The sequence below is a fragment of the Pandoraea cepalis genome (genome assembly GCF_902459665.1).
Lineage (GTDB): Bacteria > Pseudomonadota > Gammaproteobacteria > Burkholderiales > Burkholderiaceae > Pandoraea > Pandoraea cepalis.
In genome coordinates this window covers 1-112,713 of sequence record NZ_CABPSL010000016.1, presented here as the reverse complement: position 1 = coordinate 112,713, position 112,713 = coordinate 1, and the positions used below count along the sequence as shown (strand labels likewise).

The 112,713-nt window shown below is 64.1% G+C and carries 105 protein-coding genes, 1 tRNA gene and 2 pseudogenes (1 of these 108 only partly in view); 49 read left to right on the top strand and 59 right to left on the bottom strand.

Annotated features, from left to right (window positions below):
* Both ftsZ and lpxC read left to right on the top strand, forming a co-directional pair.
* A protein-coding gene (ftsZ, locus tag PCE31106_RS18375; protein WP_017234750.1) for a cell division protein FtsZ crosses the window boundary here: on the top strand, window positions 1-947 show its 3' portion. Its footprint begins 244 nt before the window's first position; the window shows 947 of its 1,191 coding nt (coding positions 245-1,191); its start codon lies beyond the left edge, outside the window; its stop codon occupies window positions 945-947.
* 538 nt (window positions 948-1,485) lie between these two features.
* Window positions 1,486-2,400: a UDP-3-O-acyl-N-acetylglucosamine deacetylase gene (lpxC, locus tag PCE31106_RS18370; RefSeq protein WP_017234749.1), complete on the top strand. Its 915-nt coding sequence runs from the start codon at window positions 1,486-1,488 to the stop codon at window positions 2,398-2,400.
* A 143-nt stretch (window positions 2,401-2,543) separates the two neighbouring features.
* Here lpxC and PCE31106_RS18365 read toward each other — a convergent pair whose 3' ends face one another.
* The gene (locus PCE31106_RS18365; protein ID WP_017234748.1) at window positions 2,544-3,011 is read right to left on the bottom strand and encodes a DciA family protein; all 468 of its coding nucleotides are present in this window, start codon (window positions 3,009-3,011) and stop codon (window positions 2,544-2,546) included.
* 305 nt (window positions 3,012-3,316) lie between these two features.
* Between PCE31106_RS18365 and secA the strand changes: the two genes are divergently transcribed.
* From secA to PCE31106_RS18345, 4 genes are all read left to right on the top strand, one after another.
* On the top strand, window positions 3,317-6,112 hold the full coding sequence (gene secA / locus PCE31106_RS18360; RefSeq protein WP_017234747.1) for a preprotein translocase subunit SecA: 2,796 nt from the start codon (window positions 3,317-3,319) through the stop codon (window positions 6,110-6,112).
* Between the two features lie 163 nt (window positions 6,113-6,275).
* Window positions 6,276-7,505 carry a bifunctional glutamate N-acetyltransferase/amino-acid acetyltransferase ArgJ gene (gene argJ / locus PCE31106_RS18355; protein WP_150564275.1) on the top strand — a complete coding sequence of 410 codons (1,230 nt, stop codon included), beginning with the start codon at window positions 6,276-6,278 and terminating at the stop codon, window positions 7,503-7,505.
* 206 nt (window positions 7,506-7,711) lie between these two features.
* Window positions 7,712-8,593 (top strand): ATP-binding protein, encoded by an 882-nt coding sequence (locus PCE31106_RS18350; protein WP_150564274.1) that lies wholly within the window; start codon window positions 7,712-7,714, stop codon window positions 8,591-8,593.
* A gap of 101 nt (window positions 8,594-8,694) precedes the next feature.
* Window positions 8,695-9,168 (top strand): NUDIX domain-containing protein, encoded by a 474-nt coding sequence (locus tag PCE31106_RS18345; RefSeq protein ID WP_150564273.1) that lies wholly within the window; start codon window positions 8,695-8,697, stop codon window positions 9,166-9,168.
* A gap of 131 nt (window positions 9,169-9,299) precedes the next feature.
* Here the strand turns inward: PCE31106_RS18345 and yacG are convergent, their stop codons facing one another.
* From yacG to PCE31106_RS18300, 9 genes are all read right to left on the bottom strand, one after another.
* On the bottom strand, window positions 9,300-9,494 hold the full coding sequence (yacG, locus tag PCE31106_RS18340; protein WP_017234743.1) for a DNA gyrase inhibitor YacG: 195 nt from the start codon (window positions 9,492-9,494) through the stop codon (window positions 9,300-9,302).
* A gap of 4 nt (window positions 9,495-9,498) precedes the next feature.
* Entirely contained in the window at window positions 9,499-10,254 is a 756-nt protein-coding gene (zapD, locus tag PCE31106_RS18335; RefSeq protein WP_150564272.1) for a cell division protein ZapD, read from the bottom strand.
* Between the two features lie 140 nt (window positions 10,255-10,394).
* On the bottom strand, window positions 10,395-11,009 hold the full coding sequence (gene coaE / locus PCE31106_RS18330; protein WP_150564271.1) for a dephospho-CoA kinase: 615 nt from the start codon (window positions 11,007-11,009) through the stop codon (window positions 10,395-10,397).
* Window positions 11,006-11,848, bottom strand: coding sequence for a prepilin peptidase (locus tag PCE31106_RS18325; protein WP_150564270.1), 843 nt, complete (start codon window positions 11,846-11,848; stop codon window positions 11,006-11,008). The genes coaE and PCE31106_RS18325 overlap by 4 nt, the downstream gene beginning before the upstream one ends.
* Window positions 11,845-13,065, bottom strand: a complete 1,221-nt coding sequence (locus tag PCE31106_RS18320) for a type II secretion system F family protein (protein ID WP_150564269.1) — start codon at window positions 13,063-13,065, stop codon at window positions 11,845-11,847. The genes PCE31106_RS18325 and PCE31106_RS18320 overlap by 4 nt, the downstream gene beginning before the upstream one ends.
* 117 nt (window positions 13,066-13,182) lie before the next feature.
* On the bottom strand, window positions 13,183-14,379 hold the full coding sequence (locus PCE31106_RS18315; RefSeq protein WP_150564268.1) for a GspE/PulE family protein: 1,197 nt from the start codon (window positions 14,377-14,379) through the stop codon (window positions 13,183-13,185).
* Window positions 14,380-14,492: 113 nt separating this feature from the next.
* On the bottom strand, window positions 14,493-15,785 hold the full coding sequence (locus PCE31106_RS18310; RefSeq protein ID WP_026132106.1) for an HlyC/CorC family transporter: 1,293 nt from the start codon (window positions 15,783-15,785) through the stop codon (window positions 14,493-14,495).
* A 239-nt stretch (window positions 15,786-16,024) separates the two neighbouring features.
* A tRNA-Pro gene (locus PCE31106_RS18305) sits at window positions 16,025-16,101 on the bottom strand.
* 23 nt (window positions 16,102-16,124) lie between these two features.
* Window positions 16,125-17,054, bottom strand: a complete 930-nt coding sequence (locus tag PCE31106_RS18300) for a polyprenyl synthetase family protein (protein WP_254441172.1) — start codon at window positions 17,052-17,054, stop codon at window positions 16,125-16,127.
* A 328-nt stretch (window positions 17,055-17,382) separates the two neighbouring features.
* Here PCE31106_RS18300 and rplU point away from each other — a divergent pair, with 328 nt between their 5' ends.
* The 4 genes from rplU (at window position 17,383) to proB (ending at window position 20,511) form a co-directional block, all read left to right on the top strand.
* Window positions 17,383-17,694, top strand: a complete 312-nt coding sequence (gene rplU / locus PCE31106_RS18295) for a 50S ribosomal protein L21 (RefSeq protein WP_010803930.1) — start codon at window positions 17,383-17,385, stop codon at window positions 17,692-17,694.
* Between the two features lie 28 nt (window positions 17,695-17,722).
* Window positions 17,723-17,983, top strand: a complete 261-nt coding sequence (rpmA, locus tag PCE31106_RS18290; protein ID WP_017234735.1) for a 50S ribosomal protein L27 — start codon at window positions 17,723-17,725, stop codon at window positions 17,981-17,983.
* Between the two features lie 151 nt (window positions 17,984-18,134).
* Entirely contained in the window at window positions 18,135-19,265 is a 1,131-nt protein-coding gene (gene cgtA / locus PCE31106_RS18285; RefSeq protein ID WP_017234734.1) for an Obg family GTPase CgtA, read from the top strand.
* A gap of 112 nt (window positions 19,266-19,377) precedes the next feature.
* On the top strand, window positions 19,378-20,511 hold the full coding sequence (gene proB / locus PCE31106_RS18280; protein ID WP_150564265.1) for a glutamate 5-kinase: 1,134 nt from the start codon (window positions 19,378-19,380) through the stop codon (window positions 20,509-20,511).
* 118 nt (window positions 20,512-20,629) lie between these two features.
* Here the strand turns inward: proB and PCE31106_RS18275 are convergent, their stop codons facing one another.
* Together PCE31106_RS18275 and PCE31106_RS18270 are read right to left on the bottom strand one after the other, a co-directional pair.
* Window positions 20,630-21,208, bottom strand: coding sequence for a CNP1-like family protein (locus PCE31106_RS18275; protein ID WP_150564264.1), 579 nt, complete (start codon window positions 21,206-21,208; stop codon window positions 20,630-20,632).
* A 142-nt stretch (window positions 21,209-21,350) separates the two neighbouring features.
* Window positions 21,351-22,001 carry an RNA pyrophosphohydrolase gene (locus PCE31106_RS18270; RefSeq protein WP_017234731.1) on the bottom strand — a complete coding sequence of 217 codons (651 nt, stop codon included), beginning with the start codon at window positions 21,999-22,001 and terminating at the stop codon, window positions 21,351-21,353.
* Window positions 22,002-22,214: 213 nt separating this feature from the next.
* Between PCE31106_RS18270 and PCE31106_RS18260 the strand changes: the two genes are divergently transcribed.
* Window positions 22,215-23,954, top strand: coding sequence for a proline--tRNA ligase (locus PCE31106_RS18260; protein WP_150564263.1), 1,740 nt, complete (start codon window positions 22,215-22,217; stop codon window positions 23,952-23,954).
* A 119-nt stretch (window positions 23,955-24,073) separates the two neighbouring features.
* Here PCE31106_RS18260 and PCE31106_RS18255 read toward each other — a convergent pair whose 3' ends face one another.
* Together PCE31106_RS18255 and ffh are read right to left on the bottom strand one after the other, a co-directional pair.
* Window positions 24,074-24,622, bottom strand: a complete 549-nt coding sequence (locus tag PCE31106_RS18255; RefSeq protein WP_017234729.1) for a hypoxanthine-guanine phosphoribosyltransferase — start codon at window positions 24,620-24,622, stop codon at window positions 24,074-24,076.
* Between the two features lie 109 nt (window positions 24,623-24,731).
* A complete protein-coding gene (gene ffh / locus PCE31106_RS18250; RefSeq protein ID WP_017234728.1) occupies window positions 24,732-26,096 on the bottom strand; it encodes a signal recognition particle protein in 1,365 nt (454 codons plus the stop codon).
* A 113-nt stretch (window positions 26,097-26,209) separates the two neighbouring features.
* Between ffh and PCE31106_RS18245 the strand changes: the two genes are divergently transcribed.
* The 5 genes from PCE31106_RS18245 to PCE31106_RS18225 all read left to right on the top strand — a co-directional run bounded on the left by PCE31106_RS18245 (window position 26,210) and on the right by PCE31106_RS18225 (window position 32,459).
* A complete protein-coding gene (locus tag PCE31106_RS18245) occupies window positions 26,210-27,094 on the top strand; it encodes a cytochrome C assembly family protein (RefSeq protein ID WP_017234727.1) in 885 nt (294 codons plus the stop codon).
* Between the two features lie 6 nt (window positions 27,095-27,100).
* On the top strand, window positions 27,101-27,379 hold the full coding sequence (locus PCE31106_RS18240) for a PP0621 family protein (RefSeq protein ID WP_150564262.1): 279 nt from the start codon (window positions 27,101-27,103) through the stop codon (window positions 27,377-27,379).
* 178 nt (window positions 27,380-27,557) lie between these two features.
* The gene (locus tag PCE31106_RS18235) at window positions 27,558-28,070 is read left to right on the top strand and encodes a DUF1269 domain-containing protein (protein ID WP_026132105.1); all 513 of its coding nucleotides are present in this window, start codon (window positions 27,558-27,560) and stop codon (window positions 28,068-28,070) included.
* Window positions 28,071-28,530: 460 nt separating this feature from the next.
* A complete protein-coding gene (ampD, locus tag PCE31106_RS18230) occupies window positions 28,531-29,130 on the top strand; it encodes a 1,6-anhydro-N-acetylmuramyl-L-alanine amidase AmpD (protein WP_150564261.1) in 600 nt (199 codons plus the stop codon).
* Window positions 29,131-29,504: 374 nt separating this feature from the next.
* A complete protein-coding gene (locus PCE31106_RS18225) occupies window positions 29,505-32,459 on the top strand; it encodes a ribonucleoside-diphosphate reductase subunit alpha (RefSeq protein ID WP_017234722.1) in 2,955 nt (984 codons plus the stop codon).
* Window positions 32,460-32,521: 62 nt separating this feature from the next.
* Here PCE31106_RS18225 and PCE31106_RS18220 read toward each other — a convergent pair whose 3' ends face one another.
* Window positions 32,522-33,484 carry an aldose epimerase family protein gene (locus PCE31106_RS18220; protein ID WP_174975280.1) on the bottom strand — a complete coding sequence of 321 codons (963 nt, stop codon included), beginning with the start codon at window positions 33,482-33,484 and terminating at the stop codon, window positions 32,522-32,524.
* Between the two features lie 544 nt (window positions 33,485-34,028).
* Between PCE31106_RS18220 and PCE31106_RS18215 the strand changes: the two genes are divergently transcribed.
* From PCE31106_RS18215 to PCE31106_RS18205, 3 genes are all read left to right on the top strand, one after another.
* Window positions 34,029-35,171, top strand: a complete 1,143-nt coding sequence (locus PCE31106_RS18215; protein ID WP_150564259.1) for a ribonucleotide-diphosphate reductase subunit beta — start codon at window positions 34,029-34,031, stop codon at window positions 35,169-35,171.
* Between the two features lie 375 nt (window positions 35,172-35,546).
* The gene (locus tag PCE31106_RS18210; RefSeq protein WP_150550492.1) at window positions 35,547-35,849 is read left to right on the top strand and encodes a hypothetical protein; all 303 of its coding nucleotides are present in this window, start codon (window positions 35,547-35,549) and stop codon (window positions 35,847-35,849) included.
* Window positions 35,850-35,877: 28 nt separating this feature from the next.
* A complete protein-coding gene (locus tag PCE31106_RS18205) occupies window positions 35,878-36,444 on the top strand; it encodes a histone H1-like DNA-binding protein (RefSeq protein ID WP_150564258.1) in 567 nt (188 codons plus the stop codon).
* A 114-nt stretch (window positions 36,445-36,558) separates the two neighbouring features.
* Here the strand turns inward: PCE31106_RS18205 and PCE31106_RS18200 are convergent, their stop codons facing one another.
* From PCE31106_RS18200 to PCE31106_RS18155, 10 genes are all read right to left on the bottom strand, one after another.
* Window positions 36,559-37,038 carry an outer membrane lipoprotein gene (locus PCE31106_RS18200; RefSeq protein WP_017231513.1) on the bottom strand — a complete coding sequence of 160 codons (480 nt, stop codon included), beginning with the start codon at window positions 37,036-37,038 and terminating at the stop codon, window positions 36,559-36,561.
* A gap of 19 nt (window positions 37,039-37,057) precedes the next feature.
* Window positions 37,058-37,993, bottom strand: coding sequence for a carbohydrate kinase family protein (locus PCE31106_RS18195; protein ID WP_150564257.1), 936 nt, complete (start codon window positions 37,991-37,993; stop codon window positions 37,058-37,060).
* A gap of 179 nt (window positions 37,994-38,172) precedes the next feature.
* Window positions 38,173-38,673: a thiol peroxidase gene (gene tpx, locus PCE31106_RS18190; protein WP_017231511.1), complete on the bottom strand. Its 501-nt coding sequence runs from the start codon at window positions 38,671-38,673 to the stop codon at window positions 38,173-38,175.
* 32 nt (window positions 38,674-38,705) lie between these two features.
* Window positions 38,706-39,668: a DUF3426 domain-containing protein gene (locus PCE31106_RS18185; RefSeq protein ID WP_150564256.1), complete on the bottom strand. Its 963-nt coding sequence runs from the start codon at window positions 39,666-39,668 to the stop codon at window positions 38,706-38,708.
* Window positions 39,669-39,731: 63 nt separating this feature from the next.
* Window positions 39,732-40,625, bottom strand: coding sequence for a 50S ribosomal protein L11 methyltransferase (gene prmA, locus PCE31106_RS18180; RefSeq protein ID WP_150564255.1), 894 nt, complete (start codon window positions 40,623-40,625; stop codon window positions 39,732-39,734).
* Window positions 40,626-40,664: 39 nt separating this feature from the next.
* Window positions 40,665-42,026, bottom strand: coding sequence for an acetyl-CoA carboxylase biotin carboxylase subunit (accC, locus tag PCE31106_RS18175; RefSeq protein ID WP_017231509.1), 1,362 nt, complete (start codon window positions 42,024-42,026; stop codon window positions 40,665-40,667).
* 99 nt (window positions 42,027-42,125) lie between these two features.
* Window positions 42,126-42,587 carry an acetyl-CoA carboxylase biotin carboxyl carrier protein gene (accB, locus tag PCE31106_RS18170; RefSeq protein WP_017231508.1) on the bottom strand — a complete coding sequence of 154 codons (462 nt, stop codon included), beginning with the start codon at window positions 42,585-42,587 and terminating at the stop codon, window positions 42,126-42,128.
* Between the two features lie 69 nt (window positions 42,588-42,656).
* Entirely contained in the window at window positions 42,657-43,103 is a 447-nt protein-coding gene (gene aroQ / locus PCE31106_RS18165; RefSeq protein ID WP_017231507.1) for a type II 3-dehydroquinate dehydratase, read from the bottom strand.
* 132 nt (window positions 43,104-43,235) lie between these two features.
* Window positions 43,236-43,760, bottom strand: coding sequence for a TlpA family protein disulfide reductase (locus PCE31106_RS18160; protein WP_150564254.1), 525 nt, complete (start codon window positions 43,758-43,760; stop codon window positions 43,236-43,238).
* 101 nt (window positions 43,761-43,861) lie between these two features.
* A complete protein-coding gene (locus PCE31106_RS18155) occupies window positions 43,862-44,518 on the bottom strand; it encodes a UDP-N-acetylmuramate--alanine ligase (protein ID WP_174975285.1) in 657 nt (218 codons plus the stop codon).
* Between the two features lie 120 nt (window positions 44,519-44,638).
* Between PCE31106_RS18155 and mpl the strand changes: the two genes are divergently transcribed.
* The 6 genes from mpl to mtgA all read left to right on the top strand — a co-directional run bounded on the left by mpl (window position 44,639) and on the right by mtgA (window position 51,775).
* The gene (gene mpl / locus PCE31106_RS18150; protein WP_150564253.1) at window positions 44,639-46,021 is read left to right on the top strand and encodes a UDP-N-acetylmuramate:L-alanyl-gamma-D-glutamyl-meso-diaminopimelate ligase; all 1,383 of its coding nucleotides are present in this window, start codon (window positions 44,639-44,641) and stop codon (window positions 46,019-46,021) included.
* Window positions 46,022-46,070: 49 nt separating this feature from the next.
* Window positions 46,071-46,682, top strand: coding sequence for a YqiA/YcfP family alpha/beta fold hydrolase (locus PCE31106_RS18145; protein ID WP_017231503.1), 612 nt, complete (start codon window positions 46,071-46,073; stop codon window positions 46,680-46,682).
* Window positions 46,683-46,759: 77 nt separating this feature from the next.
* The gene (locus PCE31106_RS18140; RefSeq protein WP_150564252.1) at window positions 46,760-48,988 is read left to right on the top strand and encodes a ribonuclease catalytic domain-containing protein; all 2,229 of its coding nucleotides are present in this window, start codon (window positions 46,760-46,762) and stop codon (window positions 48,986-48,988) included.
* Window positions 48,982-49,941 carry an energy transducer TonB gene (locus PCE31106_RS18135; protein WP_017231501.1) on the top strand — a complete coding sequence of 320 codons (960 nt, stop codon included), beginning with the start codon at window positions 48,982-48,984 and terminating at the stop codon, window positions 49,939-49,941. Before PCE31106_RS18140 ends, PCE31106_RS18135 begins: the two co-directional genes overlap by 7 nt.
* Before the next feature lie 212 nt (window positions 49,942-50,153).
* Complete coding sequence (gene aroE / locus PCE31106_RS18130; RefSeq protein ID WP_150564251.1) at window positions 50,154-51,026, top strand: shikimate dehydrogenase; 873 nt, start codon at window positions 50,154-50,156, stop codon at window positions 51,024-51,026.
* An 8-nt stretch (window positions 51,027-51,034) separates the two neighbouring features.
* Window positions 51,035-51,775: a monofunctional biosynthetic peptidoglycan transglycosylase gene (mtgA, locus tag PCE31106_RS18125; protein WP_150564250.1), complete on the top strand. Its 741-nt coding sequence runs from the start codon at window positions 51,035-51,037 to the stop codon at window positions 51,773-51,775.
* 59 nt (window positions 51,776-51,834) lie between these two features.
* Here the strand turns inward: mtgA and PCE31106_RS18120 are convergent, their stop codons facing one another.
* On the bottom strand, window positions 51,835-52,710 hold the full coding sequence (locus PCE31106_RS18120; RefSeq protein ID WP_017231746.1) for a mechanosensitive ion channel family protein: 876 nt from the start codon (window positions 52,708-52,710) through the stop codon (window positions 51,835-51,837).
* Window positions 52,711-52,888: 178 nt separating this feature from the next.
* Here PCE31106_RS18120 and pyrF point away from each other — a divergent pair, with 178 nt between their 5' ends.
* Window positions 52,889-53,701 carry an orotidine-5'-phosphate decarboxylase gene (pyrF, locus tag PCE31106_RS18115; RefSeq protein ID WP_150564249.1) on the top strand — a complete coding sequence of 271 codons (813 nt, stop codon included), beginning with the start codon at window positions 52,889-52,891 and terminating at the stop codon, window positions 53,699-53,701.
* 56 nt (window positions 53,702-53,757) lie between these two features.
* Here the strand turns inward: pyrF and PCE31106_RS18110 are convergent, their stop codons facing one another.
* The 3 genes from PCE31106_RS18110 to thiL form a co-directional block, all read right to left on the bottom strand.
* The gene (locus PCE31106_RS18110; RefSeq protein WP_150564248.1) at window positions 53,758-54,261 is read right to left on the bottom strand and encodes a CinA family protein; all 504 of its coding nucleotides are present in this window, start codon (window positions 54,259-54,261) and stop codon (window positions 53,758-53,760) included.
* 132 nt (window positions 54,262-54,393) lie between these two features.
* Complete coding sequence (locus PCE31106_RS18105) at window positions 54,394-54,915, bottom strand: phosphatidylglycerophosphatase A family protein (RefSeq protein ID WP_150564247.1); 522 nt, start codon at window positions 54,913-54,915, stop codon at window positions 54,394-54,396.
* Window positions 54,912-55,913: a thiamine-phosphate kinase gene (thiL, locus tag PCE31106_RS18100; protein ID WP_150564246.1), complete on the bottom strand. Its 1,002-nt coding sequence runs from the start codon at window positions 55,911-55,913 to the stop codon at window positions 54,912-54,914. Before thiL ends, PCE31106_RS18105 begins: the two co-directional genes overlap by 4 nt.
* 431 nt (window positions 55,914-56,344) lie before the next feature.
* Here thiL and PCE31106_RS18095 point away from each other — a divergent pair, with 431 nt between their 5' ends.
* From PCE31106_RS18095 to PCE31106_RS18085, 3 genes are all read left to right on the top strand, one after another.
* Complete coding sequence (locus PCE31106_RS18095; RefSeq protein ID WP_017231751.1) at window positions 56,345-58,648, top strand: NADP-dependent malic enzyme; 2,304 nt, start codon at window positions 56,345-56,347, stop codon at window positions 58,646-58,648.
* A gap of 293 nt (window positions 58,649-58,941) precedes the next feature.
* Window positions 58,942-59,337, top strand: coding sequence for a guanyl-specific ribonuclease (locus PCE31106_RS18090; protein WP_026131556.1), 396 nt, complete (start codon window positions 58,942-58,944; stop codon window positions 59,335-59,337).
* A gap of 49 nt (window positions 59,338-59,386) precedes the next feature.
* A complete protein-coding gene (locus PCE31106_RS18085; protein ID WP_017231753.1) occupies window positions 59,387-59,893 on the top strand; it encodes a barstar family protein in 507 nt (168 codons plus the stop codon).
* Between the two features lie 167 nt (window positions 59,894-60,060).
* Here PCE31106_RS18085 and PCE31106_RS18080 read toward each other — a convergent pair whose 3' ends face one another.
* The 4 genes from PCE31106_RS18080 to PCE31106_RS18065 all read right to left on the bottom strand — a co-directional run bounded on the left by PCE31106_RS18080 (window position 60,061) and on the right by PCE31106_RS18065 (window position 63,060).
* Entirely contained in the window at window positions 60,061-60,705 is a 645-nt protein-coding gene (locus PCE31106_RS18080) for a YidB family protein (RefSeq protein ID WP_150564245.1), read from the bottom strand.
* 48 nt (window positions 60,706-60,753) lie between these two features.
* Entirely contained in the window at window positions 60,754-61,491 is a 738-nt protein-coding gene (locus PCE31106_RS18075) for a 16S rRNA (uracil(1498)-N(3))-methyltransferase (RefSeq protein ID WP_150564244.1), read from the bottom strand.
* 79 nt (window positions 61,492-61,570) lie between these two features.
* Entirely contained in the window at window positions 61,571-61,993 is a 423-nt protein-coding gene (locus PCE31106_RS18070; protein WP_017231756.1) for a VOC family protein, read from the bottom strand.
* Window positions 61,994-62,154: 161 nt separating this feature from the next.
* Window positions 62,155-63,060, bottom strand: coding sequence for a spermine/spermidine synthase domain-containing protein (locus PCE31106_RS18065; protein WP_174975278.1), 906 nt, complete (start codon window positions 63,058-63,060; stop codon window positions 62,155-62,157).
* Between the two features lie 199 nt (window positions 63,061-63,259).
* Between PCE31106_RS18065 and tkt the strand changes: the two genes are divergently transcribed.
* Both tkt and gap read left to right on the top strand, forming a co-directional pair.
* Entirely contained in the window at window positions 63,260-65,272 is a 2,013-nt protein-coding gene (gene tkt / locus PCE31106_RS18060) for a transketolase (RefSeq protein ID WP_150564242.1), read from the top strand.
* Window positions 65,273-65,300: 28 nt separating this feature from the next.
* Window positions 65,301-66,311, top strand: coding sequence for a type I glyceraldehyde-3-phosphate dehydrogenase (gap, locus tag PCE31106_RS18055; protein ID WP_017231759.1), 1,011 nt, complete (start codon window positions 65,301-65,303; stop codon window positions 66,309-66,311).
* A gap of 92 nt (window positions 66,312-66,403) precedes the next feature.
* On the opposite strand, the gene PCE31106_RS18050 is transcribed toward gap, so the two are convergent.
* A complete protein-coding gene (locus PCE31106_RS18050; protein WP_150564241.1) occupies window positions 66,404-67,267 on the bottom strand; it encodes a YveK family protein in 864 nt (287 codons plus the stop codon).
* Between the two features lie 158 nt (window positions 67,268-67,425).
* Window positions 67,426-67,863 carry a ferric iron uptake transcriptional regulator gene (fur, locus tag PCE31106_RS18045; RefSeq protein WP_017231760.1) on the bottom strand — a complete coding sequence of 146 codons (438 nt, stop codon included), beginning with the start codon at window positions 67,861-67,863 and terminating at the stop codon, window positions 67,426-67,428.
* A 166-nt stretch (window positions 67,864-68,029) separates the two neighbouring features.
* On the opposite strand from fur, the gene PCE31106_RS18040 reads away from it, so the two are divergent.
* The 12 genes and pseudogenes from PCE31106_RS18040 to PCE31106_RS17985 all read left to right on the top strand — a co-directional run bounded on the left by PCE31106_RS18040 (window position 68,030) and on the right by PCE31106_RS17985 (window position 80,153).
* Window positions 68,030-68,698: an outer membrane protein assembly factor BamE gene (locus PCE31106_RS18040; RefSeq protein WP_254441167.1), complete on the top strand. Its 669-nt coding sequence runs from the start codon at window positions 68,030-68,032 to the stop codon at window positions 68,696-68,698.
* A 27-nt stretch (window positions 68,699-68,725) separates the two neighbouring features.
* Complete coding sequence (gene dapB / locus PCE31106_RS18035) at window positions 68,726-69,523, top strand: 4-hydroxy-tetrahydrodipicolinate reductase (protein WP_130027984.1); 798 nt, start codon at window positions 68,726-68,728, stop codon at window positions 69,521-69,523.
* 314 nt (window positions 69,524-69,837) lie between these two features.
* Window positions 69,838-72,432, top strand: coding sequence for a leucine--tRNA ligase (leuS, locus tag PCE31106_RS18030; RefSeq protein WP_150564239.1), 2,595 nt, complete (start codon window positions 69,838-69,840; stop codon window positions 72,430-72,432).
* Window positions 72,433-72,527: 95 nt separating this feature from the next.
* A complete protein-coding gene (locus PCE31106_RS18025) occupies window positions 72,528-73,043 on the top strand; it encodes an LPS-assembly lipoprotein LptE (RefSeq protein ID WP_174975276.1) in 516 nt (171 codons plus the stop codon).
* Window positions 73,044-73,054: 11 nt separating this feature from the next.
* Window positions 73,055-74,134, top strand: a complete 1,080-nt coding sequence (gene holA, locus PCE31106_RS18020) for a DNA polymerase III subunit delta (RefSeq protein ID WP_150564237.1) — start codon at window positions 73,055-73,057, stop codon at window positions 74,132-74,134.
* Window positions 74,135-74,340: 206 nt separating this feature from the next.
* Complete coding sequence (locus PCE31106_RS18015; RefSeq protein WP_150564236.1) at window positions 74,341-75,609, top strand: glutamate-5-semialdehyde dehydrogenase; 1,269 nt, start codon at window positions 74,341-74,343, stop codon at window positions 75,607-75,609.
* Between the two features lie 22 nt (window positions 75,610-75,631).
* Window positions 75,632-76,240 (top strand): HutD/Ves family protein, encoded by a 609-nt coding sequence (locus PCE31106_RS18010; RefSeq protein ID WP_150564235.1) that lies wholly within the window; start codon window positions 75,632-75,634, stop codon window positions 76,238-76,240.
* A 243-nt stretch (window positions 76,241-76,483) separates the two neighbouring features.
* A complete protein-coding gene (locus tag PCE31106_RS18005; protein ID WP_150564234.1) occupies window positions 76,484-77,425 on the top strand; it encodes an AraC family transcriptional regulator in 942 nt (313 codons plus the stop codon).
* Between the two features lie 171 nt (window positions 77,426-77,596).
* Entirely contained in the window at window positions 77,597-77,809 is a 213-nt protein-coding gene (locus tag PCE31106_RS18000; RefSeq protein ID WP_150564233.1) for a 2Fe-2S iron-sulfur cluster-binding protein, read from the top strand.
* Window positions 77,788-78,555 (top strand): annotated as a pseudogene (locus PCE31106_RS17995) (molybdopterin cofactor-binding domain-containing protein); the annotation flags it as partial. The gene PCE31106_RS18000 and the pseudogene PCE31106_RS17995, both read left to right, overlap by 22 nt.
* A 185-nt stretch (window positions 78,556-78,740) precedes the next feature.
* Window positions 78,741-79,055 (top strand): hypothetical protein, encoded by a 315-nt coding sequence (locus PCE31106_RS17990; RefSeq protein WP_150564231.1) that lies wholly within the window; start codon window positions 78,741-78,743, stop codon window positions 79,053-79,055.
* A 42-nt stretch (window positions 79,056-79,097) separates the two neighbouring features.
* Window positions 79,098-80,153, top strand: a complete 1,056-nt coding sequence (locus tag PCE31106_RS17985) for a porin (protein ID WP_174975274.1) — start codon at window positions 79,098-79,100, stop codon at window positions 80,151-80,153.
* A gap of 88 nt (window positions 80,154-80,241) precedes the next feature.
* Here PCE31106_RS17985 and purH read toward each other — a convergent pair whose 3' ends face one another.
* The 7 genes from purH to PCE31106_RS17950 form a co-directional block, all read right to left on the bottom strand.
* On the bottom strand, window positions 80,242-81,807 hold the full coding sequence (purH, locus tag PCE31106_RS17980) for a bifunctional phosphoribosylaminoimidazolecarboxamide formyltransferase/IMP cyclohydrolase (RefSeq protein ID WP_150564229.1): 1,566 nt from the start codon (window positions 81,805-81,807) through the stop codon (window positions 80,242-80,244).
* Window positions 81,808-81,950: 143 nt separating this feature from the next.
* Window positions 81,951-82,184, bottom strand: coding sequence for a Fis family transcriptional regulator (locus PCE31106_RS17975; protein WP_010803993.1), 234 nt, complete (start codon window positions 82,182-82,184; stop codon window positions 81,951-81,953).
* Window positions 82,181-83,209 carry a tRNA dihydrouridine synthase DusB gene (dusB, locus tag PCE31106_RS17970; protein WP_026132199.1) on the bottom strand — a complete coding sequence of 343 codons (1,029 nt, stop codon included), beginning with the start codon at window positions 83,207-83,209 and terminating at the stop codon, window positions 82,181-82,183. The genes PCE31106_RS17975 and dusB overlap by 4 nt, the downstream gene beginning before the upstream one ends.
* Window positions 83,210-83,317: 108 nt before the next feature.
* Complete coding sequence (locus tag PCE31106_RS17965) at window positions 83,318-84,652, bottom strand: UbiH/UbiF/VisC/COQ6 family ubiquinone biosynthesis hydroxylase (protein ID WP_150564228.1); 1,335 nt, start codon at window positions 84,650-84,652, stop codon at window positions 83,318-83,320.
* A complete protein-coding gene (locus tag PCE31106_RS17960; RefSeq protein WP_437343830.1) occupies window positions 84,652-85,995 on the bottom strand; it encodes an aminopeptidase P N-terminal domain-containing protein in 1,344 nt (447 codons plus the stop codon). Before PCE31106_RS17960 ends, PCE31106_RS17965 begins: the two co-directional genes overlap by 1 nt.
* A gap of 30 nt (window positions 85,996-86,025) precedes the next feature.
* Window positions 86,026-86,766: an N-acetylmuramate alpha-1-phosphate uridylyltransferase MurU gene (gene murU, locus PCE31106_RS17955; protein ID WP_150564288.1), complete on the bottom strand. Its 741-nt coding sequence runs from the start codon at window positions 86,764-86,766 to the stop codon at window positions 86,026-86,028.
* Window positions 86,767-86,785: 19 nt separating this feature from the next.
* Window positions 86,786-87,871 carry an aminoglycoside phosphotransferase family protein gene (locus PCE31106_RS17950; RefSeq protein WP_174975273.1) on the bottom strand — a complete coding sequence of 362 codons (1,086 nt, stop codon included), beginning with the start codon at window positions 87,869-87,871 and terminating at the stop codon, window positions 86,786-86,788.
* Between the two features lie 214 nt (window positions 87,872-88,085).
* Between PCE31106_RS17950 and PCE31106_RS17945 the strand changes: the two genes are divergently transcribed.
* The 4 genes from PCE31106_RS17945 to rsmA are packed head-to-tail and all read left to right on the top strand — an operon-like array spanning window position 88,086 to window position 93,730.
* Window positions 88,086-90,395, top strand: coding sequence for an LPS-assembly protein LptD (locus PCE31106_RS17945; protein WP_174975270.1), 2,310 nt, complete (start codon window positions 88,086-88,088; stop codon window positions 90,393-90,395).
* Window positions 90,388-91,755 carry a peptidylprolyl isomerase gene (locus tag PCE31106_RS17940; RefSeq protein WP_017235201.1) on the top strand — a complete coding sequence of 456 codons (1,368 nt, stop codon included), beginning with the start codon at window positions 90,388-90,390 and terminating at the stop codon, window positions 91,753-91,755. The genes PCE31106_RS17945 and PCE31106_RS17940 overlap by 8 nt, the downstream gene beginning before the upstream one ends.
* A gap of 51 nt (window positions 91,756-91,806) precedes the next feature.
* Window positions 91,807-92,886 carry a 4-hydroxythreonine-4-phosphate dehydrogenase PdxA gene (gene pdxA / locus PCE31106_RS17935; protein ID WP_150564225.1) on the top strand — a complete coding sequence of 360 codons (1,080 nt, stop codon included), beginning with the start codon at window positions 91,807-91,809 and terminating at the stop codon, window positions 92,884-92,886.
* 10 nt (window positions 92,887-92,896) lie between these two features.
* A complete protein-coding gene (rsmA, locus tag PCE31106_RS17930; protein ID WP_150564224.1) occupies window positions 92,897-93,730 on the top strand; it encodes a 16S rRNA (adenine(1518)-N(6)/adenine(1519)-N(6))-dimethyltransferase RsmA in 834 nt (277 codons plus the stop codon).
* On the opposite strand, the gene PCE31106_RS17925 is transcribed toward rsmA, so the two are convergent.
* Window positions 93,705-94,595 carry a DMT family transporter gene (locus PCE31106_RS17925; RefSeq protein ID WP_017235204.1) on the bottom strand — a complete coding sequence of 297 codons (891 nt, stop codon included), beginning with the start codon at window positions 94,593-94,595 and terminating at the stop codon, window positions 93,705-93,707. The genes rsmA and PCE31106_RS17925 overlap by 26 nt on opposite strands.
* Window positions 94,596-94,835: 240 nt before the next feature.
* Here PCE31106_RS17925 and PCE31106_RS24490 point away from each other — a divergent pair, with 240 nt between their 5' ends.
* Entirely contained in the window at window positions 94,836-95,273 is a 438-nt protein-coding gene (locus tag PCE31106_RS24490; protein ID WP_017235205.1) for a rubredoxin, read from the top strand.
* A 108-nt stretch (window positions 95,274-95,381) separates the two neighbouring features.
* Here the strand turns inward: PCE31106_RS24490 and gloA are convergent, their stop codons facing one another.
* The 16 genes from gloA to PCE31106_RS24485 form a co-directional block, all read right to left on the bottom strand.
* Window positions 95,382-95,783 carry a lactoylglutathione lyase gene (gene gloA / locus PCE31106_RS17915; protein WP_026132205.1) on the bottom strand — a complete coding sequence of 134 codons (402 nt, stop codon included), beginning with the start codon at window positions 95,781-95,783 and terminating at the stop codon, window positions 95,382-95,384.
* Window positions 95,784-95,894: 111 nt separating this feature from the next.
* Complete coding sequence (locus PCE31106_RS17910; protein WP_017235207.1) at window positions 95,895-96,773, bottom strand: M48 family metallopeptidase; 879 nt, start codon at window positions 96,771-96,773, stop codon at window positions 95,895-95,897.
* 85 nt (window positions 96,774-96,858) lie between these two features.
* Entirely contained in the window at window positions 96,859-97,662 is an 804-nt protein-coding gene (locus PCE31106_RS17905) for a lysophospholipid acyltransferase family protein (RefSeq protein WP_017235208.1), read from the bottom strand.
* Window positions 97,663-97,753: 91 nt separating this feature from the next.
* Window positions 97,754-98,347 carry a D-glycero-beta-D-manno-heptose 1,7-bisphosphate 7-phosphatase gene (gene gmhB, locus PCE31106_RS17900; RefSeq protein ID WP_017235209.1) on the bottom strand — a complete coding sequence of 198 codons (594 nt, stop codon included), beginning with the start codon at window positions 98,345-98,347 and terminating at the stop codon, window positions 97,754-97,756.
* 32 nt (window positions 98,348-98,379) lie between these two features.
* Window positions 98,380-100,509 (bottom strand): glycine--tRNA ligase subunit beta, encoded by a 2,130-nt coding sequence (glyS, locus tag PCE31106_RS17895; RefSeq protein WP_150564223.1) that lies wholly within the window; start codon window positions 100,507-100,509, stop codon window positions 98,380-98,382.
* Window positions 100,506-101,444: a glycine--tRNA ligase subunit alpha gene (glyQ, locus tag PCE31106_RS17890; protein ID WP_150564222.1), complete on the bottom strand. Its 939-nt coding sequence runs from the start codon at window positions 101,442-101,444 to the stop codon at window positions 100,506-100,508. Before glyQ ends, glyS begins: the two co-directional genes overlap by 4 nt.
* Window positions 101,445-101,650: 206 nt before the next feature.
* Entirely contained in the window at window positions 101,651-103,207 is a 1,557-nt protein-coding gene (gene lnt, locus PCE31106_RS17885) for an apolipoprotein N-acyltransferase (RefSeq protein ID WP_254441165.1), read from the bottom strand.
* A gap of 48 nt (window positions 103,208-103,255) precedes the next feature.
* Window positions 103,256-104,131, bottom strand: coding sequence for a CorC family transporter (locus PCE31106_RS17880; RefSeq protein WP_150564220.1), 876 nt, complete (start codon window positions 104,129-104,131; stop codon window positions 103,256-103,258).
* Between the two features lie 152 nt (window positions 104,132-104,283).
* Window positions 104,284-104,970, bottom strand: coding sequence for a gamma-glutamylcyclotransferase (locus tag PCE31106_RS17875; protein WP_254441163.1), 687 nt, complete (start codon window positions 104,968-104,970; stop codon window positions 104,284-104,286).
* Window positions 104,971-104,981: 11 nt separating this feature from the next.
* Window positions 104,982-105,509 (bottom strand): rRNA maturation RNase YbeY, encoded by a 528-nt coding sequence (gene ybeY, locus PCE31106_RS17870; RefSeq protein WP_150564219.1) that lies wholly within the window; start codon window positions 105,507-105,509, stop codon window positions 104,982-104,984.
* The gene (locus tag PCE31106_RS17865; RefSeq protein WP_130027980.1) at window positions 105,506-106,567 is read right to left on the bottom strand and encodes a PhoH family protein; all 1,062 of its coding nucleotides are present in this window, start codon (window positions 106,565-106,567) and stop codon (window positions 105,506-105,508) included. The genes ybeY and PCE31106_RS17865 overlap by 4 nt, the downstream gene beginning before the upstream one ends.
* A 120-nt stretch (window positions 106,568-106,687) precedes the next feature.
* Complete coding sequence (miaB, locus tag PCE31106_RS17860; RefSeq protein WP_150564218.1) at window positions 106,688-108,031, bottom strand: tRNA (N6-isopentenyl adenosine(37)-C2)-methylthiotransferase MiaB; 1,344 nt, start codon at window positions 108,029-108,031, stop codon at window positions 106,688-106,690.
* Window positions 108,032-108,243: 212 nt separating this feature from the next.
* The gene (locus PCE31106_RS17855; RefSeq protein ID WP_150564217.1) at window positions 108,244-109,173 is read right to left on the bottom strand and encodes a metal ABC transporter substrate-binding protein; all 930 of its coding nucleotides are present in this window, start codon (window positions 109,171-109,173) and stop codon (window positions 108,244-108,246) included.
* An 11-nt stretch (window positions 109,174-109,184) separates the two neighbouring features.
* On the bottom strand, window positions 109,185-110,048 hold the full coding sequence (locus PCE31106_RS17850) for a metal ABC transporter permease (RefSeq protein ID WP_017235219.1): 864 nt from the start codon (window positions 110,046-110,048) through the stop codon (window positions 109,185-109,187).
* On the bottom strand, window positions 110,045-110,860 hold the full coding sequence (locus PCE31106_RS17845; protein WP_174975268.1) for a metal ABC transporter ATP-binding protein: 816 nt from the start codon (window positions 110,858-110,860) through the stop codon (window positions 110,045-110,047). Before PCE31106_RS17845 ends, PCE31106_RS17850 begins: the two co-directional genes overlap by 4 nt.
* Complete coding sequence (locus tag PCE31106_RS24485; RefSeq protein WP_017232876.1) at window positions 110,857-110,979, bottom strand: hypothetical protein; 123 nt, start codon at window positions 110,977-110,979, stop codon at window positions 110,857-110,859. The genes PCE31106_RS17845 and PCE31106_RS24485 overlap by 4 nt, the downstream gene beginning before the upstream one ends.
* Window positions 110,980-112,037: 1,058 nt before the next feature.
* Here PCE31106_RS24485 and PCE31106_RS17840 point away from each other — a divergent pair.
* Window positions 112,038-112,640: pseudogene (locus PCE31106_RS17840) on the top strand (PrkA family serine protein kinase); the annotation flags it as partial.
* Between the last annotated feature and the right edge of the window lie 73 nt (window positions 112,641-112,713).

Genomic DNA, 112,713 nt, shown 5'->3' with positions numbered 1-112,713 from the left:
AAGCCCGTGAGCGCGTGGCCGACGCCCTGCGTGGGGCGCACATGGTGTTCATCACCGCCGGTATGGGCGGTGGCACGGGCACGGGCGCGGCACCGGTGGTGGCGCAGATTGCCAAGGAAATGGGCATTCTGACCGTCGGCGTGGTGTCGAAGCCGTTCGAGTTCGAAGGCGGCAAGCGCATGCGCGTGGCCGAGACGGGCGCGCAGGAGCTGGAAGACAACGTCGATTCGCTGATCGTCGTGCTCAACGACAAGCTGTTCGAAGTCATGGGCGACGACGCCGAGATGGACAAGTGCTTCCAGTGCGCCGACGACGTGCTGCATAACGCCGTGGCCGGCATCGCCGAAATCATCAACGTCGACGGTCTGGTGAACGTCGACTTTGAAGACGTGAAGACGGTGATGGGCGAACAAGGCAAGGCCATGATGGGGACGGCGACGGTGGCAGGTGTCGATCGTGCGCGTCTGGCGGCCGAGCAAGCCGTGGCGAGTCCGCTGCTCGAGGGTGTGGACTTGTCGGGTGCGCGTGGCGTGCTGGTCAATATCACGGCATCGCGTTCGCTGCGTCTGTCGGAAACGCGTGAAGTGATGAACACCATCAAGAGCTACGCTGCCGAAGACGCGACCGTGATTTTCGGTACCGTCTACGACGACAAGATGGGCGATGCGCTGCGCGTGACTGTTGTGGCAACCGGCCTGGGCCGCGCTGTCGCGAAGAAGGCTGCCGCACCGATGACGTTGCTCAAGACCGGTACCGACAATATGCCGATCGCCACCGGCCACGTGCCGAATGTCGGTCAGGCGGGCGGTACGGACTACGGCGCGCTCGATACGCCGGCCGTGTGGCGCAGCACGCGCGAGACCGCGGCGTCGCACGTTGCCGCATTGCAGGAAAAGGGTGTCGACACGTACGACATTCCGGCTTTCCTGCGCAAGCAAGCCGACTGACAGGGTCGCGCGCGGACCAGGTGCCAGTGCCTGGTGCCGCCGCACCTTGGGAATCGCGAGGCCTATGCAGGTCGTCGTGAGGATTCGTCGTCGCTCCAACGACCATGCCGTGTGGCGTGGGGATGGCGCGCCGCAGTACGAGTCCGCATGACGATACGGCGAGGTTGTGAAGACGCGAGATGCCGTATCGCTGCGACAATCAGCGTCGCAAGCGGTGTCTACGCTTCACAGGTCACGAACGTTACGGGTAAGCGTTCGGATCCCTGACCTGGTCTCGCGGATCTGTCCCCCGACCGCTGCGGCATGCCTCCGTCGCGGCGGCCGGGGTGCCCCGACGATGGGCGACGCCCGGGCTTTGGCCTGATGTCGATTTTTGAAACGGCCTATTTCGTGTCGCGATAGGGGTGTGGACGAGTCGATGCGGCAGAATTCGGAATGTTTAGTAACGAAGCGTTGCGTTTGTGGCACAGCGATGAAGGCTTCCATCTGGTATAATTGCATCTATGGTCACTAGCGTCTGATAGTTTAAATAAATAGCATGCTCAAGCAGCGCACTCTCAAATCCATCGCCAAGACAGTCGGCATCGGCTTGCACTCCGGTCGCAAGGTCGAGTTGTCGCTGCGTCCGGCGCCGCCCAACACGGGCATCGTCTTCTGCCGTACCGATCTGAATCCTCCTGTCGAGATTCCGGCGTCGGCGATGGCGATTGGCGACACGCGTCTTGCGTCGGTGCTGCAGAAAGAGGGCGCGCGGGTCTCCACTGTGGAGCACCTGATGTCGGCATGCGCGGGGCTGGGCATCGACAATCTGTATGTCGATGTGACGGCCGAAGAAATTCCAATCATGGACGGCAGCGCAGCAACGTTCGTCTTCCTGATTCAGTCGGCGGGCATCGAAGAGCAGGCGGCCGCCAAGAAATTCATTCGTGTGACGAAGCCGATCGAGATTCGCGAAGGCGACAAGTTCGCCCGTCTCGAGCCGTACGAAGGCTTCAAGCTCAAGTTCACCATCGATTTTCGTCACCCGGCGGTCGATCGCACCGGTCAGGCGCTGGAGATCGACTTTGCCGATACGTCCTACGCGAAGGAGATTGCGCGCGCCCGTACGTTCGGCTTTGCGCATGAGGTCGAGATGCTGCGCGAACTGGGCCTGGCGCGCGGCGGCAGCATGGACAACGCCATCGTGCTCGACGAGTACCGCATCCTGAACAACGACGGACTGCGTTACGACGACGAGTTCGTGAAGCACAAGATGCTCGACGCCATCGGCGACCTGTACGTGATTGGCCATCCGCTGCTGGCGTCCTACACGGCGTACAAGTCGGGGCACGGTCTGAACAACCAGCTCTTGCGCGAGCTACTCGCACAAGAGGCCTACGAGATTGTCACGTTCGAGCACGCCGAAGACGCACCGCGCGGCTTCCAGTTCGAGCCGCAGACCCAGTTCGCGTAAATCGCGCAGGCCATAGGAAGCGCCGGCGGGTGGGGCGCGGATGTAACAAAACGAAAGCGCCGACTCTGCGGCGCTTTTTTATTTGACGCGCGTGCCAAATCGGCGTTGCGCTTGAATGCGTCGCGCCATGGCGACCGACGGATTCAAGGCTTGCGCGGACCGCCGTAGGAATGGCGGGCCACCAGGCGAGCCAGGGCATCGCGAAGCGGGGATGGCTCCAGCGCGTCGCGCAGATCGCGCAGGCTGACGAGGCCCTGCCGGGACAGGCGCGCCTCCTTGGGCGGCTTCTGGGGTTCGGGCGCCGTGATGCTCACACGGATCCGGATCGTGCGAATCAGCCAACCGCGTGTCGCCAGCCCCTCGATCAGCGACGGCGTTTGCTGGCGCAGCCGAGCCGCCAGTGCATTATTGGCGACGAGGAAGACCAGGGCGCCCTCGCGCGGCGGTGCTAGCCGGACGCTGCCGCTGAGCGCGGCGGGCAACAACGCGTGTACGTCTCGCTCAAGTCGACCCAGTTGTTCGGCGGCGGCCAGCAAAGAGCCGGCGCCGTCGGAGGCGCACAGCAGATCGGTGAGCGGGCGGGCAACGCGGGGAGCTTTGGGTCGTTTCATATGATGAGACAGAGGTTGCCGCGTATTTTACCCCGCCATCGGGCGTCACCTCGGTCCGAACGCCGAAAACGCCGGACGGCCCGCGTCCGAGGCCAGCGGGACGCGCCATGACAGCATGCTAGAATCCTTTTTTTAGTATAGGTATCGAACCGGCGAGAGGCCTGAGTGCCAAACACCGGTGACCCGCAGCGCGCAGGCGCGTTGGGCGATTCGGCACGCGTGGGGCAAAACCCCTGAAGCGTTGCGAAGTTTGCCGACCGACTGCACGATTGCGAACGACATTTGCCGCCCTAACCAGTGATCCGATGATTCCCGGTCTTCTTAAAAAAGTATTTGGCAGCCGTAACCAGCGGCTTATCAAGCAGTACCAGAAAACCGTCTCGGCGATCAACGCCCTCGAGCCGCAGATCGCCCAGCTGAGCGATGAGCAACTGCGCGGCAAGACCGAGGAATTCAAGCAACGTATCGCCCAGGGGGCGAGCGTGGATTCGTTGCTGGTCGAAGCCTTTGCGGTGTGCCGCGAAGCCGGCAAGCGCGTCCTCAAGATGCGCCACTTCGACGTTCAGCTGATTGGCGGCATGGTGCTGCACTTCGGCAAGATCGCCGAAATGCGCACGGGCGAAGGCAAGACGCTCGTCGCGACATTGCCCGCCTATCTGAACGCGCTCTCGGGCAAGGGCGTGCACGTCGTGACCGTCAACGATTACCTGGCCCAGCGCGACGCCGAGTGGATGGCACGTCTGTACAACTTCCTCGGCCTGTCGGTGGGTATCAACCTGTCGCAGATGCCGCATGACGAGAAGCAGACAGCGTACGCGGCCGACATCACGTACGGCACGAACAATGAGTTCGGCTTCGACTACCTGCGCGACAACATGGTCTACGAGACCGAGCAGCGGGTGCAGCGCACGCTGAACTACGCCATCGTCGACGAAGTGGACTCGATCCTGATCGACGAGGCACGTACGCCACTCATCATCTCCGGCCAGGCCGAAGATCACACCGAGCTGTATGTGAAGATGGATCGCTTGCCGGCGATGCTCGAGCGTCAGATCGGTGAAGAGAAGTCGGACGGCACGGGCGTCGAGGTGCCGGGCGATTACACGCTCGACGAGAAGGCGCGTCAGGTGTTCCTGACCGAGCGCGGCCACGAGAAGGCTGAGCAACTGCTCGCCGAGTGGGGCATGATCGCCGAGGGCGACAGTCTCTATGCGCCGCAGAACATTACCCTCATGCACCATGTGTACGCCGCCCTGCGCGCGCACACGCTGTTCCACAAGGACCAGCATTACGTGGTGCAGAACGACGAGATCGTCATCGTCGACGAGTTCACCGGCCGTCTGATGGCCGGTCGCCGCTGGTCCGAAGGTCTGCACCAGGCGGTGGAAGCGAAGGAGCGCGTCTCGATCCAGCATGAGAACCAGACGCTGGCCTCGATCACGTTCCAGAACTACTTCCGCATGTACGCCAAGCTCTCGGGCATGACCGGGACGGCGGATACCGAAGCGTTCGAATTCAACGAGATCTATCGCCTCGAGACGGTGGTGATCCCGACCAACCGCCCGCCCAAGCGGATCGACCGTCAGGATCAGATCTACAAGACGGCCAAGGAAAAGTACGACGCGGTCATCAAGGACATCCGCGATTGCGTGGAGCGTGGTCAGCCGGTGCTGGTGGGCACGACGTCGATCGAGACGTCGGAGTACCTCTCGCAACTGCTCACGAGCGCGAAGCTGCCGCACCAGGTGCTCAACGCCAAGCAACACGCGCGCGAAGCCGAGATCGTCGCGCAGGCGGGGCGTCCGGGCGTCATCACCATCGCCACCAACATGGCCGGTCGTGGTACCGACATCGTGCTGGGCGGCAACGTCGAGAAGCAATCGGGTTTCATCGAAATGGATGCGAGCCTGTCCGACGCGGACAAGCAAGCCCGCATCCAGCAATTGCAGGACGAATGGCAGGGTCTGCATGAGCAGGTGAAGACGGCAGGCGGTTTGCACATCATTGGTACCGAACGCCACGAATCTCGCCGTATCGACAACCAGTTGCGCGGCCGTTCGGGCCGTCAGGGCGATCCGGGCTCGTCGCGTTTCTACCTGTCGCTGGAAGATCCGCTGCTGCGCATCTTCGCCGGCGACCGCGTTCGTTCGATCATGGATCGGCTGAAGATGCCGGAAGGCGAAGCCATCGAGGCGGGCATTGTCACGCGTTCGATCGAGTCGGCACAGCGCAAGGTCGAAGCGCGCAACTTCGACGTGCGCAAGCAGCTGCTGGAATACGACGACGTGTCCAACGATCAGCGCAAGGTGATCTACCAGCAGCGCAATGAACTGCTCGAAGCGCAAGACGTCTCGGACACCATCGCCGGCATGCGTCAAAGCGTGTTCCAGGATCTGGTGCGCACCTGCGTGCCGGCCGGTACGGTCGAAGAACAGTGGGACCTCAAGGGGTTGGAGACGGTGCTGCGCGAAGAGTGGCAGCTCGATTTGCCGCTGCAGTCGCGTATCGAAGGCTCGGAAGAAATCGACGACGAGGACATCCTCAAGGAAGTGATGGACGCCGCCGAAGCGTCGTATCAGGCCAAGGTTGAACTGGTGGGACGCGAGTCGTTCTCGGGGTTCGAGCGCTCGGTCATGCTTCAGAGCGTGGATTCCAACTGGCGCGAGCATCTGGCCGCGTTGGATCACCTGCGTCAAGGCATCCATCTGCGCGGTTACGCGCAGAAGAATCCGAAGCAGGAATACAAGCGCGAAGCGTTCGAATTGTTCGCCCAGTTGCTTGAGACCATCAAGCTCGAAGTCACTCGCGTCATCATGAACGTGCGTATCCAGTCGCAGGAGGAGCTCGAGCAGGCGACGGAAGCGCTCGACGACAGCGCGGGCGGTTTGATCAACGTCGAGTTCAAGCACGACGAACTCGAGACGGTGGGCGGCGACGGCGAGATCGACGAAGACGCGGGGCGTCCGGTGGTTTCGGCGCTGGCCCAGGCGGCGAGCGCGGCGATGGCCGGCGGCGACTTGTTGCCGAAGGTTGGCCGCAATGATGCCTGCCCGTGCGGCAGTGGCAAGAAATTCAAGCACTGCCACGGCAAACTGTCTTAAGATGTGAACCGATCGACGCGGCGCCGACTCAGGATCGGCGCCGCGTCGTTTGTAGCGCCGGTTTTTCGACCGGCCGCACCGATCAACCGCCGCCCCGGCGGAGTGTCGTGCCGACATCGCCAGGGCGGGAGCTGTAACGCTCATCTCTCGCGGGCGAACCCACATGGCCGTCAATTTCCCCTCGATCGAAGCCTCCCAACTGCGCGCCGTGCCCGGCGTCGAACTGGGCTGGGCCGAAGCCAATATCCGCAAGCCGAACCGTAAGGACGTGCTGGTCATGCGACTGGCCCCCGGTAGCACGGTGTCAGGCGTTTTCACGACGAACCGCTTCTGCGCGGCGCCGGTGACGGTCTGCAAGGCCCATCTGGCCGCGCAGGCGGGCATTCGCGCGCTTGTCGTCAACACGGGCAACGCCAACGCAGGCACCGGCGAACCAGGCATGGTCGCCACGCGGGCAACGTGCGACGCGCTCGCCAAACTGTTGTCGGTCAATCCGAACCAGATTTTGCCGTTCTCGACCGGCGTGATCCTCGAACCGCTCCCGGTTGACCGTTTGGTCGCCGGTCTGCCGCAAGCCATTGCCAATCTGGCGTCTGCGCACTGGTACGAGGCAGCGCAATCGATCATGACGACCGATACGCTGCCGAAAGCCGCCTCGCGTGAGATCGTGATCGAAGGCAAGACCCTCGTCCTCACCGGTATCAGCAAGGGGGCGGGCATGATCAAGCCGAACATGGCAACCATGCTCGGCTTTGTGGGCACCAACGCGCGCGTGGCGCAGCCGGTGCTCGACGCGCTCGTCAAGTACGTGGCGGATCGTTCGTTCAACGCCATCACCATCGACGGCGATACGTCGACCAACGATTCGTTTATCGTCGCGGCCACGGGTCAGACCGATCTGCCGGAAATCGCCAGCACGGACACGCCTGCCTTTGCCGCGTTCCGCGACGCCTTGCTGTCGATCTCGCAGGAATTGGCGCAATTGATCGTGCGCGACGGCGAAGGCGCGACCAAATTCATCACCGTGACGGTCGAGGGCGGCCGCGATGTGGCGGAGTGCCGTCAGATCGCCTATGCCATCGGGCATTCGCCGCTGGTGAAGACGGCGTTTTACGCGTCCGATCCGAATCTGGGCCGCATTCTGGCCGCCATCGGATATGCGGGGGTGAACGACCTCGACGTCAGCAAGGTCGACCTCTATCTCGACGACGTGCTGGTCGCCCGCGCGGGCGGCCGCAATGCCGACTATCGCGAGGAAGAGGGACAGCGCGTGATGAAGCAAAGCGAAATCACGGTCCGCGTGGTGCTCGGGCGCGGCGCCGCCGCCGCCACGTTGTGGACGTGCGACCTCTCGCACGACTACGTGAGCATCAACGCGGATTACCGTTCCTAAGCCCTGACGCGAGCGCCGCGCGCCTCCCACCGGGGGCGCCGCGTGTCGATGCCCGATCGGCGTCGGCCCTGCGTCAGCGGCACTGGCCGGCAGTATCGGCCCATCGCCGGCAGGTGACAAAAGCACCGCGGCGGGCAGCGAAAGGAAACGACAACACGACGAAGCATCGACACAAGCGCCCGTGAGCGGCGCGGGGATTTCGAAGCATGGACAAGTTGGAGCAGTTCCTCACGCGCGCGGAAGGCGTGCTGGCCCGGCTGGAGGTGATGTTGCCGCCGGCCACTCCCGAGATCGACTGGAGCGCCGCGGTGGCCTTTCGCTGGCGCAAGAAACAGGGGCGCGGATTTCTGCAGCCCGTGGCGCATGTGTCGACGATCACGCTGGGCGATCTGCAGAATATCGAGCGCCAGAAAGGGCTGATCGAACAGAATACGCGTCAGTTTGTGCATGGCGAGCCGGCCAACAACGTGTTGCTCACCGGTGCGCGCGGCACGGGCAAGTCGTCACTGATCAAGGCTTGCCTGAATCAGTACGCCTCGGAAGGCCTGCGTCTGATCGAAGTCGACAAGGATGACCTGGTCGATCTGGGGGATATTGTCGATCTGATTTCGCAGCGTCCCGAGCGCTTCGTTGTGTTCTGCGACGACCTGTCGTTTGAAGATGGTGAGTCGGGCTACAAGGCGCTGAAGGTTGCGCTCGACGGCTCGGTGGCCGCGCAGTCGGACAATGTGCTGATCTACGCGACGTCGAATCGCCGTCATCTGTTGCCCGAGTACATGAAGGACAACGAAAGCTATCGCCACACCGATGACGGGGAGATTCATCCGGGTGAAGTGATCGAAGAGAAGATCTCGTTGTCCGAGCGATTCGGGCTGTGGGTGAGCTTTTACCCGTTCAAGCAGGACGACTACCTGACGATCGTCGGCCACTGGTTGCAGCATTTTGGCGTGCCGGCGGATCAAACGGAATCGGCGCGTCATGAAGCCCTGATCTGGGCGCTCGAGCGCGGTTCGCGTTCGGGGCGCGTGGCTTTCCAGTTCGCTCGCGACTGGGCGGGCAAGCTTCGGAGCGGGTCACACGCCTCGTAACGTGCGGTCGAGCGGGGCGCCGTGGCCCATCGGCCATGACATGCGCCGTTCGATCGGGAAATCCGCAGGCAGCGCAGATGGCGCAAGGATGGCGAAGGACTATGACAGTGTCGAAACGATATGCGCCCGATGGGCGTCCCATCACGGAAGTGGCCGTCGGCGTGATGGTGCGCGCGGATGGCTCGGTGCTCCTCGGTCAGCGTCCGGCGGGCAAGCCGTACGCGGGTTATTGGGAGTTTCCGGGGGGTAAGCTGGAGGCAGGCGAGTCGGTCGCCGCGGCGCTCGCGCGTGAACTGCACGAGGAACTGGGGGTGACGGTGGAGCGTTGCGCGCCGTGGCGCGTCCTCGAACACGATTACCCCCATGCCTATGTGCGTCTGCATTTCTGCAAAGTCACCGCGTGGCAGGGTGAGCCGCACGGCAAGGAAGGGCAGGCACTGGCATGGCAGCGCCCGCCGGTGAGCGTGGAGCCGTTGCTGCCGGCGGCGCTGCCGCCGCTGAGCTGGCTCTCGGAGGAGCTCGCCGCGAAGTCGTCGGGGGCGGCCGTAGTGGCCAGTCGCGACGCTGCCGAGTGATCGATTGACCGGTTGACCGGTGACGCCGCGGTTCCGAGCGCGCTCCCAGACGCACAAAAGGCACCCGCGAGGGTGCCTTTTGCGTTGGGTGGGATGAGGGTCGTCCGTGCGCGCTGTGCGGCATCAGCGCATTAGCGCTGCGTCGGGTCGAGCGGGGCGTCTTGCGAGGGATCGTCGGGCGAGTCGGCGGGGATCGTGTACTTCTCTGCCGCCCAAGCGCCGATGTCGATCTGCTTGCAACGCTCCGAGCAGAATGGGCGGAATTTCGCCTCGGGTCCCCAAACCACTTTCTTGCCGCAGGTCGGGCAGTTGACGACGGTCGTCATGGATTTAGAGATTGCAGAGCGTGAGCAGGAACGGCACGTCGCTGTCGACCGGACGCGGTTTGAGATCGCCGTCCTGTGTGGTGAAGCGCACCCACAGCATGTACTTGTTGGCGCTGGCTTCGGGAATGACCCGCAACTCGGGCGCCACTCTCACCTGCATCAGTTGATAGACACGGCCGGTCAGCATCTGCTGGTAGCTGCCTTGCTGCGCCATCGCCTTGCTGGCGTGACCGGACTCCCGGGCGAGCCCCAGCACGATGCCAAGGGCGTCGCGTATCGGAAACAGCGGGCCAATCCATTTATCGATGTCCTGACGGCGCTGCTCGGCATGGTTGTGACGCCAGGCGTAATACGACGGAAGGTCGAAGCGGCACGTGCCGCCGGGGATCACCGAGCGGCTGCGAATGCTGGCTAGCCATTCGTTGTCGTTCAGATGCTGGCCGGGCTTGCCGGGAATCTGGTTGAGGTTCGCGATCGCCAACTCGACTTCGCCGATGAACTGTTCGAGCGCGTCGGAGGCGATATCGGGATTGCCGCGATAGGTGGTCAGCGTCTGACGTTGCCGGTCGAGTTCCTTGACCAGTTCGTTCTTCAGGTCGGTGCGTCCGGCGATGTCGGCAATCTCGAACATCGTGATCAGCGCCGCGTGATGATCGAGCGGCTGATCCTGCCCGACGAAAAAGGCAAAGCGCCCGAACAGCTCTTCCAGCCGAAGCAGCGTGCGAATGCGTTCGTTGAGCGGATATTCGTACAGGATCAAGCGCGTTGGCCCAGAAGTTGGCGCTTTTCAGCGTAATGGCGACATTCTAATGCCGGAATCTGTCGAGGCGCAACGCGCGTGGGCGCTCGGTCGAAGGCAGGGCGTGCGAGCGGCGCTGTTCAAGTGAGCGCCGCCGTCGATCAACGGCCTTCGGCCTGCGCCGCAAACTTCAGATACGCCGCATGCAAACGGTCGACCTGTGGGGCGAGTGGGGCATGCTGGGCATCGTTGTCGATGACGTCGTCGGCGGCGGCGAGCCGCTGCGCCCGACTTGCCTGACGCGCCATGATCGCCTGCACTTGGTCGCGCGTGAAGCCATTACGGGACATGACGCGCGCGATCTGCGTCTGCTCGGTGCAATCGACGACGAGCACGCGCTGCACGCGCTCTCGCCACTTCCCGGATTCCACCAGCAGGGGCACGACGAAAATCAGATAGGGCCCTTGGGCGTCGCTGGCGGCACGCTCGCACTCCGTGCGAATCAACGGGTGGGTAATGGCCTCCAAACGCGCTCTGGCCGCATCGTCCGTGAAGACGGCGTCACGCATGCGTGCGCGGTCGAGCGAGCCGTCCGGGGCGACAAAGGCGTCGCCGAACTCGCGTCGGATCGCAGGCATGGCCGCGCCGCCCGGAGCGGTGATGCTGTGCGCGATGGCGTCGGTGTCGATGATGGCGATGCCGTGCGTGGCGAACAGGTTGGCGACCGTCGTCTTGCCGCTGCCGATGCCGCCGGTCAGGCCGATGGCGTAAGTCATGGCGTTCCTCCAATCCAGATCAACAGGCCATTGCCGCCAAACAGCGTGGCGATGCCTGCGGCGGCGAGAAAGGCGCCGAAAGGAAACATTTGATCGCTGCGCAGCCGTCCGGTGAGCCAGGCGGTGCCGGCGATCACGATGGCGAGCGCACAGGCGAGCAGCAGAATCTGTAGCAGGGCGGTCCAGCCGAACCACGCACCCAGCGCCGCGTAGAGCTTGAAGTCGCCGAAGCCCATGCCCTCACGCCGACGCAGCCACCAGTACACCCAATACAACGCCCACAGGCTCAGGTAGCCGGTCGCGGCCCCGACGACCGCCGCCGGGAGCGCGGCGAACCAGTGCCCGAGGTTGCACAGCAGGCCTGCCCACAACAGCGGCAGCGTGAGGATGTCGGGCAGGAGTTGCGTATCGTGGTCGATGTACGCGAGCGCAATGAGTGTCCAGACGAGTCCGAGTGCGCCGAGGCTCTGCCAGGTCGGGCCGAAGCGCCACGCCACGGCGACGCTCAACGCGCCGCTGAGGAGTGAGAGTTGCCAGCGGCGAGGCGCGGCGGCGTCTGCCAACGGGGCGGGAGGTGCTGCGAGTGGGGCGGTGAGCGCCATCGAGGCGGACGGCGGGGCAGCTTGATGAAAGGGAGCGCGCAGGGCCGATGCGTTCGTGGCATCGACTGCCTGCATCTCTTCCAGCCACGCCCGTTCGATCGCCGCGGGCACGCGCCGCACGACGGCATCGAGACCGAGCCCGGCGACGACGCCCAAGGCGGCGAACAGCGCAAGGCGCCAGTGAGGTGCCAGTTCCGCCAGCCAATCGACCCGTAGCAGCTCTGCGTAACCGTTCATGCGACACCGTATCCGAGTTGGAACATCGGCAGGTACATGGCGAGGACCATGCCGCCGATCAGCAGGCCAAGAAGCGTAATCATTATCGGTTCGAGCGCCGCATAGGCACTGACCAGCGCGTGCGAAGCGTCTTCGTCGAGCAGGCCGGCGGCCTGGTTGAGCATGCGCCCGAGTGTACCCGATTCCTCCCCGATCACGGTCAGTTGCGCGATGATCAGGGGCCAGTGCGCATCGGCCTCGAGCGAGGTCGCCAGACGCACACCTCGGGCAACTTCCCGGTGCACGTCATGCGCCGCGCGCTGCATGACGAGGTTGCCGCATGCGCTCGCAGCGGCGTCCATCGCGTCGGGAAGCGCGACGCCCGCGTCGAGCAACGTCCCAAGGGTTCTGGCCCACCGGGCAGCGCTCAGCATGCACAGGATGCGTCCTGCACCCGGCAGTTGCAAGAGCAGGCGATCCCGGAGACGCCGCGTTCGGGGACTGCGGCGCAATGCCGCCGCGACGACCAGCCCGGCGGTGCCCAGGCCGACCAGCAGCCACGGCCCGTTTGTCAGCGACGCTCGCGAGAGGTCAATGAGCCATCGCGTGAGCGGCGGCAGGGGCATGCCGCCACCGGCGGCGCTGGCGAACAGGCGCTCGAACTCCGGGATCACCCACTGCAGCAGCGCCATCACGACGGCCAATGCGACGACCAGCACCGTCAGCGGATAGGCAAGCGCGCGCTGGAGCTTCTCTCGCACCGTTCGTGTGTGATCGTAGTGCGCACTCAGACGCGCCAGCGTTGGGCCGAGCTGACCGCTCAGTTCGGCGGCGGCAATCAACTGACAGTCGACGCCGCTGAAGCGGTGGCTGGCCTGCGCCATCGCGTGTGCCAACGGATGACCGCGCCCGACGTCCAGTCCGATATCGGACGCGAGCCGCTTGAGCCCTCGCGTATGGGCGCCACGCGCGAGTACGTCGAGGGCTGACGTGAGCGGCACCCCTGCACCGAGCAACGTGGCGAGGCGTCGAACCAGATCGGTGGCATCGGCCGTTCCGACGCGTCCGGAGGGCATATGCCGGCGACCCGGCCGCAAATGCGTGATCGTCATGGGCTGGCCGCGCAGCAGCAAACGCGCGGCGGCTTCACCGTGGGCGAGCACCTCGCCGCGCCGGCGTTGCCCCTGGGCATCGCGACCTTGCCAGTGCCAGCGGCGGGGCTGCGTTATACGCGACATGGTTCACCCCTGCGCGTTGTGACGCGCGGCGATAGGCGGCTCGACCCTACTGCGGCCTGGCACGCGGCATGTGCCGATGGCATCGACGTGTTAGTCCGCGCGCGCGGTAGATGAGCATCAGGCGGGCGTCGTCGCATCGACATCCTCCTCGCTTACGGTGCCTGTCGCGCAATGCCAGAGACCGGCTTCGCGCAGGGTCATGACACCTTCGCGCTGCGCTTGCGCCGCGAGTGCGTGCGGGCTTCGGGCCTGTGCAATGTTGCTCGCCTGCGTCGCGCTGATCGGCATGACCTGGAACGCACCAATGCGCCCGGCGAAGCCGGTGCCGTGACAGCGCATGCACGGCGGGCCGGCCCGGGCGATGTCCTCTGGCGCACGACCGGGTTCGCAACCCGCCGGGCACCGACGCCTGAGCAAGCGCTGTGCGCTGATGAGCAGCAGCGTCGACGACAGATTGAACGGTGCGACCCCGAGATCGAACAGTCGGGCGAGTGTGCTCGTCGCGTCGTTCGCGTGGACGGTTGCGAATACGAGGTGTCCCGTCTGTGCCGCCTGCACTGCGATCTCGGCGGTTTGGGTATCGCGAATCTCGCCGACGACGAGCACGTCGGGATCCTGTCGAAGAAACGCGCGCAAGGCGGTCGCGAAGTCGAGCCCGGCGCGCTCGTTGAGATTGACCTGCGTGACCCCTGGCAAGCGGATTTCGACCGGGTCTTCGATGGTGACGATATTGCGCGAGGTGTCGTTGAGACGCTTGAGGCAACTGTAAAGTGAGACGGTCTTGCCGCTGCCGGTTGGGCCGGTCAGCAGAATCATGCCGTGTGGTCGAGCAATGGCGCGCGTGAGCGCGAGGTACTGCTTTGGTGTGTAGCCGAGTCCTTCCAGCGAGAGCGGAACCTTCGCGCCATCGAGCAGGCGCACGACAAGCTTCTCGCCGTGCAGCGTGGGCAATGCGCTGACGCGGCACTCCACGGGTTCGCCCGCTTCGCGCCACACCATGCGCCCGTCCTGCGGCAGACGCTTCTGGGCGATATCCAGATTGGCCAGCACCTTCAGGCGTGAGACGAGCATGTCGCGCCACGGCAGCGGCACATCGCAGTGCTCGTAAAGTTGGCCGTCGATCCGCAGTCGAATGCGAAAGCGTTGTGCCATCGGTTCGAAGTGGACATCGGACGCGCCAGCCCGAACCGCCTCGCCCAGCATCTGTTCGAGAAACTGCAAGGGGGTGCTGGCGTCGAGCGGTGCGCGCGACGTGGCGGCGAGCGGCTCGGTGGCTGTCGCCGTGGCGGAGAATTCAGAAGAATGAAATGACATGACAGGGTCTGACGAGTGCTGCGTGAAACGTCAGTCTCGTCAAAACCCTGGAGCGGCTCAATCGGAATTGCCCGAAAAATGGGCGGGTGTCACGTGCAGTGAACGACGGCGACTCAATCCTGCGACGGCGTTCGTGTGCCCGGCTTGAACAGGCGCACCATTTTGATCGCCTGATTGTCGATTTGCACGATTTCCATGCGAACGCCGCTGATCTCGAGGCTGACGGTGGCCTCGGGAATCTCGCGCAGCACTTCGAGGATCAAACCATTGAGCGTCTTCGGACCGTCGGTCGGCAAATGCAGGTTCAGCCGGCGATTCAGGTCGCGCAGCCCTACGCCGCCGCTGACCAGGCAATCGTCATCCGAGGTCCAGCCTGACCGGCTCCCCCCCGTACCCGGCATGCTCGTCGTGAACTCGCCGATGAGTTCCTCGATGATGTCCTCGGTGGTGAGCAGTCCTTCGACTTCGCCGTATTCGTTGACGACCAGCCCGATGCGCCGATGGTTCTCCTGGAAATACTGCAGTTGCCGCAACGCGGGCGTGTCGCTCGGGATGAAATACGGCTCGACGAGCAACGCGCGCAACGTGTCGGCCGAGAGATCGTCCGGGTGTTGCAGGGCGGCCAGCGTGCGGCGCACCGGCAGAATGCCGATGACGCGATCGATGTCGCCGTCGTAGACCGGCAGCTTGTTGTGATAGCAGGTCGCGAGCTGCGAGAGCAGCGTGTCGAGCGGTGCCGAGATGTCGAGTGCCTCGATGCGCGCGCGCGGCACCATCACGTCGTCGACCGCGATGTTTTCGAGATCGAGCAGATTGAGCAGCACACTGCGCGGCTTGGTCGGCATGTAGTTGCTGGCCTCGAGCACGATGGTGCGCAGTTCTTCCGTCGTGAGACGAACTTCGCCGGCTGCGCGACGTGTGTCGATGCGCAGCACGCGCAGCATGCCGCGCACGAAGCCGTTGAGCACCCACACGAGCGGCGCGGCCAGCGTCACGATCGGCTTGAGCAATCGGCTCGTCGGCAGAGCAATGCGTTCGGGATACGTCGCACCGACGATCTTCGGCCCGATCTCGGCAAAGATGATGATGAGCAGCGCGATGAGTGCCGTTGCGACCGAGAGCGTGATTGCGTCGTTGCCAAAGTAGCGCACCGCGATCGACGTGGTGAGCACGGGGACGACGGTATTGATGACGTTATTGCCGACGAGAATCGTCGAGAGCAGGTCTTCGGTGCGAGCGAGCAGGCCTTGCGTTGTCCTGGCACCGTGCGCGTTCATCCGGACGAGGTGTTTCAGGCGATGGCGGTTGAGCGCCATCATGCTCGTTTCGGAAATGGAAAAGAATCCCGAGCAGATGATCAGGAGGGCGACGGCGCAAATCTGCGCCCACAAGGGTAGGGCTTCCAAGCGTTTGGGTGCGCAAATGGCACGGGCGGGTGGCAATGAGTTGCCACTATAGCAGAGGGGATGCGGCGGTCGGCCGCGTTGGGCACCGGGTGCGCTGTACAAGCCTGATGCGTTGGACGCCAAGCGATTCGATGCCTGGACGCATCGCGATGATGCGTCGATGACGCGTGCAACAGGCATAAAAAAACCGCCGGACACGTCCGGCGGTTTTTTGCTTTGCTCGCAAGCAAAGGTAATTCTGGTCGGGGTGAGAGGATTCGAACCTCCGGCCTCTACGTCCCGAACGTAGCGCTCTACCAGGCTAAGCTACACCCCGCTTTCGATACTGCTACTTCGCCGTTAAGTGCGTCGCGCTATCGAGTAAGAACACAATTCTAGCAGGCTATTTTTGTATTGGGAAGAGGGTAGCGCTGAAATTGTTTGTGCCGCAGCGTCGGCTTCTTCCTTGGCACGTGCCAGCGTGTAATCGAGCGCGCCCGTGCGCGTGATCGCGGCGAGGATCGGTGCGAACTTGTCGGTGCCGCCATTCTCGATGGCTTCACGCACGAGTGCGCGCTCGTCGTCGGTGCCATGTTGCAGCACGTGAATGAGCGGCAGCGTCGGCTTGCCCTCGCGCAGATCGTCGCCGGCGTTCTTGCCCATCGCGTCGGTGTCGCCTGCGTAGTCGAGCCAATCGTCCATCAACTGGAATGCGGTGCCGAGACGTCCGCCGTATTCGCGCACGGCTGCTTCGGTTTGCGCGTCGGCGTTGGCGAGCACGGCAGCGAGTTGCGTTGCCGCTTCGAATAGCGTGGCCGTCTTGTACTGGATGACCTGCAGATAGCGCGCTTCGTCGACGTCCGGGTCGTGCATGTTCAGCAACTGCAACACTTCGCCTTCGGCAATCACGTTGGTGGCGCGCGCGAGAATTTGCATCACGCGCATGTTGTCCACGCTCACCATCATTTCGAAGGAGCGTGAATACAGGAAGTCGCCCACCAATACCGAAGCCGCGTTGCCGAACAGCGCATTCGCCGTTTGCTTGCCGCGACGCAGGTCGGATTCGTCGACGACGTCGTCGTGAAGCAGTGTCGAGGTATGAATGAACTCGATGACCGCCGCCAACTCGAAGCGATGCGGTGAGCTCACGCCAAGCGCACCGGACACGAGCAGCAGCAACGCCGGGCGCAGCCGTTTGCCGCCCGAATTGATGATGTATTCCGAGATCTGATTGATCAGGACCACCTCGGAGGCCAGCCGGTGGCGGATAAGCTGGTCGACGGCACGCATGTCGTCGGCGATGGCGGCCAGTACGTTCTGGGAAGAAGTCGAAGCAGTCAAGACAAGGCTCGGGTGAGGAAAATTTCGCCCCAAATTATATAGTGGGCGCGGCGACTTTCGGGGACCAGCCCCGCGGTTTGACAGGTTTCACGGAAGTCTTTGACGCAAAAGGAGAAAGTCTGTATAATTCCCGCTTTTCGTGCGCGCATTCGTTGCGACAAGTCCGAGAATACCTAGGTATGACGGTCTGCGGCGGTGCGATGGGCTGGTAAGTCGAGTCCTTTCGGGACCCTCGGCCTGCGCGGAAAATTCTCTTGTTTATGAGTGAGGTTCAACAATGTACGCGGTCATAAAAACCGGCGGCAAGCAATATAAGGTTGCTGCTGGCGAAAAACTTAAAGTAGAACAGATACCGGCTGACATTGGCGCTGAAATCACCATCGACCAGGTTCTCGCCGTAGGCGAGGGCGAATCGATTAAGTTCGGTGCGCCGTTGGTCAGTGGGGCTTCCGTCAAGGCTACCGTTATCGCCCAGGGTCGTCACCCCAAGGTGAAGATTTTCAAGATGCGCCGTCGCAAGCACTACCAAAAGCGTCAAGGCCATCGCCAAAACTACACCGAGCTGCGTATCGACAGCATCAACGGCTAATCGATCGAGCTAGGTAAGGAGTTAAGTCATGGCACACAAAAAAGCAGGCGGATCGTCCCGTAACGGCCGCGATTCAGAGTCGAAGCGCCTCGGCGTGAAGGTGTACGGCGGTCAGGCGATCCTGGCTGGCGGCATCATCGTTCGCCAACGTGGTACTCGTATGCATGCCGGCGAAAATGTCGGTATTGGTAAGGACCACACGCTGTTTGCACTGGCCGACGGCCATGTGCAATTCGCCATCAAGGGCGCAGCGAAGAAGCAAGTGGTTAGCGTGGTGCCGGCAGCGTAAGCTAAGCCTTTTGCCACCAAAAGGCTCCGCTCCCATGCGGAGCCTTTTTTGTTTTTCCCGCCGGAGCGCGGCGAGCATTTTGCGCGTCGGTCGGGCCATTACACAGTGTTAGGATCGTCTGCGGACGGTCGATTGAGCGGAACGGACCCCCATGAAATTCATTGACGCAGCGCGTATCGAGGTGATCGCCGGGAACGGCGGCAACGGCTCGGCATCGATGCGCCGCGAGAAATTCGTGCCGTTCGGCGGACCCGACGGCGGCGACGGCGGTCGCGGCGGCAGCGTGTTTGCCGTGGCGGATCGCAATATCAACACCCTGATCGATTACCGCTACGCGCGGAAACACCTCGCAAAGCACGGGGAATCCGGTCGAGGCGCAGATTGCTATGGCAAGGGGGGCGAGGATGTCTACCTGCGCATGCCGGTCGGCACCATCATCAGCGACATGGACACCGGCGAGACCATTGCCGACCTGACCGAACACGGTCAGGAAGTCGTGCTCGCCCAAGGGGGCGCGGGCGGTCTGGGCAACCTCCATTTCAAGTCGAGCACGAACCGCGCGCCCCGTCAGAAGACGGACGGCAAGCCGGGCGAGCGTCGCATGCTCCAGCTCGAGCTGAAGGTGCTCGCAGACGTCGGTCTGCTCGGCATGCCCAACGCGGGCAAGTCGACGTTCATCGCTTCGGTGTCGAACGCGCGCCCGAAGATCGCCGATTATCCGTTCACGACGCTGCACCCCAATCTGGGGGTCGTGCGCACCGCGCCGGGCAAGAGCTTCGTGATTGCGGATATTCCCGGCCTGATCGAAGGCGCCGCCGATGGGGCCGGCCTCGGTCACCAGTTCCTGCGTCACTTGCAACGCACGGGCCTGTTGCTACACATCGTGGACATTGCGCCGTTCGACGAGGGTGTCGATCCGGTGGCGGATGCCAAGGCCATCATCCTTGAGCTCCAGAAGTACGACGAGGAACTGTTCCAGAAGCCGCGTTGGCTGGTGCTCAACAAGGTCGACATGGTGCCGGAAGCGGAACGCGCCGAGCGCGTTGCCGACTTCCAGAAGCGTTTCGCCTGGGACGGCCCGACGTTCGAGATTTCCGCCTTGACCGGCGAAGGTTGCGAGAAGCTGTGTCTGGCCGTGCAAGAGTATTTGTATCAACAACGCGGTGCCGTGGAAGAAGCGATGGAAGACGCTGCGCAGGATCCGCGTTTTCGCGCGGGCAGTGCCGCCCCGGCGGCCGACGTCGCCCCGCAGACGCCCCCGGACGACGCGCCAAAGGCGTAAACTCCGTCTCACTCAAACGCTGGCGATGGCGCTGCCTGTCATCGCGCCAATGCCAGCGATCCGGCTGCGATAGCGCCGACTTCCCAATACAATCGCAGGAGAATCCAGTTCCATGCGTTCGGTCATCGCCGATGCCAAGCGGCTCGTGGTGAAAGTGGGATCCAGTCTCGTGACCAACGACGGTCGCGGGCTGGACGATGTCGCGATTGCGCGATGGGCACAACAGATCGCCGCGCTGCGGCATGGTGGCGATGGTCGTCCGCCAAAGCAGGTGGTGCTCGTCAGCTCGGGTGCCATTGCCGAGGGCATGCAGCGCCTCGGCTGGGCGCGCCGTCCGACCGCCATCGACGAATTACAGGCGGCGGCGGCCGTGGGACAAATGGGCCTCGCGCAGGTCTATGAGACGCGCTTCGCCGAGCACGGCGTGCGCACCGCGCAGATTCTGCTCACGCACGCCGATCTGGCCGACCGCGAACGCTATCTGAACGCGCGAACGACCTTGCTCACATTGCTCCGTCTGGGTGTGGTGCCGATCATCAACGAGAACGACACGGTCGTGACCGACGAAATCAAGTTCGGCGATAACGACACGTTGGGCGCACTCGTGACGAATCTGATCGACGGCGACGCACTGGTCATCCTGACCGATCAGTCGGGCCTGTACACGGCCGATCCGCGCAAGGACCCCAAGGCCGAGTTCGTCCACGAGGCCGATGCGGGTGACGAGCGTCTCGAAGCGATGGCCGGTGGCGCGGGCACCAATATCGGACGCGGCGGCATGCTGACGAAAATCCTGGCGGCCAAACGCGCAGCGACCAGCGGCGCGCATACCGTGATCGCGTCGGGGCGCGAGGACGACGTGCTTGTGCGTCTGGCGAGCGGCGAGGCCATCGGCACGCAGTTGGTCGCGCGCACGGCCGTGCTCACCGCCCGCAAGCAATGGATGGCCGATCATTTGCAGGTGCGCGGTCGCGTGGTGATCGATGCGGGCGCGTGCAAGAAGCTGACGCAAGAGGGCAAGAGCCTGCTGCCGATCGGTGTGATCGATGTCGAAGGCACGTTTGCTCGCGGCGAAGTGATTGCCTGCGTGGACGAGGGCGGCCTTGAAGTCGCGCGCGGGCTGTCGAATTACAGCGCCTCGGAGGCGCGTCTGATTCGGCGTCACCCGAGCAGCGACATCGAGCAGGTGCTGGGCTTTGCGAACGAGCCCGAGCTGATCCATCGCGACAATCTGATCTTGCGCTGAGCCGCACGGCGGGGCGATGGCCTCGCGCCTGACAGACAAAACGCCGGCACGCATTTGAACTGCGTGGCCGGCGTTTTTCATCTCGACGGTCAATCGTTATCGACCGTGCGTCGGCGGCTTAACGATAGTTCTGGTTTTGATCGAACTTCGGGTAGCGCAGGTTCTGCACGATTTCCTTGGCGTCACCCAATGGGGCCTTGTCCCGGCAGAGATAGTCGCGGAACAGGATGCCCTGATAGGCGGTTGCACCATACGGACGAATCGGACGCCATTCGCTGTTGCGCGCCGCAACCCATGTGCCATCCGGTCGGCCCGTTGCGTACAGACGCGACTCGAACGACGAGCAATGAATGCCTTCGAACGAGACGTTGCGCGCCCCTTGCTTGCTGCGGATCACGGCAACGTAGCGGACTACACCGTCGTCCGTCACCTGCACCGACTTCGTGTCGATGGCGTAGTCGAGGGTGGCGCTCGGCAGGGTGGGGAAGCTCACGAGATCGGCGTCTTGCGGGGCTTTCGCCGGCAGGGTGAATTCAGCTTCCTTCCACTTGCCCTTGGAGGCTTCCTGCTGGGCGATGTATTCGTCGTAGTCCTGGACGGGCTGCATCATGCCGCTACAGGCGGTCATCAGCGCCAGTGCGGCCAAAGGGGCCAGGGCGGTCAGGCGCGGGGCGCGGCGAGCGAGGGAAAGACGCATGGAATGGGATCGAGAAGTCGGTTGGGCGGCGGATCAACGATAGCGGACGATCCGCGCGGCATCCCGGAGGATGCCAGGTCAAAAGGAAGGCGCGGGCATGATGCCCGCGACCGATGATGGGACACGCCGGCGGCGGCCCGGTTCAGTGCTCCCGAGGCGGTGTGCCGACACTGGCGGCACCTGCCATTTCGCTGGCCTCGTCGACACAACTGCCGCCGTCGCAGGTGTCGTCATCCGCAATGCTCGCGCCCGGCGGCAATTCGCCGACACGGGCCCCGGCGCGCGGAAAGCGTCGCCGATCCTGCTGCGCGCGCGCCGCCGAGCGTCGCAGATAGCGCGAGAGCTCGTTCAGCGCGAGTTGGTAGACCTCGCGCTTGAACTCGATCACGGCGTCGAGCGGCACCCAATATTCGTTCCAGCGCCAAGCATCGAACTCCGGATGCTCGGTCGCGCGCAGGCAGATATCGCAGTCGCGACCGACCATGCGCAGCAGGAACCAGATTTGCTTCTGGCCCCGGTAATGTCCGCGCACTTCGCGCTTGATGAATTTGTCCGGCACCTCATAACGCAGCCAGTCGCGCGTGCGACCGATGATTTTGACGTGTTCTGGCTTTAGCCCGGTTTCTTCGTGCAATTCTCGGAACATGGCTTGTTCGGGCGTTTCGCCGTACTTGATGCCGCCTTGCGGGAACTGCCAGGAGTGCTCGCCCAGCCGCTTGCCCCAGAACACTTCATTGCGTGCGTTTAAGAGGATGATGCCGACGTTCGGGCGAAAGCCTTCACGGTCAAGCATACAACCACCCTTGAATCCTTTAAAATTGCTTCGATTATAAACAGATAATCACCGGCGCGGCGGCCGGCGGCGGCTCGGGTGACCGGGGCGGCGCGTACGGCCGGCGGGTGTCTTGGGCGCCGTCGCGACGTCGGGGCGTGCCCCGGCCCCGTTCCCGGCAACACCCCGAACCGCTGTGCGCGCCGTTGACCCTCATTTTTCCCGGAAATCTGCATGAAAGCCTCTCGTTTCTTCATCGGCACCCTCAAGGAAGCGCCCGCCGACGCCGAGATCGTCAGCCACAAGCTGATGATGCGCGCCGGCATGATTCGCCGCGTGGCCGGCGGTATCTATGATTACCTGCCGATCGGCCTGCGCTCGATCCGCAAGGTTGAAGCCATCGTCCGCGAAGAAATGAACCGTGCCGGCGCGCTTGAACTGCTTATGCCCGCCGTCCAGCCCGCCGAACTGTGGCAGGAGTCGGGGCGCTGGAAGCAGTACGGTCCGGAATTGCTGCGACTGAAGGATCGCCACGACCGCGATTTCGTCGTCGGTCCGACCCACGAGGAAGTGGTGACGGACATCGCGCGCCGCGAGATCAAGAGCTATCGCCAACTGCCGGTGAACTTCTATCAGGTACAGGCGAAGTTCCGCGACGAGATTCGTCCGCGTTTCGGCGTGATGCGCGGGCGCGAGTTCATCATGAAGGACGCCTACTCCTTCGATAAGGACCGTGCCGGCCTGCAGGTTTCCTATCAGAAGATGTTCGACGCCTATGTGCGCATCTTCACGCGTCTGGGGCTGGCGTTTCGCGCCGTGGTGGCCGACAACGGCTCGATTGGCGGGTCCGGCTCGCACGAATTCCACGTGATCGCCGATACCGGTGAAGACGCCATTGCCTACTGCCCGGCGTCCGACTATGCGGCCAACGTCGAAATGGCCGAGGCGCTTGCCCCGCAGGGCGAGCGCGCCGCGCCCGCCGAGGCGCTGGCCAAGACGGCCACACCGGGCAAGGCCAAGTGCGAAGCCGTCGCGGAACTGCTCTCGATCCCGCTGGCGCGCACGGTCAAGTCGATTGTGCTTGCCACCGACAGCGAAGAGGCCGGCACGACGGTCTGGCTGCTGTTGCTGCGCGGCGATCACGAACTGAACGAGATCAAGGCGAGCAAGGTGCCGGGACTGGCGGGCTTCCGCTTCGCGAGCGAGGCCGAGATCGTCGATCGGTTCGGCACACCGCCGGGCTACCTGGGCCCCATCGGTACGAAGCAGCCGGTCAAGCTCGTGGTCGATCGCACGGTCGCAAAGATGAGCGACTTCGTGGTTGGCGCGAACGAGGTCGACTTCCATATCACCGGTGTGAACTGGGGGCGCGATCTGCCCGAGCCGGAAGTCGTGGCCGATCTGCGCAACGTCGTGCCTGGCGACATGTCGCCGGATGGCAAGGGCGAGATTGCCCTGTGCCGTGGCATCGAAGTGGGGCACGTGTTCCAGTTGGGGACCAAGTATTCGGATGCCATGAATGCCACCTTCCTCGACGAGACCGGCAAGCCTGCGCCGATGGAAATGGGCTGCTATGGCATTGGCATCACGCGAATTCTTGGCGCGGCCATCGAACAGAACTTCGACGATCGCGGCATCATCTGGCCGGAATCGATTGCGCCGTTCGAAGTCGTGCTGTGCCCGATGGGCTATGACCGCAGCGACGCCGTGCGTGCGACGGCCGATAAGCTCTATGACGACCTGGTGGCTGCGGGCGTCGACGTGATTCTCGACGACCGTGGTGAGCGTCCCGGCGTGATGTTCGCGGATTGGGAGCTGATCGGCGTGCCGCATCGCGTGGTGATCGGTGACCGGGGGCTGAAGGAAGGCAAGCTCGAGTATCAGGGCCGCCGCGACGCACAAGCGCAGTTGCTCGACGTCGCCGCCGTGGCGGATGTCGTCGTCGATAAGGTGCGCGCCGCCAAGGCGATCTGATCAGGTGTCATGCCGGTGGGCGAGGGCTCGCCGGCGCACCCAAACGACAAAGGGGCCTCGCAGGCCCCTTTGTCGCTTTGTCGCATGGTGGATACGGAACGTTGTCCCGCTGGCGGCGTTCAGCGCGGCGTGGTCAAGGCGCGGATCGCCGGCAGGTTGCGCCAGTAGCCCTTGGCATCCATGCCGCAGCCAAAGACGTAGCGGTCTGGCACCGTAAAGCCACAGAAATCCGGATGCGAGGGCTTGTCCTTCGTCAGGATCTTCTCGCACAGCACGGCGCTGTAGAACTTCGAGGCGCCCATCTCCAGGATCCGATCGCGAATCGCTGCCATGGTGGCGCCTTCGTCGAGAATGTCGTCGAGCACGAGCACCACGCGATCGCGCACCGAGTCGCGCGGCGCCACGCGCCATTGCATCGCGCCGCCTGTCGTGGTGTTGTTGTAGCGCGAGAGGTGGATGTAGTCGAACTCCAGCGGGAAGTCCAGGCGCGGCAGCAGCATGCCGGTGAAGACGGCCGCACCGCCCATGACCGAGAGCACCATCGGGAATTCGTCGCCAACGGCCGCCTTGATGGCCTTGGCCATCGTGTCGACGGATTGGCTCACCTCGTCGGCCGAGACGATCTCTTCGGAATTACGGAAAACTTCGAGGGCTTCTTCGCGGTTCATATGGGGCGACCCTGGGGAACGTGTTGCGGGGAGATGTCGCTATGTGCGGCCCGGAGTATATACGGAATGCCCGCCCGCGTGACGGGGGGCAACCGGGCATCGGATCCGTTCAGCGCATACCGGGCATCATGCCTTTCATGCTGCGCATCATCTTCATCATGCCGCCGCCCTTGAGCTTCTTCATCATGGTGCGCATCTGGTCGTACTGATTGAGCATGCGATTGACCTCCTGCACCTGAACGCCCGCACCGGCGGCGATGCGGCGCTTGCGGCTCGCCTTGATCAATTCCGGCTTGGCGCGCTCGGACGGCGTCATCGCGTTGATGATGCCCTCCATGCGGCGCACCTGCTTCTCGGCCTGATCCATATTGGTCTGGCTGGCGGCGGCCTGGAATTGCGCGGGGAGCTTGTCCATGAGCGACGACAGGCCCCCCATGTTCTTCATCTGGCCGATTTGCGCCTTGAAGTCGTTCAGGTCGAAGTCACCGCCCTTCTTGACCTTCTCGGCGAGCTTTTGCGCGGCCTGAACGTCGACGCCGCGTTGCGCTTCCTCGACGAGCGCGAGAATGTCGCCCATGCCGAGAATCCGGTTCGCCATGCGATCCGGGTAGAAGACCTCAAGGCCGTCGAGTTTTTCGCCCACACCGACGAACTTGATCGGCTTGCCGGTGATGTGACGCACCGACAGCGCCGCGCCGCCGCGCGAGTCGCCGTCGAGTTTGGTGAGCACCACGCCGGTGAGCGGCAGCGCGTCGTTGAAGGCGCGGGCCGTGTTGACGGCGTCCTGGCCGAGCATGGCGTCGACGACGAACAGCGTTTCGATCGGTTTGAGCTCGGCATGCAGGGCGCTGATTTCCTGCATCATCGCTTCGTCGATGCCCAGACGGCCGGCCGTGTCGACGAGCAGCACGTCATGGTGATGGCGTCGCGCCCAGTCGACGGCCGCACGGGCGATGTCCACCGGCTTCTGATCGGGTTGCGACGGGAAGAAGTCGGCGTCGACCTGCTTCGTCACCGTTTCCAACTGGGCAATCGCGGCGGGGCGATAGACGTCGGTGGAGACCGTAAGGACCTTCTTTTTCTGCGCGCGCAGCAGCTTGGCGAGCTTGCCGACGGTGGTGGTCTTGCCGGCGCCCTGCAGACCGGCCATCAGGATGATGGCGGGCGGCGTGGTCGCGAGATTGAGTTCGGCGGCGCGGCCTTCGTAGTCGCCGCCCATGAGCGCGGTCAGTTCGCGTTGCACCACGCCGACAAGCGCCTGGCCCGGCGAGAGGCTGGAAATGACTTCCTCGCCGAGCGCCTTTTCCTTGACCTTGGCGACGAAATCGCGCACCACGGGCAGGGCGACGTCGGCCTCGAGCAGCGCGAGACGCACTTCACGCAGCATTTCCTGCGTGTTGGCCTCGGTCAGGCGGGCTTCGCCGCGCAGCGTCTTGACGACCTTGGCGAGGCGCGTAGTGAGATTGTCGAGCATGAAACGTATCCTGTAAGACCTGCAGCGGCCCCGTTCGCCCTGCCGTTCGGCCCCGGAGGGGGCGGTGGCGGGGACGGCAGCGCGCCCGTCATGGGCTGGTGTAAACTTCAAACATGACTATTTTACTGTATGCGCTGACCGCCATCCTCTATGCCGGATTGGCGGTTTGTTCGTGGCAAGGATACCGACGCAACGCTGCGCTCGCACTGGCGGGCGGGCAGGTCGCGCCTGCGCCGGTCGCGGGCACGCCGTCGCGCTGGCCGATGCAGCTTTCGCTGTTCGTCACGCTCGTGCTGCACGGGGTGTTGCTGCATCAAACGATCTTCCGCTCGGACAGTATGCACTTCGGTTTCGCGTACATGCTCTCGGCCATGCTGTGGCTCTCGGTCGGCATCTACTGGATCGAGAGTTTCTTCTTTCCGCTGGACAGCCTGCGGCTGATGGTCACCCCCGTGGCCGCGGTGACCTGTGTGCTGCCGATGATTTTTCCGGATGTACGCATTCTCGGCTTCGCGGCGGAACCGATTTTCAAGGCGCACTTCATCATCGCCAACATGGCCTACGGGCTGTTCGCGCTGGCGGCGCTGCACGCACTGCTGATGCTCTACGCCGAGCGGCAACTGCATCCGTCGCGACGCGGCGAGACGACCGGCTGGCTGGCGCACTGGCTTGAGACGCTGCCGCCGCTGCTCACGATGGAAAAGTTGTTGTTCCGGCTGATCGGCGCCGGGTTCGTGCTGCTGACCCTGACGTTGATCTCCGGCGTGATGTTCTCCGAGGCGCTGTTCGGGCGCGCGGTGCGCATCGATCACAAGACCGTGTTCGCGGGGGTGTCGTGGCTGATGTTCGGCGCGGTGCTGCTGGGACGGCATTTTTATGGGTGGCGCGGCAAGGTCGCGCTGCGTTGGGTTCTGGCGTCGTTCGTGGCGCTGTTGTTGGCGTATGTCGGTTCTCGCTTCGTGCTTGAGGTGGTGCTGCATCGCATGACGGAGACTTGAAGCGCGATGCGCAATATCCTGTTGTTACTGGTGCTCCTGATCGTTGGCACGTGGTGGATGCGAAGCAACGAGCGCAAGCGCAATACCGAGCGCATGCGCCCGCCAGGCGCAAACGATGCGCGCACGTCGGCGCGTCAGGCGCTGCCGCCCGCCGAGCGCATGGTGCGATGCAGCGAGTGCGATACCTACCTTCCCGAGAGTGAATCCGTCGCTGGCGCGGGCGGCCAGCATTTTTGCAGCGGTGAACACCGCGACGCCTATCGGATGCGCGAACACCGCATCTGAGTCGCGCTGCGCGGCCACGCTGCGCAGCGATGATCCCGTTCTCCCGTCCTTCGCGCCGTGGCACTTGTACGTGCCGGCTTGCGCATGCCTGCTGCATGCACTAAAACACAGTAACCGGCCCCGCTCACAAATAGAATAATCATCGAGGGGCGCGACGACAGGAGGGCGCAATATGCTAATGCGCAGACGGATGTATTTTCTGCTTCCCGATCTGGCGAGTGCCCAGCGCACGATGAGCGATTTACTGCTCGCCCGGGTGGAGGAGCGTCACATCCACTTTATGGCACGTGACGAAATGGACCTGGAGGGACTGCACGAGGCTAACCTGCTACAGACTTCCGATATCGTGCACGGCGCCGAAGCCGGGCTCGTCATCGGCGGGTTCTGTGGTCTGGCAGTCGGTGCAGTCGCCGCGTTTTTCCCCATCGTGGGCACACGTCCCCAGTGGGAGTTGATGATTGTGACGGCACCGCTCGGTGCGCTCTTTGGCGCCTGGGTGTCGAGCATGATCGGCGTTTCGGTGCCGAACTCGCGACTCAAGACGTTTCGTGAGCCGCTCGAGCGCGGCATGATTCTGCTGATGGTGGATGTGCGCGACGGTCGCGTCGATGAGATTCGCGAGATGCTCAAGGCCCATCACCCCGAAGCGCACATGGAAGGGGTGGAATCCGCCATTCCTGCCTTTCCTTGATCGATGGCGATCATGGCAATAAGCGAGGGCACCGTATCGAAAGCGATGACAGCGTTGGCGAAGACGATCAGTGTCACCGGCCGGAAACGGTCCAAAGCGTCGCACCTGTGAGCGGCGCGGGATGGTGAGCGTGTCGATCGACACGCGAGCGACATCATCCCTGGGCGTGGTCACGCCTACAGAAGCCTCTCGGCCAGGCAAGGCGGGAGGCTTCTTCATTGGGCATCCCCTTTCACCGCATGACGACGGTTGACGAAGCGCCGCCCACCCGTGAACGGGCTGAGCGTTGCCCGCGCCGGGCATGCCGCCGACGGCGTCACGCCAAGTGGGCTACAATGGCGCCCCTCGCTCTACGGGAGCCCGCTGTGCCCGTCATGTCCCAGTCATTCGCGTGCGCCAACACTGCGCTCCGGTCGTGTCATCGCGTCACGACGCGTGCCTTGCTGCGGCGAGGTGACGCATGAGCGCGCCGACCCATGTCCCGATGCTCACGCTCGATGCCGACGGCTGGATACGCGAAGCCGAGCGACTGCCGTCACCCAACTTCGATGGGCGTCCGGCGGGCACGCCGACCGACCTGCTCGTGGTGCACAACATTTCGTTGCCGCCAGGACAATTCGGGGGCGGCGAGATCGCCGCGTTCTTCCAGAACCGGCTCGATCACGATGCGCATCCCTTCTTCGATGAGATCCGCGGTGTGCGGGTCTCGTCGCACTTCCTGGTACGACGTGATGGTGCGTTGCAGCAGTTCGTGTCGTGCAACGCGCGGGCCTGGCACGCGGGGGCGTCGTCGTTCGAAGGGCGAACGCGGTGCAACGATTTTTCGATCGGCGTGGAGCTCGAGGGCACCGACGACGTGCCCTATGCGGCAGCGCAGTACGTCACGCTGGCGGCGCTCACGCGAACGTTGCGTGAGCATTATCCGATTCAAGCGGTGGTCGGACATGCCGATATCGCACCGGGACGCAAGACGGATCCGGGACCGTACTTCGAGTGGCCGCGATTGCGTCGGATGGCGGCGCTGAGCCCCCAGACATTGCCGTTTCAGCCGGCCGACTAATCCCCATCCGGGGACAGGTTTTGCTTGACACGGCGATGCCACGGGCCTTCCCGGCGAGAGAAATTTTTGGGTTTGCGGAGTGCGTCATCTCCACTATACTTAGTGAAAATTCCGGTGCCGACCACTACATCTAGTGGTTGATGTCAGGTTCGGCACAGGATGCAATCGCCATCAATACCGTGCTTTTCCTGCGGCGTTTTTGCGGGGCGGCACAGCAGCAAAGCCGTGCAGCGGACACCTGAACCCTTGGCCGTCCGTCGGTCGTGCGGTATCCAGCACTTCGCTCCATCGGCGTCCCTAGGGCGCATTTTTGCCGGCCGTAACCTGGTAAGAACGCGCTAACAGCACCATCTCATTGGAACGGGAGTTTTTACATGCAGACTAACGAAAACCTCACCCGCCCGACCCCGACGCCTGCCGCGACTTCCGGCAATGGTGCGGGTGCGTCGGCGCCCCAGACGACGGGCGCCTTCGAGCCGGCGACCAACGCCGACTTCAAAGTGATTCGACGCAACGGCGCGGTGGTGGGTTTCGAGCCGTCGAAGATCGCCATCGCCGTGACCAAGGCGTTCCTCGCCGTGAACGGCGGCCAGGGCGCGGCGTCGGCCCGCGTACGCGAACTCGTGGAGCAGTTGACGGGGCACGTCGTGCGCGCCCTGATGCGCAGCCGCCCGAATGGCGGCACGTTCCACATCGAAGACATCCAGGATCAGGTCGAACTCGCGTTGATGCGTGAAGGCGAGCACAACGTGGCGCGCGCCTACGTGCTGTACCGCGAGAAGCGTTCGCAAGAGCGCGCCCACGCGGTCGAGACCACGCAAGAAGCGGCTACGCCCGATGGCCCGGTGCTCAATGTCACCGACAACGGCGTGGTGCGTACGCTCGATATGTCGGTGTTGCGCGGCGTGGTGCAGGCTGCCTGCGAAAATCTCGGCGACGAAGTCGTGGCCGAGCCGATCGTGACCGAGACCCTCAAGAACCTGTACGACGGCGTGCCGCTGTCGCAGGTCTACGACTCGGCGATCCTCGCCTCGCGCACCCTCATCGAGAAGGAACCGGCGTACAGCCAGGTCACGGCGCGAATTCTGATGCACACGATCCGCCGCGAGATCCTCGGCGAAGAAGTGCCGCAGGGCGAAATGGCCGCGCGCTACATCGAGTACTTCCCGCGCTTCATCAAGCAGGGTGTCGACGCCGAACTGCTCGACGAGCAACTGCTCTCGTTCGACCTGGCCAAGCTGAGCGCCGCGCTCGACGCATCGCGCGATCTGCAGTTCAACTATCTGGGCCTGCAGACGCTCTACGATCGCTACTTCCTGCATATCGACGGTCACCGCATCGAAATGCCGCAGGCGTTCTATATGCGCGTGGCGATGGGGCTGGCGCTCAATGAAGTCGAGCGCGAAGCGCGTGCGATCGAGTTCTACCAGATTCTGTCGAGCTTCGACTTCATGAGTTCGACGCCGACGCTGTTCAACTCGGGCACGCGTCGCTCGCAACTCTCGTCGTGCTACCTGACGACGGTCTCGGACGATCTGGAAGGCATCTACGAAGCCCTCAAGGAAAATGCACTGCTCTCGAAGTTTGCCGGTGGTCTGGGCAACGACTGGACGCAGGTTCGCGCGCTCGGCTCGCACATCAAAGGCACGAACGGCAAGAGCCAGGGGGTGGTGCCGTTCCTGAAGGTGGTCAACGACACGGCCGTGGCCGTGAACCAGGGCGGCAAGCGCAAGGGCGCGGTGTGCGCCTACCTGGAAACGTGGCACCTGGACATCGAGGAATTCCTCGAGCTGCGCAAGAACACGGGCGACGACCGCCGCCGTACGCACGACATGAACACGGCGAACTGGATTCCCGATCTGTTCATGAAGCGCGTGATGGAAGGCGCCGAGTGGACGCTGTTCTCGCCGGCCACCTGCCCGGACCTGCACGACAAGTACGGCAAGGCATTCGAGCAGGCTTACACCGCCTACGAAGACAAGGCCGCGCGAGGCGAAATCAAGCTGTTCAAGAAGGTGCCGGCGCAAGCGCTTTGGCGCAAGATGCTGGGCATGTTGTTCGAAACCGGCCATCCGTGGATCACATTCAAGGATCCGTGCAACATCCGCTCGCCGCAGCAACATGTGGGCGTGGTGCACTCGTCGAACCTGTGCACGGAAATCACGCTCAACACGAGCGAGACCGAAATCGCGGTGTGCAACCTCGGCTCGGTCAACCTCGTGGCTCACATGAAGCAGACCGCGAACGGTTACGAACTCGATCACGACAAGCTGCAACGCACCGTACGCGTGGCGATGCGCATGCTCGACAACGTCATCGACATCAACTACTACGCGGTGGCGAAGGCACGCAATTCGAACCTGCATCACCGTCCGGTGGGCATGGGCATCATGGGCTTCCAGGACTGCCTGCACCTGCTGCGCACGCCCTATGCCTCGAATGCCGCCGTCGAATTTGCCGACCGTTCGATGGAAGCCGTGTGCTACTACGCCTACTGGGCGTCGTCGGAGCTGGCCAAGGAACGCGGTCAGTACTCGTCGTACAAGGGCTCGCTGTGGGATCGCGGCATCCTGCCGCAGGATTCGCTGGCGTTGCTGGCCGAAGCGCGTGGTGGTTATATCGAGGTCGATATGTCGGCCACGCTCGACTGGGACAGCCTGCGCAAGCACATCGCTGCGCACGGCATGCGCAATTCGAACTGCGTGGCGATCGCCCCGACCGCCACGATCTCGAACATCATCGGCGTCTCGGCCTGTATCGAGCCGACGTTCCAGAACCTGTATGTGAAGTCGAACCTCTCGGGCGAATTCACGGTGGCCAACGAGTATCTGGTGCGTGACCTGAAGGCGCGCGGCCTGTGGGACGAAGTGATGGTCGCCGACCTGAAGTACTTCGACGGCTCGCTCGCCCGTATCGACCGCGTGCCGGCCGACCTGCGCGAGATCTATGCCACGGCGTTCGAAGTCGAGCCGAAGTGGCTGGTCGAAGCGGCGTCGCGTCGTCAGAAGTGGATCGATCAGGCGCAGTCGCTCAACATCTACATGGCGGGCGCTTCGGGCAAGAAGCTCGACGAGACGTACAAGCTGGCCTGGACGCGTGGCCTGAAGACCACGTACTACCTGCGTACGATGGCCGCGACGCACGTCGAGAAGTCGACGGTGAGCCACGGCGCGCTGAATGCGGTGAGCTCGGGGGGCGTGACGCCGGGCGGAAGCTTCTCGGCCGAGCCGTCCTCGCCGCTGGCTCAGCCGATGCCGGACGCTGAAGGCGCGGTGTGCACGATGCGTCCGGGCGATCCGGGCTTCGACGAGTGCGAGGCTTGCCAATAAGCTTGCGCTTGCGGTGAGATTGGGGGCCGAGATGTTGAGGCGACACGCCTGTCGCCTAGTCCTCAGGCCAGATCGATACGCATCGACAGATCGAGCGTTTCCCCGTGCGCCACGACTACGTGATCGTCGTCGAACGCGCCGACCCGATGCGTCGACGGTTCCAGGCAGAGGTAGGGGCGTCCGGCGGGAGAGTGCACCACGAGCCAGCTGGCGTCGCTGCTGCGCACCGTGGCCGAGCGCAGGCCGCCGGCGTAGTCGAGGCGCGCGTCGAATCGCCCCGACTCGACCGGCGCTTCGGCGAACCAGGTGGACCGCCCCTCGGTATCGAGTCCGCCGCCGACAGACACGACCTCGATCTCGCCGACGTGCACGCGTTGCTCGCTCGGCCATCGGATGTCCTCCGACGGCGAACGCCAGATCGCCTCCGCTTCGAACGTCAGGCGCGAGCCGGCAGGCCACTGAAAGTAGGGATGTAGCCCGAGCCCGGCGGGCATGTCCTGCGTCGAGAGATTGGTGATCGACAGTTGCATGTCGACGCCGAGTGCGTCGAGCGTCACCGAGAGATACGCCTGGTAGTGCCACGGCCATTCGGGTTGCGCGGGACTGTCGAGTTGGAGCACGCAACAGTGCGGGCTCTCGTCGACGACATCCCACGCGCGACGCAGCCCCCAGCCGTGCAGCGAACTCGATGCGGCCGGCGTCTCGCGAGCGACGATCGCGCGCTCGCGCCAGTGCAGCGTGTCGTCGCGCAGCATGTTGGTATACGGCAGCATCGGAAAGGCGCCGGCCTTCGGCCATTCGTCCGACGAGAACGGGTCGTTGCCGAGCGGCACAAGGTAGTCGAAAACGTCACCGTGCGTGTCGCGCCGAGCCAGTCGTGCGAGCCGCGCCCCGCAGCCCGGTTGAACCTCGGCCACGAGCGCGCCCGCCGCGAGGCGGATCGGTTTGCCGGGGGTGAGCGTGAGCGGTGTCGGGCCTGACGAACCGGCTGACGCCGGTGCGCCGTCGGCGCCTGGGAATGTCATCGTCGGTATCTCCTTCATCGACGTTCAGAAGTGGCGTGCGCCGGAATCTGTCGTTCCGGTTCGCCGTCGCGACAGGATACGCCAATGTGACGCAGCGCTCCCCCTCGACGCACCATCAGCGCTGTCGCGCGGCGCCGTTTCATGGCAAGATGCCGGTCCCGCAAGCCCGGCCGCCCGGCACTCGGGAGATGTTGCTAAACACTAGGTATAGTGGTCATCGTGCAGTGCGGCACTAGATATAGTGTTGCATGCTGGAACGAGTGACGTAATTGTGCTAAATTGGAGGCATTCCATTCGACGTCGGGAGGTCAGGATGTTGTTGCAGCTCTCGCGTCGGCGTTGTTGTTCAAAACTGCGCAATTGCGCATCTGCATCACCCCCGAAATATGGCAATGCTCCCGGTGGACTTCGTGCTCCCGGTGATCGCTTGCCGGCCGCCGGATCGCAAATTTTTCGTCAGCCTTCGCACGCGAACGGCTGATCTGTCACTTCGGCGATGTGCGCGCGTGTGTGCATCGCATCAACCTGAACGGACTGAGACCCTATGCTGAACTGGGAAGAAGACACCACCGCGGCCAAATCGGCTGCCCCCACCGCGGCTCCGGTTGCCGCGTCGAACGTGCTGGGCACGCAAGGGGAAACCCCGACTGTGATCGCCTCGCAGTCGACGCGTCGCGTGAGCGCCTCCGACAAGCGCGTGATCAACGGCACGACGGATGTGAATCAACTGGTGCCCTTCAAGTACAAGTGGGCCTGGGAGAAGTATCTGGCCGGTTGCGCGAACCACTGGATGCCGCAGGAAATCAACATGTCGCGCGACATCGCCCTGTGGAAAGATCCGAACGGTCTGACCGAGGACGAGCGCCGCATCATCAAGCGCAATCTCGGCTTCTTCGTGACGGCCGACTCGCTCGCGGCGAACAACATCGTGCTCGGCACGTATCGCCACATCACCGCACCGGAGTGCCGCCAGTTCCTGCTGCGTCAGGCCTTCGAAGAGGCGATCCACACGCACGCCTATCAGTACATCGTCGAGAGCCTGGGGTTGGACGAAGGCGAGATCTTCAACGCGTATCACGAAGTGCCGTCGATTCGCGACAAGGACGAATTCCTGCTCCCGTTCATCGAAGTGGTGGCGGATCCGTCGTTCCAGACCGGCACGCAGGAAGCCGACCAGAAGCTGCTGCGCTCGCTCATCGTGTTCGCCTGCATCATGGAAGGGCTGTTCTTCTACGTCGGCTTCACGCAGATTCTCGCGCTGGGTCGGCAGAACAAGATGACCGGTGCTGCAGAGCAATATCAATACATCCTGCGCGACGAGTCGATGCACTGCAACTTCGGCATCGATCTGATCAACCAGGTGAAGCTGGAAAACCCGAACCTCTGGACGCCGGAGTTCCGCGAAGAGATTCGCGAGCTGTTCAAGAAAGCGGTCGAGCTGGAGTATCGCTACGCTGAAGATACGATGCCGCGCGGCGTGCTCGGCCTGAACGCGGGCATGTTCAAGAGCTATCTGCGCTTCATCGCGAACCGTCGCTGTTCCCAAATTGGTCTCGAGGCGCTCTATCCGAACGAAGAAAATCCGTTCCCGTGGATGAGCGAGATGATCGATCTGAAGAAGGAGCGCAACTTCTTCGAAACGCGAGTGATCGAATACCAGACCGGTGGCGCGCTGAGCTGGGACTAAGCAGGAAGTGAAATTTGGATGCTGGCTGCAAAGCCAGTATCCATGCGGGTTTCGAGAGGATGGTGTGAGCGCGCGTGGCGCGCGTGAGCGCCAGCAAAACAAGTCGACGAGACTGTGCGCGTCATGCACATCATCCTCACTCGCACGTCGTTACGCTCGCTTCGCACGCGTCGACATGCGAACGCCATGTGCATCAAATACAACAGATTGACTTCTTCGTTGCGAACGTTGTGCGATTTTTTACGCGCAAAGTATTAACATCGCATCACAAAAGAATTATGATTCGCTCAAATAAATTGCAGTCTCGATGAACACACGAAAGCACATTGCTTTCCTCCCGCGACAGAGAGCTGGTAGTTACGGAGCGTAAAAACCTTGGTGCATAGCAAGCAGTATCGCTTATCCGCTATCGCAATCTCCTCCCTCCCGATGACGGGACAGGCAAGCTACCCCCCGAAGAATCTGGCGAATCCCCTTTCTCAAGACAATCGAATTGCTGGCGGCAATGTCGCCGGCAATTTTTTTGCGCGCGTGACCACTCACGGTCAGCGTCATGCGCGCAGCGCCGAATTCATTAGCGTAAGCCGTCGAAGTCCGATGCGTACGCCGATGAATAGCCCGCTCGCCGGCGGTTCGCCGCATGGTGGTCGGGTTTCCTTCTCAGGTGGTTTTGTTTGAGTGATCTCTCACGTTAAGGAGCAAAGTGATGGCTACTACTGCTAAGAAAAAACCCGCAGCCAAGAAGGCTGTTGCCAAGAAGCCGGTAGCGAAGAAGGCTGCCGCCGCCAAGAAGCCTGTCGCGAAGAAGGCTGTTGCCGCCAAGAAGCCGGTAGCGAAGAAGGCTGTCGCCGCCAAAAAGCCGGCAGCGAAGAAGGTCGCCGCCAAGAAGCCGGCAGCCAAGAAGGTTGCGGTGAAGAAGGTTGCCGCCAAGAAGCCGGTCGCCAAGAAGGCAGCGGTGAAGAAGGTTGCCGCCAAGAAGCCGGTCGCCAAGAAGGCAGCAGTGAAGAAGGTTGCCGCCAAGAAGCCGGCTGCGAAGAAGGCAGCAGTGAAGAAGGTTGCCGCCAAGAAGCCGGCTGCGAAGAAGGCTGCCGTGAAGAAGGTTGCGGCGAAGAAGCCGGCGGCGAAGAAGCCTGCTGCGGCGGCGAAGAAGCCGGCCGTCAAGAAGGTCGCCGCCAAGCCTGCTGCGGCCCCGGCTGCAGCACCGGCAGCAGCACCGAAGACGGCGCTGAATCCGGCAGCGGCATGGCCGTTCCCGACCGGCAGCCGTCCGTAATTCGAGTGCCGAAGCAGGAACCAAGGCACTTAGGTGTCTTTTGATCGAGTAGGCCTACTCGATCCGAAACCCGCTGTGATGAGTGATCGTCGCAGCGGGTTTTTTCATGCGGCCTTAGTGCGTCACGCGCGTGACGCCGCCGCTCGAGAGCAGACGCACGCGCTGACCCGGCTGGAATGCTTCGTCCGCATCCTGTGTGATGGCGCGCAGCTCGCCGTTGTCGAGTCGCACGGTAATCTCCAGGCCCGCCTTCTTGCTCATGCGGTTTTCGACGGCTTGCCCCGCAACCGCACCCAACAGACCGCCGATGATGCCCGTCGCGATCGAGCCGCGACCGCCACCAATGGCGCTGCCGCCGACGGCGCCCAGCGCACCGCCGCCCACCACGCCGAGAATCCCCGGATCGCCGTTGCTGCTATCGATCGTGACCGGGCGCACCGATTCGACGGTGCCCATGCGCACAACCTGCTCGCGTTGCGCTTGGCGGCTGTTGTAGACACTCGCGGAATTGCTCGGACCGAACGCCGTGCAGGCGGACAGGGAGAGCGACGCTGCGGCGGTGAGAATAAGGAAGGGTGTGGTCAGTCGTGCCATCGTTGTGTTTATCCTGAAATCATACGAAGCGGTAGCCGAACGCGGCTTCATATTGCGCCTCGATCTCGGCGCGCGTCGGCGCGTAAGTCTGCGGACCTTGCTCGGCAATCTTGAGCGAACCCATCAGGCTGGCCAGACGGCCGGCGGTGGGCCAGTCGAGGCCCTTTTCGATACCGTACAGCAACCCGCCGCGGAAGGCGTCGCCGCACCCGGTGGGGTCGACGACTCGCTTGGCTTTGACGGCAGGAATGTCGTGTTGCTTGCCGCCGGCGAAGATCAGCGCGCCGTGTTCTCCGCGCGTTACGACCAGTGCCTCGACACGCGACTGGAGGTCGTCCATCGGCCAGCCGGTCTTCGTGCAGAGGAGCTTGGCTTCGTAGTCGTTGACCGCGAGGTAGGTGGCGAGTTCCACCATGCGACGCAGGGCCTCAGGCGAGAGCAACGGCAGGCCCTGACCCGGATCGAACAGGAACGGCACCCCGGCGACGGCGAAGCCTTCGGCGTGAGTGAGCATGGCGTCGGGGGCGTCCGGGGCAACGATGCCGAGCGTCGCGCCGCTGACATCGGCCACGCGGTTGCGCGACGAGAACATCATCGCCCCCGGGTGGAAGGCGGTGATCTGGTTGTTGTCCAGATCGGTCGTGATCATCGCATTGGCGGTCATGCTGTCCGCGACCACGCGAACGAATTCCGTCGTCATGCCGAGCGACTGGAAGCGCTCGACGTAGGGTGCACCATCTTCGCCGACGGTGGCCATGACGACCGGCGAGCCGCCCAGCAGATGCAGGCTGTAGCCAATGTTGCCGGCGCAGCCGCCGAAGTTGCGGCGCATCGTCGGCACGAGGAAGCTGACGTTCAGGATGTGTACCTGATCGGGGAGGATGTGCTCGCCGAAGCGGCCTTCGAACGTCATGATGTTGTCGTAGGCGAGCGAGCCGCAGATCACGGTAGTCACGGGGGAGATCCTTGCGAAAGGTAAGCGGGGGCCAATCAGGGAGGGCAGACGGTTGGCCAGTCGCGCTGCCGGGTCATGCTAAAAACGGGCCGGTGCATTTGCCGCACCGGCACGGGAACTGCCATCTGGCGCGCACCGATTTTACCGGGCGGGCCAGCGATACGCCGAGGGGCGATGGCTTACGACAACGCGGCCAGCGCGGCGTCGTAGTTCGGCTCGTTCTTGATCTCGGGCACGAGTTCGGCGTGGACGACGCGGTTATCGGCGTCGAGCACGACAACGGCACGGGCCGACACGCCGGCGAGCGGGCCGGTGGTGATTGCCACGCCGTAATGCTTGAGGAACTCGCGGCCACGCATGGTCGAGAGCGTGACCACGTTGTTCAGGCCTTCGGTCGCGCAGAAGCGGCTCATGGCGAACGGCAGGTCAGCCGAGATCACGAGCACGACCGTGTTCTCGAGCTTGCCCGCGGCTTCGTTGAACTTGCGGGTCGAGGTGGCGCAGGTCGGCGTGTCGAGGCTCGGCACGATGTTGAGCACCTTGCGCTTGCCTGCGAAATCGTCGAGCGAGACGTCCTGCAACTTGGCATTGACCAGCGAAAAAGCCGGAGCGGTCTGCCCCTTTTGCGGGAACTGGCCGTCGACTTCGATGGGGTTGCCCCCGAGTGTGACTTGGGACATCAATATCTCCTAGGTTGAGTGCAACAGCGCTATCACGGATAGAACGCGAGCACCCGATAGTTACTGGCTAGCGCTGCCTGCGCCGTCAATCGTAACCGAATCGTGCGTTCGTTGTGTGGCGCCAGACCGGCGTCATGCTGCGCTGTATCGGTGACGTAGTCGCTCGCCGAAAACACGCGTCGCACGACCGGCTTGCCGTCGATGTCCGACAGCGTGAGTTCGAGCGACGGCCAGGCCACGGCATAGTCGGCTTGATTGCGCATGAACACGGTGAGCGTCATTGGCACGGCGTCGTCTGAGGCCGTGGCGCTCGCTGGCGTACCGGTTGTCGCATCGCTCGCGTCACTCCCGTCGGTCGTGCCGGGCGCGTCGGTGACCAGCGTCACGCTCGAGATCTGAACCTTGTCCGGCTGACGCGGCGGCGCGATCGGCACATGCATCGGGCGTCCGAGCGTCGCGAACACGCCGCGCAACGCCGGCACGCGATCGACGAGTGCGGCGCGCTCGACCCACGCCCACTGGGCGATCAGACCGACGACGGCCAGCGCGATCAGCGCACGCCAGATCACGCGACCGACGCCGGGGCGACGTGCCTGTCCGGCAAGAGCAACGGACGTCGGCGAGTCGGCAGACGCGACGGAAGCTGACGACGTCATGGACGCAGTGGGCGCCACAAGAACCGTGGCATCGTCGTCATCGATGTAGCGACCCGGGCCATGTCGCATCTGCGCCAGGCTCTCGTCCGGCGTGCCCAGCAGTGCAGCGATCGCCGTGGGCGTGAGCATCTCGGGCACCGGGGGGCGTTCGGCGGGCGCGGCTTCCGCCTCGTGCTCTTCGCCGGGCGGCTCGCACAGGTAGGCATGTCCGTCGAATACTTCACGACAGTTGCCGCAGCGCACGAGACCGTCGCGCAGCTTGAGCTGATCCGCTACGACGCGAAAGACGGTATGGCAGTGAGGGCAGCGGGTAGCGAGAACGCGCGAGGACTGGGCCATGGGAGTCGGGGGCATCGGGGGATTCGAGGGCGAGGACCCGAAGACTCGGCGCGTCGTGGGCGACTAGCCGGCGGCCTGCCCGTGCAGGCAGACCCAGCCATCGTGAGCACGCCAGACCGACATCTTCATATAGGGGGCGTAGGCGGCGATCACCTCGTCCGCTTGCCGCTCCAACACGCCAGACAGCGCGAGCCGTCCGCCCGGTGCCACGCGCGATGTCAGCATCGACGCGAGCAGTTTGAGCGGATTCGACAGGATGTTGGCGACCACGATATTGAATTGACCGTCGCGCAGGTCGGCGGGCAGTCCGTATTCGACGCTCGCGTGATTGCGCTCACTGTTATAGCGCGCAGACTCGACGGCCTGCGGATCGATGTCGATACCGACGACCGGATCGGCGTCGCACTTGCGCGCCAGAATGGCCAGAATGCCCGAGCCGCAGCCGTAGTCGAGCAACGACTGACCCGCCTCAACGTGCTGTTCGAGCCACTCCATGCACAGCCGCGTGGTCGGGTGGCTGCCGGTCCCGAACGCAAGGCCCGGATCGAGTTCGAGGATAAGCGCATCGGCGTTAGGGGCGTCGTGCCACGACGGCACGACCCAGATACGCTGGCCGATCTGTATGGGCTCAAACTGCGATTGCGTCAGGCGCACCCAGTCCTGTTCTTCTACGTCGCGCAACGTGAACGCGGGCGACTCGGTGAGCCCCAATTCGTTGACGGCCGCCGCGAGCAGCACGGCGGCGTCCTGGTCTTCCCCCACCAGCGCGACCACGCGCGAGTGTTGCCACGCGGTGTCGGGCGGGGTCAGGCCCGGCTCGCCGAACATCGGTTGCTCGTCGGGCGTGTCGGCATCCGCATCTTCCACGGAGACCGACAGCACGCCCAGATCGAGCAGGGCGTCCGACAGGGCCTCGGCTTGGGCGCGGGCAACTTCTACGACGAGTTCGCGATACATGGCGAGTGATTTCCTGCTGATAAACGGCTGATGAACAGCTCAGTTGCCGCCGACGGCAGATTTCTGCGCCAGCTTGTGTTCCAGATAATGGATGCTCGTGCCGCCTTCGACAAACTTGGCGTCGAGCATCAGTTCCCGGTGCAGCGGAATGTTCGTCTGGATACCTTCGATCACGATTTCCGATAGCGCGACACGCATGCGACGGATGGCCTGATCGCGCGTTGCTCCGTAGGCGATCAGCTTGCCGATCATCGAATCGTAGTTCGGCGGCACGAAGTAGCCGTTATAGGCGTGCGAGTCGACGCGGATGCCAGGGCCCCCCGGCATGTGCCAGGCGGTAATGCGACCGGGCGACGGCGTGAACTTGAACGGATCTTCGGCGTTGATACGGCACTCGATCGCGTGACCCTGGAACTGGATGTCGCGCTGACGGAAGGCGAGCTTCTCGCCGGCCGCAATGCGGATCTGTTCCTGCACGATATCGACACCGGTGATCATTTCCGTGACCGGGTGTTCGACCTGCACACGCGTGTTCATTTCGATGAAGTAGAACTCACCGTTCTCGAACAGGAATTCGAACGTGCCGGCGCCGACGTAGCCCATCTTCTTGCAGGCATCGGCGCAGCGATCGCCGATGCGCTCGATCAGGCGGCGCGGAATCAGCGGGGCGGTCGCCTCTTCGATCACCTTCTGATGGCGGCGCTGCATCGAGCAGTCGCGCTCGCCCAGCCAGACGGCGTTCTTGTGCTTGTCGGCGAGGATCTGGATTTCGATATGGCGCGGGTTCTCGAGGAACTTCTCCATATAGACTTCCGGATTGCCGAAGGCGCGGCCGGCTTCTTCACGGGTCATGTTGACCGCGTTCACCAGCGCCGCTTCCGTGTGCACCACGCGCATGCCGCGACCGCCGCCGCCACCGGCGGCCTTGATGATCACCGGATAGCCGACCTGGCGTGCAACACGCACGATTTCCTTCGGATCGTCGGGCAACGCGCCTTCCGAACCCGGCACGCACGGCACGCCGGTCTTGATCATCGTCTGCTTGGCCGAGACCTTGTCGCCCATCAGACGAATGGTGTCGGGGCGTGGGCCGATAAACGTGAAGCCCGATTGCTCGACACGTTCGGCGAAGTCGGCGTTCTCGGAGAGGAAGCCGTAACCCGGGTGGATGGCCTGGGCGTCGGTGACTTCCGCCGCGCTGATGAGCGCCGGCATGTTCAGATAGCTCAGCGGCGAGGGCGCCGGTCCGATACAGACGGCTTCGTCCGCGAGCTTGACGTACTTCGCTTCCTTGTCGGCTTCGGAGTAGACGACCACGGTCTTGATGCCCATCTCGCGGCACGCGCGCTGAACGCGCAGAGCGATTTCGCCGCGGTTGGCGATGAGGATTTTTTCAAACATTATGTGCAGTCCTGCCCGTAGGGGGAGAGGAGCGGGGCCGGACGCCTCGTGTCGCCGGGCGGCATTTGGCCGCGCGGGCGGGGCGTCCGACAACCGGCATTAGCCGATCACGAACAGCGGTTGACCGTATTCCACGGCCTGACCGTTCTCGACGAGGATTTCCTTGATCACGCCGGTCTTGTCCGACTCGATCTCGTTGAGCAGCTTCATCGCTTCGATGATGCACAGCGTCTGGCCTTCCTTGACCGAGTCGCCGACCTGCGCAAACGGATCGGCGCCCGGCGACGGGGCGCGGTAGAAGGTACCGACCATCGGCGACGTGACGATGTGACCTTGCGGCAGGACCGGGGCAACCGGTGCCGGTGCGGCGGGCGCTGCCGCCGGCGCTTGCGCGGCAACCTGCGGGTAGGCTGCCGGCATGGCCATCTGCATCGGGGCGGCGATCAGTTGGGGCGGCGCCTTGACGATGCGGACCTTGCCTTCGCCTTCGGTGACTTCGAGTTCGGAAATACCCGATTCGGCCACGAGGTCGATCAACGTCTTGAGTTTGCGCAAATCCATGAAGGAAGCTCCTTAATTCGGTATCGACGCGGGGGCACCCCCCGCGAGGGGAAATAGGGGATGAGACGGCTACCCGCCGGCGAGTCGCCGCAGGGCAAATTCGAGTGCGAAGGTATAGCCGCGCCAGCCCAGGCCGCAGATCACGCCTTGCGCAATATCGGAAAAGTACGAGTGATGCCGAAAGGCCTCACGGGCATGGACGTTCGAGAGATGCACCTCGACGAACGGAATGCCCACGCCGGCCAGCGCGTCGCGCATCGCCACGCTGGTATGCGTGTAGGCGGCAGGGTTGATGACGATGAAGTCGATCGACGCGTCGCGTGCCGCCTGAATCCGGTCAACCAGTGCGCCTTCGTGATTGCTCTGGAATGTCGTCACCTCAGCACCTGCCGCCTTGGCTTGCGCCTCGAGCGCCGCGTCGATGTCGGCCAGCGTCGTACGACCGTACACCGCCGGCTCGCGAGTACCGAGCAGGTTGAGATTGGGACCGTGGAGCACAAGAATGCGGTGAGGCATCGGCGAATCAAATTTCACGAAATTGGGCGCAATTAAACGCCAGTTGGTGGATTTTGTCCAGTGGGGTGAAAATGAAGCCCCGTCGGTCACGTCTGGCGGGACTTCCCGCGCGCCCGGCTGGACGGCGCGATGTCAGCGCGTCGGCCTGAGGGCCGAGCGCACTTCATCCGACGTAATACGGCCGAGCTTCTGGTAGTGCAAGCGGCCTTGAGGATCAACCACGACGGTATACGGTAGCGCGCCCGCCTTGTTGCCCAGTGCGCGGGCGAGGTCGGTGCCTGCGTAGCCCGCCACGAGGAGCGGGTAATCAACCTTCACCTTTTGCTCGAACGCGATCATGTTCGGGGCAGTATCAATGCCGATTCCTACGAATTGGACGTTTTTTCCCTTGAATTCACTCGAAAGTGCCTGGAGATCGGGCATTTCCTCCACGCAGGGCCCGCACCATGGAGCCCAGAAGTTGATGACCAGCGTTTTGCCACGCCATTGCGAGATGGCCTGCTCGTTGCCCGCCAAGTCGGGAAGCCGCGTGGCGAGCAGTTGGGCGACAGCGGCATCGGGCGCGTTTGCAGGCGCCTGGTTTCGATGGCCGAACCAAAAGCCGGCCGCCAGCCCCGCGAGCGCCAGAATCAGCAGAGGAACGATGCGTTTTACCATGATGGATGGGGCGGAAGTGGCGGGAAATAGACGTTAGACGGATGGCAATTACGGAGAATGGCGACAGGTTGATGGCCATGTTGCCGACATTCGGGCGAAGGTCAGTGGTTGGATGCCTGCTCCATGGCCTCTGCGCCGTCGATCAGTGTGCTCAGGCCGTGCGCATCGACGCGCACGGGGCGGCCATTCCCGTCGGTGGCCTTGAGTGCGCCGCGCATGTCGTCGAGGGAATACAAGGACAGGTGCACGCCGGCGGGTTCGCCGCGCTGCCCCCGCTCGCGCCACAGGAAACTCAGCGTCTCGACCATGCCGCGACCATTGAAGTGGCGACTTTCCGAGACCTCGTAATCGATACCCCGGTTCAACAGATCGATGGCGACTTCCTTTGGATTGTCGCAAAATGCCTGCAAATAGATATCAGATAGTGACGTTGCCGTGCCGTTATACACGGCACCAGTAATATAAGGCCGGTAGCGCGCCAGTGCCGTCATGACCGTTAACGCGACCTGACGCAAATGCGCCAGCTCAGCCGGCTGCGTGTCCGAGAGGAACGTCTGCACGTACTCGCGGACTTCCGCTTCGATTTGGTCGTTATCCGGCAGCAACTCACCCGCAATCCGCGCCTCGCCGGTCACTTGCTTCGCCGCCTTGCGTTTCGCGGTGGCATAGTCAGCGCCCTCCTCGGCGATGAGGCGGGCGGCCACCAGAGCGATTTCCTCGCGCAGGCGTTGGGCGTCGGACCAGGATTTGCGTGTCATGCGCACGATGATACCCGAAAGGCATTGCGCTTCCCGCCGCAGGTACAATGGCGATTCTGGCTGTTCGGCCTCCCCCATTTCCCGCACGGGCTCGGCCCGTCCTCACCTCGCTCCCCATCCATGCATATTCATATTCTTGGCATCTGCGGCACGTTCATGGGCGGTCTCGCGGTGCTCGCCCGGCAGGCCGGTCACACCGTCACCGGTTGCGACGCGAACGTCTATCCGCCGATGAGCACCCAGCTAGAGGCGCAGGGCATTCGGCTGATCGAAGGGTTTGACGCCGATCAGGTCTCGCTCAAACCCGACCTGTTCGTCATCGGTAACGTGGTGTCGCGCGGCAACCCGCTGATGGAAGAGATCCTCAATCGGAATCTGCCGTACACGTCGGGCCCACAATGGCTCGGCGAGCATGTGCTGTCGAAGAAGTGGGTGCTGGCCGTGGCGGGAACGCACGGGAAGACGACGACGACATCGATGCTCGCCTGGATTCTCGAAGATGCGGGCTACCAACCGGGCTTCCTCGTCGGCGGTGTGCCGATGAACTTCGGCATTTCGGCGCGACTGACCGACAGCGACTTCTTCGTGATCGAGGCCGACGAATACGATACGGCGTTCTTCGACAAGCGCTCCAAGTTCGTTCATTACCATCCGCGCACCGCGATCCTGAATAACCTTGAGTTCGATCACGCCGACATCTTCCCCGATCTGACGGCGATCGAGACGCAATTCCATCATCTGGTGCGCACCGTGCCGGGCCAGGGCCGCCTTATCGTCAACGGTCGCGAGGCTGCGCTCGAGCGCGTGCTGGCGCGCGGCTGCTGGAGCGAGGTGGAGCGCTTCGGTGTGGCCGACGGCTGGCATGTCGCCCAGGCCAACGACACACTCGCGGCGGGACAAGAGGCGTTCTGGGCCCACCATGGGGCGATGGCCGCCGGGGAAGTGAAGTGGTTGCTGCAGGGCGAGCACAACCGGATGAACGCGCTGGCGGCGTTGGCTGCCGCACGGCACGTGGGTGTGCCGCCGGAGCAGGGGGCGGCATCGCTGGGCAAGTTCCAGAATGTGAAGCGTCGTATGGAGGTGCGCGGCGAAGCGGCCGGCGTCACTGTTTACGACGATTTTGCGCATCATCCGACCGCCATTCAGACGACGCTGGCCGGACTGCGACGCCGCGCCGGCACCGCCCGCATTCTGGCGGTGCTCGAGCCGCGCTCGAATACGATGAAGCTGGGCGTGATGAAGGCGCAATTGCCGGCCAGCCTTGCCGATGCCGACCTGGTGTTCGGCTACGGCGCGCCGTCCGGGAAGGACGCCCTCGGCTGGAATCTGACCGAGGCGCTCGCTCCGCTCGGCGCGCGTGCGCAGGCGTTCAGCGACATCGACGGACTGGTGCGCGCGGTGAGCGCGGCAGCGCGTCCGGGGGACCAGATCGTGGTGATGAGCAACGGCGGCTTCGGCGGCATTCACCAGAAATTGCTCGATGCACTGGCGGCGCGCGCCTGATTTGCGTGCCTTGGCGTCCGGGTACTGACCAGCTTTTATCGGGGCTCACATGATTCTCTATTTGCACGGCTTCCGTTCGTCGCCGCGCTCCTTCAAGGCGCAATTGATGGCCGCGCGCATGCACCGCCTCGGCCTGGGGCGCGAGTGGGCTTGCCCGCAATTGCCGCCGTCGCCGCTGGCCGCGGTCGTCGACGCGCAGCGTCTGCTCACCGGCGTGAAGGCCGACGAGTTGACCATCGTGGGCAGCTCGCTCGGCGGCTACTACGCCACGTATCTGGCCGAGAAGCTCGGTTGCCGCGCGGTGCTGCTCAATCCGGCCACGCGCCCGTACGACGATCTGGGCAAGTGGCTGGGCGAGCAGCCGATGTGGCATGGCGGCGGCACTATCGTCGTTGAGCCGCGTCACCTGGACGAGCTGCGCATGATCGACGTGGCCCAGATCACGCGTCCCGAGCGCTACTACCTTGTGGCCGCGACCGGCGACCAGACCCTCGACTACCGAGACATGGTGGCGAAGTTTCCGGGCGCGAAGCTCACGGTGATCGACGGCAGCGACCACGGTATTTCCGATTTCGCCAACTATATGGACGACGTGCTGCGCTTCGCCGGCATCGACGTTCCCCCCTCGCCCGGTGCCGCCGGTCCGTTCGCGGGCGAATAACGCGTTTGCCCCTTCCGCCCTAAACCGCCGCAGGTTGGCGGGCTACAATGTCGCCTATTGCGATCGATGGCTGTTTCATGAATATTTTTTTTGAGGAATCCGGCGGCTTCAAGGCTGGCACGGTGTTGTCGCAGCAAGGTGAGTCGTACCAGGTGGAGCTGCCCGGTGGACGCCGCAGCAAGATCAAGGGGCGCGACGTGCTGCTGCGTTTCGAGTCGCCGTCGCCCGCGGAGCTGATGACGCAGGCGCACGCCGCCGCACAGGACATCGATATGAGTTTCCTGTGGGAATGCGCGCCTGCCGAGGAGTTCGCGTTCCCGGTGCTCGCTGCCGAGTATTTCGGCGAAGGCGCCGGCGTTGCGCAACAGGCCGGGCTCGCGCTGGCGCTGCAGGCTTCGCCGGTGTACTTCCGCCGAAAAGGCCGCGGTCAGTACCAACGCGCGCCGGAGGAACAACTGCAGGCCGCGCTCGCGGGACTCGCCCGCAAGCAACAGCAGGCGGAATTGCAGGCCGTGTATGCCGATCAACTGATCGCCGGCACGCTGCCCGACGCGCTCAAGGGCAAGGAACTGCTGCTGCTGTTCCGTCCCGACAAGAACACCATCGAGTGGAAGGCGCTCGACGCCGCCGCCATGGCGCTGGGCAAGACGCACGCCGAGGTGATGCTCGCCTGCGGCGGCATTTCGTCGCCGCGCGCGTATCACGAGGCGGCGTTCCTCTACGAACACTTCCCGCGCGGCACCGGCTTCCCGGAACTCGGGCCGATCCCGGTACCCGGCGACGACTTGCCGCTGGCCGACGTGCAGGCGTTCTCCATCGACGATTCGACGACGACCGAGATCGACGACGCCCTCTCGGTGCAGGTACTGCCCGATGGGCTGTTGCGTGTGGGCATCCACATTGCGGCGCCGGCACTCGGCATTACGCGGGGTGACGCCATTGATGAGATCGCGCGCGCGCGTCTGTCGACGGTCTATGCGCCGGGCGAAAAGATCACGATGCTCCCCGATGCGATAGTCGAGGCGTACACGCTTGCCGAGGGCGGCGCGCGTCCGGCACTGTCGCTGTATGTCGTGGTCAAGGCTGACACGTACGAGATCGTGGCGACGGAAACGCATGCCGAGCGGGTGCCGATCTCGGCAAACCTGCGTCACAACGAACTCGACGCGATCATCACGGCCGAGACGCTGGCCGATGGCAGCGGCGAGTATCCGCACAAGGAAGCGCTGCGGCTGTTGTGGCCGTTCGCGCAGTCGCTCTACGAGAAACGTCAGGCCGCGCGCGTGGGTTATGGCCTGCGTCCGGAAGTGCAGAACAAGACCGACTTCAATTTCTACGTCGAAGGCGAGCAGGTCACGATCAAGCAGCGTATGCGCGGTGCGCCGCTGGACCTGATCGTCGCCGAGATGGCGATTCTCGCGAACAGCCGGTGGGGACGCCTGCTGGCCGAGTGCGGCGTGCCCGGCATCTATCGCGCGCAGCGTGCTTACGGCGTGAATCGCACGCGCATGCAGACATCGCCGGCGCCGCACGAAGGTCTGGGTGTCGAGCAGTACGCATGGAGCACCTCGCCGCTGCGTCGCTATGTGGATCTGGTCAACCAGTGGCAGTTGCTTGCGTGCGTGCGTCACGGCGTGACGGCCAAGCTGGCGGCACCCTTCAAGCCCAAGGATGCCGACCTGTACGTGACCGTGTCGAGCTTCGAAGCCGCCTATGCGGCTTATGCCGAGCACCAGAGCCGGATGGAGCGCTACTGGTGCCTGCGCTGGTTGATTCAGGAGAACAAGTCGCAGGTCCAGGCGAGCGTGCTCAAGGGCGACACCGTGCGCCTGAACGATATTCCGCTGACGCTGATCGTTCTGGGGCTTGGCCCGCACGCGCGCGGTACGCAGATCATGCTCGACGTGCTGTCGCTCGACGTCGTCACGCTCAGCATCTCGGTACGTGTCGCGCAGGTGCTGGGCGCCAGCCAGAACGGACTGGGCGAAGACGATGACGAAGGCGCCGGCGGTGCAGGAGACGGCGGTGGGGGTCACGATGGAGGCGATGGGGCCGAAGGTGGCGACGACGCGGGAGGGGCCGACGATGCCGACGATGCCGATGGCGCCAACGATGCGGAGGGGGCGAACGATACCGAAAGCGACGGCCGCGACGAAAGCCAGGGTGACGACGACGTCGCCTCGGCCTCGGCCGACGTCACCGCCGCGGCGTCGCAAACCGTTGATGTTGCGTCCGGCACTTCGTCGCTTGCTGCCGCGCTGATGGTGGCGGGGGGGCGCGACGCGTCTCCCGGTTCGGCGTGCTGAAACCCGCTCTCGCGGCAGGCAACCTGCGCGCGGCGCGCCGCCGCGGCGGGTCGCTGATGCGCGAGCATCCGCTTGCCACGGGCCTGGCATTTTCCGCGCTGGTCCACCTGCTCGCGCTGGCGGTGCATTTCGTCGCGCCCGACAGTTTCCGACTGCATAGTGCGGACACGCCGCTCGATGTCGTCCTCGTCAACGCGAAGTCGGCCAACGCCCCCGACAAGGCCACGGCGCTCGCGCAGGCCAACCTCGTGGGCGGCGGCGAGCACGACGGCGAGCGTGCGACATCACCGCTGCCGTCACGCGCGCTCGATCGCGACGGCGCGCCCATCGCGCAAATCCAGCGCAACGTGAGCGAACTGGAAGCGACGCAGGAAAAGCTGCTGACGCAACTGCGCAATCAATACGCCGCCACGCCGGCGTCGCAGCGGCATCGCGCCGACGCGCCGCAGCGCGGGCAAGGACTCGACGATCAGAACGTCGACCAGAAGATCGCCCGTCTGCAGGCGGAAATCGACAAGCAGTTGCGCGCCTATCAGACCCGCCCGAAACGCGGCCAGGTCACAGCCAATACCCGTGAAGTGGCGTATGCGCGCTATTTCGACACGCTGCGTCATCGCGTAGAGCGCTACGGCACGGAGCATTTTCCCCAGATCGGCAACGAGCGTCTCTATGGCGAGCTGATCGTCACGCTTAACGTCAATCAGCGGGGCGGGCTCGGCTATCACAAGGACGGTTGGAATGTCGCGGGCGTGGAAGTCACGCGAAGCTCCGGCAATCGCGATCTCGACCGCCGCGCGGTGGCGATCGTACAGGCCAGTGCGCCGTTTGGCGACTTCTCGCCCGAGATGCGGCAGCGCTATGACATTCTCGAGATCGTGACGCGGATGACCTTCTCGCGCCAGGGGGTGCAGGCCGAGACGCTTGCGTCGCCGTCGGTCGCTGCGGCGCGGTAGGGCGCCACGGGCGAATCGTCGGCAAACGCCCGAAGCCACAGCGACGCTGCGTGTACTATTCGATGACATTCGCGCGGTTTGTCGGCAACGTGATGTGAAGGTTTCCGGCGACCGATGCCTGCCGAGTCACGGCCAAACACCGTATCTGATGCACGTGGACGCAAGTAATTGCGGCGCCTGGGCGAAAGCCAGGCGCCGCGTCTTTGACAACGATGACAAACCAAACGCCCTCCGGGGAACTGCAGGCCGATCGCTACGCCGTGATCGGTCATCCCGTCGAACACAGCCAGTCGCCGTTCATTCACGCCGAGTTCGCGCGCGAAACCGGCCAGCATCTCACCTATGAGCGCCTGCTCGCGCCGCTCGATGCGTTTGCCGCCACCGTGCGCACCTTTATCGACAACGGTGCTCGCGGGGCCAACGTCACCGTCCCGTTCAAGCTCGAGGCCCACGCGTTGGCGGATCGTCTGACCGAACGCGCGCAGGCGGCGGGCGCCGTCAACACGCTGGTGTTCGACGCGCAGGGCATCACGGGCGACAACACTGACGGCGTGGGGCTCGTGCGCGATATTGAGGGACCGCTGGGCGTATCGCTCAAGGGCCGGCGCGTGTTGCTGCTGGGCGCCGGCGGTGCGTCGCGCGGGGCAATGTTGCCGCTGATCGAGGCGGGGCCGGCGGCGCTGTTTGTCGCCAATCGCACGGCCGCGCGCGCCGACGAACTCGTCGCACGGTTCGCCAACGCCGCTGAGCGCCATGGCGTGGCGCTCGCCGGTGGCGGATGGGACGCGGTCCCCGCGGCGTTCGATGTCGTCATTAACGCCACGGCCGGTAGCCTTCAAGGCGACGTACCGCCGCTGCCTGCGGGCGTCTATGCGGAAGGGGCGCTTGCCTATGACATGATGTACGGCGCGCAGCCAACGGTGTTCATGACGCACGCATTGGCGGCCGGGGCGACGCGCGCGGCCGACGGTCTCGGCATGCTCGTCGAGCAGGCGGCCGAAGCGTTCGCGGTGTGGCGCGGCGTGCGGCCGTCGACCGATGCCGTGCGCACCGCCTTGCGCGCCCGGCTCGCAGCGAAAGGTTGACGTTGTCGATGGCTGCGCCGCGACGCGCTTCGCGCAAAACTCGCCATCGCCGCTGGGGGCCGTGGCAGTGGACAGCCTACGTTGTCACGTTGGTCTTCGTGGGCGTGCTTGCCACGCAGCTCTATTACTTCGTGCAGATTGGCTGGTGGGTGCGTTTCGATCCGTCGTCGACGGCGTTTATGCGCGCGGCCGCCGCGCGATTGCATGAAACGGATCCGACGGCGACGCTCAAGCACCAATGGGTGCCGTACGACCAGATTTCGCGACATCTGAAGCGCGCCATCATCGCGAGCGAGGACGCGAACTTCGTCAATCACGATGGCTTCGAGATCGACGCGATGCTCGGCGCATGGGAGAAGAATCAGAAGAAGGGGCGCATCGTCGCGGGCGGCTCGACCCTCTCCCAGCAACTGGCGAAGAATCTGTTCCTGTCGAGCGAGCGAAGTTACCTGCGCAAGGCGGAAGAATTGAGCATCACGTGGATGCTCGAGTTCTGGATGACGAAGCAGCGGATCTTCGAGATCTATCTCAATTCGGTGGAGTGGGGCGAGGGCGTATTCGGCGCCGAAGCTGCGGCACGGCACTACTACGGCATTCCGGCCTCGAAGCTCTCCGCTTGGCAGGCGGCGCGGCTGGCGGTGATGTTGCCGCGTCCGCGCTACTTCGATACCCATCGCAATTCGCCGTACCTTGCGCAACGCGCCGGCGTGATCGCGCGTCGCATGGGGGCGGCGGAGTTGCCACAATAGGCGAATAGCCCCCCGCACGCAGACTTTCGCACGACGAGCACGCGCGGGCGTGTGTGGGGCTAGTGTCGCGAGGGGGCCGCGTCCGGTATCGGCTGTGCTGGCACGTGCATGACAGTGCGCGTCGGATACGGGAGTGAGCAACCCACGGCCTCGACCGTCTCCTTGACGCCGCGCTGAAGGTCCCAATAGAGGCCCCAGTAGTTACCCAGCAATGACCATACCCGCACGTTCACAATCACGGCGTTGTCGCTGACCTGCTTGACCATGATTTCCGGTGCCGGCTTGTCGAGCACTCGCGCGTCTTCTGCCACGTGGGCGCGGAGTGCCGTCATGGCGGCATCGAGATCGTCGTCGAGCGCGATGCCCACGGTGACCTCCATGCGACGCGTGGCGTTGCGGCTGAAGTTCGTGATCGGCTGGCCCCAGATCTGGTTGTTCGGCACGCAGACGTAGATGCCGTCGGCATTCGTGAGCGTGGTGGTGAACAGGCCGATTTCGTCGACGGTGCCGGCCACCGACGCGCCGGCCGTAATGTAGTCGCCGTTGCGGAACGGGCGCAGCACCAGCAGCATCGTACCCGCCGCAATATTCTGCAACGTGCCTTGTAGGGCCAGCCCGATGGCCAGGCCTGCCGCGCCGAGCACCGCGATGATGCTGGCGGTCTGCACGCCGAATTGAGCGAGCACGGCAACGAGCGTGATGATGCGCACCGACCACAGCGCGATCGACTCGATGAGCGGTTTGAGCGTTGCGTCGAAGTGGGGCGAACGGCTCAACGTTCGGTGTACGAAGCGCGCCAGTCGCTTCGCGATCCAGAAGCCGATCAACAGAATCAACACGGCCTGTACGAGCGACAGACCGTAGCGGACGGCGTTGGCCGCGAGAAAGCCCATCACGGCGTCGAAGGACGCGAGCGGGGGGGTAACCTCAGTCATATGGGGGTTCTCCGTGTTGATGGGGGCCCGAGAGCACCGATATCAAGATTGACGCGAAGCGCGCGGATTGGTTCGACCGGCGCGCGGAGCAGGTAAAATGTCGGCCTTGCTGGAAGGAATCAGTCTCGAATCACCCGCCGTCGGAATACCGCCGCCGGAACCCCGCCGGAACCCCGTCATGACATTCACCGAAGTACTTAACGCGGCCTGGACGCGCAACAATTCTCTGCTTTGCGTGGGCCTGGATCCCGAGCCGTCGCGCATTCCCGCGCATCTGCAAGCGCAGCCGGACGCGATTTTCGAGTTCTGCCGCCAGATTGTGGATGCCACCGCCCCCTACGCGTGTGCATTCAAGCCGCAGATCGCCTATTTCGCTGCGCATCGCGCCGAGGAGCAGCTCGAACGGCTGATCGCCCATATCCACGCCGATCATCCGGGCCTGCCAGTGATTCTGGACGCCAAGCGTGGCGACATCGGCAGCACCGCCGAGCAGTATGCGCGCGAAGCGTTCGAGCGCTATCGTGCCGACGCCGTGACGGTGAATCCCTACATGGGCTTCGATTCGCTGGAGCCGTATCTGGCGCATGCCGAGAAGGGTGTCGTCGTGCTGTGCCGTACGTCGAACCCGGGCGGCAGCGATCTGCAATTCCTCGATGTCGATGGCAAGCCGCTGTATCAGACGGTGGCGCGCCTGGCCGCGGGGCCGTGGAATACGAGCGGGCAGATCAGCCTGGTGGTGGGTGCAACGTTCCCGGCAGAAATCGCTGCCGTGCGCAGCATCGTCGGCGACATGCCGCTGCTGATTCCCGGCGTGGGCGCTCAGGGCGGGGACGTCGAAGCGACGGTCAAAGCCGGTCGCACCGCGAACGGGACGGGCATGATGATCAACTCGTCGCGTGCCATCATCTACGCCGGTCGCGACGAGCACTTCGCCGCGGCGGCTGCCACCGCTGCGCAAAACACGCGCGACAGCATCAACGCCTATCGCTGATCGGTCCGCGTGCCGATGCGCGGATCGTCGTCAAACGTCACAGGGCGGCGCGACGATTACATCTCGGCCTGGTCGAGGAATTCGATGACGCCGCGCAGCGCGTGCTGTGCGGCCTGACTGCGCACCTGTGTGCGATCGCCCTTGAAGCGCTTCGTCTCGACGAGGGTCGTGACGCGGTTGCTCCACGCGAAGCACACCATACCCACCGGTTTTTCGGGCGACCCGCCGCCCGGGCCGGCCACGCCGGTGATCGACAGCGAGATCTGTGCACGACTGTTCAGCAGTGCGCCTTCGGCCATCGCACGTGCCACCGGTTCGCTCACGGCACCGTGCTTGTCGATCAATTCAGGCGGAACGCCGATCATTTCGGACTTGGCTTGGTTCGAATACGTCACGAAGCCACGCTCGAACCATTGGCTGCTACCGGAAACGTCGGTGATTGCTGCCGCAACGAGGCCGCCGGTGCATGACTCGGCCGTGGTCAGCATCAGGCGTTCGTCACGCAGACGATTGCCGACTTTGACCGACAGTTGGGCCAGAAGATTTTGTTCGGAGACCACGGGACGACGCCTTCAATAAGTCAATGCAACGAATAGGTCACGGGTATCGGTGCGCGTACCCGCGGGAATGGCGCCAGCGAGGCACCCGTCATGATGCGGCTTGCGCCATCGCGCGGCGGCAAGCCCGGTCGATCAGATCGAGCGCCACAGCGCAATGACGAGCAGCGTGCAAAAGGCGGCGACGAGATCGTCCAGCATGATGCCGAGGCCACCCTTGACCGTGCGGTCGAAATATCGGATTGGCGGCGGCTTGACGGCGTCGAAGAATCGGAACAGCACGAAGGCCACCAATTGGCCGACAAAGCTCGCCGGCGTAATGAGCAGCAGCACGATCCAGAACGCGACAATCTCGTCCCAGACGACGGGGCTCGGATCCGATGTGCCAAGCTTGCGCGCTGTGTAGGCGCAGATCCAGATGCCGCCAACGATGGACGCGGCGATCAGCACGCCCCATCCCGTGACCGTCAGGTACAGATTGAGCACCAGATACGATGCCCATCCGAAAAGCGTGCCCACGGTGCCCGGCGCGAACGCCGACAGGCCCGTGCCAAAGCCGAGCGAAAAGAGGTGGGCGGGGTGCGACAGCAGGAACCGCGAGTTCGGCCGGCGCGGGCCGCTGCCCGAGTTGACGGCGGCCGGTTGATCAGTGCTCATTGGAAATGGTCGAAACTTTTGAAATCGGCAGCGACGGACGCGCCAGTCTTGTCCTGGAGGTGCAGCCGGGCGAGGCGCGCGTCGGGAAGCGCTATTGTACCGATACGCGTGAGGCGTATGCCGAGTTCGTTGCCGATCGCCTCGATATGCGGCCGTTGCGCACGGTCGGCGCAGAAGCCCAGTTGATAGTCGTCGCCGCCCGCCAGCGCACACATTCTCTGAATCACCGGCGTTTGCGCGGCCAGCAGGTCGGAGCACGGTACATCGTCGACGTTCACCGTCGCGCTCACACCGGAGCGCTCCAGGATATGGCCGAGGTCGCCCAGCAGCCCATCGGAGATGTCGAGGGCGGCGCGCGCCACGCCGCGCAGCGCCAGTCCGAGCGTCACCTGCGGCTCGGGCCAGTCCAGCGCGCGGCGCGCGAGGGCGAGATCGACGTCCGACAAGGTCCATTCCCCACGTATCGCACCGAGCGCCAGCCGGGCATCGCCGAGGGTGCCGGAGACCCAGATGTCGTCGCCGGGCTGCGCGGCATCGCGGCGCAACGCCTGGGCGCCGGGCACACTGCCGAAGACGGTCACACAAAGATTGCGTGGGCCGCGCGTGGTGTCGCCGCCGACAAGCGGGCAGGCGTAACGGTCGGCCAACGCCGACAGGCCCTCGGCAAAGGGCGCGAGCCAGGCCGGGTCGCTGTCGGGCAGGGCAATCGCCAATGTGAAGCCCATGGGCCGCGCGCCCATGGCCGCGAGATCCGACAGATTGACGGCAAGGGTCTTGTGACCGAGCGCGCGCGGGTCGACGTCGGCAAAAAAGTGGCGGCCCTCCACGAGCATGTCGGTCGAAATCGCGAGCTGCTCGCCGGTGGGCGGACGCAGCAACGCGCAGTCGTCTCCGATGCCGAGCGTCACATGCTCGCCCGGCCGGGTAGCGTGGGCGAAGAAGCGGTCGATCAGCGAGAACTCGGACAGCGGTGGAGTTGAGGCAGACGTCAGGGTCATGAGCAACGGCGCGGTTGCCCGCCTTGACCGGGCGCATCGCGTTGCGGGACCACTCCGGTGCAACGCGTGACGCCAGGGAGCATTAGGCGGTGGGCAATAAGTAAAGGGCTGCGGTGATGCACAGGCAAGCCCCTATTCTAAGAGGCGACCCGGGCTTTCCCAAGCGAACAAAGCACGGACGCCCGGAATTCAGACGGATTCTCATGCCCGTCTCGGATCCCCCCCACGGGGCTAGACGTCCGTGGTCCGAAAAGGCGGGCGATGGTGCAGCGCAGCGTTGAAATCGCCAGGAATTTTGGCCACTATCGGCGGGGAAGCCGTACCGCGCAGGTGCAGCCCCTATTCGCTTTTTGCATAAGTGGCGTGAATAAATGGGGCTACAATTTGCACTGAAAATCCGACCCCATTTTGTTCGTCAAGAGCCTCCCCTCATGCCCACGCCGATCGATCCGAAACTGCGCGAAGCTGCGCTCGAGTATCACGAATTCCCCACGCCCGGCAAAATCGCCATCGCGCCGACCAAGCAGTTGCTCAACCAGCGCGATCTGGCGCTGGCGTATTCGCCGGGCGTTGCCGCCGCGTGTGAGGAGATCGTCGTCGACCCGCTCAATGCATCGCGCTACACGGCGCGCGGCAATCTGGTCGGCGTGATCACGAACGGCACGGCCGTGCTGGGTCTGGGTGATATCGGCCCGCTGGCATCCAAGCCGGTGATGGAAGGCAAGGGCGTGTTGTTCAAGAAATTCGCGAATATCGACGTGTTCGATATCGAAATCGACGAGAAAGACCCCGAAAAGCTCGTCGACATCATTGCGGCGCTGGAGCCGACCTTCGGCGCCATCAACCTCGAAGATATCAAGGCGCCCGAGTGCTTCATCGTGGAGCGCAAGTTGCGCGAGCGCATGAAGATTCCGGTCTTCCACGACGATCAGCACGGCACGGCCATTGTGGTGGCCGCGGCGCTGATCAACGGCCTGAAGGTCGTCGGCAAGGATCTGAAGTCCGTGAAGGTGGTGACGTCCGGCGCGGGCGCTGCCGCGCTTGCGTGCCTGGACCTGCTCGTCGACATGGGGCTGTCCATCGAGAACATCTGGGTGACGGACCTGGCGGGGGTGGTGTACGAGGGCCGCACCGAATTGATGGATCCGGAGAAAATCCGGTTCTCGCAAAAGACCGATGCGCGCGGGCTGGCCGACGTGATTGGCGGCGCCGACGTGTTCCTCGGGCTGTCGGCTGCCGGCGTGCTGAAGCCGGAAATGGTCAAGACGATGGCCGACAAACCGCTGATCTTCGCGCTGGCCAACCCGAATCCAGAGATCACACCGGAACTTGCGAAGGAAGTGCGTCCGGATTGCGTGATGGCGACGGGCCGCACCGATTACCCGAATCAGGTCAACAACGTCCTTTGCTTTCCGTTCATCTTCCGCGGTGCGATCGATGTTGGCGCCACGACGATCACGCGCTCGATGGAAATCGCGGCGGTGAATGCGCTGGCGGAATTGGCGCGCCAGGAGCAGAGCGATATCGTGGCGTCGGCCTACGGGATCAAAAACCTGTCGTTCGGCCCCGACTATCTGATTCCGAAACCGTTCGATCCGCGTCTGCTGGTCAAGGTCGCGACCGCGGTGGCCGAAGCGGCGATGGCCGCCGGTGTCGCCACGCGTCCCCTCGCGGATGTGGATGCCTATGCGCAATCGCTCCAGCAGTTCGTGTACCACAGCGGCGGTCTGATGAAGCCGCTGTTCTCTGTTGCGCGCAGCGTGCCTGCCAACATGAAACGCATTGCGTTTGCCGAGGGCGAAGAGGAGCGCGTGCTGCGTGCCGTACAGGTGCTTGTGGATGAACGTGTCGCCACGCCGATCCTGGTGGGGCGCCCGGCCGTGATCGAGCACCGCGTGCAGCAATATGGCCTGCGCCTGACACCGGGTGTCGACTTCACCGTCGTGAACCCGGAGCACGACGAGCGCTATCGCGATTACTGGGAAACGTATCACCAGCTGACCAACCGCAAGGGCGTGACGGCGTCTTATGCGCGCGTCGAGATGCGTCGCCGCACAACCCTGATTGCCGCCATGTTGGTGCGCAAGGGCGAAGCGGACGGCATGATTTGCGGCACAGTGTCGACACCGGGCCGTCATCTGCACTTCATTGATCGCGTGATCGGCAAGCGGGCGGGGGGGCACGTCTATGCGGCGATGAACGCCCTGATTTTGCCGAACCGGCAGATTTTCCTGGTCGATACGCACATCAATCAGGATCCGAGCGCAGAGGAACTGGCCGAAATCACGCTGATGGCCGCCGAGGAGATTCGCCGCTTCGGTATCCAGCCGAAGGTGGCCTTGTTGTCGCATTCGAACTTCGGTACCAGCGACGCCGCGTGCGCCCGCAAGATGCGCGAAACGCTGGCGATCCTGCAGGAGCGTGCGCCCGATCTGGAAGTTGACGGCGAAATGCACGGCGATTGCGCACTCGACCCGGAACTGCGCGCACGCATCATGCCGGAATCGACGCTGACCGGTGCTGCGAACCTGCTCATCATGCCGAATATCGACGCCGCGAACATTGCGTACAATCTGCTCAAGACGGCGGCGGGCAATAACGTGGCGATCGGGCCAATCCTGCTGGGCGCTGCCAAGCCGGTGCATATCCTGACCGAGTCGGCCACGGTGCGACGCATCATCAACATGGTGGCGCTGGTGGTGGCCGATGCGGCGGCGCAACAACAGGCGCGTTGACGTCTGGCGAGCGCGCGGCGGTTCGCCACCGTTCGACACATGTTAACGACAAATCGCCGCCCCCTTTTGGGGGCGGCGATTTGCATTCCGGCGAGACATTTTGCACGCTCACACCGTCATGTGTGTGCTCACTCTCTTTAAAATCCTTTATTTTCAATAATTTGTCGCGTTGTTTCGTTGCAAAATGTAAGCCGACATTGATTCTCTGGACCAATAGCGATAACCTTACGGCTTCAACCACCAGAACAAGCCCGCGGCGCAATACGACGTCGGGCGACAGGCTAGCTATGACCATGGCACGTTGGCTTCACCGGAGCATCGTGGCGCTGACGGCGGCTGGTAGTGTGTTTCTGTGGTCCAATGCTGTGGCGCGCGAAACCGCGCCATACGTCACGGGTTCAACGGTCACAGTGTCCGTTGCCGAGTTGCCTCGCGAAGCGCAGCGCACGCTGACGCTGATTGCCCAGGGCGGGCCGTTCCCCTACGCCAAAGACGGCGTTGTGTTCGGGAACTACGAAAAGCAGCTGCCCAAAATGCGGCGTGGCTATTACCATGAATACACGGTGCCGACCCCCGGTGCCCGCAATCGGGGCGCCAGGCGCATCATCTGTGGCGGGGACCAGCGGGCGGTCGATCCTTGTTACTACACACAAGATCACTACAACAGCTTTAGACGCATAAGGGAATGACAGCAGTATGAGTGAGCCGGTTTTCGCACAGGAACGCGGGAAAGATCGTATGGCAGATCCATTCGGTGCGGGCGAGGGCAACTTGTTCAAGCAGGTGCTGGGCCTGCATGCTGTCGCGCGGGCCGGCCGCCGCCATACCTTATCGGAAGAGGGAGATATGAGTCTTTTCAAGACCGTCAGGCCGAATATCGTGCAGTCGATCCGCGCATTCCGCGTGCCGGAATTGGCCGCAGAGGCCGAGCGACTCGGGCAGCACTTCCTCTACGCCAATTGTTCGCAGGCGCAGAGCAAGGCCGAGGTGCTGGAGACGATCGCCACGTCGTTCCTGTTTCCCAAGCATTTCGGAAAGAATTACGACGCCTTGCACGATTGTCTGACCGATCTGGTGCATCACGCAGGCCCGCAGCCTGGTTTTGTCGTCGTGCTCGAGGGATTGCCGGTGGCGACGAAGTTCGATAAGGACGGTCGCGAAACCCTGCTGGACGTGTTCCGCGATGCCGCGGAGTTCTGGGCGGAGCGTCGTATCACGTTCCGCGTCTTTTACTCGTTTGCCTGACGGCCCACCAAGCGAATCGTCGGTGAGTGACCTCGGAAACATCGTTTGACGTCACCGGTCTTGCCCCGATGCGAACATGCGTCACGTCAACCTCACGAAAAAGGTCCGCATTGCGGACCTTTTTACGTTTTCAGCCGGCGATTATCGGATTCCTGGATGGCCTTGCCTCAGCCGGTCCGTCCGCCGAGGAATTGCTGGGCGAGGCTCGCCAGGTCGAGATGGCCTTGCGGTAGATCGCCGTTCGGTGTGAGGTGATTGACCACCTCGGGCAGCAGCGATGACAGTTGCTGTGCTGCCTCATCCTGGCTTACGCCCGCCGAATCGGCCAGTTGCTGCAGATGTCCTCCCGGGCCAAGCGCCTGGGCCACCTGATCGGCCGACACTGGCTGATTGCTGCCGGTGCCGACCCACGAGCGCATCGCATCGCCCAGGCCGCTATTTTCCAGCACCTGCGTCAGTCCGCCCAGTCCGCCGAGCGCGCCCACCAAGTCGCCAGGGGACGTCGCGGGGTTGCCGGCGGCATCCTGCTGCGGTGCTTGTCCTCCGCCCAGCAGCCCGCCCAGCAAACCGCCAAGACCGCCGGCACCACCAGCGCCCGCCGCCGCGCCGCCCAGCATCCCGCTGAGTGCGCCCCCCAGCGAGCCAATCAGGTCGCCGCCCTGGCCGCCCTGTGCCTGCGCGTTGCCGGAACGGTTGGCGATCATCGCCAGCAAACCCATCAGCAGCAACATCTTGGTGTTGCCGCCGCTACCGCTACCACCATCGGCCGAATTGCCAGAAATGCCGCCGAGAATGGAATCCAGGATACCCATGGGATGACTCCTTTAGGCTTGTGAAGCCAATGTTCAAATCGTCGGGGCTTACCAACCGCCCCAGCGCGCGGCCAATGCCGCGAGGACCGCGATACCCGCCGTTTCCGTTCGCAAGATGCGTTCGCCCAGGCGAATCGCCGTAAAACCGGCCTCCCGCGCGAGGGATTCTTCGTGCGGTGCCAGTCCGCCTTCCGGGCCGAACAGCAAAACGCCTGGCTGGGACGGTGCGTGCAGCGGCAGCGAGTCGAAACCGCTGTCCGCTCTGGGTGACAATAGCACACGCCATCCGTCGTCTGTCACCGCGCCTTGCTCGCGCAGCCAAGCGCCGATCGGGCGAATCGGCAGGACGCGTGGCACGCGATTTCGGCCGCATTGCTCGCAAGCGGCCTGTGCCAGCGCCTGCCAATGCGCAACGCGCTTCGCCGCACGTTCTCCGTCGAGCCGGATCACCGAGCGCTCGGTGATCAGCGGCTGAATGTCCGTCACGCCTAGCTCGATGGCCTTTTCTATCAGCCAGTCCATCTTGTCGCCGCCGGCGATGCCCTGTGCGAGGGTGACGCGATACGGCGTCTCCACCTCGCGCGCCTCTCGTTCGCCGAGTTGCGCCGTGGCGTGGCGCTTTTCCAGCGTCGTGAGCACGGCCGGATATTGGCCGCCCGTGCCGTCGAAAAGCGTGAGCGCATCGCCGATCTTCAGGCGCAATACCTGAACGTGACGCACCACCGTCTCGGGAAGATCAAGCAGTGCGCCGGCGTGCAGCGGCACATCGATAAAGAAGCGAGGCATACGGACGGGAGTCGAAAGGGCGCGGTCGGGCGTGGCGCCGGGGACAGAAGCATACCCCAACGCCAGAGGGAGAAACGGCTCAGCTTCGCGGAGCGACGGGGCGGGCGAAGCCCCAGCGATAGCCGTCCGGGTCTTCCAGTTGGCAAAAGCGGTCGCCCCAGAATTGGTCGCTGGGAGGCGTTAGCCCCTTCGCGCCGGCGGCGGTCGCCTGCGCGTATAGGGCATCGACGTCTTCCGTATAGACATAGAAGCTCTGCGACGCCTCCACACCGGAGGTGCGCGGCGTGCGCGCGGTGCTCGCGAATGCGCCCTCGGGGGCGAACATCACGATCAATTGCCCTTGATAAAACATTTCCACGTGCATGACGATGCCGTCGTCGTTCACCATGTCATGCACCGAGAAGCCGAACGCCTGCGCATAGAACGTCGCCGCCGCCTTGGCGTCGCGCACGGTCAGGTAGGGCGTCAACCACGGCACATGGGCGGGGCGGGGATCGGGCATGACGGTGCTCCGGTATGAGCGTCGGCTGTGGGTAAAGCAGTCTCGTCCTGACGCACGAATACGCGAACGGTCCGCCGCCAACGGTTGCGATGAGTTTTCAATATACAAGGAATGCGGGCTTGATTCACTTGCGTCGCGTCATCTCATCGTCGCGCGGTTGGTTATCGATCGCCGAGCACGGCCATCAGTTCCGGCGGGATGTCGAAAAGCGCGGCACGCCGGGCCGGCGCATAGTGGCGCAGGGATTCTCGCGATAGCAGGGCCTGCGTGGCCGCGGTTGCATCGCTGCCACGCACGTCGAGCGAATCGCTGGCGAACGCGAGCGCCCACAACGTGCCGTACAGCGGCACATACGTGGTTATCGGCTGGACAAATTTGAACACCGAGCGCAGGGCATCGAGCATGCGCGCGACTTGATCGGCTTCGAACCATGGCGCCCCGAGTTGCAGGGCGATAGCGCCGCGTGGGCCGAGTAACGCGCGGAGTTTGGCAAAGAAAGGCGCGCCATGCAGCGTGGCCGCTTCGCCGTCAGCGTCGGTCAGGTCGAAAATCACGGCGTCGAACGCTTCTCCGCGAGCCAGCGCGGCGTCGACGAGATCCCGGGCGTCGCCGATGACAAGCGTGGTGCGCGGATCGTCGAATGCGCCGTCCGCCAACGTCGGCATGTACTTCAGGATCGTCGCCGGCACCTGGGCATCGAGTTCGGCGACGACAACCTCGCGCACGCTCGCGTGACGCAAGGCTTCGCGCGCCGAGCCGCCATCACCCCCGCCAAGCACCAAAACACGCTGGGCGTTGCCGTGCGCAAGCAAGAGCGGATGCACCATGCATTCGTGGCAGATATGCGCATCAGCGAGCGACGCCATGAACCGGCCGCCGAGCCGATAGGCCCGCCCAAGTGCCCCGAATGCCGGCAAATCCACGACCTCGATGCGCTGATAGGCCGACGTGGCGGCGAATACCGGGCGCGCGGCGAACGTATAACCGGCCCAAGGCCCGAGCGGCGCCGCGCACGGGCGCAATGCGGCGGTCGATGGGTCGCCGCTGATGTCACGTTTGGCGGGCATTGGCGAGGCAACTTCCTCTAATGGGTGGCGATCATGCCTGTTCTTTGCATGATTCCACGTTCCCGTCATTTGGGGAAGTTCGCCGCGAGCGACCCGGGCAACGGCCGTATCTGGTAAAATCTTGGACTTTATTCCGCATTCGAATTTCGCGCGGCAGCTCGCGGCAACGGGGGCACGCCCGCTCTTCCGGCTGTTCACCATGACGAACTCCTCTTCTGCTACGCCTGCGCTGATGGCCTCTGCCATTCGCGTCCTCTCCATGGACGCGGTCCAACAGGCCAACTCCGGTCACCCTGGCGCGCCGATGGGCATGGCCGATATCGCGGTCGCTCTCTGGGGCCGTCACCTCAAGCACAACCCCGTCAACCCGCATTGGTTCGATCGCGACCGCTTCGTGCTGTCGAATGGCCACGGCTCGATGCTCATCTATTCGTTGCTGCATCTGACGGGCTATGACCTGCCGATCGAAGAGCTCAAGCACTTCCGCCAACTGCACAGCAAGACGCCGGGGCACCCGGAAGTGGGCGTCACGCCGGGCATCGAGACGACCACGGGCCCGCTGGGTCAGGGCATCACCAACGCGGTGGGTTTCGCGCTGGCCGAGGCCCTGCTCGCCAAGGAATTCAACCGCCCGGGCAACGATATCGTCGACCACTACACGTATGCGTTCCTCGGCGACGGCTGTCTGATGGAAGGCATCTCGCATGAAGCGTGTTCGCTCGCGGGAACGCTGCGTCTGAACAAGCTCATCGCGCTGTACGACGATAACGGCATCTCGATCGACGGCGACGTCGAATACTGGTTTGCCGACGACACACCGAAGCGCTTCGAAGCTTATGGCTGGAACGTGATTCGCGACATCGACGGCCACGATGTCGACGCGGTCGACGCCGCCATCGCCCAGGCCAAGACCTCGGATCGTCCGACGCTGATCTGCTGCAAGACGCTGATCGGCAAGGGCGCGCCGAACAAGCAGGGCGGTCACGATGTGCATGGTGCGCCGTTGGGCGCCGACGAAATCGCCGCCACGCGCGCGTCGCTCGGTTGGCACCTGCCGCCGTTCGAGCTGCCGGCCGATGTCTACACCGCATGGGATGCCAAGGCCGCCGGTCAGCGTGCCGAAGGCGCATGGAACGAGCGCTTTGCCGCCTACCGCAGCCAGTTCCCGGCAGAGGCTGCCGAATTTGAGCGTCGCATGAAGGGTGAGCTGCCCGGCGACTTCAAGTCGGCCGCCGCCGCGTTCATCGCCAAGACTAACGAGAAGGGCGAGACGGTCGCCACGCGCAAGGCCTCTCAGCTTGCGATCGAAGGTCTGGCCGCCGTACTGCCGGAGTTCCTGGGTGGCTCGGCCGACCTGACCGGCTCGAACCTCACGAATTGGAAGGCCAGCAAGGCGGTGCGGGCCAACGCGGAAGGCGTGCAGTTTGGCAACCACATCAACTACGGCGTGCGCGAGTTCGGCATGAGCGCCATCATGAACGGCATGGCGCTGCATGGCGGCTACATCCCGTTCGGTGGAACGTTCCTGACGTTCTCTGACTACAGCCGCAATGCGCTGCGTATGGCGGCGCTGATGAAGCTGCGCTCGATCTTCGTGTTTACGCACGACTCGATCGGTCTGGGTGAAGACGGTCCGACGCACCAGTCCGTCGAGCACGTCTCGAGCCTGCGCCTGATCCCGCAGATGGACGTGTGGCGTCCCTGCGATACGACGGAGACGGCGGTCGCCTGGGTGGCGGCCGTCGAACGTCACGATGGTCCGTCGAGCCTGGTGCTCAGCCGTCAGAACCTGCCGTTCGTCTCGCGCGACGATGCGCAGATTGCCGATATCCGTCGTGGCGGCTATGTGCTGCGCGACGTGGCGAATCCGCAGATCGTGCTGATCGCGACCGGCTCGGAAATCGAGCTGGCCCTCAAGGGCGCCGAGGCGTTGGCTGCCGAGGGCATCGCGGCGCGTGTCGTGTCGATGCCGTCGGCCAACGTGTTCGACCGTCAGGACAAGGCGTATCGCGAGCGCGTGCTGCCGCGTGGTGTGTCGCGCGTGGCGATCGAAGCCGGCGTGACGGCGTATTGGCATAAGTACGTCGGCCTGGAAGGCGGCGTGGTCGGCATCGACACCTTCGGCGAGTCGGCCCCGGCCGGCGTGCTGTTCAAACACTTCGGCTTCACCGTCGACCACGTGGTCGCGACGGTCAAGTCCGTGCTTGGCTGATTTCGTTAGACCTTACGGAGAAACCCCCATGACCATTCGCGTCGCTATCAACGGCTACGGCCGTATCGGCCGCAACGTGCTGCGTGCCCATTATGAAGGTGGTAAGAAGCACGACATCGAAATCGTCGCCATCAACGATCTCGGCAATGCGCAGACGAACGCTCACCTGACGCAATACGATACGGCGCACGGCAAGTTCCCGGGCACGGTGTCGGTCGACGGCGATTTCATGATCGTCAACGGCGACAAGATTCGCGTGCTGGCCAACCGCAACCCGGCCGAACTGCCGTGGGGCGAGCTGGGCGTGGATGTCGTGCTTGAGTGCACGGGCTTCTTCACCACGAAGGAAAAGGCCGGCGCTCACCTGAAGGGCGGCGCGAAGAAGGTCATCATCTCGGCCCCGGGCGGCAAGGATGTCGACGCCACGATCGTGTTCGGCGTGAACGAAGGCGTGCTCAAGTCGACCGACACGGTCATCTCGAACGCCTCGTGCACCACGAACTGCCTGGCGCCGCTGGTCAAGCCGCTGCACGAGAAGATCGGTCTGGAAACGGGTCTGATGACCACGGTGCACGCCTACACCAACGACCAGGTGCTGACGGACGTCTATCACGAAGACCTGCGCCGTGCGCGCTCGGCCACGATGAGCATGATCCCGACCAAGACGGGCGCGGCGTCGGCCGTCGGTCTGGTGTTGCCGGAACTCAATGGCAAGCTCGACGGTTACGCCATTCGCGTTCCGACGATCAACGTGTCGATCGTCGACCTGTCGTTCGTTGCCAAGCGCGACACGACGGTTGACGAAGTCAATGCGATTCTGAAGGAAGCGGCCGAGGGATCGCTCAAGGCCATCGCAACGTACAACACGGCACCGCTGGTGTCGGTCGACTTCAACCACAACCCGGCCTCGTCGAACTTCGACGGTACACTGACCAAGGTGTCGGGCCGCCTGGTGAAGGTCGGCTCGTGGTACGACAACGAGTGGGGCTTCTCGAACCGCATGCTCGACACGACCGTTGCACTCATGTCGGCGAAGTAATCGCGTTTGACGTCCAGTCGTAAAAAAGCCGCTGTCGTGAGACAGCGGCTTTTTCGTTGGGGTGCGGCGTTGTTGTGCTGGGATTTCGCGGTTTATGCGCTGCGTGCGCGTCCCTTGCGGCAAAGCCCGACGATAACGCCGACGATGGCACCCAACACCAGACCGCCAAGGCCGAAGTATGACTTTCGCGGAAAGACGGCGTTCGGGCCGACCTGAATCGCACTGACGATGCGCGTGTTGTACGACTGATCCGGGGCAAGCATCTGCGAGACGCGAAAGCGGCTTTCGTTGAGCGTGGCGCGTTCTGTCCGGCTGCTCTGTAATGCGCCCAATGCCATGACCGAATCCGAATTCTTCGATCGCGCCAATGCCGCGCTCAATTGGTCCTGCGCTTTGGTGTTCGCCTCAATGGCGGTGTCAATGACGCTCAACTGCTGCTTGGGAAGCATGCGCGCGCGTTCGAGGATTGCTGCGTGTTCGGTTTCGATTCGTTGCGATGCGGCTTTAAGCACCTGTTCGGCTTGCTCGGGCGAGGTGCCGCGCGCGGTGATCTCGATGTACGCAGTACCCGGAAGCGATCGTGCCTTCATGGCGTTCCAGGCGACGGTTTTGCGCAGCGCGGCTTCGTCGCCCTGCAACTGGGGAAGTACCTCGGCGGTGACTTTGTCCCGGAACGTGCTCAGTTGCACTCGACCGACCGTTTGCTGAATCGACTCGATCAAGGGGCCATCAGGGCCGGCGACGGGCGAGCCAGCCGCGCGTCCGATCTGCAGCGTTACCGTGCCTTCCCATTTCTTGTGGAGCGCAAATGTGCTGCCAACGCCGATGATGGCGCCGACCACGGCAAGTCCAGCAATCACTTTGACGTTGTCGCGGGCAAAATCGAGAATATCCGCCAGCGAAATTTCGTCGTCGTCACTCTGAGCCATGTCGTTGGGCGATTCTTTGTGATTCATGTGAAGAAAGGGGGGCTTCGATAATGTGGGGAGCGCCAGCAGGTCGCATTAGACCGCCTCTGACAGCGGATGCGTATTAGCGATCAAAGCATCAATGGCTGGGCCTTGGGGAAGATCCCAGAATGTCTCCATCAGAAGACATTCTGCCAAAGCAACGTTTAATTCTTTTGACGATGCGGGCAGGGGTTTTTCGTGCAGCTGCCGTACATCGCGAGCGAGTGGTCCTGGAGCGCGAAGCCACGTTCCTTGGCGATCATTTTCTGGCGGCGTTCGATCTCGGCGTCGAAGAACTCTTCGACACGCCCGCAGTCGAGGCACACGAGGTGATCGTGGTGATGGCCTTCGTTGAGCTCGAAAACGGCCTTGCCGGACTCAAAGTTGCTGCGCGACAATAGGCCCGCTTGCTCGAACTGCGTCAGGACACGGTACACCGTGGCCAGGCCGATATCGAGGTTTTCGTTGAGCAGATGACGATAGACGTCTTCGGCGGTTAAATGGTGCACCTCGCTCTCGCTGTTCTGGAAAATCTCCAGAATTTTGAGGCGCGGAAGCGTGGCTTTCAGTCCGATATTTTTCAGATCGGCGGGATTCGGCATCGCTCTACGTCCCTAGAGTACAATACAGCCGCAATAATAATGCCTTTTTGCCTTGCCCGGGCGCAAACCAGGGCAATCGGGACGGTTTGTACCGTCAACGGGGGCGATGTGGCGGCGCGCCCGGCGTGCCGGATTCAAGGTCGATTTTTTTGAAAGCGAGTCAGATTTGCGTCGTTATCTCTCCCTTCCGCTCTCCGTCTGCGCTGCAGCGGCATTCCTGGCCCTGGCCGGTTGCTCGACGTATGACAGCGTGACCGACAAAGTGATCGGCGTGGTCACGCCGTATCGAATCAACATCGTTCAAGGCAACTTCGTCTCGAAAGAGGCCTATGAGCAGCTCAAAGCCGGCATGACGCGCGATCAGGTCCGTCAACTGCTCGGCACGCCGCTGCTCACGGACATCTTCCACGCGAATCGCTGGGACTATGTCTTCTATTTCAAGCGCGGCAATGCGTCGGTGGTTCAGGAGCGTCACCTGAAGGTGTACTTCGACGGCGACACGCTGGCGCGCTGGGAAGGCGGAGAAAATCTGCCGACCGAATATCAGTTGGTGCGGGAAATCGATGGTCAGAAGGGCAAGACGGTAAAGACCGACGCCTCGGCCCCGTCGACGGCGAGCGCTGCGGCCGCGGAGACTGCCGCGCCTGCCGCGTCCGACGTCGCGGCCGTGTCGACCGCTGCGGCGGCTACCGCTTCCGAGCCGGCCCCTGCGTCCAACGCACAGTCCACCGCTGGCGACAGCGCTTCGGGCAGCGCGACGACGGCCACGGGCACGGGGCTTGTCCCGTCGCCGCGGGTGACTTCCGGCGGTGGCCTGTTCTCGATGCCCAAGTAAGCTGTCTGAAGAGTCAAGAATTCCATGATGAAGATTGCGATTGCTGGCGCCTCCGGCCGTATGGGCCGGATGCTGATTGAAACCGTACTGGCCACCGACGACGCCGAACTGGTCGGTGCGCTCGACCGCGAGGACAGCCCGGCGCTGGGACACGACGCCGGCGCCTTTCTGGGGCGCGAGACGGGTGTCAACATCACCGCCGATCTCGATGTCGCGCTCGCCAACGCACAATATCTGATCGACTTCACGCGTCCCGAAGGCACGCTGGCGCATCTGGCTGCCGCCGAAAAGCACGGTGTCAAGATGATCGTCGGCACGACCGGATTCTCGGAAGCCGACAAGGCGCGTCTGGCCGCGGGGGCCGAGCGCGTGGCCGTGGTGTTTGCACCGAACATGAGCGTGGGTGTGAATGCCACGTTCAAGCTGCTCGAAGTCGCGGCGAAGATTCTGAACACGGGCTACGACATCGAGATCATCGAAGCGCATCACCGCCACAAGGTCGATGCCCCGTCGGGCACGGCGCTGCGCATGGGTGAAGTCGTGGCCGACGCATTGGGCCGCGATCTGAAGGAATGCGCCATCTACGGCCGCGAGGGCGTGACCGGCGAGCGCGATCCGTCGACCATCGGTTTCGCGACCGTGCGCGGCGGCGATATCGTGGGCGATCACACGGTGCTGTTTGCCGGCATCGGTGAGCGCATCGAGATCACGCACAAGTCGTCGAGCCGTCTGTCGTATGCGCAAGGCTCGCTGCGTGCTGCCCGTTTCCTTGCGCAACACAACACGGGCCTGTTCGATATGCAGGACGTTCTGGGCCTGCGCTGATTCAGCCCTTGCCGGCGTGCGGGGCGCGGATGGCCCGTCGAGGTGGCGCATGAGAGGGCAGACGCTGCGCCAGCCGGCACCGGGCGCCGACATCAAAGACGCACGCCGCCACGGATCGCAGACGCATCGGGCGGCAGCCACGCCAAGGCGGCCTCCAGGCCGCATCTGCTCTCCACCGTCGCGCCGAATCCGTTGCCGTCGGCGTTATAATCATCGTTTTCCCCGGATTTGCCCCCAAACGCTTGCGTGCTGCGCGCCCTTTGCCGCGCACCGGCGGGGCCGAAGCCGAGCCGAATCCTACCCGCCGACCCATCATGCAAGAAAAATACGTTCCCGCCGACGTCGAAGCCTCCGCCCAGTCTCATTGGCAGGCCATCGATGCCTACAAGACCACCGAGCGCGCGGACAAACAGAAATTCTATTGCGTCTCGATGCTGCCGTATCCGTCGGGCAAGCTGCATATGGGCCACGTGCGCAACTACACCATCAACGACGTGATGTATCGTCAGATGCGCATGCGCGGGTACAACGTGCTGATGCCGATGGGGTGGGACGCCTTCGGCATGCCGGCTGAAAATGCGGCAATGGCCAACGGCGTGCCGCCGGCCAAGTGGACGTACGACAACATTGCGTACATGAAGAAGCAGATGCAGGCGATGGGTCTGGCGATCGATTGGTCGCGCGAAGTCGCCACCTGCAAGCCGGACTATTACCGCTGGAACCAGTGGCTGTTCCTGAAGATGCTCGAGAAGGGCGTCGTCTACCTGAAGACCGGCACGGTGAACTGGGATCCGATCGATCAGACCGTGCTCGCCAACGAGCAGGTGATCGACGGTCGAGGCTGGCGCTCGGGTGCGCTCATCGAGAAGCGCGAAATCCCGATGTATTACATGCGCATCACCGAATACGCCGACGAACTGCTCGGCGACCTGGACGACCTCGGCTGGCCCGAGCGCGTGAAGGTGATGCAGCAGAACTGGATCGGCAAGAGCTTTGGCGTGAACTTCGGCTTCCCGTACGAGCTGGACGGCGAGCGCAAGCTGCTGCGCGTGTTCACTACGCGTGCCGACACCATCATGGGCGTGACCTTCTGCGCAGTCGCCGCCGAGCACCCGCTGGCAACGCGTCTGGCCGCCGAGCGTCCCGACCTGCAGGCGTTTATCGCCGAGTGCAAGCAGGGTGGCGTGGCCGAAGCCGACATCGCCACGATGGAAAAGAAAGGCATGCCGACGGGCTTTTTCGTCACGCATCCGCTGACCGGCGACAAGGTCGAGGTGTGGATCGGCAACTATGTGCTGATGGGGTATGGCGAGGGCGCGGTGATGGGCGTTCCGGCCCACGACGAGCGTGACTTTGCGTTCGCGCGCAAGTACGACCTGCCGATCAAGCAGGTTGTCGCGGTGGCCGGCGAGACCTATTCGACGCAAGCCTGGCAGGCCTGGTACGGCGACAAGGAGAACGGCACGCTGGTCAACAGCGGCAAATATGATGGCCTGGCCTTTGCGGCCGCCGTCGACGCCATCGCCGCGGATCTCAAGGCGCAGGGTGCAGGCGACAAGCAGGTCACGTTCCGTCTGCGCGACTGGGGGATTTCGCGCCAGCGATACTGGGGCACGCCGATTCCGATCATTCACTGCGCGTCGTGCGGCGCGGTGCCGGTTCCCGAAAAGGACCTGCCGGTCGTGTTGCCCGAAGACCTCGTGCCGGACGGCACCGGCAACCCGCTGGCCAAGTCGGAAGCGTTTCTCAAGTGCGATTGCCCGAAGTGCGGCAAGCCGGCGCGCCGCGAGACCGACACGATGGACACGTTCGTGGACTCGTCGTGGTATTTCTCGCGCTATGCCTGCCCGGACGCCGACACCATGGTCGACGCGCGCACCGATTACTGGATGCCGATGGATCAGTACATCGGCGGCATCGAGCACGCGATTCTCCACTTGCTGTATTCGCGCTTCTGGACCAAGGTGATGCGCGATCTGGGCCTGGTGAGTTTCAAGGAGCCGGCGCAGAACCTGCTCACGCAGGGTATGGTGCTCAACGAGACGTACTATCGTGAGGATGCCGCGGGCAAGAAGACGTGGTTCAATCCGCTCGACGTGCAAGTGCAGTTCGACGACAAGGGCCGTCCGGTCAGTGCAACGTCGAAGGCTGACGGTGCGGACGTGACGCTCGGCGGCATCGAGAAGATGTCGAAGTCCAAGAACAACGGCGTGGATCCGCAGTCGCTGATCGATCAGCATGGCGCCGATACGGCGCGTCTGTTCGTGATGTTCGCGGCACCGCCCGAACAGCAACTCGAATGGTCGGGGGCGGGTGTGGAAGGCGCGAGCCGCTTCCTGCGCCGCCTGTGGGGCTTCGGCCAGTCGCAGGCCGCGCTGCTGCGTCAGGCGGACGCCGCCATCGATACGGCGAACCCGGCGGCCAAGGCGCTGCGTCTCGAGATTCATGGCGTGCTCAAGCAGGCCAACTACGACTATCAGCGTGTGCAGTACAACACGGTCGTGTCCGCGGCGATGAAGATGCTCAACGCCATCGAGAGCGACAAGGGGGCGGCGGGCGCCGGAGCGGTGCGCGAGTGCTACGGGATTCTGCTGCGCGTGCTGTACCCGGTGGTGCCGCACGTCACCCACGGCTTGTGGGTCGAATTGGGCTACGCGGCGCAACAGGGCGACCTGCTCGATGCGCCGTGGCCGGAAGTCGACGACGCCGCGCTGGTGCAGGACGAGATCGAACTCGTGCTGCAGGTGGCGGGTAAGGTGCGTGGCGCCGTGCGCGTGGCGAAGGACGCTTCGCGCGAGGCCATCGAACAAGCCGCGCTGGCGCACGAAATGACCGCCAAGTTCGGCGAAGGCAAGCCGGTGAAGAAGGTCATCGTTGTACCGGGCCGACTTGTGAACGTAGTGCTCTGAGGTGGCCGTTGCGGCCGCCGATCGATGAATTGATGACGTTTGGTGACAAGAGGGCACATCACGTGCAAATGACATCCGGGCAACGAGGCGTCGGTATGACGCGCAGGATTTTCGGCGGGATTGCCCTGCTGGGTTGGGCGCTCGTACTGTCGGCGTGCGGCTTCCAGCTGCGCGGTGCGAGCGAGTATGCATTCCACCGTTTGTACATCTCCGGCGGCGGCCAGATGGCGACCGACATCTCGCGCTACATCCGGTACGGCAGCAAGGACACCGTTGTGGTGACCGAGCCTAAGGATGCCGATGCGCGGTTGGAGTTCGTGAACACTACGTCGTCGCGGACGGCCATCAGTCTTGATGCCAATGGCCAGGCACGTGAATACGAGCTGCGTAGTTCGTTCACCTTTCAACTCGTGACACCAGATGGCACGCCGATCATCCCGTTGAGCACGATTCGCCTGACGCGCAATCTGCCCTATAGCGACAACGAAACGACGGCGCGTGATGCAGAAGGCGCACTGCTCAACCGCGACATGCAGAAAGATGCCGTCGACCAGATCATTCGTCGCATGGAAGCGGTGAAATCGCTGCCGACGACGAAGCCGGAAGAGTAACGTCTGCCATCATGCAACTGCGTCCCGACGCGCTCGACGCGCATCTCGCCAAGACCCTCTCACCGATCTATACGATTTACGGCGACGAGAGCCTGCTCGTTCAGGAGGCGGTGGATCGTGTACGCGCGGCGGCACGTGCGGGCGGTTTCACCGAGCGTGATGTGCTCAGCGTCGAGCGCAGCTTCGACTGGGGCGCGCTCGCCAACGCCAGCCAGTCCATGTCGCTTTTCGGCGACCGCAAACTCATCGAGTTACGCATTCCCGGCGGAAAGCCGGGCAAGGACGGCGGCGCAGCGCTCAAGGCGCACGCCAGTGCCGCGAACAGCGACGTCCTGACCATTGTCACGCTGCCCCGCCTGGATGCGGCAGCGACCAAATCCGATTGGTTCACGGCGCTCGATCGCGAGGGCGTGACGATGAAGATCGACCCGGTCGACCGGAGCCGTCTGCCCGACTGGATTGCGCAGCGTCTCGCCGCACAAGGGCAGCGTGTCGAAGCCGGTGAGCCGGGACGACGTGTGCTGCAGTTCATCGCGGATCGCGTCGAGGGCAACCTGCTGGCGGCCCATCAGGAGATTCAGAAGCTCGGTCTGCTGTATCCGGCGGGTGCGCTCGCGTTCGAGCAAGTGCAGGATGCCGTGATGAACGTGGCGCGTTACGACGTCTTCAAACTCAGTGAAGCGGTCCTGGCAGGCGATACCGCCCGGCTGGTGCGCATGCTCGACGGCCTTCGTGGCGAGGGCGAAGCAGCACCGCTGGTCCTGTGGGCGTTGACCGAAGAAGTGCGCACCCTCACCAAGATCACGCGCGGGATGGCGGCGGGCAAGCCGCTTGCGATGTTGTTGCGCGAGTATCGGGTCTGGGGGCCACGAGAGCGCCTGATGGAGCAGGCGGCCCACCGAGTCACACCCGCCAAGCTGGCGCAGGCACTGCAGTTGGCCGCGCGTCTTGACCGGCAGGTCAAGGGGCTGCGGGCCGACGGTCTGTCCGGCGACCCGTGGGACGGCATGCTGCAACTCGGGCTGCTGCTCGCCGGCGAGCGACCGCCGATGGCGCGCTCCGCTCGCGCACCCCGTCCGGTGCACGCGTAGACCGCGCCCAAGCACTGCCAAACGCCGGAACACCTCCCGGGGCACGGGAGCCGCGCCAGCAAGATCCCCACAATTGACGGACAATCTGGCGCATGACTGGCGACGTGCCGTGTGCTGCCGTCCGAATACCGTGATGACGACCGGCACCGAAAACCCACCGAATGTAATGGCGATTGCGTCGCCAAGAGAACTGCGAAACAGACGATATGGATATCAAAGCCTACATGCAATCGTTGGGCCAGCGCGCCCGTGAGGCGTCGCGTGCCATGGCGCGTGCCGACACCGCTGCCAAGAATCGCGCGCTGCTCGCGATTGCCGATGCCATCGAGCGCGATGGCGCGGCGTTGCAGGACGTGAATCGCCGCGATCTCGAGCGCGCCCGCGCCAATGGTCAGGACGCCGCGTTCATCGACCGTCTCACGCTGTCGGACAAGGCGCTGCGCACGATGATCGAAGGACTGCGTCAGATCGCGGGCCTGTCGGACCCCATCGGCGAGATCAGCAACGTGCGCGTGCAGCCGAGCGGCATTCAGGTCGGTCAGATGCGCGTGCCGCTGGGCGTCATCGGCATCATTTACGAATCGCGTCCCAACGTGACCATCGACGCGGCTGCGCTTTGCCTGAAGTCGGGCAACGCGACCATTCTGCGCGGCGGGTCCGAAGCCATCGAGAGCAACACGGCGCTGGCCGCCCTCATCGCGCAGGCGCTCGCGGCGAGCGGGTTGCCGGGTGATGCCGTGCAGGTCGTGAGCACGCCCGACCGCGCAGCGGTCGGCGAACTCATCACGATGACCGACTATGTGGACGTGATCGTGCCGCGCGGCGGCAAGAGCCTGATCGCGAGGTTGATGCAGGACGCGCGGGTGCCGATGATCAAGCACCTCGACGGCATCTGCCATGTCTACGTCGACGGTCGCGCCGATCCGGCGAAGGCGCTGGCGATTTGCGAGAACGCCAAGACGCATCGCTATGGCACCTGCAACACGATGGAAACATTGCTCGTCGACCAACAGGCCATCGACCAGTTGCCCGCCATCGCGCGCATGTTCCAGGATAAGCAGGTCGAGCTGCGCGGTTGCGACCGAACCCTGGCGGCGCTCAGCGACGCCGGCGTGACGGGCGTGGTGGCGGCGACCGAAGCGGATTGGTCGACGGAATATCTGGCACCGGTGCTGGCGCTGAAGATCGTCGATGGCATGGCGCCGGCCATCGCGCACATCAATCGCTATGGCTCGCATCACACCGATGCCATCGTGACCGAGGATTACTCCGCCGCCATGCAATTCCTGCGCGAAGTCGATTCCGCGAGCGTGATGATCAACGCGAGCACGCGTTTCGCCGACGGCTTCGAATTCGGTCTGGGTGCCGAGATCGGTATCTCGAACGACAAGCTGCACGCCCGCGGTCCGGTGGGTCTCGAAGGCCTGACGAGTCTGAAGTACGTCGTGTTCGGACACGGCGAAGTCCGCCAGTAAGCCAATTCGTCAGAGACGTAGCATGAAACTGCAAACGCTCGGCCCGGCCGATTTTCAGAAGATGCCGTGGAAGAACGGCCTGGGGGTCACGACCGAGCTGGCGGTGGCGCGACGTCCCGGTGAAGACGGCTTCGATTGGCGCATCAGCACGGCCACGGTCGCGAGCCCGGGGCCGTTCTCCGTGTTCCCGGGCATCGATCGCTCGCTGGCCATCGTGCGGGGCGGCACCCTCACGCTCAATGTCGAAGGCCGCCCGGACGTGACACTCTCGACGCGCACGCCTCCATACGTCTTCGGCGGCGAGTTGACGGTGAGCAGCACACCGATGCTGGAGACTTCCGGCGTGCCCATCGACGACTTCAACGTCATGACGCGCCGTGCCACATGGAAGCACACGCTGGCGCAGCATCGGCTCGAGGGAGGCGCCGTGACGTGGTCGCTGCCAACGGACGCCGACGCCGTCGCCTTCCTTTACTGTGCGCAAGGGCAGGTGCGAGCGAACTTCGCGGACGGCCAAGCCGTGATTGTTCCCGAGGGAAATGCGCTTCGCGTCGACGGTGGTGATGTCTGTGAACTGCGGGCCGAGGCAAGCCCTGCCCACCTCTTCCTGACGACGCTCTCGCGACGTTGAACCCCCTGGCCTGTGCCGCGCAGACGCTTACAGACCGGTCTCACCCCATCCCATCCCATCCCATCCCGTCCGCTCGCGTGACGACGCGCCGCAACGCGCGCCCTCCGTCGTCTTCGTATTTTCCCTAGGCCGATCCCGATACTTTTCCGGCGAGCGAAACGGCATACTTCCGTTTATCCGTATATAAATCAAAGTTCCACCCATGTGGCGAATTGATCTTCACGTCGTGCAAGGCGGGGTGGCATGGATCCGCTGAGCGACGTTCTCAACGATCTGCGGGCGGATGCGGTCGTGACCGGTCGATTCACGTTCGGCGCCCCCTGGTCGCTGCGCAAGCCCGCGATGGTCGGTGCGCCGTTTCGCACGGCGACGGGAGAGCCGTTCTATCTCGTTGTGGCCGGCATGCCGCCGGTGCGCGTGGAGCCGGGCGACTGCGTGCTGTTGCCGCATGGACACGAGCACGTGATGTGCTCGTCGCTGGACGAGCCGCCGGTGGTCTTTGAGCAATTGATGACGGCGCAGGGTATCGCGCGCCGGCTCGGCACACCTCTCGCGTTCCGCGCGGGCGGCGCGGGGCCGGTGAGCGACCTCTACGCGGGCGTGGTGATGTTCCGCGAGCGCGTGCGCAATCCCTTGCTCGCGTCGCTGCCGCCGCTCATCCATATCCGCGCCGGCGATCCAGCCGTTCCCGCGCGGCTGATCACGACCCTGGCGGGCTTCATCGAAGAGTCGATGCGGTGCGATGCGGGATGGCGCGTGGCCGTCGCGCGTCTGGCTGACGTGCTGTTCATCCAGATCCTGCGTGCCTATCTCGGTGCCAGCGGCGGCGCGACGACGCATTGGCTACGCGGCATGACCGATCCGCAATTGGGCCGCGCCATCGCCTCGATGCACGACGCGCCGCAAAGGCCTTGGACGGTCGAGCAACTGGCCGACATCGCGGGCATGTCGCGCTCGAAGTTCTGCCTGCGCTTTCGCGAACTCGTGGGTGAATCGCCGATGTCGTATCTCACGACGCATCGCATGTACCTGGCTGCGGAGCGTCTGGCGGGCGCGGGCGTGCGCATCGCCGATGTGGCCGATGCCGTCGGCTACGCGTCGGAGAAGGCGTTCACCCGCGCCTTTCGTCGCTGCTACGGCTTGCCGCCGCGCGAATATCTCAGGCACTGCGGCCCGGCCAACTGATGCGACTATCGCGCCCAGCGCGCGAGGGTTTTCCCGTCTCTGGACGAACGGCATCCTTTTCGGGCCGAGCGGTCGTTGCTCGCCAATTTTCTCGTTGTGAGAATTCACTCACCTTCTGCCGGCGCGTCGTAAGGCACGCCGGGGCAGACGGCAGTCACAACGGGAGAGTCAATGGAACTCCAACTCAACGGGCGGCCGTTCGTCTTCGACGGCGATGACGGCACGCCGTTGCTGAGGGTCATCCGCGATGCCGCGGGGCTGACCGGCACCAAATACGGCTGCGGTATCGGCGCATGTGGCGGCTGCACGGTACACCTCGATGGTGTAGCCACGCGCACCTGTGTGCGGCAGGTCTCTCAGGTGCTGCCGGCGGCAAGCGTGTGATGGCCGAATATCACACCCCGTACATCGTCCACGCGACGATGGAGCCAGTGAACGCCACCGTGCACGTGCGCAAGGCGCAGGGTGAGATCGAGGTCTGGGGGCCGATCCAGGGGCAGGACAAAGTTCGCTGGGCGCTAGGTGGCATCTTCAAGCTACCACCGGCGAAGGTCATCGTGCACACGACCTTCCTCGGCGGCAGTTTCGGACGCAAATACGTGCCCGATTTCGTGATCCATGCGGCGGTGGCATCGGCGGCGGTCGGGCGTCCCGTCAAGGTGATCCGCTCTCGCGAAGACGACATACGACACGGCCTCCATCGTCCCTGCGCCTCCGGTCGTTTCGAGGCGGTGCTCGGTCACGACGGGCTGCCCACGGCCCTGCATGCGCGCGTGGCCGGGCAGTCGCTCTACAACGTCATCAAGAAGGACCATTACGAGAAGGCCGGCTATGACGAGACCATGCTCGACGGGCTCTACGACCTCGCGTACGCGGTGCCGAACCTGCGCGTCGAAGGCATGGACGTGCCGCAGCCCAACATTTCCGTGAGCTTCGTGCGCTCGGTCGGTTCGACGTCGAGCGTGTTCTTTCTCGGGAGCTTTATCGACGAGATGGCCGACGCAGCCGCTGTCGATCCTGTCGAGTATCGCAAACGCCTGCTCAAACACGATGCGCTGGCAACGCGGGCGATCGAGACGACGGCGGCGTCTGCCGGTTGGCACACGTTGGCGAAGCCCGGCGTGGAGCAAAGCAACTTCGGCGACTATCCACTGCTGTATCTCATCGAGATGCCGTCGCTCGCTGGCAGGCGCAAGGCGACGACGTGCTGCTCGGGAAGGTCGCCGGTGGTTTCCGGCAGGGCTTGCGACCTCACTTGCAGACGTACGGCCTTAACGCCGATGAGGCGCACCGCTTCGGCTTTCCGTGCAGCGGAATGCTCGAACTGGTCGTCGAGCGTGTGACCCCGCGCAGCGGGCTCGACGCCATCGGCCACGGTCGACTCGGGGTGCGTGAGCTGGATCTGCGCACGGGGGTGGCGCGTGTGCGCAACGTTACGCAGCCGGCAGCGTTCGACTATTCGACGACGCGCCTGACGGTGCCGTTCGGCCTGCCGCTCGGGGCGCGCCCGCCGCCGGAAATCGCGCTGGCGATTCTGGCGGAGATCACCGGGCTGCGCAACGGCGTCTCAAATGCCGTCTCGGTCGGTCACTTGCAGGGAAGTCGGGAATGTCGAACGCGTATTGCATGAGGCGTTTGTAATTCGTAGTCCAATATAAAAATGGGGAATGTCATGAAACACAAGGTTTGGCTGGCAATGGCGTTGACGCTTGCGGCGGGCTGTGCCAAAGCGGATGGGCTGCAGATCTACGGCATTCTGGACAACAGTCTGGAGTACCTCAGTAACGCAGCCGCTGGCGCGAACGGCAGCAAGGCGTCACTCTTTCGCGTGAGCAATGGGTCTCAGGCGGCGAATCGCTTCGGCTTCAAGGGGGCGGAAGAGCTGGGCGGCGGGCTCAAGGCGATCATGCAGCTCGAAGCAGGGTTCAATCTCGACTCGGGACAGCTCCAGCAGGGCGGACGCATGTTTGGCCGCCAGGCGTATGTGGGTTTGCAGAATCAATGGGGGGCACTGACTTTCGGCCGACAGAAGAACCTGATTTACGATGCGTTCCTCGAACTCGATCCGCTTTCGTACTACAGCTATTCGCTGCCCGCACTCGATGCTCAGTTCGTTGGCAAGGCCGACAACTCGATCAAGTACGCCGGCAACTTCAATGGCATCAAGGTCGCGGGCCTGTTCTCGACGGGTTACGATGCCAGCATTGTCAATGGTGCGCAGGTGCCGGGGCAGTGGCGCGTGGGCAAGGAGTACAGCGTGTCGGTCGGGTACGGAAACGGTCCGCTCAATGTCTCGCTGGTGTACGACCAGCAACGTGGCACGTCGGTCACGACGCAGGGCAATACCACGCAGCGGGTGGCGGCTGGGGCGAGCTATGCCGTCGGTAACTTCAAGCCGTTCGTGGGATATCAGTGGTATCTGAGCGACGTGCCCGGCGTCGCGGGCCGCAATGAACTGATCTTCGCCGGGTTGCAGTACCGGCCCGTGACCGAAGTGATTCTCTCGGGGGCGATCTACTACAACAACATCACGTCGGCCAATCAACATCCGTTTTTGCTGGCGGCCAATGCGGCGTATCTGCTTTCCAAGCGCACACAACTGTTCGCGGAAGTCGGTTTCTCGCGCAATCAGAACGGCTCCAATCTGGGGGTGACCGGCTACGGCGCAAGCATCCTGCCGGGTAGCAATCAAGTCGGCGTGGCCGTGGGTGTCGCGCACTACTTCTGAGGCAGAGAAAAAAAGGACACCCGGGGGATCCTGGGTGTCCTCTCATATCGCCTGTCGATGACCCGGCGAGGGCCATCGCGGCGAGGGCTTAGTGACGGAAGTGACGCGTGCCCGTCATCAGCATGGCGACGTTGCGCTCGTCGGCCGCGGCGATGACTTCGTCGTCGCGCATCGAGCCGCCCGGGTGAATCACGCAGGTCGCGCCTGCGTCGACGACCACGTCGAGGCCGTCACGGAACGGAAAGAAGGCGTCCGAGGCCACGGCGGAGCCGCTCAGCGACAGGCCGGCGTTCTGGGCCTTGATGCTGGCGATGCGCGCCGAGTCGACACGGCTCATCTGACCGGCGCCCACGCCCAGCGTCATACCGCCGGCGCAGAACACGATGGCGTTCGACTTCACGTACTTGGCCACGCGCCAGGCGAAGAGCAGGTCTTCCATTTCCTTCGGCGTCGGATGACGCTTCGTCACCACGCGCAGTTCATGCGGGGCCACGTTCTTCGCATCCGGCGACTGCACCAGCAGGCCACCGCCCACACGCTTGAAATCGTACTGATTCACGCCGTTGCCGAGCGGCACTTCGAGAAGACGCACATTCTGCTTGGCCGCAAAGACTTGCTTGGCGGCGTCGGTGAACGACGGCGCGAGCAGCACTTCCACGAACTGCTTGGCGACCGCCTGTGCGGCGGCTTCGTCGACTTCACGGTTGAACGCGATGATGCCGCCGAAGGCCGACGTCGGATCGGTCTGGAACGCCTTGGCATAGGCGTCGACCGGCGATGCGGCCACGGCCACGCCGCAAGGATTGGCGTGCTTGATGATGACGCAGGCAGGCGCGTCGAACGTCTTCACGCATTCCCACGCGGCATCGGCGTCGGCGATGTTGTTGTACGACAGTTCCTTGCCCTGGAGCTGGCGATAGTTCGCCAGCGAGCCTTCCGGCGTGACGATGTCGCGATAGAACGCGGCGCTCTGATGCGGGTTCTCGCCGTAGCGCATGTCCTGCACCTTCGTGTACGCGAGATTCAGCGTGGCCGGGTAGGCGGAGCGCTCGGTGTGACGCAGCGACTCGCCCAGGCTCGTGAGGTAGTTCGTGATCGCGCCGTCGTACTGGGCCGTGTGAGCGAACACCTTCGTGGCCAGACGGAAGTTCGTGGCGTAGCCGACCGTGTTGCCGTTCGCCTTCATTTCGTCGAGCACCACGGCGTAGTCGGCCGGGTCGACGATCACGGTGACGTCGCGATGGTTCTTCGCGGCCGAGCGCAGCATCGTCGGGCCGCCGATGTCGATGTTCTCGATGGCGTCGTCGAGCGAGCAGTCATCGCGCGCGATGGTCTGCACGAACGGGTACAGGTTCACCACGAGCAGGTCGATCGTCGGAATGTCGTGCTTCGCGAGCGCGGCCATGTGCTCGGGCAGGTCGCGGCGGGCCAGAATGCCGCCGTGAACCTTCGGATGCAGTGTCTTCACGCGCCCGTCGAGCATTTCCGGGAAGCCGGTGTAGTCGGCCACTTCGGTCACCTTGAGGCCGGCGTCAGCCAGCAACTTGGCGGTGCCGCCAGTGGAGAGGAGCGACACGCCCTGCGCAGCGAGCGACTTGGCGAAGTCGACGATGCCGGTCTTGTCGGAGACGGAAATGAGAGCTTGCTTGATCATGACGGACAGTAGTGAAGCGGCAAAAACGGGCGACGTGGGCAAATGGGGTGGGCACCATGCGGCGTCGTCGACGCAGGCGCGCCCCGCGATGGGGCTGACGGGCGGCGCGTGGGTCTAGACGGCCTCCCGTTCGCGCGCAACGGCTAGAGCAGGCCGTGCTGCTGCAACTTCTTGCGCAGCGTGTTGCGGTTGATCCCCAGGTATTCTGCAGCGAGCGACTGGTTGCCGTCGGCCTTGCCGAGCACGAACTCGAGCAGCGGCTTCTCGACGACCGAGACGACCATATCGTAGACATCGTGTGGTCGTGCGCCATCCAGATCGCGGAAATACGAATCCAGACTGTCGCGCACGCATTGTTCTATGTTTGTTTTGCTCATGCGGCTAATAGCTCCCTCGGCGATTCTTGTTCATAGCAGAGACGGTCCGAGTGCGCCTTCTGCTGTTCGAAAAACTCGTTGACCGCAGCCAACTGGTCCTGCGTGGTGTCGAGCGTATTCATACGCTGGCGGAACGTGGCTGCCCCCGGCAGGCCACGCGAATACCACGCGATATGCTTGCGCGCGGTCCGCACACCGGTGTATTCCCCGTAAAACTCGTAATGATCCTCGAGGTGTTCGTTCATGATTTGCTGGATCTCGTCGACGCGCGGCGGCAAGGCGATCTCGCCCGTCGTGAGAAACAGCTCGATGTCGCGGAACAACCACGGACGCCCTTGGGCGGCGCGGCCGATCATGATGGCGTCCGCGCCCGTGACGTCCAGCACATGTCTGGCCTTTTGCGCCGAGTCGATATCGCCGTTGGCGACCACCGGAATGCGGGCCGCGGCCTTGACGGCGGCGATGGTCTCGTACTCTGCGTCGCCGTGGTAGAGGTCGGCGCGCGTGCGACCGTGCACCGTGAGCATGCTGATGCCGCAGTCTTCGGCGATACGGGCGACCGTGAGGGCGTTCTTGTGTTCGCGATCCCAGCCCGTGCGAATCTTCAGCGTGACCGGCACCACATCGCCCACGGCGCCGACGACGGCGGACACGATGCGGGCGACGAGCGGTTCGTTTTGCAGTAGGGCCGATCCGGCGGCGACGTTGCACACCTTCTTGGCCGGGCAGCCCATGTTGATGTCGATGATCTGGGCGCCGCGCTCCACGTTGTAGCGGGCGGCCTCGGCCATCATGGCCGGGTCGGCACCTGCGATCTGCACCGAGATCGGCGCGACTTCACCCGCGTGATTGGCGCGGCGCATCGTCTTCTCGCTCTTCCACAGTTGGGCGTTCGAGGCCACCATCTCCGAGACGGCATAGCCCGCACCGAGTCGCTTGCACAACTGGCGGAACGGCCGATCCGTCACACCCGCCATGGGGGCGACGAACAGGTTATTGCGGAGTTCGTGGGGGCCGATATGCACGATGAAGGGAAAAGGCAGGAAAAAGTTGGCATTTTACTGCGAAAACCCATTCTCGTCGCCTAAAAAATGAGCAGGCGGTCCGATCGTCGCGCCGGGCAAGCCAGACACTCAGCCGCGCTGGCCGAACATCATCTGGCGGGCGAAGGCCGTTTTGAGCGGCGGGACAAGGTCGAGGCTCGCGAGGGCCACACTGCGCAGCAGGGCGACCGGGGCCGCGTCGATGCCGAAGACGCGAGGCAACAGGTCGGTGATGCGGATCGTGAGACCCCGGTCGGCGCGGCGCCGGCGGGCGAAGGCGGTCAGCGCCGCGGGGCTCGGCACGCCGGGGTGCGGCGTGCCGCCGCGAATGTCGCGAACGAGGGCGTCGGCCAGGTCGAAGGCGTCGCGCAGGCCGAGGTTCAGCCCTTGTCCCGCCACCGGGTGGAGCGTTTGCGCGGCGTTGCCGATGGCGGCGATCCGGCCGTCGACGACGTGGCCGAGCGCGTTGAGGCCCAGCGGGAAACCTGCACGGCCGACAATCGAGGTGAACCGGCCCATGCGGTCGCCGAAGGCGGCGTGCAACTCGCTCAGGAACTGGGCATCGCCCAGTTCGCGCCGACGCTTCGCCTCGGCGTGCGGGCAGCACCACACCAACGCGTAGCCGTTTTCCTGCGGCAGCAGGGCCAGCGGGCCGTCCGTCGTGAAGCGCTCCCATGCCCATCCGATGCGTGGACGCTCGCAGGTGACGAACCCGACGAGGGCCGTCTGACCGTAGTCGCGCGCATGAGGGCGCGCCATCTGACGCTCGAACAGCCCCCCTTCCGCATTGACGGCGAGCGCGGCGTGCAGCGTTTGCGCGCGATCGTCGACGGACGTGCCGAGGGTCATGGTGACCTGATGCGCGTCCTGGCTCAGGGCGATGGCCCGGTACGGGCGGAAGTGATGCAGACCCGGTCGATCCGGTGCGGGCAACGCGTCGGCCCCCTCCGGCGAGGCGGACGCTGGCGGCGGCGCGTGTTCGACGCGCCCGGGAACGCGCGACATGGCGGAGTCCAGTGCGCGCATCAGCGCGCCGTATCGCACCACGTAACCGAGTGCGGGGACGCCGTGATCGAGATAATCAATTTCCGTGCTGCCGAAGCGGCGCGCTTGCGAGACGTGAATATGTTGAATCGGTGTGCTGTCGAGCCCGGCCGCGTTGTGCGGCCAGGCGCCGGCGCGCGCGAGAATTTCGCGGCTGCCATGCGAAAGCGCGAGCGTGCGCGGGTCGTCGTACCCGGCCTGCGCGCCGCGCGCGTCGACCAGCGCGATCCGTAGCTGCGGCGCGCGCTGCGCGAGCAGAAGCGCGAGTGCCGTGCCGACCGGGCCGGCGCCGACGATCGCCAGATCAAACCGTCGCGCGTGCGCGTCGTCCGCCGCGTAGGCGGCGTGTGTGGAACCAGCGGGAACCTGAGCGTCAGTCATCAGCCACGCATCAGCGCTTCGATCTCGTCGGCATCGACCGGCACGTCGCGCGTGAGCAGTGTGCAGCCGTCGGCGGTCACGACCGCATCGTCCTCGATGCGAATGCCGATGTTCCAGTAGCGCTCGTCGATGTCCGGCGCGGGGCGCACGTAGATGCCCGGCTCGATGGTCGTCACCATGTTCGGGACCAGCGTGCGCCACGGACGTTCGCCGTTCGGACCCTCCTCGCGGTACTCGCCGCAATCGTGGACGTCCATGCCGATCCAGTGCCCCGTGCGGTGCATGTAGAAGCGGCTGAACGACTTGTTGGCGATTACGTCGTCGAGGCCGCCCACCGCATCGTGTTTGAGCAGACCCGTGTCGAGCATGCCTTGGGCGAGCACGCGCACGGCGGCATCGTGGGGCGCGTCGAAGCGCACGCCCGCGCGCGTTGCGTCGATAGCCGCCTGTTGCGAGGCGAGCACGATGTCATACAGCTCGCGCTGTGCCGCAGTGAACTTGCCGTTGACCGGGAACGTGCGCGTGATGTCCGACGCGTAGCCATCGAGTTCGCAAGCGGCATCGATCAGGCACAGATCGCCGTCGCGCAGCTTGGCGTCGCCGGCGCGATAGTGCAGCACCGTCGCATTGGCGCCGGTGGCGACGATCGAACCGTAAGCGGGGAATTGCGAGCCGTTGCGGCGGAATTCGTATAGCAGCTCGGCTTCGAGATGATATTCACGCAGCCCCGGGCGCGATGCCTTCATCGCACGCACATGGGCTTCTGCCGAAATCTTGCCCGCACGCGCCATGATGTCGATTTCAACCGGGTCCTTGACCAGACGCATCTCGTCGAGGATCGCGCGGATATCGCGCGCGGCAGACGGTGCCGACACCCCCGTTCGGCCCTGCGCACGCACCGCGCTCAGCCAGTGACGGACCTGACGATCCTGCTGCGCCGAAGCGCCGAGCGCATAGAACAGCGCCGGCGCGTCGGCCAGCAGTTGCGGCACGCGCGTATCGATCTCGTCGATGGGGTAGGCGGCGTCGAAGCCGAAGGTCTCGCGCGCGGCTTCCGGGCCGTAGCGATAGCCGTCCCAGATCTCGCGTTCTTCGTTCTTCGCGCGGCAGAACAGGATGGAATGACCCGTGCGGCTGTCGAGCACCACGACCGCATCGGGCTCCGTGAAGCCGGACAGGTAATAGAAATAGCTGTCGTGACGATAGGGATAGTCGCTGTCGCGGTTGCGCGGCACTTCGGGCGCGGTCGGCAGAACGGCGACACCGCCACCGGCCTTGCGCATCTGTTCGATGACGCGCTCGCGGCGGGCGCGGTAGGGGGAATCAGTCATCGCGGGCTCCATTTCGGTCGGTTCGGTCGATTGAAAACGTCGTCAGGCGATTCTACTGCCGGGGGCGCCGTCGTGCCGGGCCCGCACGTCGGCGTTCAACGCAGCGAGTTGTGCCGGGGTGCCAACGTTTTCCCACACGCCATCGAAGCGCTCGCCACTAACACGCCCGGCGGCGATCGAGCGCTGGTACAGCGGCGTGAGCGCCATGCGCGTGCCCGAGGCGATGTCGGCAAAGAGCCGGAGGTCGTACAGCGCGATGCTGCCGAACGTCAGCGCCTGCGCCGTGGGCGGGGCGGCCTCGGGGAGATGCAGTTGGCCAGCGGGGTCGAGGGCGAAGTCGCCTTTCGGATGAAACGGCGGGTTCGGCACCATCACCAGGTGCATGCCGGGCGCAGGCTGCGCGGCCATGCTTGCCGCATGAGGGCGCAACGCCGCGTAGTCGAACGAGGTGAAAATATCGCCCGCGATCGCCAGGAACACGTCGCCGGCGCCTTCGAGCAACGGGCGCGCGCAGGCGATTCCGCCGGCGGTTTCCAGGGCTTCGCGCTCGGCCGAGTAGGCAAGCCGAACGCCAAATGCGCGGCCGTCGCCTAGCGCGGCCTCGATCTGCGCGCCCAGCCAAGCGTGATTGATCACGATATCCGTGAACCCCGCGCGCGCCAGCGCTTCGATCTGCCAGACGATGATCGGCTTGCCGCCGACACCGAGCAGTGGCTTGGGCGTGGCGTCGGTGAGCGGGCGCATGCGCTCGCCGCGCCCGGCCGCGAAGATCATCGCCTTCATTGCGGTCATGCGGTGCGCCTCAGAACGTGTAGCCGACATCCGTGCGCTGGCCGGTCAGTGCATCGAGCAACTGGGCGAGCGGGCGGAGCGGCGCGTAGCGGTCGGCGACCTTGCGCGCGTAGCCGAGGAAGCGCGGCGTGTCGGCCAGATAGCGCGGCTTGCCGTCACGATAGTTGATGCGCGCGAAAATACCGAGCACCTTCAGATGACGCTGCAGCCCCATCCATTCCGCCTGACGGTAAAACTCGCCGAAGTCGGCGTCGACCGGCAGGCCGGCCTTGCGGGCGCGTTCCCAGTAATACGCCAGCCAGTCGAGCTGACGTTCTTCGTCCCAACTGAGGAAGGCATCGCGCATCAGCGAGATCACGTCGTACGTGAGCGGTCCGTAGACGGCGTCCTGGAAGTCGAGAATGCCGGGACCCGTGGTGCCCGGCAGGCCTGGCATCAGATTGCGCGGCATGTAATCGCGGTGCACGAACACCTTGGGTTGCGCGAGCGCACTGTCGATGAGCAACTGATTGATGCGGTCGAGCGTCGCCCGTTGGTCCGCGCTCAGCGTTACCTTCAGGTGCTTGCCAACGTACCAGTCCGGGAACAGATCGAGTTCGCGCTGGAGCAGCGCCGTGTCGTACGCGGGCAGCACGTCCGGGCGGGACTGCATCTGCCAGACGATCAGCGCATCGAGCGCGGCGCGCATGAGGGGGCGGGCATTGTCCTCGTTGATGACGTCGAGATACGTCTCGCGCCCGAGGTCCGAGAGCAGCAGGAAACCCTGCGCGAGATCTTCGGCGAGCACCTTCGGAGCCTGCAGGCCCGCGTCGGCGAGTAATTGGGCGACGTGCACGAACGGACGGCAATCCTCCTGCGGCGGCGGTGCGTCCATCACGATCAGGCTCGGATGCGCAGGATCGTGACTGCCGATACGGAAGTAGCGCCGGAAACTGGCGTCCGCGGAGGCCGGCGCCCACTGCGCCATGTCCAGCGCGAACGGTTCGGCGATGCTGGCGAGCCAGTGGCCGAGGGCTTGCAGGCGAGCATCGGTGGCGTTGGAGAGCGCGTGGGAAGCGTCGGAAACACTCGCGGAGGCAGCGGGATGTGCGGTCATGATGGGGGTCGTAAACGTCTTGCCATATAATACCCGATCATGTTTTCCAGACGCCCTGTTTCTCGACCTCGATCGACCGTCCCGAATGTCCCGGCAACGCCGTGCAGACATGCGGGATTGGCTGCCTGCAAGCGGCGCCTCGATTGTCACGCTGTTTGCGTACATGCCGGATAAACAAGTCCATACGAATGATGTTTCTTCGCTGCGGCGCCTGATGCGCGCGCGCCGAAAGCCACTGGCACTCCTGCTCTCCCTGCCGGGCGTGTGGTGTTCGCTCGCCGGTGCGCAGGAAGCCCCCCCTCCCGATATTGCCAAGAGCGACGGATTGGTGTTGCGCACGGTGCCGGCGCTCGTCGACAACCCGTTGGGCGCCGGAGACGACGTGCCGATGTATGTGCGCGGCATGCACCTCACCGGCCGGACCAACGTGGATGCGACCGTCGATGGCGACGCCGAGGCGCGCAAGTACCGTTCGTTCGTGAAGGGCGATCGCCTCACGTACGATCAGGACTCTGACGAGGTCGTGGCGCGTGGCAATGCGCGCCTGTCGCAAGGGGGCAATCTGTTCCTCGGCCCCGAGGCGCATATGTACACCGGTGCGGGCGACGGCTATATGCTGACGCCGACCTACAAACTCGTGACGGGCGGGGGCGGAAAGTCGGAGCGCGCGGACGTCGAGGCGAGCAACGTGGTGACCCTGCAGCGCGGCACGTATTCCGCCTGCGCGTGCACGGACGACGGCAAGACGCCAGCCTGGTACATCAAGGCGTCCGAGTTCGAGTTCGATCAGGAGCAGCAGGAAGGCACGGCGTACAACGGCATCCTGTTTTTCCAGGGCGTGCCGATTCTTGCCAGCCCGTATCTGTCGTTCCCGACGTCGAACGAACGTCGCTCGGGCTTCCTGGCGCCGACCTTCACTCAGTCGAGCCGCACCGGCTTCGAGCTGGCGACGCCGTATTACTTCAATATCGCGCCGAACCGTGACCTGACGCTCACCCCCCGCTTCATGACCAAGCGCGGTGTGATGCTCAACGGCGATTTCCGCTACCTCGAGCCGACGTACGCAGGGTTGTTCCATTTCGAATACCTGCCGAAGGACCGAATTACGGGGGACGCCCGCTACACGTTCACATGGCAGCATAGCCAGTCGCTCGGCTACGGCGTGAATGGCTACGTCAACTTCACGAAGGTCTCCGACGACACCTATCCGGACGATTTCGGTGCGGGCACCAACTTCCAGACCGGTGTGCAGCGTGTCTACAATCGCGAAGCCGGGTTGACGTGGGGGTACGGCAATTGGTCGTTCCTTGCCCGAGTGCTGAAGTATCAGACGCTCGCGCCGACCGCGCCGCAGTACGAGTCGGTGCCGGAACTGTCGGCGACCTACAACAAGCTGGACTTCCACGGCTTCGATTTCACGATGCCGATCAAGTACAACCGGTTCCAGATTGCGTCGTCGACGGGGCAGCCAAATGGCGAGCGCCTTTATGCGCAGCCGACGTTGAGCTACCCGATCCTGACCCCTGGCTACTTTATCGTGCCGAAGGTTATCTTCAACGCGGCCGCGTACAACATCGATTATGCGAACGGCTCGACGATGCAGTCGTCGATCACGCGCACGGTGCCGACGCTCAGCCTCGATACCGGACTGACGTTCGAGCGCCCGCTGAACCTGTTCGGCTCGGCGATGCGGCAGACGCTGGAACCGCGCCTGTTCTATGTCTACACGCCGTATCGAAATCAGAGTTCCATTCCGATTTTCGACAGCGCGGTTTCCGACTTCAACCTGGCGGAAATCTTCAGCGAGAACTCGTTCATCGGCGTCGACCGGATTCAGGATGCCAATCGCGTGACGGCGGCACTGACCTCGCGCCTGATCGATGCGGAGTCGGGGGTGGAACGAGGCCGTGTCTGGTACGCGCAGCGCTACAACTTCACACGCTCGCTCGTGACGATGCCGGGCGGCACGCCGGAAGACGCCGGCATATCCGATTTTCTGGTCGGTGGTTCGGCATTGCTTTACCGAAACATCACGTTCAGCACCGCCGTGCAATACAGCCCGAGCACGTCGCAGTTCAACCGCTCGGATGTCGGCGTGACATGGCGCCCGGGGGAGCGACGGGTGTTCAACGTGTATTACCGCTACCTCCGAAACCCTGTGCCGGTCGTGGGACAGACCGCATTGACCGTCACGCCGATCAATCAGGTCGAACTTTCCGGTCAGTGGCCGATCACACCGCGGTTGGGCGTTGTGGGGCGCCTGAACTACAGCATTACCGACAAGACCTTCATCGATGCCCTGGCGGGTTTCGAGTATGATGCCGACTGCTGGGCCTTCCGGGTGGGGCTCCAGCGCTATGCGACCAATGCCACCACGACAACTTCGCGTATCTTCGCGCAGTTGGAGTTAAAAGGCTTGACGAAGTCCGGCAACAGCGCCACAGAAGCCTTCAAGGTCGGGGTGCCGGGTTATCAGGCGCCGCCGACGAACCAGATTCCTTCTCGATTCAGCAACTATGAATGACATGTTTGTGAAGCGTGCCTCGCTGCTGGCGAGCCTGTGTCTCGCCGCCGGGGTGGCGGTGGCCCAGCCGGCGCCGGTCGGTAGCCGTGTCGCGGGGACGCCTGCATCGTCCGTGCGCGCGGTCGATTCCATCGTGGCCGTGGTCAACGACAGCGTGATCACCCGGAAGGAACTCGACGCGCGTATCGAGGAGGCCAAGCATCAGCTAGTGCTCGCCAAGCGGCCGATTCCGGACGCCGATCTGCTGCAGCGCCAGGTGCTCGAGCAATTGATCGTCACGCAAGTGCAGCTTCAGCGCGCGAAGGAAGACGGCATCGTCGTGAAGGACGCCGACGTCGAGCAGGCCCTGCAACGCATCGCCGCCGACAACCATCTGAGCATCGATCAGTACAAGGCGAGACTGTCGCAGGCCGGTGTGCCATGGGACGCCTTCCGCAAGGAAGTGCGCGAACAGATCGTGATGGCACGCCTGCGCGATCGCGAAGTCGACAGTCAGGTGCAAGTCAGCGATTCGGAAGTCAACACCTTCCTCGCCGCACAGCGCGGTGCCACGGCGACGCCGTCTGAAACCGAGTACCGCCTGAGCGAAATCCTCGTGAAGGTGCCCGAGGGCGCTTCGCCCGACCAGGTCAGTGCGGCGCAGAAGAAGGCGGACGAAGCACTGGACAAGGCGAAAGCCGGCGGAGATTTCGCAGCGCTTGCCAAGCAGTATTCGGACGCCTCCGATGCCGCGAGCGGCGGCGACATGGGCTTTCGCATTCCCGAACGCATTCCCGATCTGTACCTGAGCCAGATTCAGAAGCTGCAGCCAGGGACGGTGGTTCCGCAGGTGCTTCGCAGCAACAACGGCTTCCACGTCATCAAGCTGGTCGAGACCCGCAAGCAGGGCGGTGAGCAAGGCATGACCGTGCCGCAGATCCACGCGCGTCACATCCTGATCCGGGTGGGCGATGGTGTGTCGGAAGCGCAGGCTCGTCAAAAGCTGCTCGACATCAAGGCCAAGATCGAAGCGGGGAAGGGCGATTTCGCGGACTTTGCACGACAGTTCTCGGCGGACGGTTCGGCATCGCAGGGCGGTGATCTCGGCTGGATCTCGCCGGGTGAGACCGTACCGGCATTCGAGCGCGCCATGTCCGAACTCAAGGACGGTCAGATCAGCGACCCGGTGCGCTCTGAGTATGGCTATCACCTGATTCAAGTGCTGGGTCATCGCGAGACGCAGGTCTCGGGCGATCAGGAGCGCAATGTCGCGATGCAGGAACTGCGTGGCCGCAAGGCCGAGCAGCAGTACCGCGACTGGTTGCAGCAACTGCGTGACAGTGCTTATGTCGACTATCGTCTCAATAGCGCGCAACAGTAAGCGGCGTGTGAGACATTTCAGTCCCCCTCTCTTCTCTCTCTCGTCCCAGGCATGACTTCCGACCGGTCCTTCGCCCTCGCCATCACCACGGGTGAACCGGCGGGCGTCGGGCCGGAGCTGACGGTACAGGCACTGGTGAAGTGCCTGTCGCCCACGGAAGGTGCCACCGACGTCAGCGTCGACGCCCCCCTTCTCCGTTGCCAGTTCGCCGTGCTCGGCGATGCGTCGCTGCTCGCGGCACGTGCGCAGGCCGTGGGGCTCGGCGACGCCTGGCAGGCATTGCTGGCCGCTGCTCGCGTGCGTGTCGTCCACCATCCGCTCGCCGTCACGGCACAGGCAGGGAAGCTCGACGCCGCCAACGGTCGTTACGTGCTGGCACTGCTCGACGATGCCATCGATGGAGCGCTGGCCGGCACCTATCACGCCATTGTCACGGCACCGCTACAGAAGAGCACGATCAACGACTGTGGCGTGGCCTTCACCGGCCACACCGAGTACCTGGCCGAGCGCACCGGCACGCCACGTGTCGTGATGATGCTGGCCGGCGGTGGACTGCGCGTGGCGCTGGCGACGACGCATCTGCCGCTCGCGCAAGTGCCGGGTGCGATTCGTCGCGACGATCTGCTGCAAACGCTCATCATCCTCAATCAGGATCTGATGCGTCATTTCGGCGTGACGCGCCCGCGCATTCTCGTCACCGGTCTCAACCCGCACGCGGGGGAATCGGGTTACCTCGGCCGCGAGGAAATCGACGTCATCACACCGGCCCTCGACGACGCGCGCGCCGCCGGTATCGACGCTCGCGGCCCGTATCCCGCCGATACACTCTTCCAGCCACGCCACCTCGAAGGGGCCGATGCGGTTCTCGCGATGTACCACGACCAGGGACTACCGGTGCTCAAGTACGCGAGCTTCGGCGCAGGCGTGAACATCACGCTAGGCCTGCCGATCATCCGCACGTCGGTCGATCACGGCACGGCCCTCGATCTCGCAGGCACCGGGCAAGCCGAGAGCGGCAGCCTGCTTGAAGCCTTGCGTACGGCCGCCACCATGGCAGCCAATGCCGCGACACACGCATCATTGACCGCAGGCGCGAGCGGCGATCCGCACGCCGCAAAACCGCGTTCATAAGGAATTTCACATGAGTAGCGCATCGAAGCGCACGGGCGTCCAACAGGGCCACGTGGCGCGCAAACGTTTTGGTCAGAATTTTCTCGTCGACATGGGCGTGATCGACGCGATCATAGGCGCGATCTCGCCGCGCACCGACGACCTGATGGTCGAGATCGGGCCGGGGCTGGGTGCGCTGACGACGCCGCTCACAGAGTGGCTCGCGCATTTGCATGTGGTCGAACTCGACCGCGACCTGGTTGCACGCCTTACGCGCAAGTTCGGCGAGCGCGTGAGCGTGCATGCGGGCGACGCGCTCGACTTCGACTTTGGATCGCTTGTTCCGGCAGATCGACGCGACGAAGCCCCGCTGCGCATCGTCGGCAACTTGCCGTACAACATCTCCAGTCCGCTGCTTTTCCATCTGATGCGCTACGCCGCGCTCGTGCGCGATCAGCACTTCATGCTGCAGGACGAAGTGGTCGAGCGCATGGTCGCGCCCGCGGGGTCGAGCAACTACAGCCGGCTCTCGGTCATGCTTCAGTATCGCTACTGGATGGACAAGGTGCTCGACGTACCACCGCAGGCGTTCAATCCGCCGCCGAAGGTCGACTCGGCCGTGGTGCGGATGATTCCGCGTGCCGTGGCCGATCTGCCGCAGGTCGATCTGGACGTGTTCGGTGCGGTGGTGGCGCAGGCGTTCTCGCAGCGCCGCAAGATGCTGCGCAACACGCTGCACAGTTACCGCGATCGTGTCGATTTCGATGCGCTGGGATTCGATCTCACCCGTCGCGCCGAGGACGTTCCGGTCGACGAATACGTGATGCTTGCGCGCGCGATCAGCGGCGCCGGTTCACCAGGCTGATCCCGGCGAACACCAGCACGACGGCGCCCGCAAAGCGCCAGCCGACCGATTCGCCCAGCACCAGCACGCCGAACGTCACGCCGAAGAGCGGGCTCAGGAACGAGAACGACGCGAGGCGGGCAGCGCTGTAGCGCGTCAGCATCCCGAACCAGATCAGGTAGCTGGCAAACGCCACGCCAATGGACTGGTAAGCGAGGCTGACCCATGTCGTGGCCGTCATCGGGCCGACGTGCACGCTGCCTGTCCCCAGTGCCAGTGCGCACAGCAACACGGCCGAGACGGCGAGTTGGTAAAGCAGCGTCTTCGACGGTGCGGCGCTCGCCAGGCGTGATGCCCGGACGATCACCGTCGTCATTCCCCAGAACACGCCGGCGAGGAGACCGAGCAGGTCGCCGGGCCACGTTTTCGCGAGGTCCGAACCGCTGCCGTCCGAGAACGCGACCACGATGCCGCAGAAGGCGACGGCCATGCCGAGCCATTGCATCGGCCGCAGCCGTTCGCTCGGCACCGTCCAGTGAAGGCCCATGGCGGTAAAGCAGGGGGCCGAGTACAGGAAGACGGCCATGCGCGAGGCCGTCGTGTGCGTCAGGCCGACGAAGATGCAGAGGAATTCCAGCGAGAAGAGCAAGCCCGCGAGGAGGCCCGCCGGCAAGGTGCCGTCGCCGGTGAAGAGCTTCTGACGGCGCCACAGCATCCAGCCGCCGACCAGCACGGTCGCGATCAGCGAGCGCAGGCCGGCTTGCAGCACGGGAGGCACGACCGGCACGGCCAGTTTGACGGCGACCTGCTGGCCGCCCCAAACCGCACATAGGCCAAACATGATGGCAAGCGCGGCGGCATCGATCGGACGCGGAGTGGTTTTCATGGAGTTGGTTCGGATGGCGACGTATCGTGAGCCCGACACGCTGTGTGGCTCATTGTCTCCGATCCCGGTCGCCCGGGCAGCATTCTGGTGCAGGCAACAGGGGTAATCCGGGAGGCATTGTTTCGTCTCGCGACACTATGTTTCCCTGTTTCACGGGTTTATTGCACATAGCCGCGGCGATACAATGCTCCGCGCGGGCCATGGTGCCTGCCCCCGCCGTCATTCTCAGCACTATTGCGCATGTACAAGAAAGGCTCCGCCGTCGAACTTCAGTTCTCCCCGTCACGACTCAACGACGGGGCTGGCGATCCGTACTGGATCGATCTCACTCGCGACGAGGCGCAAGCATTGCTCGCCGCACTGCAATCGCATCTGAGCCGGCCAGAACCCGTTGCCTCGGGGACCGAATCGCCGCTCGTGTTCCCCCTGTTGGATCCGGCGGCACCGCAGAAGACCGAAACGACGCAGGACGACGGTGCTGTGCGCGTCGTGTCCGGCGACACGGCGCCGGCCTACCGCCAATGGGTCTGTGTGATCTGTGGCTGGATTTACGACGAAGCGCTCGGCTGTCCGGACGACGGCATTGCCCTCGGAACCCGCTGGGAAGATGTGCCGGAAGACTGGCGTTGCCCGTTGTGCGACGTGGGCAAGGAGGACTTTGCGATGGTGGAGTTCTGACGCGTCGGGCCGGTCTGCACGAAGGTAGCCGGCGCGCTGTTGTGTCATCCGGGTAACGGCCGCCGCAAATGGGCGGCCGTTACCGCATGGCGCGCGGACTGGCGGGCTTTACAAGCCGCCCTTGGCCGAATGCTTCTGGATCAATTCGATCTTGTAGCCGTCCGGATCTTCGACGAAGGCGATGACCGTGGTGCCGCCCTTGACGGGCCCGGCTTCGCGGCTGACCTTGCCACCGGCCGCGCGGATCGTGTCGCAGGCGACGTAGGCGTCGTCGACTTCGATCGCCAGATGGCCGAACGCGGTGCCGATTTCGTACTTCTCCACGCCCCAGTTGTAGGTCAGTTCAAGCACCGTGTGTTCCGACTCGGCGCCATAGCCGACAAAAGCCAACGTGTACTTGTACTCGGGGTTCTCGCTCTGACGCAGCAGTTGCATGCCAAGCACACGCGTGTAGAAATCGATCGAGCGCTGCAGGTCGCCGACGCGCAGCATGGTATGGAGCATTCGCATGATGTTTTTAACCGATGGGGACAACGAGAACTCGATTGTACCCGCGCGCATGAAAATGAGCTGCATTCACGCAGCGTTGAGCCACGCTAACGATCAGACGTGACCGTGCGGTCAGAATTCCGGTAGCCACTCGGGCGCATGCGACTTGAGCGTGTCGCGCGCCGACTCGAATTCCGGGAAGATCGACGCCACGGCTTGCCAGAAACGAGGCCCGTGGTTCATCTCCTTCAGATGTGCCAGTTCGTGCGCGACCACGTAATCGATCACACCCAATGGGAAGTGGATCAGCCGCCAGTTCAAGCGGATACGGCCGTCAGCGCTGCAACTGCCCCATCGCGTCGTGGCCGATGACAGCCCCAGCGCCGAATGACGCACGCCGAGCCGCTCGCCATAGACTTCCAGCCGCGTCGTAAAGAGTTTGCGGGCCTCCTGCTGCAGCCAGCCCTGCACGCGGTCGCGCATCTGCTCCGGCGCGGCTTGCGGTGGCAAATCGAGCCACAACGTATGCGTATGGATGTCGTACTGTGCAGCGCGAGCGCTCGCGCCGAGCCGAATCGTCAGCGTGTGGCCGAGGAACGGCAGCGTGGTGGCGTCGGCCCAGATCACACGTGGAATCACACGACGCGCGGCGCGGTCGCGAAATTCGGCGATCTTGTTGAAGATCCAGCGCTTCTTCTCGACCACGGCGGCTTCGACGTCCGCGAGCGTGACCCAGCGCGGGGCCGTGACGGCCAGTCCCGATTCGTCGATCATGAACCCGATGGTGCGTCGTGACGAGCGCTTGAACCGGTAGTAGATGGCATGGCCGTCGAGCACGATCACCCGCTCGCCGGCGGCGGGCAGGCGACGCGGCCCCGGGGCCGCCGACGTGGGTTCGTGGCGCGTGCTCGTGTCGCTGGCCGAGGGGCTCTGTGTGACGGAAGGGGCTGGCACGTCCGTGGCCACCCCATTCGCTTCGGCCGCCGGGTTGCCGAACAGATCGAGTTCCATCTGGGGAACAGGTGTCTCATGCCGGGAGCGAGTGTCGCGCATAGCGGATTGGACTTTCGACATGAGACGGTTCCGGGAGATGGCGTCAGGTCCGTGGCGTGGTGTCGGGCTTGTCCGACGAAGCGGGGGAATCCGTCGATTGGGACGCGGTCTTCACCGGCTTTGCCGTATAGGCACTCGGGTCGATACGCACCATCTCGCGCTCGATCCATTCGGTCACGTCGGCGTTGACGGCCTCGGCCGTGCGGCCCGCCGTCTCGATGACCGGCCCGATCGATACGATCACTTCCCCGGGTTTTTTCATGAACGTGTTGCGCGGCCAGACGCGTCCGGCATTGTGCGCGATGGGCACCACAGGCGCGCCGGTCGCCGTTGCGAGACGCGCGCCGCCCGACTTGTACTTGTTGCGCGAGCCAGTCTTCGTGCGGGTGCCTTCCGGGAACATGATGATCCACGATCCTTGGGCCAGGCGCTCGCGACCCTGCGCAACGACCGACTGAAACGCATCGGTGCCTTTGCTGCGATTGATGTGAATCATGCTGAGCAGGCCCAGCGTCCAGCCGAAGAATGGCACGTAAAGCAGCTCGCGCTTGAACACGAAACACAGCGGGCGCGGCATGAGCGCCGGCAGCGCAATCGTCTCCCAGGCCGACTGATGCTTCGACAGCAGGACCGCGGGTGTATCCGGCAGATTCTCCCATCCGATGACCCGGTAGCGCATGCCACACAGCTTGTCGCCCACCCAGATGACCACCTTGCACCAGCCTGCCGCGACCCAGTAGCGTTGCACGCGCGAGAGGAATGGGAAGGAGACGATGCACGCGATGGCGTACGGAATCGTCCAGACGATCTGGAAGATGAAGAAGAGAATCGAACGAAGTTGCAACATCGGATCTTGGCCTGAAATAGGGTGCCGGAGCGATTGTCCTACGCGCGCTGACGCGCGTCCTGGGTAATGTGGCGGGCAAGCGCCGCGCCGCTCACGCGCTCTTGGCGTCCTCTTCGGCGAGCAGGTCGTTCACAAACGCCTGCAGGCTGTCATGCACACGCGTGCCTTCGGGCAGATTACCTGCGGCGAGCGTCTTTTTGCCCTTGCCGGTCAGCACCAGATGCGGGCGTGCGCCGACCGCCGCCGCCGCCTGCAAATCGCGCAGCGAATCGCCCACGGCCGGCACGCCGGTCAGGTCGACCTCGTAGCGGCGCGCGATTTCCTGAAACAGGCCGGGCCTCGGCTTGCGGCAGTCGCAGGCGTCGGCGGCGGTGTGCGGGCAGAAGAACACGGCGTCGATGCGGCCGCCGGCGGCGACGGCCAGCTTCGACATCTTCGTGTGCATGGCGCCGAGCGTCGCCATGTCGAACAGCCCGCGCCCCACGCCCGACTGGTTCGTCGCCACGACGACCCGGTAGCTGGCCTGATTCAGGCGGCCGATGGCTTCCAGACTGCCGGGCAACGGTACCCACTCATCCGTCGACTTGATGAACTGATCCGAGTCGGCGTTGATGACGCCGTCGCGGTCGAGAATCACGAGCTTGCGGGCGGCGGGGCCGGGGGTGCGGTCTTTACGCGAATCCATGACGAACAGGCTTCCGGGACATTAAGCCGCAATCAAGCGGCGAGCTTCGAGAGATCGGCCACGAGGTTCATCTTCAGATGCAGATGGCTGAGCAGGGCGAGGCGATTGTTGCGCAGTGCCTCGTCGTCGGCCATCACCATCACGTCGTTGAAGAACGCGTCGACCGCATCGCGCAGGTCGGCCAACGCCGACAGCGCTTGTGCATACTCGTGCGCCCTGAACTTTTCATCCACCACGGGGGTGACCTTGTCCAGTGCGGCGGCGAGTGCTTTCTCGGCCGGCTCGATCAGCAGCGACGCCTCGATGACGCCCTCGGGCGGCGGCGCCGTCTTCTTGAGGATGTTGCCGATACGCTTGTTCGCGGCGGCAAGCGCGTCGGCTTGCGGTAGCGCCGAGAACGTACGCACGGCCTCCAGGCGCTCGGTCACATCGCTCAGGTCCAGATAGATCGACGGGGAAACCAGCACCGCCTCGATCTCGTTGGCGGCGTAGCCACGCTCACGCAGATAGCCCCGCAGGCGATCGAGCACGAACTGGTAGACGTCGCTCAGGTAGGCGTCACTGGCGACACCCGACGTAAATTGCTGGTACGTCACGTTCAGCAGGTCCGACAGCATGACCGGCAGGTGCCGCTCGACGAGCATACGCGCGATCCCCAGCGCATGGCGGCGCAGCGCGAACGGGTCTTTCTCCCCGGTCGGTTGCAGGCCGATGCCCCAGATGCCGACGAGCGTCTCGAGCTTGTCGGCCAGCGCCACGAAGAGACCCGTGTCGCTCGCGGGCAGGGCATCGCCCGCGAAGCGCGGCTGATAATGCTCCGAGCAGGCGCGCGCGACGTCTTCGGCTTCGCCGTCGTGCCGCGCGTAATACGTGCCCATCGTGCCTTGCAGTTCCGGAAACTCACCGACCATATCGGTCAGCAGATCGGCCTTGGCCAGCAGGGCGCCGCGCTCGGCCAGCGCCACGGCGTTCTGGTTCGCGCCACGGATCATCTGCGCAATGGCACCGGCCAGTCGCACCAGACGTTGCGTACGCTCGAACTGCGAGCCCAGCTTGTTGTGATAAACGACGTTCGCGAGCTGCGGCACACGGTCCGCGAGCGGCTTCTTCTTGTCCTGCTCGAAGAAGAACTTCGCATCCGCGAGACGCGGGCGCACCACACGCTCGTTACCCGTGACGATCTGCTCGGGCGTGTCGGTGGCGATGTTGGAGACGATCAGGAAACGGTTCGTGAGGCGGCCGCCCTCGGCGAGCGGCTTGTCGGTGAGCGCGAAGTACTTCTGGTTCGTCTGCATCGTGAGAATCAGACATTCCTGCGGCACCGCGAGAAATTCTTCTTCGAAGTGGCAGGCGTAGACCGCCGGCCATTCGACCAGAGCGGTCACTTCGTCGAGCAGTGCGTCGGGCATGATCACATGCTCGTTGCCCGCCGCGTCAAGCAACTGCGTGCGAATCGCATCGCGGCGATCCGCGAAACCGGCAAGCACCTTGCCTTCGGAGGCGAGGGTCGAGGCGTAAGCGTCCGCATGCGCGACGACGACGTCGCCGTTCGACAGGAAGCGATGTCCGAGCGTCTGGTTGCCCGAGGCGAGCCCAATCGCCGTGGCGGGCACGACGGTGTCGCCATGCAGCGCGATCAGGCCGTGCACCGGGCGCACGAATTGCACCGTCTCGCCGTCCGGACGCTGGTAGCTCATGACCTTCGGGATCGGCAGTTTGCCGAGCGTCTCGTCGAGCGCCCCTTGCAGCGCGTCGCCCAGTTGGGCGCCCGCCGCCGTGTAGGTGTGGAAGAACGCCTCGGCCTTGCCATCCATCGCGCGCTCCAGGCGGGCGACCGGCAGGTCGGCAAAGCCCATGGCGGCGAGCTTCTTCGCCAGCGGTGGCGTCGGATTGCCGTCGGCGTCGAGGGCGACGGAGACCGGCAGTACCTTGGCGCGGATGGTCGCGTCCGGGGCGCGTTCGAGCACGTTCGAGATCGAGACGGCCAGGCGTCGCGGCGTGGCGTACGGCGTGACGACGCTCGCGTCCGTGGTGAGGCCGCGCGAGCGCAGGCCGTTGGCAATGCCGTCGGCGAACGCGTCGCCCAGACGCGCCAGCGCCTTCGGCGGCAATTCTTCGGTCAGCAGTTCGACCAGCAGGGTGCGTTGTGCGGTGCTCATCATGCGGCTTGCGTTTGGGTTGGGGCGGCGGGGGCGTTCAGCATCGGGAAGCCGAGCTTCTCGCGCGAAGCGTAGTAGGCCTGTGCGGTCAGGCGCGACAACGCCCGGATACGGCCGATATACGCGGCACGCTCCGTCACCGAGATGGCGCCGCGCGCGTCGAGCAGGTTGAACGTGTGGGCAGCCTTCAAAATCATTTCGTAGGCGGGCAACGCGAGCTCGGCTTCGATGAGGCGCTTGGCTTCGCTCTCATAGTTATCGAAGAAACCGAACAGCATCGGTTGATTCGAATGCTCGAAGTTGTACGTCGACTGTTCGACTTCGTTCTGATGGAACACGTCGCCATAGGTCAGGCGACGCGTGACGGGGCCCTCGGCCGTTTGTTCTTCCCATTCGGTCCACACGAGGTCGTAGACGTTCTCGACCTGTTGCAGATACATGGCCAGACGCTCGATCCCGTACGTGATCTCGCCGAGCACCGGCTTGCAGTCCAGTCCGCCGACTTGCTGGAAATACGTGAACTGGGTCACTTCCATGCCGTTGAGCCACACCTCCCAGCCCAGGCCCCAGGCGCCGAGCGTGGGGTTTTCCCAGTCGTCTTCCACGAAGCGCACGTCGTTTTCGGTCAGATCGAGGCCGAGCGCGCGCAGCGAACCCAGGTACAGGTCGAGAATGTTCTCCGGCGCCGGCTTGAGCACCACCTGGTACTGGTAGTAGTGCTGCATGCGATTCGGATTCTCACCGTAACGGCCATCCTTCGGACGGCGCGACGGCTGCACATAGGCGGCGCGCCACGGCTCCGGGCCGATCGCGCGCAGGAACGTGGCAGTGTGCGAGGTACCGGCGCCGACCTCCATGTCGTAAGGCTGGAGCAACGCACAGCCTTGCTTGTCCCAGTAATCCTGCAAAGTCAGGATGACTTGTTGAAAGGTAAGCATGATGAATTCGCGCGGACGAACAGAAAAAAATGCGGATTTTGCGCAGTCTTTTGGCCCGGCCGCGAGCGCGGCCAAAAGACTAAAACATTGAATTTTAGCGGGAATTCGACCCGAACGGGGCGTCGATGCCCTTCGGGTAGCCCGACAGGGGGATTTTCACGGTCCCCCGCGTCATTTCGATGTCGCCGGTGCGACGTCGGCTCGGCTCAGCGCGCCCGGCGTGACATGGCCAGTCCGAGGCCCAGCGCGATCAGGGCGAGCCCCAGCGCGGGCAGGTTGCCAAAGCGGACGTATGGCGTGAGGCCGCTGTAGGGCTGCACGCTGCCCGTGAGAGCGCCCGTGGTCATCGTTGGCAGACGGCCCTGTACGCGGCCGTGGGCATCGATGATCGCCGTCGTGCCGGTGTTCGTCGCCCGCAGCATCGGACGTCCCGTTTCGAGCGTGCGCATGCGCGCAATTTGCAGATGCTGGTCGAGCGCGATGGTGTCGCCGAACCACGCGAGGTTGGTCGAGTTGGCGAGCACCGTCGCGGGCTCGGGCATGCTGCGCAGCGTCTGGGCGATTTCCTCGCCAAACAAGTCTTCGTAGCAGATGTCGAGCGCCACGCGCTGGTCGGCGACCGCGAAGCCGCTCGGTGTGGCCGTGCCGCGCAGAAAGTCGCCCAGCGGGATGTGCATCATGTCGACGAACCAGCGAAAGCCCCACGGAACGAATTCGCCGAACGGCACGAGATGATGCTTGTCGTAGCGGTGCAGCGTCGCGTCGCGCGGCGTGACGCCGAACAGGCTGTTGGTCAAGTCCGTCGGGCCGCGATCGGTGAGCGTGGCGCCGACGGCCCCGAGCACCACGTGCGAGCCGGTGCGATCGGCGAATTCGCGGATCGGGCCGGCCACATCGGGCGGTATGCCTTGCAGCAACACGGGGAAGGCCGTCTCCGGCGTGATGATGAGGTCCGCCGGTGCGGCCACGATCATGTCGCGATACAGGGCCATCGCGTGATCGATCCCCGCGCGCTCGAATTTCATGTCCTGCGCGATATTGCCTTGCAGCAGCCGAACGGTGAGCGGCTTGCCCGACGGGGTGGTCCAGGCGTGGCGCGCGAGCCCGGCACCCGCACCGAGCAGCGCCAGCACACCGACGACCGCCGCCAGCCGCCGGGCGGGCCCAGCCGGTGGTGTCGTGCCGGCGACGGGAAGCACTGCGCGGGCGAGCCAAGCCGCCGCGAGTGCGGCGAGTCCGCCAATGCCGTAGACCCCGATGAGCGGCGCAAAGCCTGCCAGCGGGCCATCGACATGGGCGTAGCCGGGCGACAGCCACGGGAAGCCCGTGAAGACGGTGCCGCGCAGCCATTCCGCGAGCGTCCATGCCCCTGCGAACGCGAGGGTACGCCACAGGCCGCTGGGGGAGACCCCACGCGTGATGAACGTCGCCAGCGCCGGATAGATTGCGAGATAGATCGAGAACAGCAGCACGGCTGCACCGGCCATGATGCCGGGCATGCCGCCGTACGTATGCATGCTGATATAGAGCCACCAGATGCCGGACGCGAACGATGCGACGCCGAAACTGCCACCCAGCCAGAGGGCGTCGCGGCGCGACGCGCTGCGCTCGACGAGCGCGAACAGCCCGGCCATGGCAAGCAGTTGCAGCCACCAGACGTCGCGCGGCGCGAAGGCGAGGGTCTGGGCGATACCGGCCAGGCCGGCGAGCGCGCGGGCACGCCAAGCGGGCCACGAGCGCCGCTCGGGCGCGTGGAGGGTCATTTCCTGCATGGGTCGATGTAGACGTTGATCGGAGCGTGAGTCAAGTCGTCAGGCAGACGGATCGGCGCCAGCCGTTTCCATGCGCCGCAACAGCAGCACGTGAATCTGACGGCCGTCGGCACGCAGCACTTCGAACACGAGATTGCCCAAACGCATGCGCTCGCCACGACGCGGCACTCGGCCGAACTGGTGCGTGATCATACCGCCGATCGTGTCGTTCTCGGCGTCAGTGAACTGCGTGCCGAACGCCTCGTTGAACTGCTCGATCTCGGTGAGGGCACGAATGCGATACGTGCCGTCGGGCGCGGCAATGATGTTGTCTTCTTCCTCGTCGAAGTCGTACTCGTCCTCGATATCGCCGACGATCTGTTCGAGCACGTCTTCAATGGTGATGAGGCCGGCCACGCCGCCATATTCGTCGACGACGATGGCGATGTGATTGCGATTGACGCGGAAATCGTGCAGCAGCACGTTAAGACGCTTCGACTCGGGAATGAACACCGCCGGGCGCAGCATGTCGCGCACGTCGAAGTCGTGATTGGCGTAGTAACGCACCAGATCCTTCGCGAGCAGAATGCCGATGATGTTGTCGCGATTGCCTTCGTACACCGGATAGCGCGAGTGCGCCTGTTCCAGCACAAAGGGGACGAACTCGTCGGGCGTCTGTTCGATGTTGATGGCGTCCATTTGCGCGCGCGGCACCATGATGTCGCGGGCACATAGGTCGGCCACCTGGAATACGCCCTCGATCATCGCCAGCGAATCGGCGTCCATCAGGTTACGGGCGTGGGCGTCTTGCAGAATTTCAAGCAGCTCCGCACGCGACTCCGGCTCCGGGGAAATCAGATCGGTGAGGCGTTCGAGCAGCGAGCGGGGTTTATCGGTGTTTTTTCGACCAGGTCGACTGGGATATGGGTCGTTCATGACGGCGCGTCCAAGGTGGGCGGACGCCGAGCTGTTACAGGAAGCTCAAGGATACACCAGATGTACGGCAACTCTGCGTCAGTACCGCCGCGTCGCGTGGCGCCGACGTCGTGTCCACGCGATGCGGCGGATTTCAGGACGCACAGACGACGTCAGCGCGCACCGCAGCGGTGCAGCACGGCTTCCAGCGCCGGATCGGGCATGCCGGCGTCGCGCAGCGCCTTGACCGTGCGGGCAACGTAATCGTGCGTTGTGCCGTAGCGACCCTGCGCCTGATCGAAGACCTTGCGGATGATGTCGTCGGGCAGGCGGCCGGCGTAGCTCTTTACATCCCGTCGCATGACAAATGCGAGCGCGGGCGCGCTGCGGCCGTCGGCAAGGGCGCAATTGAGCCATGCCGGACGATACGAGCCCATCGCCATCTCGCGATACCAGAGCGTTTCGAGTTCGGCGCGCGCCTTGGCTGCCGAGAGCCGCAGCGCCACCCCTGCACACGAGCCGCCACGGTCGAGGGCCAGCACGAGTCCCGGTTGCTCGGGGGTGCCTCGATTGACGCGCGACCACAGATACAGACCTCGGTGATAACCGAAGACGCGAGCGTGCAGGCTCTCCTCGACGGGCAGGCCCGGATTCCAGATGAGCGAGCCGTACGCGAAGATCCACAGATCCTCGCGACCATCCCAGTGGGCGAGCGCGGTATCCAGCGAGCCCGCGAGTTCTTGCTGGCTCAGATGACGGGCGTCGCCGAGATCCGGCGGGTACTGGTTGCACCCGGGACCGCTCGACACACTGGCCGATGGCGTCTCGGGGGCCGACCGGCGATTGGGGAAGCGGTCCATGCGATATCGGTTCAGGCGCGGCGCGTGTTGGCCGGTGTGCGGGACTTCGGGGGCTTTTCGACCAAGTAAGGGTCGGCGTAGCCGAGACCGGTGAGAATCTCCGCTTCGAGGCCTTCCATCTCCTGTGCCTCATCGTCCGCTTCGTGGTCGTAACCTTGCGCGTGAAGCACGCCGTGCACGATCAGATGGGCGTAATGCGCTTCGAGCGTAATGCCCTGTTCGTTCGCTTCGCGCTCGACCACCGGGCAGCACAACACGATGTCGCCCGTTACCGGGTCGCTGTCGTGCTGCGCATAGGCAAACGTGAGCACGTTGGTCGCGTAGTCTTTGCCGCGATAGCCGCGGTTCAGCGTCTGTCCTTCTTCCGCGCCGACGAAGCGCAGGGTCAGTTCGGCGTCGGCGAGCAGCGCGGCCTGCACCCAGCGGCGCAGCGTGGTGCGCGTGAGCAATGCCTTGTGCGTGGCGAACGCCGGACCGGCCACGAACTGGTGCGTCAGCGTGAGTGCATGACGCGGCGAACGCGAGGCCGGCTCGCTCATGCCTTGCCTCGCGATGCGCGGGCGGCGCGCGGGGCGCGTTCGGCCGACACGCGCGCCTCGAGGCTGGCTTCGTCAAGCTGCGCGTGGGCGTCGTATGCATCGACGATGCGGGCGACCAACGGGTGACGCACCACGTCCACGCTGGTAAAGCGGGTCACGGCGATGCCGCGAACGTTCTTCAGGATCACCTGCGCTTCCATCAGGCCGCTCTTCTGGCCGCGTGGCAGGTCGACCTGCGTGGTGTCGCCGGTCACGACCGCCTTGCTGCCGAAGCCGATGCGCGTCAGGAACATCTTCATCTGCTCGGGCGTGGTGTTCTGCGCCTCGTCAAGAATGATGAACGCGTGGTTGAGCGTGCGCCCGCGCATGTACGCGAGCGGCGCGATCTCGATCATCTGCTTCTCGAAATACTTCTGCGTCTTGTCGAAGCCGAGCAGATCGTAGAGTGCGTCGTAGAGCGGGCGCAGGTACGGGTCGACCTTCTGGGCCAGATCGCCGGGGAGAAAGCCCAGGCGCTCGCCCGCTTCCACGGCGGGGCGCGTCAGGACGATGCGCTTGACGGCGTCGCGCTCCAGGGCGTCGACGGCGCAGGCCACGGCCAGATAGGTCTTTCCGGTGCCCGCCGGGCCGATGCCGAATGTCACGTCGTGCGACAGGATCTGCTTGAGATAGTCGCGCTGCGCCGGCGTACGACCGTGCAGATCGCTGCGGCGCGTGTGCAGTACGGGCGATCCGTCTTCCGTCTCGCCGGCGGCAAACGGGTTGTCGTCGCCGTGACGCACGCTCGGTACGAGCCCCTGACGCGACTCCACGAGGCCCAACTGGATATCGTCGACCGACAGCGGCTCGGTCGCGCGGTTGTAAAAGCTCTCGATGGCCTGGGTGGCGATCGCGGCGCTCTTGCCGCGAACGGCGAAGCGATGGCCGCGGCGGGAAATGGAGACGTCGAGCGCCTGTTCAATCTGACGCAGGTTCTCGTCGAGCGGGCCGCAGAGGTTGGCCAGACGGCGGTTGTCGTCGCGCGGTGCGGTGAATTCTTGGACGGGTGCTTTCAAGATGATCCGGTCGGGTGCCTGTTCAGATCGTTCGATGGAGTCGCCGGGGGCAGGCTCGGGCACGCGATGCATGAGGTGGGTGCGCCCGAATCTGCCGGATCCGATCATAGTCGCAAATTTCGGTCAGTGCGTGGTGAGCAATTCGCCACGCAGCGAGTGCGGGTAGGCGAGCGTGATCACGACGTCGGTCATCTGGCCGATCAGGTGGGCGCGCTGGGCTTCGGTTGCCGGGAAGTTCACCACCCGGTTGTTCTCCGTGCGGCCTTGCAGCTCGTTGGGGTCCTTGCGCGACACGCCTTCGACGAGAATACGCTGACGCGAGCCGACCATGCGCTGGCTGATGCGCGCGGCGTTCTCCTCGATCACCGCCTGCAAATGTTGCAGACGGCGCAGCTTGACCTCGCGCGGCGTGTCGTCCGGCAGGTTGGCGGCCGGCGTGCCCGGGCGCGGGCTGTAGATGAACGAGAAGCTCGTGTCGTAGCCGATCTCGTGAATCATTGCCATGAGCTTGTCGAAATCCTCTTCCGTCTCGCCGGGGAAGCCGACGATGAAGTCCGACGACATCGACATGTCCGGGCGCACCCGACGCAGGCGGCGGATGATCGACTTGTATTCCAGCGCGGTATAGCCGCGCTTCATCGCCGAGAGCACGCGGTCGGCGCCGTGCTGCACGGGCAGGTGCAGATGGCTCACGAGCTTGGGCACCTTGGCGTAGGTGTCGATCAGGCGTTGCGTGAATTCCTTCGGATGGCTGGTCGTGTAGCGAATGCGCTCGACGCCAGGCACCTCGGCCACGTATTCGATGAGCAGCGCGAAGTCGGCGATCTCGCCGTCGGCCATCGACCCGCGATAGGCGTTCACGTTCTGACCCAGCAGCGTGATTTCGCGCACGCCTTGCTCGGCCAGGCCGGCAATCTCGGTGAGCACGTCTTCGAATGGGCGCGAGACTTCGTCCCCTCGCGTGTAGGGCACCACGCAATAGCTGCAGTACTTCGAGCAGCCTTCCATGATCGAGACGAATGCGGTCGCTCCCTCGACCTTGGCGGGCGGGAGGTGATCGAACTTCTCGATTTCCGGGAACGAGATGTCGACCTGCGAGCGCCCGGTGGCGCGACGCGCTTCGAGCATCTGCGGCAGACGGTGCAGGGTCTGCGGGCCGAACACCACGTCCACATAGGGGGCGCGCTGCACGATGGCGGCGCCTTCCTGGCTGGCGACGCAGCCGCCGACACCGATGACCAGGTCCGGCTTGATTTCCTTGAGCGCGCGCATGCGGCCCAGATCCGAGAACACCTTTTCCTGCGCCTTTTCGCGTACGGAGCAAGTGTTGAACAGGATGACGTCGGCGTCTTCGGGCGTGTCCGTCTTTTCCAGCCCTTCGGCGGCGCCGAGTACGTCCGCCATCTTGTCGGAGTCATACTCGTTCATCTGACAGCCGAACGTCTTGATATAAATCTTCTTTGCCATTGAGTGTGCGCCGTTCGCAGTGGTTGACCTGGGGGCGTCCGTAATGAATGTTTCAGGGGTTCAGTCTTGCCCGGCCGCGAGAGAGAAGCGGCGGCCCAAACGCAAAAGCCGGCGTGGCCGGCCTGTCCGGACCTCCTTGGCGGGGCCGGTGTGTGGTGCACGCATTATAGCGCGTATAGCGCGTGCACCGCGGAGGGCGGGGCGGTGACCGACTAGCGGTTGTCCTTCATCGCGGCGGCGATGGCGCGCACGTTGTGCTGAAACAACTGAAGGTAAGTCGTGGCTTCCGGATTCTGCGACAGGGCGTCGGAATACAGTTTGCCGTCGACCGTCACCTTGGCGTCGCGGGCGATGCGCTGGATCAGGCGCGGATTGGAGATGTTTTCCATGAAAACGGCCTTGATACCCGTGCGGCGAATCACGCGGATCAGGTTCGCCACGTCCCGGGCGCTGGCTTCGCTTTCGGTCGACACGCCTTCCGGGGCAAGGAACCTGACGCCGAAGCGCTGGCCGAGGTAGCCGAAGGCGTCGTGCGACGTGAGCACAACGCGGCGGGCCGGCGGAATCGGGGCGAACTGCTTGTTGGCCCAGGTGATCAGGTCATCGAGTGCGCCGCGGTAGTTCCTGGCGCGTTCCGCGTAATAGGCGCTGCCGGACGGGTCCGCTTGCGACAGGGCGGCGGCGATGTTATCGACCATCGTTTTGACACGTTCGGGATCCTGGAACATGTGCGGGTCGGGCACGGTCCTTCCCTCGTCGACCATCGTGCGCGCTTTGAGGCCCTGGGTGACGGTGACGAGCTTGCCGGGATAGTGGCTCGCCTTCATCAAGCGAGGCATCCAGCCTTCGAAGCCCAGGCCATTGACGAAGAAGAGCTTGGTCCCCGAAATCCTGGCGACATCCGCCGGCGTGGGCTCGTAGACATGCGTGTCCTGGTCGGGGCCGACGAGCGTCGTCACGTCGACCCGGTCGCCACCGACGGATTTAACGATGTCGGACAGGATGCTGAAGCTTGCGGCAACGGGCAGGTGCGTGTCCTGCGCGCGTGCCGGGCTGGCGAGCGCCAGCGCCATGGCGAGCAGTGCGGCGAGGCGCGCCGCGCCAAACCACGATTTGCCAGCCGATTGACCCAATCCGAACATGTTTTCCTCTCTCAAAGCGCCGGGGCCTTGGCCGCATTGGCGTGGCCCGGCGTGGCAAGCAGCGCGCCCAGGTAGGCGATGCCCGCCGTCAGAATGATGGCCGGTCCCGAAGGGCAGGCCAGGTAATACGAAAGCAGCAATCCGATGACGCTTGACGCGCTCGCGACCAGCCAGGCCACGAGCAGCATGCCCGGCAGCGTGCGGGCGACGAGCCGGGCGGTGGCCGCCGGCAGCATCATCAGTCCCACGGCCATGAGCGTGCCCATCGCCTGAAACCCCGCGACGAGGTTCATCACCGTGAGCACCGTAAAGCCCAGGTGATAGCGCATGACGCCCCTGCCGTGGTCGTGACCGAGAAACGCCGGATCGGCGCTGTCGAGCACGAGACCGCGATAATGCCATCCGAACCATAGGAGCGTCACGGATGCTATCGCGGCGACGAGAATCAGCGACGGATCGTCCACCGCGAGCACCGAGCCGAAGAGCAGGTGCATCAGGTCGACGCTGTTGCCCCATTTCGAGACAATCACCACGCCACCGGCCAGCGCCAATAAATAGAAGCCCGCGAACGATGCCCCCTCGTCCAGCCGCGTGCGGCGGCTCGACAGTCCGGCGAGCAGGGCCACCAGCAAGCCCGCCACCATCCCGCCGCCCGCCATCCAGGGCAGCGACAGGCCGCCAATCAGGTAGCCGATGGCGGCGCCCGGCAACACCGCATGCGAGAGCGAATCGCCCATCAGGCTCATGCGCCGCAGCAGCAGGAAAACCCCTACCGGCGCGCAGCCGACCGACAGCGCGAGGCTGCCGACCAACGCGTGGCGCATGAAGTCGAACTCCGAGAACGGGCCGACGATCAGATCGAGAACCCCGCTCATCGGTGGTCTCCCCCCGAGGTCGTGATCGCGCCCGGCGCGCGCGAGCCCCCGTGGGGCGGCAAGCCATAGGCTGCCGACGCGGGGCCGGCAACGCGGGCGGTGTAGCCGCCCGCGCCGGACAAGCCCACATGCGCGCCGCCAGCCGCACTGTCGGCAGACGGCAGCCCGCCGTGCAGACACTCGGCCGGCGTGCCCGTCGACACCAGCCGACCGGCCATCACGGCGACGTACGCGAAGCGCTCGCGCACGAGCGGCAGATCATGGAGCACCGTCACCACTGTGCGTCCCTCGCTGCGCCATTGATCCAGCAAGGTGAGCAACAGTTCCGCCGAAGGCAAGTCGATGCCGGTAAGGGGTTCATCCAATAAAACGATCGGGGCGTCTTCCACAATCAGCCGCGCGAAGCGGGCGCGCTGCCATTGCCCGCCGGACAAGGCCTCCAGCGCTTGCGTCCGTTTGTCGGCAAGACCGACGCGTGCAAGGGCCTCGTGAGCGCGCTCGACTTCGTCGCGCCCGAGACGTCGTGCGTCGCCCGTGCGCCGCCATGTGCCGGTCAGCACGTACTCTTCGACGCACATGGGGAATCGGTGGTCGGTCTCGGGCCGTTGCGACAGGTAGGCGACCGGCCCGTCGCAGACGATCTTGCCCGTCGAGGGCTTTTGAAGGCCCGCGAGTGCGCGCAGCAGTGTGGTCTTGCCGCCGCCATTGGGGCCGACGACCGCGCAGAGCACGCCGGGCGCAAAGGTTGCGCTGACGCGATCGAGCGCCACGTTCGGTCCGAAGTGAACCGAGAGATCCTGGCAGCCGATCACGGGGCGACCCCCTGCAGAGCCCAGTACACGAGTGCCCAAAGCGGCAGGAGCACCAGCAACGACAGGACGGTGCGTTCCCAGCCAGCCAGGCGGTAGAGCCAAACGGAAAAACGAATCATGGACGACGCGTGGATGGATTAGGCGTCGGCGCGGCGACGCTCAAACACAGTTTGCAACTGTGTAATAAATGCAACAAGGTTGCATTATGGCACGAATCGATGCGTGTCGCTGTGCTCATGGATCGTCGGCGCCCTTGGGCTCGAGCGGTCTGCGAGGCGCGCCGGGACACAGCACGTTACATATCGGCGCAGCAGAGTCGGGCGAACCGGCGTAACATGGGTTCAAGCTCGGGTCACTGGCACGCTGTTCGCTTCATTCCAGGGATCGGCAATTTGCAAGGCATTGATGAGACGGTGGCATGGTGGGGTGCAACGGCCCGGGTCGGAACCTTCCGACCGACGGTAGGGCAAGCGCCGCAGGCATGCCGAAATCGCCCAGGAGGTTCGCTCGTTCAGACATCCGGCCGTCGTCGACTTTCCGCTCGCGACACCATGCTTCGCAGCATGACGATCGCACGACCTTCGCGACTTCGCGCAGTCGCGTCGCCTCGACAGGAAAGCACTCCATCACGCGCCCACGTCTTCGCGTTCGTCGACGTCGTCGGGCCGCCCACTTTTTTCTGCAAACGCGTGCGCACGGCGCGCTGGATGTGCGCGAAAAAATCTATCGGATAGATAGCATTCCTTAGTAAACGCCGACGAATTCAAACACGGTCGAATGCAGATAAACCCGAGTGCGCATTGCGTGGGAAATTTGCCGAAAAATCGCGCGGTTTGTGAGGCGGCTCCGCTGACGTGCGCAATGCGTAGATGAGGCGCAAACCCGCGTGGAATATGGCGGATAGACGATGCTTAGCGCTGCGGAAAATATCTAGCGACAGTTTTTTTGTTTTGTGCATATGATGAGGTAACGGTTGCAATTTTCAGCGACAAGTTTAAAGTCAACCTAAACCTATTTTGAGTCGTTCATGTGAGGGAGGGGACCGTGCGAAAGGTTTCGCGACAGTCGCTCCGGCATGCAGTGAGCCAGGTCGAAACCTTTGCGCAGTCATCCAGGTCTTAGGCAACAGAGCGGACATCGCGTCGCGATGTTTTCCGATGAAGCGGGGGTGAGGCATATGGATATTTTCAGCCACTACACGACACGTTTCGAAGCACGCAAGGAAGAGGAATACAGCATCCAGGAGTATCTGGAAATCTGTAAGAAGGACGCGACGGCTTACGCATCGGCTTCCGAGCGGATGCTGCGCGCCATCGGTGAGCCTGAACTCATCGACACGCACCACGACCCGCGCCTTTCGCGGTTGTTCTCGAACAAGATCATCAAGATCTATCCCGCCTTCCGTGACTTCTACGGCATGGAAGACACGATCGAGCAGATCGTGTCGTTCTTCAAACACGCCGCGCAAGGGCTCGAAGAGCGCAAACAGATTCTGTACCTGCTGGGCCCCCCGGGCGGCGGCAAGTCGTCGCTGGCAGAGAAGCTCAAGGCGTTGATGGAAGACGTGCCCATCTATTGCCTGAAGGGATCGCCGGTGCACGAATCACCCCTGGGCCTTTTCTCACCCGAAGAAGACGGCAAGATTCTGGAGGAGGACTTCGGCATTCCGCTGCGGTATCTCAATACGATCCCGTCGCCGTGGGCCACCAAGCGCCTGAACGAATTCAACGGCGACATCACCAAGTTCCGTGTGGTCAAGGTGCGCCCGTCGGTGCTGCAGGGCAATCGCATCAAGAGACCTGCATTCCAAGCACTTGAGCCCGATAGTGTTCATCGAATCCGGCCTTGAGCCG

What these genes read in the sequence shown, in the direction of transcription:
- mpl (WP_150564253.1), top strand. Translation starts at nt 44,639, where the DNA reads ATGCATATTCATATTCTTGGCATCTGCGGCACGTTCATGGGCGGTCTC.
- PCE31106_RS18365 (WP_017234748.1), bottom strand. Translation starts at nt 3,011, where the DNA reads ATGAAACGACCCAAAGCTCCCCGCGTTGCCCGCCCGCTCACCGATCTG.
- lpxC (WP_017234749.1), top strand. Translation starts at nt 1,486, where the DNA reads ATGCTCAAGCAGCGCACTCTCAAATCCATCGCCAAGACAGTCGGCATC.
- glyS (WP_150564223.1), bottom strand. Translation starts at nt 100,509, where the DNA reads ATGATGAGCACCGCACAACGCACCCTGCTGGTCGAACTGCTGACCGAA.
- murU (WP_150564288.1), bottom strand. Translation starts at nt 86,766, where the DNA reads ATGAAGGCGATGATCTTCGCGGCCGGGCGCGGCGAGCGCATGCGCCCG.
- PCE31106_RS18015 (WP_150564236.1), top strand. Translation starts at nt 74,341, where the DNA reads ATGGATATCAAAGCCTACATGCAATCGTTGGGCCAGCGCGCCCGTGAG.
- glyQ (WP_150564222.1), bottom strand. Translation starts at nt 101,444, where the DNA reads ATGCTTACCTTTCAACAAGTCATCCTGACTTTGCAGGATTACTGGGAC.
- PCE31106_RS18235 (WP_026132105.1), top strand. Translation starts at nt 27,558, where the DNA reads ATGCGCAGACGGATGTATTTTCTGCTTCCCGATCTGGCGAGTGCCCAG.
- PCE31106_RS17960 (WP_437343830.1), bottom strand. Translation starts at nt 85,995, where the DNA reads ATGGAGCCCGCGATGACTGATTCCCCCTACCGCGCCCGCCGCGAGCGC.
- PCE31106_RS17855 (WP_150564217.1), bottom strand. Translation starts at nt 109,173, where the DNA reads ATGTTCGGATTGGGTCAATCGGCTGGCAAATCGTGGTTTGGCGCGGCG.
- coaE (WP_150564271.1), bottom strand. Translation starts at nt 11,009, where the DNA reads ATGACTTACGCCATCGGCCTGACCGGCGGCATCGGCAGCGGCAAGACG.
- rsmA (WP_150564224.1), top strand. Translation starts at nt 92,897, where the DNA reads ATGAGTAGCGCATCGAAGCGCACGGGCGTCCAACAGGGCCACGTGGCG.
- secA (WP_017234747.1), top strand. Translation starts at nt 3,317, where the DNA reads ATGATTCCCGGTCTTCTTAAAAAAGTATTTGGCAGCCGTAACCAGCGG.
- PCE31106_RS18345 (WP_150564273.1), top strand. Translation starts at nt 8,695, where the DNA reads ATGACAGTGTCGAAACGATATGCGCCCGATGGGCGTCCCATCACGGAA.
- PCE31106_RS24490 (WP_017235205.1), top strand. Translation starts at nt 94,836, where the DNA reads ATGTACAAGAAAGGCTCCGCCGTCGAACTTCAGTTCTCCCCGTCACGA.
- PCE31106_RS17880 (WP_150564220.1), bottom strand. Translation starts at nt 104,131, where the DNA reads ATGAACGACCCATATCCCAGTCGACCTGGTCGAAAAAACACCGATAAA.
- proB (WP_150564265.1), top strand. Translation starts at nt 19,378, where the DNA reads ATGCGTTCGGTCATCGCCGATGCCAAGCGGCTCGTGGTGAAAGTGGGA.
- argJ (WP_150564275.1), top strand. Translation starts at nt 6,276, where the DNA reads ATGGCCGTCAATTTCCCCTCGATCGAAGCCTCCCAACTGCGCGCCGTG.
- ffh (WP_017234728.1), bottom strand. Translation starts at nt 26,096, where the DNA reads ATGCTCGACAATCTCACTACGCGCCTCGCCAAGGTCGTCAAGACGCTG.
- yacG (WP_017234743.1), bottom strand. Translation starts at nt 9,494, where the DNA reads ATGACGACCGTCGTCAACTGCCCGACCTGCGGCAAGAAAGTGGTTTGG.
- PCE31106_RS18185 (WP_150564256.1), bottom strand. Translation starts at nt 39,668, where the DNA reads ATGGCCCAGTCCTCGCGCGTTCTCGCTACCCGCTGCCCTCACTGCCAT.
- PCE31106_RS17975 (WP_010803993.1), bottom strand. Translation starts at nt 82,184, where the DNA reads ATGAGCAAAACAAACATAGAACAATGCGTGCGCGACAGTCTGGATTCG.
- PCE31106_RS17990 (WP_150564231.1), top strand. Translation starts at nt 78,741, where the DNA reads ATGCTCGAACTGGTCGTCGAGCGTGTGACCCCGCGCAGCGGGCTCGAC.
- ybeY (WP_150564219.1), bottom strand. Translation starts at nt 105,509, where the DNA reads ATGAGCGAGCCGGCCTCGCGTTCGCCGCGTCATGCACTCACGCTGACG.
- aroE (WP_150564251.1), top strand. Translation starts at nt 50,154, where the DNA reads ATGACAAACCAAACGCCCTCCGGGGAACTGCAGGCCGATCGCTACGCC.
- cgtA (WP_017234734.1), top strand. Translation starts at nt 18,135, where the DNA reads ATGAAATTCATTGACGCAGCGCGTATCGAGGTGATCGCCGGGAACGGC.
- rplU (WP_010803930.1), top strand. Translation starts at nt 17,383, where the DNA reads ATGTACGCGGTCATAAAAACCGGCGGCAAGCAATATAAGGTTGCTGCT.
- PCE31106_RS18000 (WP_150564233.1), top strand. Translation starts at nt 77,597, where the DNA reads ATGGAACTCCAACTCAACGGGCGGCCGTTCGTCTTCGACGGCGATGAC.
- PCE31106_RS17945 (WP_174975270.1), top strand. Translation starts at nt 88,086, where the DNA reads ATGCGCGCGCGCCGAAAGCCACTGGCACTCCTGCTCTCCCTGCCGGGC.
- accC (WP_017231509.1), bottom strand. Translation starts at nt 42,026, where the DNA reads ATGTTTGAAAAAATCCTCATCGCCAACCGCGGCGAAATCGCTCTGCGC.
- PCE31106_RS18260 (WP_150564263.1), top strand. Translation starts at nt 22,215, where the DNA reads ATGAAAGCCTCTCGTTTCTTCATCGGCACCCTCAAGGAAGCGCCCGCC.
- PCE31106_RS17905 (WP_017235208.1), bottom strand. Translation starts at nt 97,662, where the DNA reads ATGTTGCAACTTCGTTCGATTCTCTTCTTCATCTTCCAGATCGTCTGG.
- PCE31106_RS24485 (WP_017232876.1), bottom strand. Translation starts at nt 110,979, where the DNA reads ATGATTCGTTTTTCCGTTTGGCTCTACCGCCTGGCTGGCTGGGAACGC.
- PCE31106_RS18275 (WP_150564264.1), bottom strand. Translation starts at nt 21,208, where the DNA reads ATGCGTCTTTCCCTCGCTCGCCGCGCCCCGCGCCTGACCGCCCTGGCC.
- PCE31106_RS17985 (WP_174975274.1), top strand. Translation starts at nt 79,098, where the DNA reads ATGAAACACAAGGTTTGGCTGGCAATGGCGTTGACGCTTGCGGCGGGC.
- tkt (WP_150564242.1), top strand. Translation starts at nt 63,260, where the DNA reads ATGACGAACTCCTCTTCTGCTACGCCTGCGCTGATGGCCTCTGCCATT.
- PCE31106_RS18070 (WP_017231756.1), bottom strand. Translation starts at nt 61,993, where the DNA reads ATGCCCGATCCCCGCCCCGCCCATGTGCCGTGGTTGACGCCCTACCTG.
- PCE31106_RS18215 (WP_150564259.1), top strand. Translation starts at nt 34,029, where the DNA reads ATGCTGAACTGGGAAGAAGACACCACCGCGGCCAAATCGGCTGCCCCC.
- prmA (WP_150564255.1), bottom strand. Translation starts at nt 40,625, where the DNA reads ATGTATCGCGAACTCGTCGTAGAAGTTGCCCGCGCCCAAGCCGAGGCC.
- PCE31106_RS18245 (WP_017234727.1), top strand. Translation starts at nt 26,210, where the DNA reads ATGACTATTTTACTGTATGCGCTGACCGCCATCCTCTATGCCGGATTG.
- PCE31106_RS18095 (WP_017231751.1), top strand. Translation starts at nt 56,345, where the DNA reads ATGCCCACGCCGATCGATCCGAAACTGCGCGAAGCTGCGCTCGAGTAT.
- thiL (WP_150564246.1), bottom strand. Translation starts at nt 55,913, where the DNA reads ATGACCCTGACGTCTGCCTCAACTCCACCGCTGTCCGAGTTCTCGCTG.
- PCE31106_RS17925 (WP_017235204.1), bottom strand. Translation starts at nt 94,595, where the DNA reads ATGAAAACCACTCCGCGTCCGATCGATGCCGCCGCGCTTGCCATCATG.
- dapB (WP_130027984.1), top strand. Translation starts at nt 68,726, where the DNA reads ATGAAGATTGCGATTGCTGGCGCCTCCGGCCGTATGGGCCGGATGCTG.
- PCE31106_RS18225 (WP_017234722.1), top strand. Translation starts at nt 29,505, where the DNA reads ATGCAGACTAACGAAAACCTCACCCGCCCGACCCCGACGCCTGCCGCG.
- pyrF (WP_150564249.1), top strand. Translation starts at nt 52,889, where the DNA reads ATGACATTCACCGAAGTACTTAACGCGGCCTGGACGCGCAACAATTCT.
- PCE31106_RS17910 (WP_017235207.1), bottom strand. Translation starts at nt 96,773, where the DNA reads ATGGAACTCGATCTGTTCGGCAACCCGGCGGCCGAAGCGAATGGGGTG.
- PCE31106_RS17850 (WP_017235219.1), bottom strand. Translation starts at nt 110,048, where the DNA reads ATGAGCGGGGTTCTCGATCTGATCGTCGGCCCGTTCTCGGAGTTCGAC.
- ampD (WP_150564261.1), top strand. Translation starts at nt 28,531, where the DNA reads ATGAGCGCGCCGACCCATGTCCCGATGCTCACGCTCGATGCCGACGGC.
- leuS (WP_150564239.1), top strand. Translation starts at nt 69,838, where the DNA reads ATGCAAGAAAAATACGTTCCCGCCGACGTCGAAGCCTCCGCCCAGTCT.
- rpmA (WP_017234735.1), top strand. Translation starts at nt 17,723, where the DNA reads ATGGCACACAAAAAAGCAGGCGGATCGTCCCGTAACGGCCGCGATTCA.
- PCE31106_RS18255 (WP_017234729.1), bottom strand. Translation starts at nt 24,622, where the DNA reads ATGAACCGCGAAGAAGCCCTCGAAGTTTTCCGTAATTCCGAAGAGATC.
- PCE31106_RS18085 (WP_017231753.1), top strand. Translation starts at nt 59,387, where the DNA reads ATGGCAGATCCATTCGGTGCGGGCGAGGGCAACTTGTTCAAGCAGGTG.
- PCE31106_RS18145 (WP_017231503.1), top strand. Translation starts at nt 46,071, where the DNA reads ATGATTCTCTATTTGCACGGCTTCCGTTCGTCGCCGCGCTCCTTCAAG.
- holA (WP_150564237.1), top strand. Translation starts at nt 73,055, where the DNA reads ATGCAACTGCGTCCCGACGCGCTCGACGCGCATCTCGCCAAGACCCTC.
- PCE31106_RS18025 (WP_174975276.1), top strand. Translation starts at nt 72,528, where the DNA reads ATGACGCGCAGGATTTTCGGCGGGATTGCCCTGCTGGGTTGGGCGCTC.
- PCE31106_RS18120 (WP_017231746.1), bottom strand. Translation starts at nt 52,710, where the DNA reads ATGACTGAGGTTACCCCCCCGCTCGCGTCCTTCGACGCCGTGATGGGC.
- PCE31106_RS17940 (WP_017235201.1), top strand. Translation starts at nt 90,388, where the DNA reads ATGAATGACATGTTTGTGAAGCGTGCCTCGCTGCTGGCGAGCCTGTGT.
- fur (WP_017231760.1), bottom strand. Translation starts at nt 67,863, where the DNA reads ATGCCGAATCCCGCCGATCTGAAAAATATCGGACTGAAAGCCACGCTT.
- gmhB (WP_017235209.1), bottom strand. Translation starts at nt 98,347, where the DNA reads ATGGATTCGCGTAAAGACCGCACCCCCGGCCCCGCCGCCCGCAAGCTC.
- PCE31106_RS18240 (WP_150564262.1), top strand. Translation starts at nt 27,101, where the DNA reads ATGCGCAATATCCTGTTGTTACTGGTGCTCCTGATCGTTGGCACGTGG.
- tpx (WP_017231511.1), bottom strand. Translation starts at nt 38,673, where the DNA reads ATGTCCCAAGTCACACTCGGGGGCAACCCCATCGAAGTCGACGGCCAG.
- PCE31106_RS18200 (WP_017231513.1), bottom strand. Translation starts at nt 37,038, where the DNA reads ATGGCACGACTGACCACACCCTTCCTTATTCTCACCGCCGCAGCGTCG.
- aroQ (WP_017231507.1), bottom strand. Translation starts at nt 43,103, where the DNA reads ATGCCTCACCGCATTCTTGTGCTCCACGGTCCCAATCTCAACCTGCTC.
- PCE31106_RS17950 (WP_174975273.1), bottom strand. Translation starts at nt 87,871, where the DNA reads ATGACCGCACATCCCGCTGCCTCCGCGAGTGTTTCCGACGCTTCCCAC.
- PCE31106_RS18155 (WP_174975285.1), bottom strand. Translation starts at nt 44,518, where the DNA reads ATGACACGCAAATCCTGGTCCGACGCCCAACGCCTGCGCGAGGAAATC.
- PCE31106_RS18270 (WP_017234731.1), bottom strand. Translation starts at nt 22,001, where the DNA reads ATGCTTGACCGTGAAGGCTTTCGCCCGAACGTCGGCATCATCCTCTTA.
- PCE31106_RS17875 (WP_254441163.1), bottom strand. Translation starts at nt 104,970, where the DNA reads ATGGACCGCTTCCCCAATCGCCGGTCGGCCCCCGAGACGCCATCGGCC.
- PCE31106_RS18300 (WP_254441172.1), bottom strand. Translation starts at nt 17,054, where the DNA reads ATGCGTGCCGTCGACCAGCTTATCCGCCACCGGCTGGCCTCCGAGGTG.
- PCE31106_RS18160 (WP_150564254.1), bottom strand. Translation starts at nt 43,760, where the DNA reads ATGGTAAAACGCATCGTTCCTCTGCTGATTCTGGCGCTCGCGGGGCTG.
- PCE31106_RS18220 (WP_174975280.1), bottom strand. Translation starts at nt 33,484, where the DNA reads ATGACATTCCCAGGCGCCGACGGCGCACCGGCGTCAGCCGGTTCGTCA.
- PCE31106_RS18140 (WP_150564252.1), top strand. Translation starts at nt 46,760, where the DNA reads ATGAATATTTTTTTTGAGGAATCCGGCGGCTTCAAGGCTGGCACGGTG.
- PCE31106_RS18315 (WP_150564268.1), bottom strand. Translation starts at nt 14,379, where the DNA reads ATGTCATTTCATTCTTCTGAATTCTCCGCCACGGCGACAGCCACCGAG.
- accB (WP_017231508.1), bottom strand. Translation starts at nt 42,587, where the DNA reads ATGGATTTGCGCAAACTCAAGACGTTGATCGACCTCGTGGCCGAATCG.
- mtgA (WP_150564250.1), top strand. Translation starts at nt 51,035, where the DNA reads ATGGCTGCGCCGCGACGCGCTTCGCGCAAAACTCGCCATCGCCGCTGG.
- purH (WP_150564229.1), bottom strand. Translation starts at nt 81,807, where the DNA reads ATGATCAAGCAAGCTCTCATTTCCGTCTCCGACAAGACCGGCATCGTC.
- PCE31106_RS18325 (WP_150564270.1), bottom strand. Translation starts at nt 11,848, where the DNA reads ATGAACGGTTACGCAGAGCTGCTACGGGTCGATTGGCTGGCGGAACTG.
- PCE31106_RS18010 (WP_150564235.1), top strand. Translation starts at nt 75,632, where the DNA reads ATGAAACTGCAAACGCTCGGCCCGGCCGATTTTCAGAAGATGCCGTGG.
- miaB (WP_150564218.1), bottom strand. Translation starts at nt 108,031, where the DNA reads ATGGCAAAGAAGATTTATATCAAGACGTTCGGCTGTCAGATGAACGAG.
- PCE31106_RS18205 (WP_150564258.1), top strand. Translation starts at nt 35,878, where the DNA reads ATGGCTACTACTGCTAAGAAAAAACCCGCAGCCAAGAAGGCTGTTGCC.
- pdxA (WP_150564225.1), top strand. Translation starts at nt 91,807, where the DNA reads ATGACTTCCGACCGGTCCTTCGCCCTCGCCATCACCACGGGTGAACCG.
- gloA (WP_026132205.1), bottom strand. Translation starts at nt 95,783, where the DNA reads ATGCGAATGCTCCATACCATGCTGCGCGTCGGCGACCTGCAGCGCTCG.
- PCE31106_RS18350 (WP_150564274.1), top strand. Translation starts at nt 7,712, where the DNA reads ATGGACAAGTTGGAGCAGTTCCTCACGCGCGCGGAAGGCGTGCTGGCC.
- PCE31106_RS18105 (WP_150564247.1), bottom strand. Translation starts at nt 54,915, where the DNA reads ATGAGCACTGATCAACCGGCCGCCGTCAACTCGGGCAGCGGCCCGCGC.
- PCE31106_RS18050 (WP_150564241.1), bottom strand. Translation starts at nt 67,267, where the DNA reads ATGAATCACAAAGAATCGCCCAACGACATGGCTCAGAGTGACGACGAC.
- gap (WP_017231759.1), top strand. Translation starts at nt 65,301, where the DNA reads ATGACCATTCGCGTCGCTATCAACGGCTACGGCCGTATCGGCCGCAAC.
- PCE31106_RS18005 (WP_150564234.1), top strand. Translation starts at nt 76,484, where the DNA reads ATGGATCCGCTGAGCGACGTTCTCAACGATCTGCGGGCGGATGCGGTC.
- PCE31106_RS18065 (WP_174975278.1), bottom strand. Translation starts at nt 63,060, where the DNA reads ATGCCCGCCAAACGTGACATCAGCGGCGACCCATCGACCGCCGCATTG.
- PCE31106_RS17965 (WP_150564228.1), bottom strand. Translation starts at nt 84,652, where the DNA reads ATGACTGACGCTCAGGTTCCCGCTGGTTCCACACACGCCGCCTACGCG.
- PCE31106_RS18080 (WP_150564245.1), bottom strand. Translation starts at nt 60,705, where the DNA reads ATGGGTATCCTGGATTCCATTCTCGGCGGCATTTCTGGCAATTCGGCC.
- PCE31106_RS18320 (WP_150564269.1), bottom strand. Translation starts at nt 13,065, where the DNA reads ATGTCGCGTATAACGCAGCCCCGCCGCTGGCACTGGCAAGGTCGCGAT.
- PCE31106_RS18075 (WP_150564244.1), bottom strand. Translation starts at nt 61,491, where the DNA reads ATGCCTCGCTTCTTTATCGATGTGCCGCTGCACGCCGGCGCACTGCTT.
- PCE31106_RS18090 (WP_026131556.1), top strand. Translation starts at nt 58,942, where the DNA reads ATGGCACGTTGGCTTCACCGGAGCATCGTGGCGCTGACGGCGGCTGGT.
- lnt (WP_254441165.1), bottom strand. Translation starts at nt 103,207, where the DNA reads ATGACCCTCCACGCGCCCGAGCGGCGCTCGTGGCCCGCTTGGCGTGCC.